The sequence below is a fragment of the Gracilibacillus sp. D59 genome (assembly GCF_052246695.1).
Taxonomy (GTDB): Bacteria; Bacillota; Bacilli; order Bacillales; family Amphibacillaceae; genus Gracilibacillus.
Genome location: NZ_JBQQCK010000005.1, coordinates 115,343 through 230,685 on the forward strand (window position 1 = coordinate 115,343; position 115,343 = coordinate 230,685).

At 35.8% G+C, this 115,343-nt stretch carries 114 protein-coding genes, 2 pseudogenes and 1 other annotated feature (1 of these 117 cut by a window edge); of the genes and pseudogenes, 9 read left to right on the forward strand and 107 right to left on the reverse strand.

All coding sequences use genetic code 11. The features are described from left to right. Positions 1–14 precede the first annotated feature (14 nt). The 17 genes from sucD to smc all read right to left on the reverse strand — a co-directional run bounded on the left by sucD (position 15) and on the right by smc (position 16,902). Positions 15–917, reverse strand: a complete 903-nt coding sequence (gene sucD / locus ACTWP4_RS10555; protein ID WP_443128725.1) for a succinate--CoA ligase subunit alpha — start codon at positions 915–917, stop codon at positions 15–17. A gap of 35 nt (positions 918–952) precedes the next feature. Beyond that, positions 953–2,119 (reverse strand): ADP-forming succinate--CoA ligase subunit beta, encoded by a 1,167-nt coding sequence (sucC, locus tag ACTWP4_RS10560; RefSeq protein WP_443128726.1) that lies wholly within the window; start codon positions 2,117–2,119, stop codon positions 953–955. Positions 2,120–2,235: 116 nt separating this feature from the next. After that, complete coding sequence (locus tag ACTWP4_RS10565; RefSeq protein WP_443128727.1) at positions 2,236–2,517, reverse strand: EscU/YscU/HrcU family type III secretion system export apparatus switch protein; 282 nt, start codon at positions 2,515–2,517, stop codon at positions 2,236–2,238. Further along, the gene (locus tag ACTWP4_RS10570; protein ID WP_443128728.1) at positions 2,514–4,586 is read right to left on the reverse strand and encodes a hypothetical protein; all 2,073 of its coding nucleotides are present in this window, start codon (positions 4,584–4,586) and stop codon (positions 2,514–2,516) included. Before ACTWP4_RS10570 ends, ACTWP4_RS10565 begins: the two co-directional genes overlap by 4 nt. 4 nt (positions 4,587–4,590) lie before the next feature. Beyond that, a complete protein-coding gene (locus tag ACTWP4_RS10575; protein ID WP_443128729.1) occupies positions 4,591–5,361 on the reverse strand; it encodes a ribonuclease HII in 771 nt (256 codons plus the stop codon). 264 nt (positions 5,362–5,625) lie between these two features. Further along, positions 5,626–6,471 (reverse strand): ribosome biogenesis GTPase YlqF, encoded by an 846-nt coding sequence (ylqF, locus tag ACTWP4_RS10580; protein ID WP_443128730.1) that lies wholly within the window; start codon positions 6,469–6,471, stop codon positions 5,626–5,628. A 24-nt stretch (positions 6,472–6,495) separates the two neighbouring features. Beyond that, entirely contained in the window at positions 6,496–7,047 is a 552-nt protein-coding gene (lepB, locus tag ACTWP4_RS10585; protein WP_443128731.1) for a signal peptidase I, read from the reverse strand. A 98-nt stretch (positions 7,048–7,145) separates the two neighbouring features. Beyond that, positions 7,146–7,490: a 50S ribosomal protein L19 gene (gene rplS, locus ACTWP4_RS10590; RefSeq protein WP_443128732.1), complete on the reverse strand. Its 345-nt coding sequence runs from the start codon at positions 7,488–7,490 to the stop codon at positions 7,146–7,148. 120 nt (positions 7,491–7,610) lie between these two features. Continuing rightward, the gene (gene trmD / locus ACTWP4_RS10595; protein WP_443128733.1) at positions 7,611–8,354 is read right to left on the reverse strand and encodes a tRNA (guanosine(37)-N1)-methyltransferase TrmD; all 744 of its coding nucleotides are present in this window, start codon (positions 8,352–8,354) and stop codon (positions 7,611–7,613) included. Continuing rightward, the gene (gene rimM / locus ACTWP4_RS10600) at positions 8,354–8,863 is read right to left on the reverse strand and encodes a ribosome maturation factor RimM (RefSeq protein WP_443128734.1); all 510 of its coding nucleotides are present in this window, start codon (positions 8,861–8,863) and stop codon (positions 8,354–8,356) included. The genes trmD and rimM overlap by 1 nt, the downstream gene beginning before the upstream one ends. 17 nt (positions 8,864–8,880) lie before the next feature. Further along, on the reverse strand, positions 8,881–9,267 hold the full coding sequence (locus tag ACTWP4_RS10605) for a YlqD family protein (protein WP_443128735.1): 387 nt from the start codon (positions 9,265–9,267) through the stop codon (positions 8,881–8,883). A 679-nt stretch (positions 9,268–9,946) separates the two neighbouring features. Further along, entirely contained in the window at positions 9,947–10,174 is a 228-nt protein-coding gene (locus ACTWP4_RS10610; protein WP_443128736.1) for a KH domain-containing protein, read from the reverse strand. A gap of 17 nt (positions 10,175–10,191) precedes the next feature. Further along, positions 10,192–10,461 (reverse strand): 30S ribosomal protein S16, encoded by a 270-nt coding sequence (gene rpsP, locus ACTWP4_RS10615; protein ID WP_018932699.1) that lies wholly within the window; start codon positions 10,459–10,461, stop codon positions 10,192–10,194. 80 nt (positions 10,462–10,541) lie between these two features. Continuing rightward, a complete protein-coding gene (gene ffh / locus ACTWP4_RS10620) occupies positions 10,542–11,903 on the reverse strand; it encodes a signal recognition particle protein (RefSeq protein WP_443128737.1) in 1,362 nt (453 codons plus the stop codon). Between the two features lie 12 nt (positions 11,904–11,915). Next, a complete protein-coding gene (locus ACTWP4_RS10625) occupies positions 11,916–12,242 on the reverse strand; it encodes a putative DNA-binding protein (RefSeq protein ID WP_443128738.1) in 327 nt (108 codons plus the stop codon). Positions 12,243–12,320: 78 nt separating this feature from the next. Next, positions 12,321–13,316: a signal recognition particle-docking protein FtsY gene (gene ftsY, locus ACTWP4_RS10630; RefSeq protein WP_443128739.1), complete on the reverse strand. Its 996-nt coding sequence runs from the start codon at positions 13,314–13,316 to the stop codon at positions 12,321–12,323. Positions 13,317–13,335: 19 nt separating this feature from the next. After that, positions 13,336–16,902 (reverse strand): chromosome segregation protein SMC, encoded by a 3,567-nt coding sequence (smc, locus tag ACTWP4_RS10635; RefSeq protein WP_443128740.1) that lies wholly within the window; start codon positions 16,900–16,902, stop codon positions 13,336–13,338. Positions 16,903–17,050: 148 nt separating this feature from the next. Between smc and ACTWP4_RS10640 the strand changes: the two genes are divergently transcribed. Then, a complete protein-coding gene (locus tag ACTWP4_RS10640; RefSeq protein ID WP_443128741.1) occupies positions 17,051–17,272 on the forward strand; it encodes a DUF1128 domain-containing protein in 222 nt (73 codons plus the stop codon). Positions 17,273–17,467: 195 nt separating this feature from the next. Here the strand turns inward: ACTWP4_RS10640 and ACTWP4_RS10645 are convergent, their stop codons facing one another. Continuing rightward, a complete protein-coding gene (locus ACTWP4_RS10645) occupies positions 17,468–18,982 on the reverse strand; it encodes a methyl-accepting chemotaxis protein (protein ID WP_443128742.1) in 1,515 nt (504 codons plus the stop codon). 449 nt (positions 18,983–19,431) lie between these two features. Here ACTWP4_RS10645 and ACTWP4_RS10650 point away from each other — a divergent pair, with 449 nt between their 5' ends. Next, positions 19,432–19,785 (forward strand): hypothetical protein, encoded by a 354-nt coding sequence (locus ACTWP4_RS10650; protein WP_443128743.1) that lies wholly within the window; start codon positions 19,432–19,434, stop codon positions 19,783–19,785. A 43-nt stretch (positions 19,786–19,828) separates the two neighbouring features. Here the strand turns inward: ACTWP4_RS10650 and rnc are convergent, their stop codons facing one another. From rnc to ACTWP4_RS10695, 9 genes are all read right to left on the reverse strand, one after another. Beyond that, on the reverse strand, positions 19,829–20,515 hold the full coding sequence (gene rnc, locus ACTWP4_RS10655; RefSeq protein ID WP_443128744.1) for a ribonuclease III: 687 nt from the start codon (positions 20,513–20,515) through the stop codon (positions 19,829–19,831). A gap of 290 nt (positions 20,516–20,805) precedes the next feature. After that, positions 20,806–21,039 (reverse strand): acyl carrier protein, encoded by a 234-nt coding sequence (acpP, locus tag ACTWP4_RS10660; RefSeq protein ID WP_443128745.1) that lies wholly within the window; start codon positions 21,037–21,039, stop codon positions 20,806–20,808. 35 nt (positions 21,040–21,074) lie between these two features. Continuing rightward, the gene (gene fabG / locus ACTWP4_RS10665) at positions 21,075–21,815 is read right to left on the reverse strand and encodes a 3-oxoacyl-[acyl-carrier-protein] reductase (RefSeq protein WP_443128746.1); all 741 of its coding nucleotides are present in this window, start codon (positions 21,813–21,815) and stop codon (positions 21,075–21,077) included. Positions 21,816–21,818: 3 nt separating this feature from the next. Then, positions 21,819–22,763 (reverse strand): ACP S-malonyltransferase, encoded by a 945-nt coding sequence (gene fabD, locus ACTWP4_RS10670; protein WP_443128747.1) that lies wholly within the window; start codon positions 22,761–22,763, stop codon positions 21,819–21,821. A gap of 3 nt (positions 22,764–22,766) precedes the next feature. Next, positions 22,767–23,771: a phosphate acyltransferase PlsX gene (gene plsX, locus ACTWP4_RS10675; RefSeq protein ID WP_443128748.1), complete on the reverse strand. Its 1,005-nt coding sequence runs from the start codon at positions 23,769–23,771 to the stop codon at positions 22,767–22,769. Beyond that, on the reverse strand, positions 23,768–24,349 hold the full coding sequence (gene fapR / locus ACTWP4_RS10680) for a transcription factor FapR (protein WP_443128749.1): 582 nt from the start codon (positions 24,347–24,349) through the stop codon (positions 23,768–23,770). Before fapR ends, plsX begins: the two co-directional genes overlap by 4 nt. A gap of 101 nt (positions 24,350–24,450) precedes the next feature. Continuing rightward, positions 24,451–26,484 (reverse strand): ATP-dependent DNA helicase RecG, encoded by a 2,034-nt coding sequence (gene recG, locus ACTWP4_RS10685; RefSeq protein WP_443128905.1) that lies wholly within the window; start codon positions 26,482–26,484, stop codon positions 24,451–24,453. A 423-nt stretch (positions 26,485–26,907) separates the two neighbouring features. Next, the gene (locus tag ACTWP4_RS10690; protein WP_443128750.1) at positions 26,908–28,575 is read right to left on the reverse strand and encodes a DAK2 domain-containing protein; all 1,668 of its coding nucleotides are present in this window, start codon (positions 28,573–28,575) and stop codon (positions 26,908–26,910) included. A 69-nt stretch (positions 28,576–28,644) separates the two neighbouring features. Beyond that, the gene (locus tag ACTWP4_RS10695) at positions 28,645–29,007 is read right to left on the reverse strand and encodes an Asp23/Gls24 family envelope stress response protein (protein WP_443128751.1); all 363 of its coding nucleotides are present in this window, start codon (positions 29,005–29,007) and stop codon (positions 28,645–28,647) included. A 507-nt stretch (positions 29,008–29,514) separates the two neighbouring features. Between ACTWP4_RS10695 and rpmB the strand changes: the two genes are divergently transcribed. After that, positions 29,515–29,703 (forward strand): 50S ribosomal protein L28, encoded by a 189-nt coding sequence (rpmB, locus tag ACTWP4_RS10700; protein WP_443128752.1) that lies wholly within the window; start codon positions 29,515–29,517, stop codon positions 29,701–29,703. 302 nt (positions 29,704–30,005) lie between these two features. Here rpmB and spoVM read toward each other — a convergent pair whose 3' ends face one another. The 14 genes from spoVM to ACTWP4_RS10770 form a co-directional block, all read right to left on the reverse strand. After that, positions 30,006–30,086 carry a stage V sporulation protein SpoVM gene (gene spoVM, locus ACTWP4_RS10705; RefSeq protein WP_441160586.1) on the reverse strand — a complete coding sequence of 27 codons (81 nt, stop codon included), beginning with the start codon at positions 30,084–30,086 and terminating at the stop codon, positions 30,006–30,008. 132 nt (positions 30,087–30,218) lie between these two features. Beyond that, positions 30,219–30,857, reverse strand: coding sequence for a thiamine diphosphokinase (locus ACTWP4_RS10710; RefSeq protein ID WP_443128753.1), 639 nt, complete (start codon positions 30,855–30,857; stop codon positions 30,219–30,221). A 682-nt stretch (positions 30,858–31,539) separates the two neighbouring features. Continuing rightward, positions 31,540–32,187: a ribulose-phosphate 3-epimerase gene (rpe, locus tag ACTWP4_RS10715; RefSeq protein ID WP_443128754.1), complete on the reverse strand. Its 648-nt coding sequence runs from the start codon at positions 32,185–32,187 to the stop codon at positions 31,540–31,542. 1 nt (position 32,188) lies between these two features. Further along, complete coding sequence (rsgA, locus tag ACTWP4_RS10720; protein WP_443128755.1) at positions 32,189–33,070, reverse strand: ribosome small subunit-dependent GTPase A; 882 nt, start codon at positions 33,068–33,070, stop codon at positions 32,189–32,191. Continuing rightward, on the reverse strand, positions 33,071–35,062 hold the full coding sequence (gene pknB / locus ACTWP4_RS10725; RefSeq protein WP_443128756.1) for a Stk1 family PASTA domain-containing Ser/Thr kinase: 1,992 nt from the start codon (positions 35,060–35,062) through the stop codon (positions 33,071–33,073). Beyond that, positions 35,056–35,805, reverse strand: coding sequence for a Stp1/IreP family PP2C-type Ser/Thr phosphatase (locus tag ACTWP4_RS10730; RefSeq protein ID WP_443128757.1), 750 nt, complete (start codon positions 35,803–35,805; stop codon positions 35,056–35,058). The genes pknB and ACTWP4_RS10730 overlap by 7 nt, the downstream gene beginning before the upstream one ends. Before the next feature lie 20 nt (positions 35,806–35,825). Continuing rightward, a complete protein-coding gene (gene rsmB, locus ACTWP4_RS10735; RefSeq protein WP_443128758.1) occupies positions 35,826–37,181 on the reverse strand; it encodes a 16S rRNA (cytosine(967)-C(5))-methyltransferase RsmB in 1,356 nt (451 codons plus the stop codon). Beyond that, positions 37,178–38,116 (reverse strand): methionyl-tRNA formyltransferase, encoded by a 939-nt coding sequence (gene fmt, locus ACTWP4_RS10740; protein WP_443128759.1) that lies wholly within the window; start codon positions 38,114–38,116, stop codon positions 37,178–37,180. The genes rsmB and fmt overlap by 4 nt, the downstream gene beginning before the upstream one ends. Positions 38,117–38,130: 14 nt before the next feature. Then, a complete protein-coding gene (priA, locus tag ACTWP4_RS10745; RefSeq protein WP_443128760.1) occupies positions 38,131–40,539 on the reverse strand; it encodes a primosomal protein N' in 2,409 nt (802 codons plus the stop codon). A gap of 2 nt (positions 40,540–40,541) precedes the next feature. Next, positions 40,542–41,741 (reverse strand): bifunctional phosphopantothenoylcysteine decarboxylase/phosphopantothenate--cysteine ligase CoaBC, encoded by a 1,200-nt coding sequence (gene coaBC, locus ACTWP4_RS10750; protein WP_443128761.1) that lies wholly within the window; start codon positions 41,739–41,741, stop codon positions 40,542–40,544. A gap of 81 nt (positions 41,742–41,822) precedes the next feature. Next, on the reverse strand, positions 41,823–42,038 hold the full coding sequence (gene rpoZ / locus ACTWP4_RS10755) for a DNA-directed RNA polymerase subunit omega (RefSeq protein WP_443128762.1): 216 nt from the start codon (positions 42,036–42,038) through the stop codon (positions 41,823–41,825). Next, complete coding sequence (gene gmk, locus ACTWP4_RS10760; protein ID WP_443128763.1) at positions 42,035–42,655, reverse strand: guanylate kinase; 621 nt, start codon at positions 42,653–42,655, stop codon at positions 42,035–42,037. The genes rpoZ and gmk overlap by 4 nt, the downstream gene beginning before the upstream one ends. Before the next feature lie 14 nt (positions 42,656–42,669). Next, positions 42,670–42,930 (reverse strand): extracellular matrix/biofilm regulator RemA, encoded by a 261-nt coding sequence (gene remA, locus ACTWP4_RS10765; RefSeq protein ID WP_018932726.1) that lies wholly within the window; start codon positions 42,928–42,930, stop codon positions 42,670–42,672. A gap of 32 nt (positions 42,931–42,962) precedes the next feature. After that, positions 42,963–43,841, reverse strand: coding sequence for a YicC/YloC family endoribonuclease (locus tag ACTWP4_RS10770; protein WP_443128764.1), 879 nt, complete (start codon positions 43,839–43,841; stop codon positions 42,963–42,965). A 460-nt stretch (positions 43,842–44,301) separates the two neighbouring features. Here ACTWP4_RS10770 and ACTWP4_RS10775 point away from each other — a divergent pair, with 460 nt between their 5' ends. Then, positions 44,302–46,014, forward strand: a complete 1,713-nt coding sequence (locus ACTWP4_RS10775) for an Rqc2 family fibronectin-binding protein (RefSeq protein ID WP_443128765.1) — start codon at positions 44,302–44,304, stop codon at positions 46,012–46,014. Positions 46,015–46,359: 345 nt separating this feature from the next. On the opposite strand, the gene ACTWP4_RS10780 is transcribed toward ACTWP4_RS10775, so the two are convergent. From ACTWP4_RS10780 to ACTWP4_RS10920, 29 genes and pseudogenes are all read right to left on the reverse strand, one after another. Further along, entirely contained in the window at positions 46,360–47,064 is a 705-nt protein-coding gene (locus tag ACTWP4_RS10780; RefSeq protein WP_443128766.1) for a polysaccharide deacetylase family protein, read from the reverse strand. A gap of 318 nt (positions 47,065–47,382) precedes the next feature. Beyond that, entirely contained in the window at positions 47,383–47,862 is a 480-nt protein-coding gene (locus tag ACTWP4_RS10785) for an HIT family protein (protein ID WP_443128767.1), read from the reverse strand. An 86-nt stretch (positions 47,863–47,948) separates the two neighbouring features. Then, a complete protein-coding gene (locus ACTWP4_RS10790) occupies positions 47,949–48,170 on the reverse strand; it encodes a hypothetical protein (protein WP_443128768.1) in 222 nt (73 codons plus the stop codon). 280 nt (positions 48,171–48,450) lie between these two features. After that, positions 48,451–48,981, reverse strand: a complete 531-nt coding sequence (locus ACTWP4_RS10795; RefSeq protein WP_443128769.1) for a hypothetical protein — start codon at positions 48,979–48,981, stop codon at positions 48,451–48,453. Positions 48,982–49,100: 119 nt separating this feature from the next. Beyond that, a pseudogene (locus tag ACTWP4_RS10800) lies at positions 49,101–49,876 on the reverse strand (GNAT family N-acetyltransferase). 184 nt (positions 49,877–50,060) lie between these two features. Further along, entirely contained in the window at positions 50,061–50,345 is a 285-nt protein-coding gene (locus ACTWP4_RS10805; protein ID WP_443128770.1) for a hypothetical protein, read from the reverse strand. Positions 50,346–50,872: 527 nt separating this feature from the next. Beyond that, entirely contained in the window at positions 50,873–52,306 is a 1,434-nt protein-coding gene (locus tag ACTWP4_RS10810) for a cohesin domain-containing protein (protein WP_443128906.1), read from the reverse strand. Continuing rightward, a pseudogene (locus tag ACTWP4_RS10815) lies at positions 52,280–54,094 on the reverse strand (rhamnogalacturonan lyase); the annotation flags it as partial. The pseudogene ACTWP4_RS10815 and the gene ACTWP4_RS10810, both read right to left, overlap by 27 nt. 675 nt (positions 54,095–54,769) lie before the next feature. Beyond that, the gene (locus ACTWP4_RS10820) at positions 54,770–54,988 is read right to left on the reverse strand and encodes a hypothetical protein (protein ID WP_443128771.1); all 219 of its coding nucleotides are present in this window, start codon (positions 54,986–54,988) and stop codon (positions 54,770–54,772) included. Between the two features lie 92 nt (positions 54,989–55,080). Next, on the reverse strand, positions 55,081–55,704 hold the full coding sequence (gene pyrE, locus ACTWP4_RS10825) for an orotate phosphoribosyltransferase (RefSeq protein ID WP_443128772.1): 624 nt from the start codon (positions 55,702–55,704) through the stop codon (positions 55,081–55,083). After that, positions 55,697–56,401 (reverse strand): orotidine-5'-phosphate decarboxylase, encoded by a 705-nt coding sequence (gene pyrF / locus ACTWP4_RS10830; protein ID WP_443128773.1) that lies wholly within the window; start codon positions 56,399–56,401, stop codon positions 55,697–55,699. Before pyrF ends, pyrE begins: the two co-directional genes overlap by 8 nt. After that, positions 56,401–57,309 (reverse strand): dihydroorotate dehydrogenase, encoded by a 909-nt coding sequence (locus ACTWP4_RS10835; protein ID WP_443128774.1) that lies wholly within the window; start codon positions 57,307–57,309, stop codon positions 56,401–56,403. The genes pyrF and ACTWP4_RS10835 overlap by 1 nt, the downstream gene beginning before the upstream one ends. Beyond that, positions 57,306–58,067, reverse strand: a complete 762-nt coding sequence (locus ACTWP4_RS10840; protein WP_443128775.1) for a dihydroorotate dehydrogenase electron transfer subunit — start codon at positions 58,065–58,067, stop codon at positions 57,306–57,308. Before ACTWP4_RS10840 ends, ACTWP4_RS10835 begins: the two co-directional genes overlap by 4 nt. After that, on the reverse strand, positions 58,064–61,264 hold the full coding sequence (gene carB / locus ACTWP4_RS10845; protein WP_443128776.1) for a carbamoyl-phosphate synthase large subunit: 3,201 nt from the start codon (positions 61,262–61,264) through the stop codon (positions 58,064–58,066). Before carB ends, ACTWP4_RS10840 begins: the two co-directional genes overlap by 4 nt. Next, a complete protein-coding gene (locus ACTWP4_RS10850) occupies positions 61,265–62,356 on the reverse strand; it encodes a carbamoyl phosphate synthase small subunit (protein WP_443128777.1) in 1,092 nt (363 codons plus the stop codon). It abuts the gene before it with no gap. After that, positions 62,353–63,633, reverse strand: a complete 1,281-nt coding sequence (locus ACTWP4_RS10855; protein ID WP_443128778.1) for a dihydroorotase — start codon at positions 63,631–63,633, stop codon at positions 62,353–62,355. The genes ACTWP4_RS10850 and ACTWP4_RS10855 overlap by 4 nt, the downstream gene beginning before the upstream one ends. Then, entirely contained in the window at positions 63,593–64,522 is a 930-nt protein-coding gene (locus ACTWP4_RS10860; RefSeq protein WP_443128779.1) for an aspartate carbamoyltransferase catalytic subunit, read from the reverse strand. The genes ACTWP4_RS10855 and ACTWP4_RS10860 overlap by 41 nt, the downstream gene beginning before the upstream one ends. A gap of 33 nt (positions 64,523–64,555) precedes the next feature. Then, positions 64,556–65,938 (reverse strand): solute carrier family 23 protein, encoded by a 1,383-nt coding sequence (locus tag ACTWP4_RS10865; RefSeq protein WP_443128780.1) that lies wholly within the window; start codon positions 65,936–65,938, stop codon positions 64,556–64,558. A 133-nt stretch (positions 65,939–66,071) separates the two neighbouring features. Further along, on the reverse strand, positions 66,072–66,617 hold the full coding sequence (pyrR, locus tag ACTWP4_RS10870) for a bifunctional pyr operon transcriptional regulator/uracil phosphoribosyltransferase PyrR (protein ID WP_443128781.1): 546 nt from the start codon (positions 66,615–66,617) through the stop codon (positions 66,072–66,074). A 217-nt stretch (positions 66,618–66,834) separates the two neighbouring features. Next, the gene (locus ACTWP4_RS10875) at positions 66,835–67,749 is read right to left on the reverse strand and encodes an RluA family pseudouridine synthase (protein WP_443128782.1); all 915 of its coding nucleotides are present in this window, start codon (positions 67,747–67,749) and stop codon (positions 66,835–66,837) included. After that, entirely contained in the window at positions 67,746–68,219 is a 474-nt protein-coding gene (lspA, locus tag ACTWP4_RS10880; protein WP_443128783.1) for a signal peptidase II, read from the reverse strand. The genes ACTWP4_RS10875 and lspA overlap by 4 nt, the downstream gene beginning before the upstream one ends. 115 nt (positions 68,220–68,334) lie before the next feature. Then, positions 68,335–71,094 (reverse strand): isoleucine--tRNA ligase, encoded by a 2,760-nt coding sequence (gene ileS, locus ACTWP4_RS10885; RefSeq protein ID WP_443128784.1) that lies wholly within the window; start codon positions 71,092–71,094, stop codon positions 68,335–68,337. A 549-nt stretch (positions 71,095–71,643) separates the two neighbouring features. Beyond that, positions 71,644–71,862 (reverse strand) — a binding site (T-box leader). A gap of 59 nt (positions 71,863–71,921) precedes the next feature. Next, positions 71,922–72,437 carry a DivIVA domain-containing protein gene (locus ACTWP4_RS10890; protein ID WP_443128785.1) on the reverse strand — a complete coding sequence of 172 codons (516 nt, stop codon included), beginning with the start codon at positions 72,435–72,437 and terminating at the stop codon, positions 71,922–71,924. A gap of 85 nt (positions 72,438–72,522) precedes the next feature. Beyond that, positions 72,523–73,296: a YlmH family RNA-binding protein gene (locus ACTWP4_RS10895; RefSeq protein ID WP_443128786.1), complete on the reverse strand. Its 774-nt coding sequence runs from the start codon at positions 73,294–73,296 to the stop codon at positions 72,523–72,525. An 8-nt stretch (positions 73,297–73,304) separates the two neighbouring features. Further along, a complete protein-coding gene (locus ACTWP4_RS10900; protein ID WP_443128787.1) occupies positions 73,305–73,589 on the reverse strand; it encodes a YggT family protein in 285 nt (94 codons plus the stop codon). 9 nt (positions 73,590–73,598) lie between these two features. Further along, positions 73,599–74,033 (reverse strand): cell division protein SepF, encoded by a 435-nt coding sequence (locus tag ACTWP4_RS10905; RefSeq protein WP_443128788.1) that lies wholly within the window; start codon positions 74,031–74,033, stop codon positions 73,599–73,601. A 12-nt stretch (positions 74,034–74,045) separates the two neighbouring features. After that, positions 74,046–74,726: a YggS family pyridoxal phosphate-dependent enzyme gene (locus ACTWP4_RS10910; RefSeq protein WP_443128789.1), complete on the reverse strand. Its 681-nt coding sequence runs from the start codon at positions 74,724–74,726 to the stop codon at positions 74,046–74,048. A 25-nt stretch (positions 74,727–74,751) separates the two neighbouring features. Next, entirely contained in the window at positions 74,752–75,552 is an 801-nt protein-coding gene (gene pgeF, locus ACTWP4_RS10915) for a peptidoglycan editing factor PgeF (RefSeq protein WP_443128790.1), read from the reverse strand. A gap of 63 nt (positions 75,553–75,615) precedes the next feature. Then, positions 75,616–75,909, reverse strand: a complete 294-nt coding sequence (locus ACTWP4_RS10920; protein WP_443128791.1) for a YlmC/YmxH family sporulation protein — start codon at positions 75,907–75,909, stop codon at positions 75,616–75,618. A gap of 134 nt (positions 75,910–76,043) precedes the next feature. On the opposite strand from ACTWP4_RS10920, the gene ACTWP4_RS10925 reads away from it, so the two are divergent. Further along, on the forward strand, positions 76,044–76,217 hold the full coding sequence (locus ACTWP4_RS10925) for a YfhD family protein (RefSeq protein ID WP_443128792.1): 174 nt from the start codon (positions 76,044–76,046) through the stop codon (positions 76,215–76,217). 648 nt (positions 76,218–76,865) lie between these two features. Here ACTWP4_RS10925 and sigG read toward each other — a convergent pair. From sigG to ACTWP4_RS11045, 24 genes are all read right to left on the reverse strand, one after another. Next, positions 76,866–77,645 (reverse strand): RNA polymerase sporulation sigma factor SigG, encoded by a 780-nt coding sequence (gene sigG / locus ACTWP4_RS10930; RefSeq protein ID WP_443128793.1) that lies wholly within the window; start codon positions 77,643–77,645, stop codon positions 76,866–76,868. 92 nt (positions 77,646–77,737) lie between these two features. Continuing rightward, a complete protein-coding gene (sigE, locus tag ACTWP4_RS10935; protein WP_443128794.1) occupies positions 77,738–78,460 on the reverse strand; it encodes an RNA polymerase sporulation sigma factor SigE in 723 nt (240 codons plus the stop codon). Between the two features lie 29 nt (positions 78,461–78,489). Further along, on the reverse strand, positions 78,490–79,380 hold the full coding sequence (gene spoIIGA / locus ACTWP4_RS10940) for a sigma-E processing peptidase SpoIIGA (RefSeq protein WP_443128795.1): 891 nt from the start codon (positions 79,378–79,380) through the stop codon (positions 78,490–78,492). 483 nt (positions 79,381–79,863) lie between these two features. After that, the gene (gene ftsZ / locus ACTWP4_RS10945; RefSeq protein ID WP_443128796.1) at positions 79,864–81,000 is read right to left on the reverse strand and encodes a cell division protein FtsZ; all 1,137 of its coding nucleotides are present in this window, start codon (positions 80,998–81,000) and stop codon (positions 79,864–79,866) included. 67 nt (positions 81,001–81,067) lie between these two features. Next, on the reverse strand, positions 81,068–82,360 hold the full coding sequence (gene ftsA / locus ACTWP4_RS10950) for a cell division protein FtsA (protein WP_443128797.1): 1,293 nt from the start codon (positions 82,358–82,360) through the stop codon (positions 81,068–81,070). A gap of 137 nt (positions 82,361–82,497) precedes the next feature. Continuing rightward, complete coding sequence (locus ACTWP4_RS10955; RefSeq protein WP_443128798.1) at positions 82,498–82,866, reverse strand: small basic family protein; 369 nt, start codon at positions 82,864–82,866, stop codon at positions 82,498–82,500. Next, complete coding sequence (locus tag ACTWP4_RS10960; protein WP_443128799.1) at positions 82,866–83,591, reverse strand: DUF881 domain-containing protein; 726 nt, start codon at positions 83,589–83,591, stop codon at positions 82,866–82,868. Before ACTWP4_RS10960 ends, ACTWP4_RS10955 begins: the two co-directional genes overlap by 1 nt. Before the next feature lie 6 nt (positions 83,592–83,597). After that, positions 83,598–84,284 carry a DUF881 domain-containing protein gene (locus ACTWP4_RS10965; protein ID WP_443128800.1) on the reverse strand — a complete coding sequence of 229 codons (687 nt, stop codon included), beginning with the start codon at positions 84,282–84,284 and terminating at the stop codon, positions 83,598–83,600. Further along, a complete protein-coding gene (locus ACTWP4_RS10970; protein ID WP_443128801.1) occupies positions 84,274–85,068 on the reverse strand; it encodes a cell division protein FtsQ/DivIB in 795 nt (264 codons plus the stop codon). The genes ACTWP4_RS10965 and ACTWP4_RS10970 overlap by 11 nt, the downstream gene beginning before the upstream one ends. 108 nt (positions 85,069–85,176) lie before the next feature. Continuing rightward, positions 85,177–86,274 carry a stage V sporulation protein E gene (gene spoVE / locus ACTWP4_RS10975; protein WP_443128907.1) on the reverse strand — a complete coding sequence of 366 codons (1,098 nt, stop codon included), beginning with the start codon at positions 86,272–86,274 and terminating at the stop codon, positions 85,177–85,179. A gap of 100 nt (positions 86,275–86,374) precedes the next feature. Next, positions 86,375–87,721, reverse strand: a complete 1,347-nt coding sequence (gene murD / locus ACTWP4_RS10980; protein ID WP_443128802.1) for a UDP-N-acetylmuramoyl-L-alanine--D-glutamate ligase — start codon at positions 87,719–87,721, stop codon at positions 86,375–86,377. Beyond that, positions 87,718–88,704 (reverse strand): phospho-N-acetylmuramoyl-pentapeptide-transferase, encoded by a 987-nt coding sequence (mraY, locus tag ACTWP4_RS10985; protein WP_443128803.1) that lies wholly within the window; start codon positions 88,702–88,704, stop codon positions 87,718–87,720. Before mraY ends, murD begins: the two co-directional genes overlap by 4 nt. A gap of 46 nt (positions 88,705–88,750) precedes the next feature. Beyond that, a complete protein-coding gene (locus ACTWP4_RS10990; protein ID WP_443128804.1) occupies positions 88,751–90,208 on the reverse strand; it encodes a UDP-N-acetylmuramoyl-L-alanyl-D-glutamate--2,6-diaminopimelate ligase in 1,458 nt (485 codons plus the stop codon). 211 nt (positions 90,209–90,419) lie between these two features. Further along, positions 90,420–92,345 (reverse strand): stage V sporulation protein D, encoded by a 1,926-nt coding sequence (locus tag ACTWP4_RS10995; protein ID WP_443128805.1) that lies wholly within the window; start codon positions 92,343–92,345, stop codon positions 90,420–90,422. 81 nt (positions 92,346–92,426) lie between these two features. Continuing rightward, positions 92,427–94,637, reverse strand: coding sequence for a penicillin-binding transpeptidase domain-containing protein (locus ACTWP4_RS11000; protein ID WP_443128806.1), 2,211 nt, complete (start codon positions 94,635–94,637; stop codon positions 92,427–92,429). An 8-nt stretch (positions 94,638–94,645) separates the two neighbouring features. After that, positions 94,646–95,026, reverse strand: coding sequence for a cell division protein FtsL (ftsL, locus tag ACTWP4_RS11005; RefSeq protein WP_443128807.1), 381 nt, complete (start codon positions 95,024–95,026; stop codon positions 94,646–94,648). A gap of 15 nt (positions 95,027–95,041) precedes the next feature. Next, positions 95,042–96,001 (reverse strand): 16S rRNA (cytosine(1402)-N(4))-methyltransferase RsmH, encoded by a 960-nt coding sequence (rsmH, locus tag ACTWP4_RS11010; RefSeq protein ID WP_443128808.1) that lies wholly within the window; start codon positions 95,999–96,001, stop codon positions 95,042–95,044. Positions 96,002–96,025: 24 nt separating this feature from the next. Then, positions 96,026–96,457 (reverse strand): division/cell wall cluster transcriptional repressor MraZ, encoded by a 432-nt coding sequence (gene mraZ / locus ACTWP4_RS11015; RefSeq protein WP_443128809.1) that lies wholly within the window; start codon positions 96,455–96,457, stop codon positions 96,026–96,028. A 330-nt stretch (positions 96,458–96,787) separates the two neighbouring features. Next, the gene (locus ACTWP4_RS11020) at positions 96,788–97,366 is read right to left on the reverse strand and encodes a DUF6241 domain-containing protein (protein ID WP_443128810.1); all 579 of its coding nucleotides are present in this window, start codon (positions 97,364–97,366) and stop codon (positions 96,788–96,790) included. Between the two features lie 196 nt (positions 97,367–97,562). Next, on the reverse strand, positions 97,563–99,185 hold the full coding sequence (gene bshC / locus ACTWP4_RS11025) for a bacillithiol biosynthesis cysteine-adding enzyme BshC (RefSeq protein WP_443128811.1): 1,623 nt from the start codon (positions 99,183–99,185) through the stop codon (positions 97,563–97,565). A gap of 104 nt (positions 99,186–99,289) precedes the next feature. Then, entirely contained in the window at positions 99,290–99,676 is a 387-nt protein-coding gene (locus ACTWP4_RS11030) for a DUF3397 family protein (RefSeq protein WP_443128812.1), read from the reverse strand. Positions 99,677–100,079: 403 nt separating this feature from the next. Further along, on the reverse strand, positions 100,080–100,529 hold the full coding sequence (locus ACTWP4_RS11035; RefSeq protein WP_443128813.1) for an RsfA family transcriptional regulator: 450 nt from the start codon (positions 100,527–100,529) through the stop codon (positions 100,080–100,082). Positions 100,530–100,746: 217 nt separating this feature from the next. Then, positions 100,747–100,920, reverse strand: coding sequence for a 50S ribosomal protein L32 (gene rpmF / locus ACTWP4_RS11040; RefSeq protein ID WP_035721631.1), 174 nt, complete (start codon positions 100,918–100,920; stop codon positions 100,747–100,749). A 32-nt stretch (positions 100,921–100,952) separates the two neighbouring features. Continuing rightward, positions 100,953–101,480, reverse strand: a complete 528-nt coding sequence (locus ACTWP4_RS11045; RefSeq protein WP_443128814.1) for a YceD family protein — start codon at positions 101,478–101,480, stop codon at positions 100,953–100,955. Positions 101,481–101,657: 177 nt separating this feature from the next. Here ACTWP4_RS11045 and ACTWP4_RS11050 point away from each other — a divergent pair, with 177 nt between their 5' ends. Continuing rightward, positions 101,658–102,875, forward strand: a complete 1,218-nt coding sequence (locus ACTWP4_RS11050) for a nucleotidyltransferase (RefSeq protein WP_443128815.1) — start codon at positions 101,658–101,660, stop codon at positions 102,873–102,875. 195 nt (positions 102,876–103,070) lie between these two features. Here the strand turns inward: ACTWP4_RS11050 and ACTWP4_RS11055 are convergent, their stop codons facing one another. Further along, positions 103,071–104,090: a SepM family pheromone-processing serine protease gene (locus ACTWP4_RS11055; protein WP_443128816.1), complete on the reverse strand. Its 1,020-nt coding sequence runs from the start codon at positions 104,088–104,090 to the stop codon at positions 103,071–103,073. 164 nt (positions 104,091–104,254) lie between these two features. On the opposite strand from ACTWP4_RS11055, the gene ylbJ reads away from it, so the two are divergent. Continuing rightward, on the forward strand, positions 104,255–105,445 hold the full coding sequence (gene ylbJ, locus ACTWP4_RS11060) for a sporulation integral membrane protein YlbJ (protein WP_443128817.1): 1,191 nt from the start codon (positions 104,255–104,257) through the stop codon (positions 105,443–105,445). Here the strand turns inward: ylbJ and coaD are convergent. The 7 genes from coaD to ACTWP4_RS11095 form a co-directional block, all read right to left on the reverse strand. Next, positions 105,442–105,927, reverse strand: coding sequence for a pantetheine-phosphate adenylyltransferase (gene coaD, locus ACTWP4_RS11065; protein ID WP_443128818.1), 486 nt, complete (start codon positions 105,925–105,927; stop codon positions 105,442–105,444). The two genes, ylbJ and coaD, sit on opposite strands and share 4 nt — an antisense overlap. Continuing rightward, complete coding sequence (rsmD, locus tag ACTWP4_RS11070) at positions 105,920–106,489, reverse strand: 16S rRNA (guanine(966)-N(2))-methyltransferase RsmD (RefSeq protein WP_443128819.1); 570 nt, start codon at positions 106,487–106,489, stop codon at positions 105,920–105,922. The genes coaD and rsmD overlap by 8 nt, the downstream gene beginning before the upstream one ends. Positions 106,490–106,748: 259 nt before the next feature. Then, positions 106,749–107,033, reverse strand: coding sequence for a YlbG family protein (locus ACTWP4_RS11075; protein WP_443128820.1), 285 nt, complete (start codon positions 107,031–107,033; stop codon positions 106,749–106,751). Between the two features lie 29 nt (positions 107,034–107,062). Continuing rightward, the gene (locus ACTWP4_RS11080; RefSeq protein WP_443128821.1) at positions 107,063–107,506 is read right to left on the reverse strand and encodes a YlbF family regulator; all 444 of its coding nucleotides are present in this window, start codon (positions 107,504–107,506) and stop codon (positions 107,063–107,065) included. Between the two features lie 63 nt (positions 107,507–107,569). Continuing rightward, on the reverse strand, positions 107,570–107,803 hold the full coding sequence (locus ACTWP4_RS11085; RefSeq protein ID WP_443128822.1) for a YlbE-like family protein: 234 nt from the start codon (positions 107,801–107,803) through the stop codon (positions 107,570–107,572). 10 nt (positions 107,804–107,813) lie between these two features. Then, complete coding sequence (gene ylbD / locus ACTWP4_RS11090; protein WP_443128823.1) at positions 107,814–108,203, reverse strand: spore coat protein YlbD; 390 nt, start codon at positions 108,201–108,203, stop codon at positions 107,814–107,816. A gap of 69 nt (positions 108,204–108,272) precedes the next feature. Then, entirely contained in the window at positions 108,273–109,310 is a 1,038-nt protein-coding gene (locus ACTWP4_RS11095; RefSeq protein WP_443128824.1) for a CAP domain-containing protein, read from the reverse strand. A gap of 156 nt (positions 109,311–109,466) precedes the next feature. On the opposite strand from ACTWP4_RS11095, the gene ACTWP4_RS11100 reads away from it, so the two are divergent. Next, the gene (locus ACTWP4_RS11100) at positions 109,467–109,832 is read left to right on the forward strand and encodes a YugN family protein (RefSeq protein WP_443128825.1); all 366 of its coding nucleotides are present in this window, start codon (positions 109,467–109,469) and stop codon (positions 109,830–109,832) included. Positions 109,833–109,936: 104 nt separating this feature from the next. Next, the gene (gene ytvI / locus ACTWP4_RS11105; protein ID WP_443128826.1) at positions 109,937–110,992 is read left to right on the forward strand and encodes a sporulation integral membrane protein YtvI; all 1,056 of its coding nucleotides are present in this window, start codon (positions 109,937–109,939) and stop codon (positions 110,990–110,992) included. A gap of 279 nt (positions 110,993–111,271) precedes the next feature. On the opposite strand, the gene ACTWP4_RS11110 is transcribed toward ytvI, so the two are convergent. The 5 genes from ACTWP4_RS11110 to ctaD form a co-directional block, all read right to left on the reverse strand. Further along, complete coding sequence (locus tag ACTWP4_RS11110) at positions 111,272–111,727, reverse strand: DUF420 domain-containing protein (protein ID WP_443128827.1); 456 nt, start codon at positions 111,725–111,727, stop codon at positions 111,272–111,274. 20 nt (positions 111,728–111,747) lie between these two features. Then, positions 111,748–112,638 carry a cytochrome c oxidase assembly factor CtaG gene (ctaG, locus tag ACTWP4_RS11115; protein WP_443128828.1) on the reverse strand — a complete coding sequence of 297 codons (891 nt, stop codon included), beginning with the start codon at positions 112,636–112,638 and terminating at the stop codon, positions 111,748–111,750. Positions 112,639–112,818: 180 nt separating this feature from the next. Then, positions 112,819–113,142, reverse strand: a complete 324-nt coding sequence (gene ctaF / locus ACTWP4_RS11120; protein WP_443128829.1) for a cytochrome c oxidase subunit IVB — start codon at positions 113,140–113,142, stop codon at positions 112,819–112,821. 3 nt (positions 113,143–113,145) lie between these two features. Next, on the reverse strand, positions 113,146–113,766 hold the full coding sequence (locus ACTWP4_RS11125) for a cytochrome (ubi)quinol oxidase subunit III (protein WP_443128830.1): 621 nt from the start codon (positions 113,764–113,766) through the stop codon (positions 113,146–113,148). Continuing rightward, positions 113,766–115,343 carry the 3' portion of a cytochrome c oxidase subunit I gene (ctaD, locus tag ACTWP4_RS11130; protein WP_443128908.1) on the reverse strand. Its footprint extends 273 nt past the window's final position, so the window shows 1,578 of its 1,851 coding nt (coding positions 274–1,851); its start codon lies beyond the right edge, outside the window — the gene reads right to left on this strand; it ends in the stop codon at positions 113,766–113,768. The genes ACTWP4_RS11125 and ctaD overlap by 1 nt, the downstream gene beginning before the upstream one ends.

Genomic DNA, 115,343 nt, shown 5'->3' on the forward strand with positions numbered 1-115,343 from the left:
TTATTTCAAAATTTTTAGTGTGTTTTACATTTATCATAAAGTCCTTTGTCTTTTAATACTTTAATTAACGTCTCACCCATAACAGAAGGCGTTTCAGCTACTTCAATACCACAAGCATTCATTGTTTTAATTTTTTCTTCAGCGGTACCTTTTCCACCTGAAATAATCGCACCGGCATGGCCCATACGTTTTCCTGGTGGTGCTGTAGCACCGCCAATAAAGCCAACTACTGGTTTTTTCATATTTGCTTTTACCCATTCAGCTGCTTCTTCTTCTGCCGTACCACCTATCTCACCAATCATCATAACCGCTTCTGTCTCCGGATCTTCATTAAAGGCTTTAAGCGCATCAATAAAGTCAGTACCGTTTACAGGGTCACCACCGATACCAACTGCTGTAGACTGACCAAAACCATTTTCAGATAATTGATGAACTGCCTCATATGTTAAAGTACCAGAACGGGAAACAACACCGATATGGCCTTTTTTATGAATGTATCCTGGCATAATACCAATTTTACATTCTTCAGGTGTAATGACACCTGGACAGTTTGGCCCTACTAATCTTGTTTTCTTACCTTCCATGTAACGTTTTACTTTGACCATATCCATAACAGGAATATGCTCTGTAATACAAATTACGAGGTCTAATTCAGCATCAACCGCTTCTATTATAGCATCAGCAGCAAATGGAGCTGGTACATATATAACTGAAGCATTTGCGCCTGTTACATTTACAGCTTCCGCAACTGTATTAAATACAGGTACCCCTTCAACTTCAGTACCACCTTTTTTTGGTGTAACCCCACCAACAATTTTAGTCCCATATTCTAGCATTTGTTTTGTATGGAAAAGTGCTGTTGAACCAGTAATACCTTGAACAAGCACTTTGGTATCTTTATTGATAAAAACACTCATGTAAATGGATCCTCCTTTTTCCTTTAGAGATAAATTTATGCTTCATTAACAAGTGCAACAATTTTTTCTGCACCGTCTGCCATTGATTCAGCCGGTGTAATATTCAAGCCAGAATCAGCTAAAATTTCTTTACCAGCATCTACATTTGTTCCTTCAAGACGTACTACTAAAGGAATGGTTAAACCAACTTCCTTTGTTGCTTGGACGACACCTTCTGCAATAACATCACATTTCATAATTCCACCGAAAATGTTTACAAAAATACCTTTTACGTTGTCATCCGATAGAATTATCTTGAAAGCTTCTGTTACTTTCTCTGCAGTTGCTCCGCCTCCAACATCCAGAAAGTTAGCCGGATCTCCACTATAATGTTTGATAATATCCATGGTTGCCATCGCAAGACCAGCACCGTTCACCATACATCCAATATTTCCATCCAGTGCAATATAACTTAGGTCATATTTGGATGCTTCGATTTCTTTTTCGTCCTCTTCATCTAGATCGCGATATTCAACAATATCTTTTTGACGAAAGAGGGCATTATCATCAAAGTTAAGTTTAGCATCTAATGCTAAAACATTACCATCACCTGTCGTAACTAACGGGTTAATTTCTGCAATGGAACAATCTTTTTCGACAAATACTTGATACAATCCCATCATAAATTTAACCGCTTTCGACAAGTATTCTGCTGGAATATTAATATTGAAAGCAAGACGTCTCGCTTGATATGGTAACAAGCCAGTAACTGGATCGATCACTTCTTTAAAGATTTTTTCGGGTGTTTTCTCTGCTACTTCTTCGATTTCTGTGCCACCTTCTTCAGATGCCATCATTGTCACACGTGAAGTAGCACGGTCCAGAACAAGGCCGATATAGTATTCTTTTTGGATGTCACAACCTTCTTCTATCAGTAAACGCTTTACTTCTTTTCCTTCTGGTCCCGTTTGATGTGTTACTAATGTTTTTCCTAAAATTTCATCTGCATATGTACGGACTTCATCGATATTTTTAGCTACTTTCACACCGCCTGCTTTTCCTCTTCCTCCAGCGTGAATTTGAGCTTTTACTACCGATACTGCTGAACCTAATTGTTCTGCAGCTTCGACAGCTTCATCAACTGTGTATGCTACTTTTCCGTTAGGTACTGCAACACCGTAACTGCGCAAAATCTCTTTGCCTTGATACTCGTGAATATTCATCTTTCATCCTCCCATCAATTAATCACTGCATTCTCATTGTATAAAAAAGTGCCTTCAATTGTCTACAAAAGACTATGAATATTTCTAGCTTTTTTCTAACAAGGTTGATAGATGAACTATTTCTTTGCTGCTTTTTGGTCTATTTGATAGATATATGCAAACACTTCCGCTACTACCTGGTATAATTCCTCTGGTATTTGTTCATTTATATTTAATTCCGATAATAATTCTACAAGAGAGGGATCTGATTGAATTGGGATGTTGTTTTGTTTTGCTCTTTCCATAATCTCTTCCGCTACATAGCCTTTACCAGTAGCGGTTACTTTTGGTGCAACATCCGTTTCCGTATCATACTGCAAAGCTGCTGCGCGTTTTCGATATCTTTTCTGTTTCGTCATATCCGCAAATCAATCCCCTCTCTTTTAATAGGCTTATAAACCGTTTGATTGGCATTTGTGGTCCCTTGCTCTTTATCTGATAATGATTTTTGTGTAACAGAAGATAATTGATAATTTAAATCGGAAAGTTTTTCTTTTAATGTCGGCGTAAAGGCATCTATTAAGGATTTTATATCCTGTTGATCATTGTATACCGAAATATGTACAATTCGTTTTTGAATCGACATAGTAATCATGGTCTCGCCTAATGTATGCAAATGAAGATGAAACAACACACGACAAAATTCCGGATCAATCTCGTCACTATTCTGACCATTTTTCCCTTCAAATTGCATGCGAATGTCCTTTGCTAAGCCAAATCGCTCCCCAGGAATTTGAAAACTTTGTTGGGATATTACTTGTTCATCTTGAAGCATATTTATCTGCATTCCTGTTAAGCTTTGAATCAACCGTTGCATCTGATTATTTGACAGATCTGGGTTTTGTTGATTAGCTAATATCAGATTTTGCTTTAAAGAATATTCCAGTTCTCTTGTTTGAATACTTGAATGTTCACTTTGATGTAACACTTGTCGGACAATCTGCAAAAACTGTTCTTTGTTTATTGCTTGGTAACTAGCTTCTAATGATAGCAGTACTTGCCGAACTACCGATTGCTCAGATTGAGGTATTTGTTGTACATTGATTCGTTGCAAAATTTCCGCTGCTTGTTGATTTTGTGCCACTGTTGGTTGAGCTTGTCCAATCCACTGCTGGATCAATTGCCGATCTTGTTGGGTCATTCCTGTCATCGTTGATTGTAAAAAATGACTTATAGAATTAGTCATAGTATTTGTACGGATTTGTTGTGCTAATTGCGATTCATCTTGAATCCCACTAATTTGCAAAAAATGCTTCATCGTATGATAAAACTGATCTTTAACGGAGAGCAAGGAAGGGTTTGTAGCATCCATTTGTAGCATTAAAGATCTAACAAGGTTTTGATCAAGTTGTGACAATTGTTGTCCATTCAACTGTTGTAAAATCGAAAGGACTTGTCGCTCTTGGCTCACATTTGTTTGTGTGGATGGCTGTAACCATTGTTGAACCAATTGTTGGTCTTGTTTTGCTATTACTTGCATGATCTTTTGAAAAAATGGTTGTTGTTGAACAGCAGCTTTAAATGTATTAGTAACTGCTCCTTGCTCGGTTAATTGGCCAAAACGTTGTAAAAATGATTGAAATGCTTGTCGTTCTCCATCTCGGAATGGCAATTGTTGCTCTAGTATTTTATTTAGTTGCTGTATGATTTCCTGTGTTTGATTATTGCTTAAGCTATTTCCTTTTATTAATTGTTGTAAAAATGATGATTGCTCAGGTATTACCTTAGCCATTACCTGTTCTAGTAATGGCTGATTTTTACTCACAAACTGTTGTAACATCGATTGAGCGTGTGATGGTGATGAAGAACCAAACAGTGAAAGTTGTTGCTGCAATTGAGATAATAATGGATTACTCTGAGTAATTTGTGCTATTTGCTGTTGTAATTGGTTGATTAGCGTACTTAATTGTGATGATTGAAATGCTTGTAAACTTCGAAATACTTGCTCTGTTAATGGTAAATTTTGTTTTGTCATCATTGCAAGCAACTTACGGTTGGGACTATTTCCACCAAATTGCTCTAGCAGTTTAGCTAATGCTTGTCCCTCTTTATATGTAAACGGTATATTTTCACTAACTAGGTGTTGTATGAAAGTTTTTAATTGTCGGTTATTGTTTAATCCGAGTTGCTTAATTAATTGATCACTTACCGACCTGTTATTTGAAAGGGGCGCATCACTTATTTTTTTTAGTCGAATCACATCACCTATAGATGTGACTTGAAAGAGATAGTTTTGCTTGGAGGCCAATGCTGTTTCCAACTGTGCCACCACTTGTGATCCGCCTAACTGGATTGCTGCTCTTTGATTTGGATATAACTCTAGTACTTTTCCTGTCAGCATTTGTCCAGGTTTTAGAGTATTTTGTGTGACATTCATACGTGTATTTCCAGAACGTAATACGTTCGAAAAAGAATGAATGTTTCCCATTTAGCTATCTCCTCTCTAATAGAGATTTCAGAAAACTTTTCCGGTGATAAGGAGTTAAACCTTGCCCATTTATTGCATTTAAATGCTGTTTTGTGCCATATCCACTGTTTTGATCAAAAGCATATAAAGGATATTGCTGATGTAACTTTTCCATCATTTGATCACGCGTAACTTTTGCAATAATACTGGCTGCAGCAATCGAAATACTTTTTTGGTCCCCTTTAATAATTGCGTCACTCGGTACTTTTAATTGCTCTAGGTTCACTGCGTCTATGAGCACATGGTCTACCCGTTCTAACTTCCTTAGCGCTTGATACATCGCTTTTTTAGATGCTTGTAAAATATTAATCTGATCGATTTCTTCAGCATCTACTATGCCTATAGCATAGTCAACTGCATACTTTGTAATATATTGATAAAATAACTCTCGTTTTTTCTTTGATAATTTTTTGGAATCATTTATTCCTAATAATTGAAAATCACTTGGTAAGATGACAGCTGCTGCCACAACAGGTCCTGCTAACGGTCCTCTTCCAACCTCATCCACGCCTGCAATATATGTACTGCCGTTCTTCCATAACAATCGCTCATACTGACTCATTCTTTCAAATAGATCTTGCTGGGCTTGAGCCTCTTGTTGTCGTTTTTCATATTGATTTATTAATGCTTGTACTCCTTTTCGCTCGTCTTGGTACAAAACTTGTAACACATCTTCTGTAGGATTTTCTTCTGTTAAATAATGTTTAATTTGGTTAATCGTCCATTTCTCTGTCATTACTATAAACCTCGTTTCCTAATTTATCGGCATTTTTTCAAAAAAATAAAGAATTATCATTACTTCATCCATCTAATAATCAAAGAGAAGTAGATAAAATGAATGCACTTATCTCTAATCAGAACAAAAGAAAGCAAATCTAAAGTATAACTTCGCTGTTTATGTACTTTTCTTTTAATACAAAAAGTATACACACGTTTCTTTAAGATGGAAACGGGGGTGTATACTTTTCTGATCGCTTTATAAGTCTGCCTGCGCTTGTCACTATTCCGGCTGTTCAAGCGTTATACTTCCTAGTCTTCCTGACCGCAAGTCTTGGAGAATGATATCCGCTGTCTTTTCAAAATTCACTCTTCCACCTGACTCAAGGATGCCTCTAAGTTTACCGATGTGTTCAAATATTTCGCTCATATCCTCCATATCTTCTGTTATTTGATATCGTTCCTTTAATACAGACGGATATGTTTCTTGTAAGTATTGAATCACAAACGCTGCTACATCTTCTATCGGCAGCAACTGATCCTTGATTGTACCAATAGATGCAAGACGATAGCCAACAACTTGTTCCTCAAATTTCGGCCAAAGAATTCCAGGTGTATCCAATAATTCGAAATCTTTTTTTACTTTTATCCACTGCTGGCTTTTTGTTACACCTGGTTTATCTCCTGTTTTAGCTATCTTTTTATGAACTAACCGATTAATTAAAGTCGACTTCCCTACATTCGGAATGCCAATTATCATTGCACGTGCAGGTCTCGGACGAACCCCTTTTTTCTTTAAACGTTCCATCTTCTCTTTGGCCATATCCTTTGCCTTTTGAATAACATGCTGTATATCTTTACGATCATTCACATTCACTGCTATAGCAACCATTCCTTGTTCCGAGAAATGACTCAGCCAAGCTTTAGTCGATGCCTTATCAGCCAAGTCATCCTTCATTAACACAATCATTTTTGGTTTTTGATTTAAAATTTGTTTTAATAGAGGGTTTTGTGATGAATGAGGTGCCCTTGCGTCTACTAATTCAATCACAAAATCAACTAATTTTAATTTTTCTTGTACCTCTCTTTTGGCTTTAGCCATATGTCCTGGAAACCATTGTATTGTCATGTATCCACCTCTTATTCTGCTATGTTAATCTACGAAGCCGATTTTATCCACTGGCCAATATGTCACACTAGCAATTCCTACTAATTGATCCATCGGTATGAATCCTAGATGTCTACTGTCTGTTGAATTAGGTCTATTATCTCCTAAAACAAATACATGTCCCTCAGGAACTTCTTCAGCATTGCCAGGGATATCTTTCAACGAAAAATTTGCTGTGTAATTAGATTGGTCATTTGCTATTTCCTCATCAATAAATGGTTCTTTTACTGGTTGTCCATTAATATATAACTGATCATCTTTATAGATAATAGAGTCACCTGGCAAACCAATCACCCTTTTTATGTAATCCTTCTTCGCCGTAGCATGAAAAACGACAACATCAAAACGATCTGGTGCACCAAACATTAAACTTATCTTATTCACTATAATTCGATCGTTATCCTCTAGATTTGGTAGCATAGATGGACCTTCAACTACAATAGGTACCGCGATAAACATGCGAAATAAAATCACGATCAATCCCGTAATAACAATAGTTTTTATCCAATCGACCCAGTCAACCTTTTTATCAGCCATGAAAAGATCCCTTTCCTTATACACTCCAGGTGCTTCTAAAATATTATATAGAAGAAAAAGGAGCCTGACAATGCAAGCTCCTTTTCACACGATACTCATTAGCGAATTTCTTTAATACGCGCAGCTTTACCACGTAGGTTACGTAGATAATAAAGCTTAGCACGACGAACTTTACCACGACGTGTTACTTCGATTTTATCAATTCGTGGTGAATGCACAGGGAATGTACGTTCAACCCCTACACCGTAAGAAATTTTACGAACTGTAAATGTTTCACTAATACCACCGTTTTGGCGTTTAATGACAACACCTTCGAATACCTGAATACGCTCACGGTTACCTTCCACAACTTTCACGTGAACTTTTACTGTATCACCAGCACGAAACTCAGGTAAGTCAGTTTTTAGTTGGTCTTTTGTAATTTCCTCGATTAATTTTTGCATTCTGTTACACTCCTTCCAAACCAATGCTCTTAACGAATTACACGGCAGCGGAACATCGTTTATTCACCTTAAGCGTTCACTTAAGCACAACTATCAATATAGCATATCAACAAAGGGAATTCAACTATTTTCTTTTGAAGTTTCCCATTCTTTTATCCATTTCTCTTCTTTTTCCGTTAACTGCAGATTTTGTAATAAATCTACTCTTCTAAAATAAGTTCTCTTTAACGCTTCTTTTCTACGCCATTCTTCAATATGAGCATGGTTTCCTGACAACAAAACATCAGGGACTTTTAAACCACGAAAATCAGCCGGTCTTGTATAATGGGGATGCTCTAATAAACCAGTCGAAAAAGAATCCTGAACAGCAGAATCCTCGTTACCCAGTACATCTGGTAACAAGCGGACCACACTGTCAATCACGACCATAGCACCTAATTCACCACCTGTCAGCACATAGTCACCAATAGATATCTCATCCGTTACAAGCTCTGTTCTTATTCGTTCATCATAGCCCTCGTAATGACCACAAATAAAGATTAAATGTTCTTCTTTTGCAAGTTCTTCTGCTTTCTTTTGCGAATAGGTTTCTCCTTGAGGGCACATTAAAATAACCCGAGGTTTATCAGACGTATTTTTTTCTATTGCCTCAACTGCATCAAAAATAGGTTGGGGCTTCAATACCATACCTGCGCCACCACCATACGGATAGTCATCTACTTTGTTGTGTTTATTATCTGTATAGTCTCGGAAATTTACAAAATTGTACTGAAAAGCACCTGTCTCATGTGCTTTTTTTAAAATCGAAGATTGAAAAACCCCTTCAAACATTTCCGGAAACAATGATAAAATATCTATTTTCATCAGTCTAATAACCCTTCCATTGGTTCAATTTTAATCTTCTGGTTTTCGATATCTACTTTTTTCACTACATCTTCAATATATGGGATTAAATATTCCTTCCCTTTTTGTTTCACTACCCAAACATCATTTGCGCCAGGTGAAAGTATTTCTTTTACCTTCCCAATTAATTCACCTTCCGTTGTTTCTACCTCACAACCAATAATCTCATGATAATAAAATTCATTGGCTTCTAATTCGGTAAGCTGGTCTGTATTAATAACTAACAGTGATTCTTTGAAATGTTCTACATCATTGATATTGTTAAAACCTTCAAAATGCAACAAATCAAAATTTTTGTGCACACGATGACCATCAATCGTAACGGGTTTTAATTTCTCCTCTTCTTTTTCTTTAATCCATAATGTAGTACCAATTTCGAAACGTTCCTCGAAATCGGTAATTCGTACTACTTTTACTTCTCCTTTTATACCATGAGTATTGACAATTTTCCCTACCTTTAAATAATTCATTTATTTAATACCACCTGTTATGTAATTTTCGTAATCATGCCATCTTTTACAATAATGGATTTGTGTTCTGTTAAGTCGTCCCAGTTCATACCTTCTTCAATATCAATAACTGCTTCGACTTCCCCATCATTAATTTCACTTCCGGTTGGTAATATCTCCAGTTGTTCGAGTTTGTATTTATACCATTTTATATGGTCTTTGCGATTAGATAATTCTTTTTTGAACTTAGCCGCAATATCTGCTTTTTTGTTGGCTGAGCGTTGTTCTAATTTTTTTTGTTCAAATTTTAATTGTTCACATTCCTGTTCGAGTTTGAAAATTTTGAATTGGTATTCTTCTCTTAGTTGTTCTTTACTTTGATCCGTTACTATTTTTTTGACGGCAACTTTTTTAATTATTTTCATCGTTTCAGCCTCTCTCCCATACCTATTAAAGAGCATGAAAACACCTAACAAAAGAATAGCACGCCACCAAACCAAAGCGCAAGTATACACTAGATAACTCGCACATATAATCTCCTCTCACCTGATTCATAGTAGATACAAACTGCGAAGTAATGAATATTTAAAATTGCTTCCTTCTATCTTAGTTTTTGATGAGTGCAAGCATACGCTACGGCAAGATACTTCGCTTTCCACGGGCACGGCCTCAGTCTCCTCAGAAAACAAAGGGCGTTTTCTTGCGGGGTCTTCGGACACGTGCTGGTCCCGTAGGAGTCTCCGTATCTTGCCTCCGCTCTGCGTAGTGTGCTGATTTTTGAAAGAGGTAATACACGGGAATTAGTTTCCGAGTACTCCCACTTTAAAAAGATAGAATAATGTTATTAGTGGAGGCAGAATACGGAGACTCCTGTGGGAACTCACGCGAGCTGAAGATCCACTTGGTAAAGCGGTCTTCTTTACCAAGTTAGCTGAAGCCGTGCCCATGGAAAGCGCAGTATTCTGCCGGAGCGGTGCCATGGCACTCCCTTCAAGAAAGATTGGGAGAAAGCAAGTCCATGAAAAGTTATTGCGCAGTTTATGTTTTCGGCGCTTTATCTAAGCTTTCTGCTAAAAAAAGAGGGGGCTATTAGCCTCCCTCTTTTTACATGATATCTAAATAGATTTTTTTATTAGATTTCATTCCAGCTGCATAAACAACTGTTCGTATTGATTTGGCAATGCGGCCATTTTTACCGATCACTTTACCTACATCATTTTCATGAACTTGCAGGTGATACACAATTTTGTTTTCCTCTTCCTTTTCGGTAACAACAATTTGCTCAGGATGATCGACTAATGGTTCCACAATAGTTTCAATCAAAGATTTCATCGAATCACATCACTTTATTATTGATTTTTTGATTCGTGGAATTTCTTCATGATGCCTTCGTTTGAGAATAAGTTACGTACCGTATCACTTGGTTTCGCACCTTTTGTCATCCAATCAAGTGCTTTATCCTCATCTAATTTCACTTCAACCGGATTAACTACCGGGTTATATGTTCCAATTTGTTCGATAATACGTCCATCACGTGGTGAACGAGAATCCGCAACTACGATACGATAGAATGGATTTCTTTTAGAACCCATACGCTTTAAGCGAATTTTTACTGCCATGCTTAACACCTCCATATAAATATCTCTCACACAAGATAGAATTGTATCAGATTTATTTTAGTCTGTAAAGTGTTTTTACCTTACATAAACGGAAAATTAAATCCTTTTGCTTTTTTTCCTTTTTTCCCTTTCTTTCCTTGTTGCATATTTGTCATTTGTTTCATCATTTTCTTCATTTCTTCAAACTGCTTCAATAAACGATTCACTTCTGAAACAGAGCGTCCTGAACCTCGTGCTATACGTTTACGGCGACTTGCATTAATCACACTTGGGTCCTCACGTTCTTTCGACGTCATCGATTGAATAATCGCTTCTACATGGGAAATTTGCTTTTCATCAAAATCAACATTTTTGAGACCCTTCATTTTATTAGCGCCAGGTATCATATCTATTAACTCATCAAGTGGTCCCATATTTTTCACTTGTCCCATTTGTTCTAGGAAATCGTCAAAGGTAAAGGAAGCAGAACGCATTTTTTCTTCTAATTCTTTTGCTCTTTTTTCATCAACATTTTCTTGTGCCTTTTCAATTAACGATAACACATCGCCCATCCCTAAAATTCGGGATGCCATTCGTTCTGGGTGAAACACTTCTATCTCATCTAATTTTTCACCCATACCGGCAAATTTGATCGGTTTATCTGTTACGGCTTTAATCGATAAAGCCGCACCACCACGTGTATCGCCGTCAAGCTTTGTTAATACAACACCAGAAACATCTAATTGTTCATTAAAACTTTCCGCAACATTAACTGCATCTTGCCCAGTCATTGAATCAACTACTAAAAAGACTTCATCCGGATTAACATTTTGTTTAATTTGGATCAATTCATCCATTAATTCATTATCCACATGAAGACGTCCGGCCGTATCAATTAGGACATAATCTAAATGTTCCTCTTTTGCATATGCCATTGCTTTGTTTGCAATATCTACCGGATTTGCATCAGTTCCTTCTGAATAAACCGGCATATCCAATTGCTTACCCAAAGTTTCAAGCTGATCAATTGCTGCTGGACGGTAAACATCAGCGGCAACTAATAATGGTTTACGATTATATTTTTTTCGTAATAAATTGGCTAATTTACCTGTCGTAGTTGTTTTACCAGCACCTTGCAAACCAACCATCATGATCACAGTTGGCGGTTTATCGGCAACTGCAATCTTACTTTCATCGCCACCCATAAGTGCTGTTAACTCTTCTTTGACCACTTTAATTACTTGCTGGCCAGGAGTTAAGCTTTCCATTACTTCCTCGCCAACTGCACGTTCTTTTACTTTCTTAATAAAATCTTTTACGACTTTAAAGTTTACGTCTGCTTCTAATAAAGCTAAACGTACTTCTCTTGTCATTTCTTTCACATCTTGTTCAGTTACTTTACCTTTTCCCTTAATTTTTTGAATGGTATTCTGCAGGCGGTCGGCTAAACCTTCAAATGCCATACTATACGCCCCCTATTCGATTTCAGTAATCTGCTCTACTTTTTCTTTTAATTCTCGATCATTGTTTTCTTCAGCTAAAGCATATAATTCTTGTAGTAAGGCTTGTCGCTTCAAAAACTTTTGATAAAGACCCAGTTTTTCCTCATATTCTTCTAGCATATGTTCTGTTCTTCGAATGTTATCATAAATTGCTTGTCTTGATACATTGGATGTTTCCGAAATTTCACCTAGAGAAAAATCTTCTACATAATACATCTCCATATAATTTCGTTGCTTTTCAGTCAGCAATTGTTGATAAAAATCATAAAGAGCGTTAATCCTTGTCGTTTTTTCTAACATCATAAGGACACCTCGTTAAGTAAAATACCTTTACACTTTAGTCTAATCGCCTTAAAGTAGCACTGTCAAGTTTTGAGACTATTCTTCTTCTAATAAATCTGCAAATAAACCATATACAAAAGCGTGTGGATCAAAAGTTTGCAAGTCAGTCACTTTTTCCCCAAGCCCTACTAATTTTACCGGAGTACCCAGTTCATTTCGGATCGCTAGGACTATTCCACCTTTGGCTGTACCATCTAGTTTTGTTAATACTATACCAGAAACATCTGTTGCTTGTGAAAAAGTTTTAGCTTGGCTTAATGCATTTTGTCCTGTTGTTGCATCAAGCACAAGCAATACTTCATGAGGTGCATCAGGTACTTCACGTTCAATAACTCGTTTTACTTTTGCTAACTCATTCATTAAGTTCACTTTATTCTGCAAACGACCTGCCGTATCACAAAGTAATACATCAGCATTGCGAGATTTCGCTGCTTGGATTCCATCGTAAATAACAGCTGCCGGGTCACTGCCTTCACTATGTTTAATGACATCAACACCAACACGTTTGCCCCATTCACTCAACTGTTCTATAGCTCCAGCACGGAATGTATCACCGGCTGTTAATAATACATCTTTACCTTCTGTTTTTAATTGATGAGCTAATTTGCCAATCGTTGTAGTTTTACCAACTCCGTTAACCCCAACAAAAAGGATAATCGTTAAATCATCTTTCTGGATATTTAATGACGTATCTTCTGGCGCGTCATCATCTCCTCGGTAAATTTCGACCAGCTTTTCTGAGATTACTTCTTTTACTTCATTGGTATCTTTAATATTTTGTCTTTTCACTTCCAATTCGAGCTCTTCAATTAATTCCATCACGGTTGATACACCAACATCAGCTGCGATCAACACTTCTTCAAGATCTTCAAAAAACTCCTCATCCACTTTTCGATAGCGAGCAACTAAATCATTGATTTTTTCAGAAAATGACTTCCTTGTTTTACTTAAACCTTCTTTATACTTATCTGATACTTCTTCTTGCTTATCTGTTGCTTGAAATTTATCCTTCAGTTTTTTCAAAAAACTCACTATTCTTCCTCCTCGCAACTTATGCTTCTAAAAGCTCTGGCGCTTCTTCTAATTTTACAGAAACTAAACGTGAAACACCTGATTCCTGCATGGTAACACCATATAAAACATCAGCTTCTTCCATTGTACCTTTTCTATGTGTAATCACAATAAATTGGGTATGTTTACTATAATGTTTCAAATATTGAGCAAATCGTGTCACATTCGCTTCATCTAGAGCTGCTTCCACCTCATCCAATACACAGAACGGAACAGGGCGGACTCTTAATATTGAAAACAGTAATGCAATGGCTGTTAATGCTCTTTCGCCACCAGATAATAAACCTAATTGTTGTAACTTTTTACCTGGAGGCTGCGCAATAATATCTACACCTGTCTCTAATAATTGATCAGGGTCAGTTAGCTTTAATTCAGCATGTCCCCCACCAAATAAACGTTGAAAGACTACCGTAAATTCTTCTTTTATTTGCGAAAAAGTTTCATCAAATCTTCTAGTCATCTCTTCGTCCATTTCCGCAATAATTTCATATAGTGTACGTTTTGCTTCCACTAAATCGGTTTGTTGACTTGTGAGAAACTCATGTCGCTCCTTAATTCTATCATACTCTTCAATTGCACCTATATTAACGGTACCTAATTCTTCAATTGATTTTTTAATTAATTTAACTTGCTCTTTCGCCTCTTCCAGATTGTCAGGTTGAGGATAATCCGCTTTGGCTTTTTCAAAAGTTATACTGTATTCATTCTCCAGTAATTGAAGGCGATTTTCCAGATCAAGATCTAACCGATTTCGCTCGATTTCAATTGACTGGATTTCCTGTTGTAACTGATATTCTTCTTTCTTAGCTTGCTTAAGCGAGTCATCTAAAGTAGTAACTTTTTGTTGTGTTTCGGATCGATGTTCACGCAATTCTTGTAAATCTTGCTGCAACGTCGCTTTTTCTCGACGTTTATTACTAATTTCTTCGTCAATTTCTTCTTCTGTTTGTTGACTATTTTTCATCTCTATTAATTGCTGTAATTGCTTCTGTTTTCCTTCAATTGTCTCGGAAATTTCAGATATTTCGATTTCCGACTTAGCAACCTTTTCCTTTTGGTTAGAAAGCTGACTTCTAAGTTCTGCTTGCTCGACATGCAGTTTTTGTAATTCTTGTTTCAGTTGTTCTTCTTTTGCTTCAAAATTTTGGTGCTGATCAGTCAGTTCTTCAATTTCGTTATCAAGGTTGCTTAATTTTGATTGTAATTCACCTAGATCATGCTCAATTTGCTCCAGTTGCTGTAGCAAAAGTTTTCGATCTTCTTCTTGTTGCAACTTGTCTTGATCATAGATCGATAATTGATCATTTAAATGTTCTAAAGACAATTTCCATTCTTTATAGTTACTTTGATGTTCTTGATACGTTTTTCGAATTTCTTCTAGTTGATGAAAACAATTGTCTTTTTTCGCTTGTAAATTTGCTAGTGCGTCTTTTTGTTCTCGGATTTGTTTTTCATAATCCGTTACTCGAGCTTGGTATTCATTATATTTAGTCGTTAATGTTTTTAATTCACGGTCTCTGGTAAATAACGATTGATTATTTTTCTTTTTTGCACCACCAGACATCGAACCACCAGGATTTACTACATCTCCATCCAGTGTCACAATCCGGAATCTTCGTCCAGTTTTCCCAGCAAATTGATTAGCCGCACTGAGTGATTTAGCGATAATAACATTACCTAACAATGCTTGCATTACTGGTTGATAAGTGGAATCAAAACGAATTAAGTCTACAGCCACTCCGACAAACTCTTCTTCTTGCTCCAGCATTTGTAACAAATTTGATGGAATTTGTTTTGGTTTCATTGCGTTTATTGGTAAAAACGTTGCTCTACCCTTATTCGTTTTTTTCAGCCAGTGAATGGCATCGCGTGCTGACTTCTCCGAATCAACTACAATATGTTGGGCTTGAGCTCCTAGAGCAGTCTCCATAGCATCCACTAATTGATCATCAAATTCTATTAATTCTGGTATTGCACCATGAATACCTGTTAATTTTTGTTGTTCCCTAGCTTTCAAGACTTCTTTTACACCAAAATAGAATCCTTGAAAGTCCTCCTTCAAGTCCTCAAGCATTTCCTTTTTAGACTTAAGGTTTTCAACCATCTGATAACCTTTATATAATTTTTGCTGCATATCGTCCAATAATTTTGACTCAACCGTAACTTTTCGCTCCAACTGTTCGTGCTCTGATTGGAGTGTATGTAATTGTTCTTCATCTTGTTTACATTTTTCTTCTGCTTCACGTACAGATTGCTTTAACTGGAGACGTTCATCATGAAGATTCTCCCATTTGGAGGACTTTGCATGTTGTTTTCCTTCCATTTTCTCCAATTGTTGCTGAATAGAGCTTTTCTCATTACGCTTTGCTGCCTGTTCATTTAAAAATTCAATATAATCACTTTTGAGTGTTTCGATATCGTCTTCAATTGTATTTTTACCTTTTTCTAACTGACCTTGTATTTCGCTTATTTTTTGTGATAATTGATGACTATTTTTTTTGTACTCACTAAGTCTAGCCTGTTCATCTTCTAAGCTGTTTAAAAGTATTACTTTTTTGTCTTCCGATTCTTTTATTTCCTGTTCCAGTTTATCTTTGTTTTCTTGAAAATGCTGAAGTCGTTCATGAAATATCTTTTTATTACCTTCAAGGCTCTCTAACTTCTGCGTTTCTACAAGTAGTGTTTCTTGTAGACTTGTAATTTGCTCATCCATTTTTTGTATCTGTTCTTTTAATTGATCACTTTCCGTCTCTCTTGTTTCAACCCATTGTTGTTTTTCTTTTAAGGCATATTGTTTTGTATCTATCTGCTTTTGTGAAGTTTCCCATTTTTCATTTAACTGTTCAATTTCTTTAGCCAACAAACCCACTTCAACATTGGTCAATCGTTCTTTTTGTGCCAAGTACTCTTTAGCGATCGATGCTTGTTGTTCAAGTGGTTCTAACTGGCCGTCTATCTCATAGATTATATCTTCCACACGATTTAAATTTTCTTGTGTTTCTGCTAATTTATATTCGGCTTGTTTCTTTCGATTTTTATATTTTAAAACACCTGCCGCTTCTTCAAAGATAACTCGTCGTTCCTCTGATTTTGAGCTTAATATTTCTTCTACTTTACCTTGACTAATTATGGAGAAGGCCTCTCTTCCCAGTCCTGAATCCATAAAAAGTTCGGTAATATCTTTTAATCGGCAAGGTTGCTTATTCATTAAAAATTCACTTTCACCGGAGCGATAAACTCGACGTGTGACACTAACCTCTTGGTAGTCAACAGGTAGTTTGTTGTCAGAGTTATCTAACACAAGTGTCACTTCAGCTACGTTTAACGCTTTACGTGTATCACTACCTTGGAAAATAATATCTTCCATTTTAACACCACGTAATGACTTTGCTGATTGTTCGCCAAGTACCCAACGGATCGCATCTGTAATATTACTTTTTCCACTGCCATTTGGGCCTACGACGGCTGTAACACCAGGTACAAATTCTACTTTAACTCTCTCAGCGAAAGATTTAAATCCAAGTGTATCTAATTGTTTTAAATACATGTTTAAAACTCCTATTTATATCATCTTACCAACATAACATGTATGTTGATGGTAATTTATCCTTTGCATTTCAACTTATTTATTTTATCATAAAGAATAGAGTAAGAGAAGGAAGTTTCATAAAATACTAAAACAGGAGTGAATCGATTTGAGTTTAGAAGAAAAATCCGAGGGAAATTTAGCTCATATTATTCAGGAGATGAGCAGAATGCTTAAAGTTGTCAATGAATCAATTATGGATCCAAACGATTATGATATTGATAAATATGACGAATTAAAATCTCTTTATGATCTTTTGAAACAAAAAGGCACACTAACAGTTGCTGAAACCCAAGCATTTATCGCAGAACTAAGAGAATACCGAAAATAATCAGACCTCTCTTAGCATCCACCTCATTATTTTAAATACTTTTATTGACCTATCGATTTGTTTATTTTTTGCTTCTTTCCATCCTGATTGTTATTGAGTGGAGGAGGATTGCAAAATTCATTTGAAGAAAGGCTTAGGACATTCCCTAAGGAAACTCCTAAGCCTTTGAAATCATTATGTTTCACCACTCTGTTGCTATTCAACAACTCTAGCTTCTTCCATTAACTCCTCTAATTTCATAGTAATTTCATTTAACGATGTAATTAATTCAGATAGATGTTCGTGAGATATCATTTGTTCTTCGTTTTTCTTTACTGCTTTTTGGGCATGATCTGTAGTTGCTTCCACTATCGCAGTCACTTCTTGAATATTTTCCTTTACTTGTTGTGCTATAGAAGATGCCTTTTCACTTGAATGAAGAATTTGTTTTATTTGCGTTGCGACGTTTCCAATTGATGAATGAATATTTCCAAATATCTTTCCAGTTTCACGTACAATTTCTTGTCCATTTTCCACTTCGTTTATAACGTGATGCATCGAATCTACAGATGTAATTGTTTCTCGCTGGATAGACTGAACAAGGCTGGCAATTTGGCTTGCAGAATCAACTGTTTGTTCCGATAATTTACGTACCTCATCCGCTACAACAGCAAATCCTTTCCCGTGTTCTCCAGCTCTCGCGGCCTCAATTGCTGCATTTAAAGCTAATAAATTTGTTTGAGAAGAAATGTCTGTAATAATGCTGACAATTCCATCAATTTCTTTTGAGCGATTATTTAATAATTGAACGGTATCAGAAGTGGTTCTCACTTTTTCATTAATATTATCCATCTGTTCCACTGTTTTTTGTATCATAATATTGCCATCATCAGCATTTTGTTCTGCTTTATGGGTTATGCCAGCCACTTCCGATGAGGTTCTAGCTATATCTTGAATGTCCGTTGTGATTACCTGAGTGGACATTGCAGTGTCCTCAACTTGTTTTTTCTGACTCAATGCACCATTAGAGATATGTTGAATATAAGATACACTTTCCTTGAAAATTGTTTGATTGGACTGATTAATCTTTTTCAATTGTGAGGATACTTCAATTACTTTCTCTGAAGTTAACGACAGATTATCCACAATTCCACTTAGTACAAGTTGTTTTTGTTCCTTTTCATCTAGATCTCCAATTAATTTCCTCTTATGTAAAACTTGCCAAATAATTGCCCCAGATGTCCCAATTAAAAATACGGCATGGACGAGTATCATAGATAAAGGGTAAGAATCTGTCCCAAAAACATATTCAGCTATGAAAAAGTAACCAGCCAGATGTTGAATAGCAAAAAGGGCAGTCATGACTAAAATCAAGTTAATTTTTTCATAGTAACCAATCATAGCCACTACCATAAAGATAGAAAAATGGTACTCTACCATCCCTTCACCACCAGCAATCATCGACATACTACTAAAGGTAATCGTCAGCGTATTCATAAGGGGGATTAACGAATGGTCACTCTTCTTTTTATAAAGTATCAGCGTTACAACAAATAGGATGATAGGAATAAATAAAAAACTATTCGTAATGAATATTAATTGCTCAGCACCATGATGCCCCCAAAATTCAGATATGTTAAAAAGACGATGTAACATATGGACAACAACAGATACTATCAGTACGATAAATGACAAAATTAAAATAATGCGATTTTTGTTATTTGTATGCATACTTACTCCTTTCCAATAAAGAAAACTCCGTTCATTGATATAAGAATTAGGACTTAGTTTATTTATACTACTTAATATAACATCTATTAATTTAGATAGGATAAAAAAACTAGCCATCTTAAAGATAAAAAGCCACATCTAAACTATGGATTCGTATGGATTCAGGCGCTTACACCATAGGTCTGTCTTCTTCAATGATAGAGTATCTTTACATTATTAATAGTAATATATTACCTAAATCTATTGTACTATTACATAATAGCGTTGTCGATCATTAAATAATTATATTTTATGGACACAATAGCAACATACGAAAAGCAATAATACTAATTGGTTTATATTTTTTGAATTATATTAAATCATAAGTTGTGAGCATATTTTACTATTTACACTTTATACTGATAATTATATACGGGACCATTTACATAATTATTTAAGGAGAAGAAAGTATGACAAATGATAAAACTAAGAAGAATGGGATAAGGCGGCTAAAAGGTGTTCGCTCAAATCAAAATCAATCCGAAAGAGATGTCAAGGAACAGCAGATAGCCGATACGGAAGTTATGTATGAGGAAACAGAAACATCAAATGAACCAGAACAACAAAAAGTACAAACAAATAATGATTTATTTTCTAAAAGTGATCAAGATTTAATTCTTTCAGTTGAAAATATACTGAAAGATCGAGAAATCATTCAATATAAAAGCCAAGGATTACTCAACTACATACAAAGCCTGAAGAAGTCTTTATCGGAAATTAAAGTTTTGCTAGGCGATATAAAAAATAACCCGTATCAATCATAATACGGGTTATTTATACCTTATCAGACTATATTATGAAGCACTTTTAATGGGGCAAAGCATCTAAAGCTTGTTTTGCCGCACGCTGTTCAGCTTCTTTTTTCGTCCGACCTACTCCTTTTCCAGCTGTTTTTCCACTGATAGTAACTACAGCGAAAAATTCTCTGTCATGTGCAGGACCTTTCTCATCTACAATGCTATACTCCACCAATTTATTTTTGTGTTGTTGCACTGTTTCCTGTAATTGACTTTTGTAATCCATCGTATGCGAAAAAGCACCGGTTGTAATCTCTGGGTATACATATTTCTTTAAAAATGTAATAACTTGATCATAGCCTTGATCTAAGTATAAAGCTCCGATAAAGGCTTCAAAGACATCTGCTAGTAATGCTGGGCGATTTCGACCACCAGTCATTTCCTCACCCTTACCTAATAAAACGTATTTACTAAAATCAAGGGCCTCTGCAAACCTAACTAAAGCTGGTTCACACACAATAGATGCTCTAAGTTTCGTTAAATCTCCTTCCTCTAATTCATCATACTCTCGATAGAGGTATTGAGAAACTCCCAGTTCTAGAACTGCATCACCTAAAAATTCTAATCTTTCATTATCTATTAGATTCTTTTTCCGGTGCTCATTCACATAAGATGAATGAGTAAAGGCTTGTCTTAATAATTTTTCATTTTGAAACAAAATACCGATATTTTCCTGAAGCTCTTTAAAATCTGACACATTCTTCACCTACCAACATGAAATCAACTATTGTCATTATTATAAAGGAAACAAAGCATATCGCCAACCCTAAATTGTAAAGGTTCACATTAATAAGAAACAGTAAATAATGTTCAAATATATAATCACTACTAACCTTATCAATTAATCCTTAATTTAATTGTGGCTGTTATTTTATTGCTCCAATTCATAACTCATTAAAGGATAAACCCGCTTCATTTTGGATGAAACGGGTTTATCTTTTTCAGGCTGTACTCTTAGACAGCCGTTTCATACATGTTTCAACAGTTCTATTGGTTGCTGTCTATGTAATTTACAGCATCACCTACTGTAGCAATTTTTTCTGCATCTTCGTCAGCAATTTCTAGGTCGAACTCGTCTTCTAACTCCATAACAAGTTCTACGACATCAAGAGAATCAGCTTCCAAATCATCTTTAAATGATGCTTCAAGTGTAACTTTGTCTTCGTCTACATCTAGACGATCGACAACAATTTGCTTAACTTTTTCAAAAGTCTCTGACATTTCACGTCACCTCCTTTCAAAGTATATGTACCATATTACATCACCATTCCACCATCAACTTGTATGGTTTGTCCAGTAACATATTTAGATTGATCAGAAGCTAAAAATAAAGCAACATTAGCTACATCTTCCGCTTTTCCTAACTTGTTTAATGGAATTAATGCAAGCATTTGTTCTTTCTGTTCCTCTGTTAGTTTATCCGTCATTTCGGTTGCGATAAATCCTGGTGCAATAGCGTTGACTAGAATATTACGTGCTGCTAATTCTTTCGCCGTTGTTTTAGTTAAACCAATCACACCTGCTTTAGCTGATACGTAATTTGCCTGACCAGCATTCCCACTTATACCAACTACAGATGATACATTGATAATCCGCCCATTCTTTTGTTTCATCATTTGACGTGTCACTGCTTTGGTACATAGAAAAACGCCTTTTAAGTTAATGTCGATGACATCATCAAAATCTGATTCACTCATTCGCATTAATAAATTATCTTTGGTAATCCCAGCATTATTCACTAATATATCCAGGCTTCCGAAAGTTTTCGTCGTTTCTTTGACCATTGCTTTTACATCTTTTTCGTCACTGACATTAGCTTTTAGCTTGATCGCTTCACCGCCATCAGCAATGATTTTATCTACTACTTCCTGTGCTCTCTCTTCACTCCCAGAGTAGTTTACCACTACTTTTGCACCTTTACTAGCAAAAGTTAAAGCAATTTCACGCCCAATTCCTCTTGAAGCACCAGTTATTAGTGCTACTTGATCCTTTAACATGGATTAGTCCTCCTTCACCCACTCGATAAATTCAGCTAATGATGCTGCATCTTGAACAGCAAAACCTTTTGCTTTTCGATCTACTTTTTTAATGAGACCAGTTAAAACTTTTCCACTACCCACTTCAACAATAGCATCAAGTGGTTCTTCTAATAATTGCTTGATAATTTCTTCAAAACGTACTGGAGAGTATAATTGTTCTACTAATAATTGCTTGATTTGCTCTTTATCTGAAACTATTTCTGCCGTTACATTTGCATAAACAGGTATTTCAGCATCAGACCATTCAATTTCATTTACTAATTGACGAAACTCTTCCGCTGCTGGTTTCATTAAACTTGAATGAAACGGTCCACTAACAGGTAAGGGTAATACTCGTTTTGCACCTGCTGTTTTTAACTGTTCAGTGGACACGTCTATCGCCGTTTTCGATCCAGAAATCACAATTTGTCCCGGGCAGTTCAGGTTAGCAATCTCAATAACGTCATCAACCTGTTCACTAATTTTCTGCAGCTCTTTGCTTAATGTATCTTGATCCATCCCTAATACTGCTGCCATAGATCCTTTCCCTTCAGGATAAGCATTCTCCATGAGCTTACCTCTTTCGTGAACTAAAGAAACAGCATCAGCAAATGAGACAGCATTGGCTGCAACCAGTGCACTATATTCACCAAGACTGTGTCCGCTCGTGACAGACGGTGTAATACCATTTTCAGCTAAAATTGTTGTTATAGCTGTACTAACTGACAACAAAGCAGGTTGGGTATTTTCAGTTTTCGTTAACACGTCTTTAGGACCTTCAAACATAATAGATGTTAAATCATATCCTAATCGTTCATTGGCAGTATCAAAAAGGTCTCTTACTTGTTGATACTCTTTATATAGGTCCTTTCCCATTTCCACTACTTGTGATCCTTGACCAGGATAAACAAAAGCGACTTTTTTCACGTCTTATTCCTCCTCCGTAGCAGCTTGTAATGTTTTTACGTCTGCTTCTATCTTTGCAATTACATCTTTTTCGACAATATTTATGGTTTGTTGAATGGCACTAAAAATAGCTTGCTGATTGCTTGAACCGTGTGCCTTAACAACTGGTGCGGCAAGGCCAAATAATGCAGCTCCACCATACTCTGAATAATCTAATTTATCCTTTAAGCCTTTTAAGTCCTTTTTAACTAGAGCGGCTGCGATTTTTGTTTTGGTATTGGTCATAAATGTGTCTTTAATCATCGAGAACATCGTTAAAGCTGTACCTTCTACTGTTTTTAAGGCAACATTTCCACTAAATCCATCCGTTACAACAACATCCGCTACACCATTTAATAAATCTCTTGCCTCAACATTACCGACGAAATTTATTGGCAGTTGTTGTAACAAGTCAAATGCTTTTTTGGTTAAGTCATTCCCTTTGCCATCTTCAGTTCCAACATTTAATAATCCAACTCGAGGGTTCTTCACTTGGCGAACCTTTTCCATATAAATAGAACCCATTAAGCCATATTGCTGAAGATGTTGGGCTTTTGCCTCAACATTTGCCCCTACATCTAATAACAAAAATCCATTACCATTGACAGTAGGAAGTGTCGGACTTAGTGCCGGACGGTCTATGCCTTTAATTCTGCCGACAACAAACAACCCTGCACTCATTAAAGCTCCGGTATTACCTGCTGAAATACAAGCATCTGCACGTCCGGCTTTTACTTCATTTGCCATAAGCACTAACGAGGCATCTTTTTTACGACGTACAGCTCTAACTGGCTCATCATCACTAGTAATCTTCTCTAACGTATGAATAATCTCAATAGATTTATGGTTATCCGTATATGGTATTATCTTGTTTTCATCACCGATTAACGTAATGTCAAGATTATTAAACTGATTAACTGCTTTTAATGCCCCTAACACAATTTCTTTCGGTGCATGGTCCCCGCCCATTGCATCAATTGCGATTCTCATGATTCGTTCCCTTCCTTCTCTTGGTTAGATCGAAACATTTCAAATACTCCTGAAAAAACTGTTTCGTTATCTACATAACTGCTCACTTCTACTACCGTACGATTATTTTTTTCTGTGTCTTCTACACGTGCTTTCGCAATAACACGCTCCCCTTGTACAACTTGACGGGTAAATTTAATATCGGCATTTGCTGTTAATGCCAGTTCATCATTGATAACTGCAACAGCGAGGGAGTTTGCCTGAGCAAAAAGATGATGCCCTCTCGCTATTTTATTTCTCGAAAAAACATGCTCTTCCGTAATATCCAAAATGGAAATCGCACGATTATCTAATTCCAAATCAATAATTTCACCGATAACCTCATCGATTGGCAGTGCCTTAACGGTTTCATTCCAGTTATTCGTTGCGACCGATTTAATTCGTTCACGTAACTCCGGAATATTTAATTCCATCCGATCTAATCGGATCGTCTGTATACTAACATCAAATATTTTGGCAAGTGCTTCATCTGTTATAAACGGTTTTGCTTCGATTGTTTCTTTTAAACTCGACTGTCGTTCTTTTTTATTTCTTTTCATGATTCCCACCGTCCATCTGCAAGTCATCATCCATTAAGCGAATGATTATGACTAGGTACTAATAGTAATATATAATACCATTAAAAATTATGCAAGTGAATCTAATTTAATAAATGTTGATCTATTTCTATTTGAGAAAGCAGGTACTTAAATAATGACTGATACTGAGAATCCTTCCAGCGCTTATTTTCCACAATTTCTACCGCATCAGCTCTTGCTGTTTCTAATGCGCGGTAATCATGTACCAAGTCTGCTAGTTTAAACTCCGGTAATCCACTTTGTTTCACACCAAAAATATCACCGGGTCCCCTAAGTTCTAAATCTCGTTCTGCCAAAACAAATCCATCGGTTGTTTCGGTCATAATTCGCATACGTTCCTTTCCTGTTTCACCTTTAGGATCAGCTACTAAAATACAATAACTTTGCTTATCGCCTCTCCCGACACGTCCTCTTAATTGATGTAACTGTGACAAACCAAAGCGATCTGCATCTTGAATCATCATCACCGTAGCATTCGGGACATTGACCCCTACCTCTACCACTGTTGTTGACACTAATATTTGCACTTTATTCTCAGCGAAGTCATTCATTACTTGTTCTTTTTCCTCTGTCGTTAACCTGCCATGCATAAGCCCTACCGTTGCTTTACCTTGCAAAATTTCTAGTAATTGATTAAATAAATCCAACGCATTCTGAATGTCTAATGTATCTGATTCCTCTATTAATGGACAAATAATATATGCTTGGGAACCATTCTTTATTTCCTTATATACAAAATTTACTGTTCTTTCAAACATGTTGTGTTTAACCCAAAAAGTTTCAACCGGCTTTCTACCTTTAGGCATTTCATCAATTTTTGAAACATCCATATCCCCAAAAGCGGTAATAGATAAAGTTCTTGGTATTGGAGTTGCTGTCATAAATAAAATATCTGCTAAAATACCTTTTTCACGCAAGGTGTTACGTTGTTGTACACCAAACCGATGTTGTTCATCAATAATGACATAACCTAAATGGTGAAAATTAACATCATCTTGAATAAGCGCGTGTGTACCTATCACAACATCACATGAGCCGCTTTTAATTTCTGTTAATATTTCTTTTCTTTTTTTGCCTTTTATGGATCCAGTTAACCGCTGTACCTTCACATCATCTGGTAATAACTGTTTCAATGATTCTTCATGTTGTTCTGCTAAAATTTCTGTTGGGACCATTACGGCAACTTGTTTGCCAGCTGTTATAATACCGTACAAACTTATAACAGCGACAGCAGTCTTACCAGAACCTACATCTCCTTGTAACAATCGATTCATCCGGTATGGTGATTGTAAATCCTTAAAAATTTCAGCTAATGATTTTTTTTGGGCAGAGGTTAAAGTAAAAGGAAATTGTTCGATCATTTGCTTCACTTTAGTCATGTTGATTTGATTTGCATTACCTTCTGTAGCTTCTCTATTTCTTTTTCTATATAGCTGCATTTTTATTTGAAATAATAATAATTCCTCATAAATAAACCGTCTTTTTGCATGTTTTAATTGTTCGAAAGACGACGGAAAATGAATGTTCTCTAGACCATCTGTCCGGTTCGGTAATTTATAATTTTCTAAGTAGGAAGCTGGGATAATTTCAGTAATTTGATCACTGCAGGAAGACAATGCATTCTTCATTATTTTTTGGAATTGAGCATTTTTAATGTCTCCTTTGGAAGAGTAAATCGGGGTAATAGGACTTCCGCCATCTATTTTGCCCTGTTTATAATTATCAATTGTTATTTGTAATCGGTGCTGATCCCATTTACCATTTACCGATACTTTCTCACCTGGAATAAAGTGTTTTTTGGCAAAAGCACGGTTAAAGAGGACTCCTTTAACAACCGCACCATCTACACGCAACGAAACAACCATCCTTGATTTTTTTCTTTGGTAAAATTGTACCGTTGGTTCGTGGATAACCTCTCCAACTATCGTCACTTTTTCATTATGTACCAATTCATGTAGCGGCTTTTGTTCATAATGATCGTAGCGGTTGGGAAAATAATAAAGTAGGTCTTCGACAGTTTGGATACCAATTTGCTCAAGCGTTTCGCCAAGCTTAGGTCCAACACCATTTACTTCTTGGACAGAAATATTATTCATTTTACTCACACTCTCTTACCTCAATATGTAATAACAAAAAATAGAATGAACTAGGTAAAGCAACCTTCTCCATTCTTCCATTTAATTCGTTGTAGATAACAACTGCAAACCAATAAAAAGTTCTTTTGGTATTGCTTTCTTCCATTCTGACTGATGTTGAATGCTGGTATTCGCTTCGGCGGAATACTGCAATAATAACGTTATTCTATCTATTGAAGTGGTATATATTACCTTTTTTAAAAATCAGAACACTACGCAGAGCGAATATCTTGCCGTAGCGCATTAGCACTCGTTACAATGCAGAATGGAAGAATGCAAATCTCAATAGAGTTACTTCGCAATAAATGTTTTTTCTGGTCAGCTTGGTGTATTCTTATTTGTCATGGATAAAAAGCTCTATCACCTTGGATAGAGCTTTTTGTTCTATTCGATAGAAAATATATAAGAATAGATTGGCTGGTTACCATGATGAACTTCTACTTCTATATCTTCAAAATAATCTTCAATAAATGCAATAATATCACTTTCTTCTTCATCAGAAGTTTCTTCCCCACGAATAACTGTGACAATCTCGTCTTCCTCTGCATCAATCATTTCTTTTAATAATTCCTTGATTACGGTCATTTGTTCAGCATTAGTTACTTTGATTTTGCCATCTGCAAGTCCCATATAATGGCCATTTTCAATTGTCATTCCATCTATTTTCGTATCACGTACTGCATAAGTAACTTGACCAGTTTTTACTTCCTTACTTGCACTAGTCATTGTTTCTTTATTCTCCTCTAGACTTGCATCCGGATTATACGTTAACATCGCTGACATCCCCTGTGGGATTGTTTTCGTTGGTACAACAGCTACGTTAACCTCCGCTAGCTCCGCAGCCTGTTCGGCAGCCATTACAATATTTTTGTTGTTAGGCAAAATTATAACATTTTCGGCATTTGCTTCTTCTACTGCATTTGCTAAATCCTGTGTACTTGGGTTCATTGTTTGTCCACCTTGAATTACGATCGTTGCCCCTAAGCTTTTAAATAATTCAGTCAACCCATCACCCATCGCAACTGTTACAACTGCGAATGGTTGTTTAGCTTGTGTCTTTTCCTCTTTCTTCTTATCAACAATGTTGGAGTGTTGTTCTCTCATGTTTTCTACTTTTAAATTAATAAAACTTCCAAATCGCTGCCCTAGATTGAAAACATCGCCTGGGTATTCTGCATGAATATGAACTTTCACTATTTCATCATCTGAAACAACTAATAATGAGTCACCATGCTGGCTTAATTCTTCTCTAAATGAAGCTTCATCATAAGGGTGCTCTTGGAGTTTATCTTTTTCAAAACGTACCATAAACTCTGTACAGTAACTATATTCAATTTCATCAGTACTCATGTAATCCTGTGCCAATTTATGATGCTCTGCATTTACAAGGTCATCTAAATCCATTGTATCATCAAGTGAAGATTCTGGTACTTCTTCACCTTTTAAAGCTGATAAAAACCCTTCATAAATAACTACCAATCCTTGTCCACCACTATCTACAACCCCTACCTCTTTTAGCACTGGTAATAGATCTGGTGTTCTTTTTAAGGATTTTTTGGCAGCTTGTACTACTTGTTCCATAAAAGAAATAATATCTTGTTCTTCTTCTGCAATAGTCTTAGCTTCTGCTGCTGTATCTTTGGCAACAGTAAGAATCGTACCTTCTACAGGTTTCATTACTGCTTTATATGCTGTATTCACACCGCTGTCAAGTGCTGTAACAAAACTTTCAACATCCAAGTAAGTATTACCTTCTAAACCTTTCGCAAAACCTCTGAATAATTGTGATAAAATAACACCTGAATTTCCTCTTGCTCCCATTAACAAACCTTTCGCAAATGCATTCGCTACTACCGAAACAGTGTCATGGTTTGCTTTTTTAACTTCATTTGCACCTGATGTAATCGACAAATTCATATTTGTCCCAGTGTCACCATCTGGTACTGGAAATACGTTTAAGGCGTCTATTTTTTCTGCATTATTTGCTAAATGATGTGCTCCTGCTAACACCATATTGGCAAACAATGCTCCATCTATATTTTTTTGCGTCACTTGATAGTTCCTCCCTCTACTCCATTTACGAATTAACAATAGTTACCTTCTACAACATCTCGTTTAAAATTAATCTTGAATTACACGAACACCTTGAATAAAAATATTGATCGATTTAATTTTTAAACCGAGCGTTTTTTCTAGATTATATTTCACCTGTGATTGGACATTATGTGCCACTTCAGAAATTTTTGTACCATAGCTCACAATGATATACATATCAATATGTACATCTTCTTCATCTTGTCGAACGACAACACCTTTAGCAAAATTTTCTTTTCGAAGTATCTCTGCAATACCATCACGTAATTGTTTTTTAGAAGCCATACCTACAATACCATAACATTCAATGGCAGCTCCACCAGCAATAGTTGCTATTACTTCATTGGTAATCGTTACATGACCATTATCTGTTTTTAATTCAATCGACATCTTTCATCCTCCTTCTTAATGAGTAAAAGAAAAAGTCCCATCGCATTTAAGCCATTTTATATTTGAGTATTTATTTTCATTACATGTGAAAATTAAGGGTATTCCATTATAGAATGTATGAAAATCACGTGTATGTCAAGCATTACAAGAAAAACCAGGCTCTATTCTTAAAATAATCAGAACAACGTTTTCAGTGACGTATTCAGCCGGAGCACTAATAAATGGTGGCATAAATAACTCTGCTACAAACTCCAAAAAGCACTACGTACGTAAAATACACTTTTCCCTTGCAAGAACTATAGAGAAGTTCTACTTTAATATTCATGCTTTGCAAACACGCACAAATCCCAACTACCATTTATCACAGGTGCTAATCTTCCGTAAAACCCTCTACTAATGGAAGTCTCATTTTATATAAAGATAATCTCAGAATTTGAAATTGCAATATCATAAAATCTGTGATAAATTATATAAGTATGGATTGAGTTAGTAGGAGGGAACGAAATTATGGGACGTAAATGTGTAGTAACTGGTCGTAAAACGACTTCAGGAAATAACCGTTCACATGCTTTAAATGCAAGTAAGCGTAAATGGAAAGCAAACGTACAAAAAGTAAGAATCATGGTTGACGGCAAACCACAACGTGTGTATGTTTCTGCTCGAGCGCTTAAATCAGGCAAAGTAGAACGCGTTTAATAATTATATTTAATTCTTAAGAGAGAAAAGGCTCCTATTTACAAGGAGCCTTTTTTCGTTTATTTAGGAAATTTTTTATAATGATTCTATAAGTCAATAACATCTAAGAAATGCCACGTCTAGATTCAGCGCTCAGCGGATTTGCCGATTAGTGATAACTAGAAGTTTAGTCGCTCTTTCATCGACTTACGTTGGTCACACTCTGTGACCAACGTCGATACCAGACACCGTGATTCCTTATCTCAGTCGCTGCCGTCCAGTCACCAACCTTCTACGCGAGTATTCCTGAGCTCTTTTCTTCGTTATTTTTTCCCTGAACCTAACAATGCTCGAATAAAACCTCCGATAAACCGCGGGAGCTTAATTGTATAAAATTTCATCATACCCCTCCTCTTCACCTTGAAGACATAACCTCATCGTTTTCATTACACCATCTGGATTCATATACAGCTTATGAGGATACACGACTATAATTGCATAGCTTTCCATCATTTCATAAGATTTTACGGATGCTCCTACTCCGTACTCTTTATCATTATTAATATGCCAGCATTAAATAAAAAAGTACCTTGTTCGTTAATTAATTTATTTGAAATACAACGTGTACTTCCCCAAGTAACCGTATAATGATCTAGTGGATAATAAAATCCTTGTAAGGTAAGTCCTTCAACTCTTTGAGTTAAGGGTATAAAAGAAATCAGTTCTGTATTTTTCGCTGTAACTTTATGCTGACCGGGTTGATAAACAGTCAGGATATTTTTATGATCAATTATTTTGGCATTTATATTTTTTTCTAACAGACGATAAAGTATTTGAATATTCGCAAGTTCATGGTCCAGTCTCCCAGCTGTAACGCCAAATAGAAAAATAGAAGTAGGCTGATAAGATAGAGCAGCTTCTATAGCTAATTCAAGATCAGTTTCATTTTTTTCTGTGGGAAATTCACGAAAGATATCTGCTTGTAGTTTGATAAGCTCTTTTTCATCTTTGTCAATCGAATCAAAATCACCTATTGCAATATCAATGGGTAATTGATTCCTTAAAAGATAAGAAGCACCTAAGTCTGCACCTATCCAGATATCAACTTCATTTTGGTAGGAAATTAACGAGGCTAATGCCTCTTTCGGTCCCCCTGCAACTATTCCAATATTCACATCAAACAACAACCTTTCCTAATAAGAAAAGCATAGAGCGCACGTATAGAAACGTAGCGACTTCAGAATCTTACTGAGATAAAGTGAGACTATAATCAGTGGGGGTTTTACAGACGGTTAGCACCGTGATAAAGGAATCACGGTAAACAAGTGACGCGATGATGACTTTCGCCTAAAGGCATAAGGGCGACCAAGCCTCTGGTTATCACCAATCAGCAAGTCTTCTTTATCGTAAAGCGATTCGTGAAGTCGCCTAGTTTCTGGGCGCTTGCGTAGACATCCGCACAAATTTTATGCTTTCTTGTCTTTTAAGAAAAACCGAGCATAATCCGCCCGGTCCCTATTCGCACTAGATACATACCGCGAAGTGAAAAATTATCTAGGTGCTAACATTTATGAGCGGACATTAGTGCGTTATTTGAATGAAAATTACCTGTTTTTCCATGTTAGTGGACATTGAATCCCTTATTTGGTTCATTTCAGTCTCCATTAGCACTATTTTCGATGAATAGCGGAATAGATGTCCGCGACCACCCTAAAAACGGCACTTTTGTCACAAATAGCGGAACAAATGTCCGCGCTCAGCCCAGATATACTTGGAAGCCCACGTTACTTCGCTGTTTATGTATTTTGTACACAATTATATACATTCTTACATTTAGAAAAACCTAACGATCTTGGCTTAATTTCTGATTTCTTGGATAGCTGATGCTCGATCTTTTTCATTAAAGATGGCACTACCGGCTACCAATACATCTACACCAGCTTCCACACATTGTTTGGCAGTATCTTTATTTACGCCGCCATCTACTTCAATTTCGAAGGATAAACCTAGTTCTTCACGCCATTTTACAGCTTGTTTTACTTTATCTAGTACTTCAGGTATAAAAACCTGACCACCAAAACCAGGATTAACTGTCATAAATAAAACGAGATCTACATCTTTAAGAATAGGTTTAATCATTTCTACTGGTGTTGCAGGATTAATGACAACACCAGGCTTAACACCAGCATCTTTGATCATATGTATTGTCCGGTGTAAATGAGTACATGCTTCAACATGAACTGTTATGATATCCGCCCCAGCATCCACGAAATCCTGAATGTAACGATCTGGGCTTTCAATCATGAGATGAACATCAAGTGTTGCATCCGTTATCGGACGGATAGCTGATAATACTAACGGTCCAATCGTAATGTTTGGTACAAAATGTCCATCCATAACATCAACATGTATATAGTCTGCTCCCCCTTCTAATACATCTTTTATCTCTTCTTTTAAAATGGAAAAATCAGCTGATAAAATCGATGGTGCTATTTTCGAACTCATGTTAATACCTCGGCTTTCTATTTTTTATTTCTTCCACAAATTGCAAATAGTTTTGATAACGATCTCCTAATATCTCATTCTGGTCTAACGCTTCTTTAACGGCGCATTTGGGCTCTTTAATATGCATACAACCCCTGAATTTACACTGGTCTTGGATATCAACGAATTCTGGAAAACATCTAGGTAAGTCTTCTAGTTGAATTTCTTTAAAATCTAGCGCACTAAAACCCGGTGTGTCAGCAATTAATCCTTGTTCAAAAGGAATAAGTTCAACATGTCGGGTAGTATGTTTACCTCTTCCTAAACTTTCGGAAATGTCATCCGTTTCTAACTGCAAGCCAGGAATAATTCTGTTTAAAAGGGAAGTCTTTCCAACACCTGATTGTCCGGCAAAAACAGAAACTTTATTATTTAAATACGCTGATAGTTGTTGAGTAACTTCCTTATCTTTGGTAGAGAGAAACTCTACTGTATAACCAATGTTTTTGTAATAAGCAAGTTTATCTTTTGTTAAAACAGCTTGTTGATCTGTCAGTAAATCCATCTTAGTAAAAAACAATAATGGTCTAATGGACTTGGACTCAACCAATACGAGAAATTTATCTAAGAGAGTAAGACTTAAACCAGGTTCTTTGACAGATGTCACAATAATAGCCTGGTCCACATTCGCTATTGGTGGACGTGTTAATTGATTGTCACGTTCGTCTATAGCCAAAATATAGCCTTCTTTTTTATCACGGTATTCGAATTCGACAAAGTCACCAACTAGAGGGGTGATTTTTCTTTGGCGAAAAACCCCTCTACCACGGCATTGGACAAGACCACCTTCATATTGAACATAATAAAAACCACTAAGTGCCTTGACTATTTTACCTTTTGGCATTTACTCACCCTCTACATCTTCATATAATATGGTTTTTTCAATGATAAGATCATCATCTCTGATCACTTTATAACTTGCTTTATCATCTGGAGCAATTGTCAATTCAATCTTAAACGTTTTATCCTCTGTAATCATCTCTACTTCTTGATATAATTCTGAGATACGATTATTCATATCTTCCACATATATACTAACTTCTTGAGGCTCAGGTTTACCAGTTTCCTTATTTGTTTTACCTGTATATGGCACAGTAAAAGATTCTGTATGGGTAATTTGTTTTTTAGGCTCAGGACCTTTTGATACTGTTAGCTTTACGACTTCTCCCTTCTCAAGCTCTTGATTGGCTGCTGGATTCTGCTCAATAACATGCCCTTCTTCCACCTCATCATGGTGTACTTCTTCAATATCAGCGGAAAGATCGTTTTTGGTCAAATATTCTGTTGCTTCATCTACATGCAAACCGACCAATCTGTTTAAGGTTATTTTTTCTGGGCCTTTACTAATCTCAAAAATAACATTTGTATCTCGTGGTATTACTTCATCACCCGGAGAAGGCTGATATTGTTCAATAATTTCTCCTACAGGACGGTCCGAGAATTCCTCGTAATACTTAACATCATTAAAACCATCTTCAAGCAGGATACCTTCAATCCGCTCATAATCATCTCCAACATAATCATCGAAGACAACTTTTTCCGGTCCTAAACTGACATAAACGGTAATATCTTTCCCCTCTTTTACTGTTTGATTGGCATTCGGATAGGTTTCGATTACATGATTTTCTTCCACTTCTTCATCATAATCTTCTTCTTTTACTACATTTAATTTTAAATTTTCAAGCTCTTGCAGTGCCTCTTCATAACTTAAGCCGGAAACGTCAGGAATCTCCACATCTTTTGGTTGAAATAGACTAGGCAACACAAATAATGCTAATAAAATCGCCCCGAATAAGATAACAAATAAACTAGTAACCCAGATAAACGTTTTTTTACGTTTTTTCTTTTTCTTTTCTTTTGGTTCTTCTGAGTCTTGATTTGTACCATTGATTGCAATCGTAGTCTCTTCATCTACTGGATTGTTTTTTATATTGTTATTATCCTTCACAATCGGGATGGCTTTTGTAATTGCATCATCTGATTCCGGTGGTTCAAATCTTGCTTCATGTAATCGGTTTGGGTCCAATGCATTTGTTAAATCGACTTCCATTTCATACACTTCTTGATATCTATGAAATGGATCTTTTGCTGTTGACTTTAACACGATATTTTCAACTGATTGAGGAACTCTTGGATTAAATTCCTTTACGGAAGGTGTTTCAGATTGTAAATGTTTTAGTGCAATCGAAACAGCAGATTGTCCTGAAAATGGCAACTGGCCCGTTAAGAGTTCAAATAATACAATTCCTATTGAATATATATCCGATTTACGATTTGCTTTTCCACCTCGCGCTTGTTCAGGCGATAAATAATGTACTGACCCCAACATAGAGTTCGTTTGTGTTAGAGCTGTTGCACTTAATGCAATAGCAATACCGAAATCAGTTACCTTAATCTGACCATAAGGGTCAATTAAAATGTTTTGCGGCTTGATATCACGATGAATTAAACCATTCTCATGTGCATGTGAAATAGCGGAAGTAATTTGCGTCATAATTTCTATTACTTCCTCTACTTCTATCGGTGCATGTAGTTGTATGTATTGCTTTAACGTCATGCCATCAACGTATTCCATTACCATATAGTATATCTGATTTTCTTCTCCAACATCATAGATATTGACGATGTTGGGATGGGATAAACTTGTTGCTGCTTGTGCTTCTCGATGGAATCTTGTAATAAACTCTTCATCGTTTGCATATTCTAAACGTAAAACTTTAATAGCTACTTGTCTTTCTAGAATAGTGTCATTTCCCAGGTAGACGTTAGCCATACCACCGCCGCCAATTAATTTAATAATCTCGTATCGTTCATTTAACACTTTTCCTTCTAGCATGGTGGTTCACCAACTTTTTCTTGTTGATTAATAATTGCTAGAGTTATGTTATCTTCCCCGCCACGTTCATTAGCGAGATCAATTAAAGTTTGGCTTAGCTGACCATCTTCAGTTTGCATAATAATTTGATGCAATTCCTCATCTGTAATTTTATTTGTTAATCCATCAGAGCAAATTAATAATCGACTAAAATCATTCCACTTAGAATGAAAAATATCTGGTTCTAAATCAAGCTCCGTACCAAGCGCTTTTAAAATAACATTCCTTTTGGGATGTACTTGGGCATCTTCTTTTGATAATTGACCAGTACGAACTAGTTCACCTACTAAGGAATGGTCATTTGTTACTTGTTTCCAAGTCGATTGACTGAATAAATATGCACGGCTGTCACCAATATGGCCGATTGCAAGCTCATCTGCAGTACAAATTGCTACCACAACTGTCGTTCCCATCCCTTGACAAGAGCTGTCTGACTGGGCTTTCTCATATACTACGTTATTTACTTCTTTTATTGAATCAGTTAACCATTTTTCTAAATCGAGATCTTCCAACGGTTCGTCTAATTCTGACCATAATTTCTCTACTTGTTCAATGGTAAGTTTACTTGCTACATCCCCTGCTTGATGTCCACCCATACCATCTGCTACCACTGCGAGTAAACCATTGTCACCCGGAAAAACAGCTACCGCATCTTCATTTAATTGACGGACCCTACCTTTGTCAGATTGATATACAAATTTCATTTCAACACCTCTTCTCCCAATCAACTATCCTTTACTAGTCTTGTCATAAAAAAGCCATCACTATTAATATCTTGTGGAAAAATTTGAACACCAAACTCACTTCTACCTGTACTGTTTCTCAGTGTTTCTGGCAGTTCATCAAAAAATGCAAGATCTACTCGATACTCTTGGTGTTTTTCGAGGAAGTCCTTAATTACCTCTTCGTTTTCCTCTCGATCAACTGTACAAGTGCTATACATTAGTTTGCCTTCGTTTTTCAACAATGGCTCTACTTGGTGCAGGATTTCTTTTTGAATAGTTGACAGCTTTTCTATGTCTTCTCTTGTTTTATTATATTTTATATCAGGCTTACTTCGAAGTACACCGAGACCTGAACAAGGTGCATCAATTAGAATTCTATCAAATGATTGTTGGCCATGCTTTTCTTGTAGCTTTCGTGCATCAGATTGAGCTGATTGAATGGATTTTAGGCCTAAATCTCTTGCTTTTTTTCTAACTAATTCTGCTTTTTTCGCGTGTAAATCATATGCATACACTATTCCATTATCAGACATTTTTTCGGCAATATGTGTTGCTTTTCCTCCTGGTGCACTACATGCATCAAGAACAGTCATTCCTTCATTTAAATCCATTAATTCAGCTACTAACATAGAGCTTTCATCTTGTATAGTAAATAAAGCTTCTTGAAACGTTTCGTCTTTCAAAATATTTCCTTCCTCAATTACAAGACCTTGTTCTGAAAAGGAGGATGGACTGGCCTTTATATCACTGTTTTCCAATCTTGCTAGTAACTGCTCCCTTGATATCCGAAGTGGCTGGACACGAATGGATACTTTTTTATGTGTGATATTAGTTTGACACATTTGCTCAGTTATTTCGATTCCGTATTGCTCATTCCAACGTTTTACTAACCATAGTGGATGGCTTGTTTCGATGCTAACTCGTTTCACAGGATCGTTTACATTCTGATAATTAGGAAAACCGTCTCGTTGTGCTGAACGTAAAATGCCATTGACAAAATTGGCTATTCCTTTATGCCCTTTTCGCTTTGCGATTTCAACTGACTGATGAATCACGGCATGATCAGGTACTTTATCCAAATACTTCATTTGATAGAAAGATAAATAAAGTAACCACTTCACCCATTTATCAATCTTTTTTTTAGTTCTAATAAAGTTGGTTAAGTCATATTCAAGCGTTAGCTTTCTTTGCAGTGTTCCATAGACGATTTCTGTTAGTAATGCTCCATCTCTAGATTCGAGTTGATGCTTTTTGAGCATTTGATCAATAACTAAATGGCTATATCCACCTTGATCACTTATTCGCATTAAAAGGTCAAGCGCTATATTTCGAATATTGTATGTTTGTTTTGTCATTCGCCTAGTTTCTCTCCTACTTTCATATTACTTCCAACACCTCTAAGAAAATCAGCTACTGTCATTTTTTTCTTCCCTGCTGGTTGAACTACAGTCAATTGTATTGCTTTTTGATCACCAGTCGCAACTTGAATCACTTCTTCGTTGGTGTCAATCACTGTTCCGGCAGGCTCGTTGGTTGTTTTGTTCGCTTTTGTTGCTTGATATACCTTGAACACTTTACCACGCCACGTTGTAAATGCTACAGGCCATGGATGTAATCCTCGAATACGGTTATAGACAGTTTGTTGCGGCTGAACCCAATCAATTTTTTCTTGATCTCGTGTTATATTTGGAGCAAAAGTTGCCAAGCTATCGTCTTGTGGTGATCGATTAGCCTCCCCTGAAAAGATAGAAGGAATCGTTGCTAATAATAAATTTGCTCCTACTTCTGATAACTTGTCGTGTAATTTTTCAACATCATCATTATCTTCGATAACGACTTCTTTTTGACTAATGACATCCCCTGCATCTAACTTTTCTGCCATATACATAATAGAGATGCCCGTTTTTTCATGCCCCTCGAGAATGGCATAGTGAATTGGTGCTCCACCCCTTAGCTTTGGTAATAAAGAAGCATGTACATTTATACAACCAAATGTTGGAATATCTAGTAACCCTTTTGGAAGCAATTGTCCAAAAGCAGCAGTGACAATTAGATCAGGCTTTCGATTCTTAATTTCTTCATAATCATCTTTAATTTTTTCCGGCTGAAATACAGGAATGTTATACTTTTCAGCTGCTACTTTTACTGGCGGTGGCGTCAGGATTTTTTTTCTACCACGAGGGCGATCTGGCTGGGTAACTACCAAGTCTATTTGATAACCTTCTGTGATTAACCGTTCTAAAACAGGTACAGCAAAATCTGGTGTTCCCATAAAAATGATTTTCTTCATTTAAAAAACTCCTCTTACATTAATGAATATGGTTCAAAATCAACTTGTATTGTTAAATCATGTCGTTGAATGTCATCATAATAATGCGTTTGTATTTTACGAACAATCTCTCTTTGATTTGGTTCATCCTTATATTTTACCATGCACTGGTAGCGATATCTATTATTTATGCGAACCATTGGTGACGGGGTTGGTCCTAAAATAGTAGCTTGATCTGATAAATGTTTAAATAAAAGCTTACAAATTGTTTTGGTCACTTCTTGTACCTTCCACTGATTTGGGTGTGACACAGTGATTAGTGTTAAAAAATAATAGGGTGGATAATGGAAGCTTTTGCGCATTTCCATTTCCTGCAGAAAAAATTGTTGATAATCATATTGACTGGCTAATTGTACACTGTAATGCTCCGGTGTATATGTTTGAAGAATAACTTTACCAGGTAAGCGATGTCTACCAGCTCGTCCACTAACTTGTGTCATCAGTTGGAATGTTTTTTCAGCAGACCTAAAATCCGGTAAATGTAACATAGCGTCAACAGCCAAAACACCTACAAGTGTAACATTTTCAAAGTCTAACCCCTTTGCAATCATTTGTGTTCCTAATAATATATTGGCATTTCCATTACCAAATTGCTCTAAAAGTTTTTTATGTGACCCCTTGCGCCGTGTTGTGTCAACATCCATCCGGATCACGCTCGCCTCGGGAATATGCTCTTTTAAAGCTTCTTCGACTTTTTGGGTTCCTGTTCCGAAATAACGTATTGTTTTACTACCACATGTAACACATTCTTTCACCATAGGTATTTGATAATCACAATAATGGCATTTTAATTGGTGAGAGCTTTTATGAAAAGTCAAGGCTATATCACAATTTGGACATTTCATGACATCTCCACATTCACGGCACATCACAAAGGTGGAATATCCTCGTCTATTTAGAAATAAAACAACTTGCTCATTCAAATCAATCTTTTCTTTAATTGCGTCTAATAATTTTCGTGAAAACATTGTGCGATTTCCTGCATACAGTTCATCACGCATATCGACAATATCAACCGGTGGCATTGTGCCTTCATTCATCCGGTCAGGCATCTCTAATAAGTGGTAAACACCTTTTTTCGCTCTGGCATATGATTCCAGCATTGGTGTTGCACTCCCCAAGACAACTGGACAATGATGATATGCGCCTCGTTTTTTGGCTACCTCTCTTGCGTGATATCGTGGTTGTTCATCTTGCTTATAACTGGTTTCATGTTCTTCATCAATGATAATAATTCCAATATTCTCAAATGGGGCAAAAATTGCTGACCTTGCACCTACGACAACTTTCACTTCTTTTTTATGAATTTTTGTCCACTCATCAAATTTCTCACCTGGAGATAACGCACTATGCAAAACCGCTACTTCTGAGCCAAATCTTCCTTTAAATCGTTGCACCATCTGTGGTGTAAGGGCAATTTCAGGAACTAATACAATCGCTTCTTTTCCTTGATTTAACACTTTTTCGATCGCTTGTAAATAGACTTCTGTTTTTCCACTACCTGTTACACCATGTAATAAAAATACTTGATCCTGCTTTTCATCAATAGATTGCCAAATCGGTTCAATCGCTAGTTGTTGTTGCTTACTTAATGGTAATGGTTGTGTCCTTGCAAATTCGCTACCTTGAAATGGATCTCGATAAACCTTCTGTTCTATCTTCTTCAAAAGTTTTTTCTCTACTAATTGATTAATGGTAGCTGTAGTAGTACTTATTTCTGTTATTAGTTTTTTTTGTTCAATTGGATCAGGATTTTGAATAAAAAAGTCGATGATCTGCTTTTGTTTTTTGGCTCGATTAGATATATCTTCTAATGCTTCTTCCAATAAGTATGTCTCTTTATTCGGTGCAATAAACAGTTTTGTTTTCTTCGTTTCTTTTGATTTAACAATATAATTGATTTGAACATGGCCGTTCCGTACTTCTTTTAATAATAGATTATAGTCACCATTTCTTTCGATAAATTCATCATAATCGATAACTGATCTTCCCGCAAAAAGATGTTGTAACTCATCAGGAAGCTCATAATCTGTTAAAGCTTCTATTTCTTTCTTGTATTTTGCTTTCAAGATCTGTGGCAGCATCGCTTGGAATGTTTGGATGTAAAAACTGACCGTTTGCTCGCTAATCCATTTACCCAGTTGTAATAATTCTTCTGTTAAAACCGGCGTAAGATCCATTACTTCTTCAATTGGCTTGAGTTTATCAAAATCAGAATGATCTACAACGTCTAATACAAAACCCATTACTTTACGAGGACCAAACGGAATTGAAACTCGCATCCCTTTTTGTATAAGTTTTTCAAGCTTCTCTGGAATCAAATAATCATACGTATGATTAGTCTGATTTGTTGGGACATCCACGATAACTTTAGCAACTCGCATACTTAATCCTTCCTTAATTCAGATTCAATTAGTTGAATAATCTGTTTAGCAATGTTCCTTTTGTTAGTTTGTTCTATTGCCTGTTCTTCCCCATTCTTTGTCATAAACAAAACTTCATTTTGGTCGGAATCAAATCCGATATCTTCACGACTGACATCGTTTAGTACTATCGCATCTAAATTTTTCTTTTCAAGCTTTTTCTTTCCGTACTCCTTAATATCCTGAGTTTCCGCTGCAAAACCAACTAAAAATTGCTTCGTCTTATGCTGACCAAGATAATGGAGGATGTCCATGGTTCGTTCCATTTCCAACGTCAAGGAACCTTCTTGCTTTTTGATTTTATGATTGTTTCGTAATGCCGGACGGTAATCTGCTACTGCAGCGGTCTTAATTATAATATCCATCTTTTCATAGTACTTTTTCACTTGTTCAAACATTTCATCAGCACTGGTTACTTCAATAGTTGTGACATTTACAGGAGGGGTTAATGCAGTAGGTCCTGAAATTAACACTACCTCAGCACCGTTTTCCATTGCTGCTTGTGCTAGTGCATACCCCATTTTTCCAGAAGAGTAATTGGTGAAATAACGTACCGGATCTAAAGCTTCTCTTGTCGGTCCTGCTGTAATTAACACCTTATTACCCTTCCATTTGGTTGTTCGATTAGTTTCCATATCTAGTAGTTCTACCATATTTTCTGGTTCTTCAAGACGGCCTTTTCCTATATAACCGCAGGCGAGGTAACCATCCCCCGGTTCGATAAAGCGATATCCCCAATTTTCAAGCGTGTGCAGATTCTGAATCACTGCCGGGTGTTGATACATATGAACATTCATAGCAGGTGCTACATAAACAGGCGCTTGTGTAGCCAATAGAGTCGTAGTTAACATATCATCAGCAATACCATTTGCTATTTTGCCGATGGTATTAGCTGTAGCAGGTGCTAACAACACGAGGTCGGCCCAATCAGCTAAATCGATATGAGCTATTTTGGTTGGATCCTTTTCATCAAATGTATCCGTATATACAGGGTTTCTGGAAATTGCTTGAAAAGTAAGGGGTGTAACAAATTCTTTAGCATGTTCAGTCATGATTACTTTTACATCAGCTCCGGCCTGTGTGAGCTTACTTGTTAATGCAACTGCTTTATAAACAGCAATACCACCAGAAACTCCTAGAAGCACTTTCTTTCCGTCTAACATATTATTACCCCTTTCTTGATATAGAAGAAACCCCCGCAAGCAGAAGCAATGCGAGGGAGTCTCTTCTATTCAACATCGATATTATTCATTCATCATCTTATAGTCGGGATCAACTTTTAATTTTTCCTCTAAGATCTCCTCTAAAGCAAGACCCACGAAAGTTGCTGCTCTAGGAGTTTCAACTTGGTGCATTTTCGTATCTTGAATTTGTCGTGCTCTTTTGGCTGCAAGTGTTACTAATGTATATTTGGAATTAATTTTTGTTTGTAACTTATCTATCGACGGCTCCAAAATCATTTTTCATCTACCTCCAATAATGCTTTGTATTGTTTTGCCACTCTTTCGCGCTTACAATGTTCACTTTGGACAATTGCTTGAACTTTCCTGACCGCTTCATCTATATTATCATTTACCACAACATAATCATACTTATCCATCATTTCAATTTCATTTCGTGCCTCTCTAAGCCGGTTCATGATAAGATCTTCTGTTTCAGTCCCACGGTCAACAATTCGATTTTTTAATTCTTCCAAACTAGGCGGAATTAAAAAGATAAACACACCTTGTGGAAAGTTTTCCTTTACTTGTAATGCACCTTGAACTTCAATCTCAAGAAAAACATCGTGACCTTTCTCGATCGTATCTTCTACATACTGTTTCGGTGTTCCGTAATAGTTCCCAACATACTCAGCATATTCCAGCATTTTCTTCTCGTTAATCATTTGTTCAAATTGTTCACGTGTGCGGTAAAAATAATCGACACCTTCTTGTTCTCCTTCACGCATCGCTCTCGTTGTCATGGAAATAGAATACATTAAGTTAGTGTCTTGTTCAAATAACGCTTTTCGTACTGTTCCTTTGCCTACTCCAGATGGACCAGACAAAATAAACAGTATTCCTTTCTCTTCTATCAACATAGCTCCTCCTACTACTCTTCATTTATTTCATCATGACTAATCACTCTTTGACCGACAGTTTCTGGCTGAACAGCGGATAACACTACATGGTCACTATCTGTAATAATGACCGCTCTTGTTCTTCTACCATATGTAGCATCTACCAGTTTATTATTATCTCTGGCAACTGTAATGATACGTTTAATTGGTGCAGATTCTGGTGATACAATAGAAATGATTCTATTTGCAGACACCACGTTTCCAAAACCTATATTAATTAACTTCAAACTCATCTCGAGCTCCCCCTTAAATTGTAAAGAACAACTTATTCTACATTTTGTATTTGTTCTTTCATTTTTTCTGCTTCACTTTTTAAATAAACAATTTGCTCACTGATCAACACGTCATTTGATTTAGAGCCTATCGTGTTCAGCTCTCTGTTTATTTCTTGAACAATAAAATCTAATTTTCTACCAAGCGGATCAGTTTCCCCCATAATTTGTTGAAATTGCTTAATATGACTATGTATTCGTGTTAGCTCTTCGGATATATCACCTTTCTCTGCAAGCAGTGCGACTTCCTGATAGAGTTTGGATTCGTCGGAAACAGACGTATTTTCAAGATATTTGTTAATACGTTCAAGTATTCGCTCTTGATACTCTATTATAACAATTTTTCGTCTTTCCCCCAACTGTTTTATATTATTTTGTATATTTTCTGTTCTGGTAAGGAGGTCTTTTCGTAATTCTGTCCCCTCTATTGTTCGCATTTGATTAGCTTTGTTAACCGCTTTTTCCACTGTATGTTTCACATGTGTTTCAGTATTGGTACTTATTTCTTCTTTCTCTTCAATGTGAAATATATCAGGAAACTGACTGATCATCTCGGTTGAGATTTCTCCTGCCAGCTGGTATTTCGTTTGTAATTGTTTTAGTTGATCGATGTATTGATCGACTAAATCCCAATCTGTTTGTAATTGTTTACGATGTGTATATGTACCCGTGATATAGATCGACACACTGATTTTTCCTCGCTTGATCTTATCCTGAACAATTTTTTTCAATTGATCCTCTATAGGTAATAAGAATTTGGGCATATGAAAAGTAATATCGAGATAACGATGATTAACCGCTTTAACCTCCGTATTAATTTCCAACTGATCATTTCGAAACTCTTCTCTGCCAAAACCAGTCATGCTTAACATATGTCATATCCCTTCCATAATAAACAGTATAAACACTAGTATCTAACCATAATCATCATATCAAAAATTCTAATGATTAGACAAATAATTTTTGGATTCTTTTTACCCATAATAGGATGAAAGAAAAGCGAGCCGATGATGACTTTCGCCCAAGGGCATAAGGACGGCTAGGCCTTTGGCTATCACAAATCGGCAAGTCTTCTTAATCGTAGGACGATTAGTGAAGTCGCCTAGTTTTTGGGCGCTTGGAGCTAGCGTAATTTTCTTGTCTAGTTAAAAAAGCCACCAAATGATAACAAGCGAATCTCCTTCGTTGGCTTGTTTCTTCGTTGCACACGTATTTAAATGCATACGCTCCGCTACTCGAACCTTCGCCGCCTCGACCTTCTTGCTTCTCATTCGGCAACTTTTTGAACACGTACTATAAGTAATGGTATAATGGAATAATGAGGTGATTTAAATGGTATTTGATGGAATAGTTACTCGTGCAATTACACACGAACTGCAACATGAGTTGGCATCTGGACGTGTATTAAAAATATATCAGCCTACTGATACCGAATTATTATTTACAATTAGAAAATTCGGCACAAATAAACAACTTTTAATTAGTGCTCATTCAAGTTATGCCAGAATTCATAATACAACAGATACATACGAAAATCCTACAGAACCTTCTATGTACTGTATGATGCTTCGAAAGTATTTAAATGGGAGCTTTATCGAATCAGTTGAACAAATAGAAAATGAACGAATTATCCATATTCACTTTCAAACCAAGAATGAATTGGGAGATAAAAGTATAAAAACTTTGATTGTAGAACTGATGGGAAAACATAGTAATATCATTTTAGTTGATCGTGATCGTCATGTTATTCTTGAAAGTATTAAACATATATCAAGTGCCCAAAACAGACACAGGTCCATTTTACCCGGAAGTACGTACGTTCAACCGCCTGATCAAGGGAAACATAATCCGTTAAGCACTGACGAAGATACATTTATCCGGAAATTGGATTTTAATGCAGGTAAACTAGATCAACAAATCGTGAATACGTATATGGGTATTTCACCTGTTTTAGCAAAAGAAATTGTAGCGAAAGCTGGGCTTGGTAATACAGACGCTTTTAAAGAAACTTTTTCTACCATCCAACAGCAAATAATACAGCATCAATATAAGCCTTTTATATCCAAGGGTAAAAAAGAAAGCTTTTACGTATTACCTTTATCGACCAAAGACTACGAAATAGAGTATTTTAATTCGGTAAGCACTATGTTAGATGTGTTTTATTCCGGCAAGGCTGAACGTGATCGCGTTAAACAAAAAGCAGGGGACTTATTACGCTTCTTAACTAATGAACAAAAGAAAAACAAACGAAAATTAGTGAAATTAGATAAAACATTGGAACAAGCTAAGAATGCAGATCGCTATCAAAGAGATGGCGAATTATTAACGGCACATATGCATTTAGTAAAAAAAGGGGATAAAGAAGTCGAGGTGATCGATTATTATGACCCTAATCAAGCGAAAAGAACGATATCACTTAACGAGAATAAAACTCCTAGCGAAAATGCGCAGTCCCTTTTCAAGAGGTATCACAAACTAAAAACATCTAAACAAATGGTCGAAGAAGAAAAAAAGAAGACATATCAGGAAATAGATTATTTAGATGAAATAATCGAACAAATTGACACTGCCAGAGAACAGGATATTGAGGAAATACGCGAGGAATTACAAGAACAAGGTTACCTAAAGAAAAAACAAGTGAAAACAAAGAAAAAAAAGAAAGTAACGAAACCAATACCGGAAACATTTTACGCTTCAGATGGAACGGAAATTTTGGTTGGTAAAAATAATAAGCAAAATGAACATTTAACTAATCGTATAGCGCGCAAAGATGAAATTTGGTTGCATACAAAAGACATTCCAGGTTCACATGTCGTGATTCGTTCAACGGAACCAAGTGAAGATACTTTATTGGAGGCCGCTCAACTCGCTGCCAATTTCAGTAAATCAAAACACTCTTCTTCTGTTCCAGTCGACTATACCTTAATAAGACATGTAAAAAAACCAAATGGTGCGAAACCAGGTTTTGTTACCTATGAAAATCAAAAAACACTTTATGTGACACCAGATCAAAGCTTTCTAACAAAATTAAAAGCGAAATCATAAAGTAGACTATGATCAGTGGGGGGATTAATCCTCACTGCTCATTAGCGAAACTTATCAAGGTGTTAGCGTCTGTTATCCCTAAAACTTTTACTTGAAGCTTGAATTGGAGGTCTTACAGACGGTTAGCACCGTGATAATATATAACGCTCAGTCGGTCACTTGACTGAGCGTCATATTTTTTATAGCATACAAAATCCATAAACTTTACAGTGTTTTCTAAGATATCAGTTTGTTGATTATTCTAGCTGTATTTAGTGAGACTTATCAGGGTGCTAGCGTCCGTTATTCCCCACTTAGCTTCTTTTATTTACTCGAACCTTGAAGTGAGGGTTTTATGGACAATTGTCACCGTGATAAATCCTGTAAGTCATTAACCGTTATAAACTGATAATCTCTCTCGGATAACGCTTCTAAAATACCTTCGACGGCTTTAAGTTCTTCTCCTGTATCATCATACATCGGGTGCATCAGAATAATGGAGCCCGGTTCCATATTATCCACCACGTAATTTACTTTATCAGCAGGTTCTTCATAAAAACTATCTGGTTCAAGATTCCACATAATCGTTTCTATATCATTTTTATGCAAATACCATGGCAAACCTACGATTTTCTTTCCATTTGGTGGTCTAAAATCAATTTGTCCCTTATAACCAATTTCTCTAATTAATTGATTTGTCTTTTCCACTTCGTTTTTAATAAAGGTTGGAGATTTGAAAATCATTCGATGATGAGAATAAGTATGGTTTGCAACCTGGTGTCCAGCTTGGACAATTGCTTCAGCCTCTTCTGGATACTCTTTTATATATTCTCCAATCAGAAAAAACGTTGCTTTAGCATTATATTTTTCTAACAACGTTATAATTTCATTAACGTTTTTAGTAGGACCATCATCAAAGGTAAGTGCTACAACATTTTCATTTGTTTCAACTTTGGCAGTTAAGTTACCAAATAATTGAAAGGTTCTAGAATTCATTAGTTTATAACCTCCAAATAATATGGAAGCTAAACAAATAACAATGATCGCAAATGAAATTAAAACTTTTTTCATTATCCTTACCTTCTTTTCTTTATATTATCTAAAAATTGAATAACTAGTACTCCATTAATATAAACAGTATATCAGAAAGTAGTATGAAAGATAACAAGGGGCTAAATCACAATATGGTATTCATCCATAAAAAATAACAGCTTCAAATCTTATGATTAATAAGCTGTATATAGTCCATCTTGTACGAATATTTTACAGCGCATTGAATAACTATACTTTGTCTGCCACTACTCAAATTTGCCGTAGAGATTGGTGTAAAAAGTTGAGGATCTAAGTTAAGGAAATTCATCCACGATCATTTCTAATCAACAGCAAAATTTAATAGGCTTTTTCCATTAACTCATGGATTTCCTTACTTAATTTTCCTTTTAATTCACCATGTGTTTCTTGCGAATATTGATATTCAGGATTGCTCCATTTTTCAGCAGAGTATTGCCATACAGGATATGGAATTCGTTCTTCAGGTTCCCAATTATAACGGGGAAACACATGTGCATGTAAATAAGCATCCGTATTCCCATAAATTGAATAATTAACCCTTCTAGGTTCACATACTTTCAAGATAGCTTCGCCTATCAAACTCATGTCTAATAAGTAATCACTTCGTTGTTTAAAATCAAGTTCTTCTAGTGATCCGAATTTTTTAGATGGTAGAAGTACACAGTAACCTGGTAGGAACTGAGTATCACCAATAGCAGCAAAACCACTTTTCATTTTGACCATAATCATTGGGTTTTCTCCTCGATGTGCAGATTCTATTCTGTCTTTTTTCCAATTATTATTAGTATTTATGTTCATTTATTATCTCTCCCTTAAACTTAGTTAAATACTACCTTCTCCTTCTAGAAGGTTTTATATTTCCTCCTCTTTAACATTACTGTCTTTTACTTTGATTGAATGAAGAAAATAGGTATTTTTAATTCGCCATACACTCTTGCATATTGGTTTCCACCAGCTTGTTCCAGATATTCCTTCATAATGAAAACTGCATCAAGCTCAGTAGAAATTTTATTAACATTTAATTCTAATTCGTCTAAGGATACATTCATAAAATTAACATTCTGTTCCTTTACCTCAGGTGTTTTACCTATTACACCAATGTTCAAATTTCTCCTCTTGTAAGTAGGCGAGTCAACCTCATCTTCTGCTTTACAACCTATTAAGGATAAGAATAAAACTAAAAATCCTATAAGCAATTTTTTTATATTCATTGCCCCTTTGACTCAAAGTCGTATTAAGTTTGCTATCTACTTCAACATAACTATACGTTAGTTCAATATCTTGTAATTTGATTTTAACATAATATTCCAATAATTCATCCACAAAAAGAAAAGACCATCAAATTAATGATAGGCTTGTTCAACTCTTGCATCTTTAGTTTAAGAACTATTTCTCTCTTATTAGATTTCCATTTTTATCGTAATATTTGTAATTCCGATATTCATAACTATCTTTATTTTTTTGAGGTAAATCAACCCAAGTAACGGTTGCTTGATACGGAGTGAAATTTTGTTCTAATGTTGACTCATTTATATCTACTTGCATTCTCGCAATTTTACTTTCATAATTCGTGACGAACAACATTTTTGAATTTCCCATTAAGGGTAAGAACAAACTAAATGATTCATTATGGTGTGATTCGATATGCTTCCAGACATAATCACCCTTCTCATTTTTATTGAACTCGATATAAGACGGACTATTATTGGATAGGAAGCCTACAATTCTAACATCATTAAAATCATTGATTTCCAGAAGTTCAATTTCTTTATTCTTATAGCCATCAATAGACTTAATTTCCTTTACTATAGAAGCCTTATCATTTCCATATAACACATTTGAATTATAAAAATAATATGAAACCAGCGAGACCAGTATCAGTGCAGCTATAATTAACCCAATTGTTTTCTTCCCCATAGACTATCAACCCTCTCTTTTATTACACAATCCTGCTACGGTAATATAATAAGTTCTGCAAAAATAGCCGATATCTTTCAAGATACTCACCCTTTTTTGGAATAAAGGAATAGATGTCTTTATACAAAAATAGAATATTTTACAGGATTTCCAAATCCTAATTTCTCAGCTAATTTAATAGAAGATCTATTTAATATGTCACAATCCCAACATGGCATTAAATCCTTTTCAAGACAGTGATCTATGAAAGCTTTTGCTATGATAGTTGCTAATTCTTTTCCCCTATAAGCTTTGTGAGTTGCAATATCAATTTCTGAGAATTTCAGTGATGAAAAAATTGAAGTACATTCACTAACTACTTTTCCTTTATGAAGAATACAATAGCCGAAACCATTTTCAGTAAAATTGGATACAGATCCCCAATATTCATTATAGTAATCCTCATTAAATTCCACGCTACTACAAATCATCTCTTCATTAATTTTTTTTATAGAATACTCTGTAGATGGTAGTTTCTTAACATTCAAATCCTTATTAAGCTTATAACTAAAAGAAAATCTACTCACTTGTCTTATTTTTTCATTTTGTTGTTTTTTTATCACAAGATCCAATTTTCTGTTGATGAAAATAAAGTAAATCGCAATTTCTTGTTTTTCCTTTCCCTATATAAATCAAAAAGAGATTTATTAAATTTCCTATTTATTTCTTCTCCTACAACAAAATAAATACCAGAATTAGTTCCAATTAAGACGGTATTTGGATCTTTTGAGTCGGCATAAACTGTTCCTTCAATGTAACCTTCCAAGACTGAAAAGGAAAAGGTTGGAGGTTTTATTTCGTTATCATTCATTATTTTTATTACTTTAGCGTAATCAGTTTTATTTAGTATAATCATATGATTTCACCTTTCTGTATTACAACAGATAAATTTTCACTTATAAAAAGATTTCTTGGTTAAATCCCCCTGTTTCTTTAGCACAAGCAGCGATTGCTTTCTTATTGAACAATCGCACCCGTTCGTTATACATAAAGACCAACACAATAATTGCATATTATATAAATGAAGTGACAATAAGTAATTATTTCTTACCTTTTAGTTCTAAAAGTATAGGTGCTATATTTAGTAAGATAGAAACAATTGTCAAAAACCATAATGCCCTTTCCATACCATGTACTACATCCAATAAAGCTGCCCAATCTTCCACTTTTACCCACCGAGATACAAGACTGTATTCTGCACAAAGTGTTAATGCTGTAAATGATAATCCCATCGCCATAGCAAGCTTATAATCCTTTCCTGCTTTATACATATAAAGATTTATAAAAGTTGCTACTATAGCAATAACCCCTAATATTACCCACATAACTATACCTCCATATATTTTTATTTATGTCCTGTAATAATACTAATGTGCTTCATCTCTAATTTTTGCATTACTTTTTTATTAGACATTAATACGTCTAATCTTATTTCACAGTAAATGCTCATTCCTTTTGTGACTTCTTATTGAACAAATCTGCTCCGTTCAATATCTTGTAATTTAATTTTAACATAATATTCCACCAATTTATCTACAAAAAAAGACTACCAAATTAATGATAGTCTTGTTCAACTCTTATACCAGTTTGTTTAAGTGTAGCGTTACCTCATCATTTGATTCTTCGATATAATTCTTAAAAGGGCCACTTTAGTATGGAGGGTTTCGGATGATTTGACTTTTTTAATGTATAATTAAGGCAACGTCATTATATCCTTTACCCTTCATACCTCTGACAATCTTTTATGATTACTTAAAACAAAAATAAGCGTGGCACCTTCTCCGGTGGGTACCACGCTTATTATTTAATTTACTGGATTTTGTCCCAGCTTTTATAAATACTGGTTCATTTACTATTCTGTATAAAATTCTAGTTCAGCTATATTTCCATAACCACCATCTGGACTCATATACCGAAGATAACGATATGATTTTTCAGTTTGTATTTCGGCTACATTCCATCCAGATTCTGGTTCTGAAGGTATCGTATATAAATCGACAAACCCTTCCGTTGAGGAAACATTTGATCCTTGAATCTTACCTCCAGTCATTCTACGTGTAAAACCTTCTCGTGGATAGAACCTAACTTCACTAAGCACCACTTGATTATCTTCACCTGCATCAATTCCTGTATATCCACCATTTGCCTCGCTATAGTCATAAAATGTAGTAATGTCTCCATCCAAAGCTTTATCAAATTCTCCACCTGGTGCCCATGGCGGACCTGCCCCAAAAGGAGTTCCTGTTAATAATTGTAACTGGTTTGAAATTTCAACTATCAATTCTCCTACAACATCGGATCCATCCATCGCCTCTGCAATAACTTTTACTTCTCCATTCAAACCTTTATCATTTGCTGACAACAACCCATCCGAAGTTATAGTAGCTAGCTCAGTATCTGATCCGTCTACGTCAGTAACGGACCATTCCACTGATTGATTAGCATTAGCTGGTGAAACCTGTGCTACCAACTGCAATGTTCCACGGTTAGTTTTGATAGATTTCGCTCCGGCTTCACCGTTTATAACAATCTCGGAAACATCATCATATAAATCGATAGACTGTACGACATCATCCATTGAAATGACTTCCTTACTGCTGCTTGTATAGGCAATATCAGTTAGAGTAATAGCCGCTTTAAACGCTTCTGTTTCTTTCGCTTTCATATTCACTTTAAACAACTCAGGATTATTAAAGAATTGACTAGGTGAACCTTTTAGAACAAGACTAACCTCACCAGGTTGTTCAGACCGTTGGGAATCTACTTCTACTTTTTCGACTAAAGGTTCAACCGAAACAAATTCGATAAGCTCAGAATCATACTCAAGGCTCATTTCAAAAGATTGGATGTTTTCTGCTTCACCGTTAACTGCATAGGTAAGACTATACGAATCACCTACTTTAACAGAATCTGGCCCCTTAACGGATAAAGCAGGATCCACCATTTCAACATTCACCGTATCCACTCCAACAAAGGTATCACCAGATGTTGAAGTGACACTAACTCTAACCTCAACTTCACCGCTTTGTCCATCAAGTGCACGAATAAATGCTTTGCGATCCACTTTCACTTTATAGACTTTATTTACTTCCTGCACTTCGCCACTAACTATCTGCCCGTTCACTCTAAGTTCAGCTGCAGATGCATCTCCTAAATCAGTGACATGAGCAGGTACTTGAACATTGACTGTCATTTCACCTTTCGCTTTCCCCTTCAATGTTTCAGGATTTATATCAACATTTGAAGGTATCACTAAGTCAATATTCGGTATCGGAGCTCTTTCCATACCGTTACCTAAGAAATAACTAGTGTGCGGTGGTTGATTATAACCTACATTTTGCCAAGCAATACCTAATCGATAAACAGGATCATGCATTAGCGTTGGGATCCGATGTTCTGTTAGATCGGTTGTTGTATAAAGACGAAGTTCCGTACTCTCAATATCTCTCACTATTACTTCTTCACGCCAGTCACCAATGATATCGGCTTGTAAAGTAGGATTTCCTTTTGTGCCATTGTTAGAAGTTGTTCCTTCTATCTTTAGAATATTGTCTAGCTCGTTTTTTTCATAATCCCATTTGTCGATTCTAGGTGTGCCTATCCCTATATCATAATTCGTCCAGTCATGATCTAGTAGCTCTCGTGATAAATCGCCATCCCACCAAATTGCGGAGTTCGCAGATGGAATATCTGTACCAATCTCCTTACCATCAGCGGTATAAAGGAAACCTTCCCCACCATTCCATGCGCCACCAACAGCCCAAGCTTCTGCTCCTTCATAACGAGGGTCGATATCAGCTGATACACCTCTTCCAGTATCTTTTCCTGTATGCAATCCCCATAGCAATTCACCTGTAGCAGCATCACGCATTGTGAGACCATAATCTCCCCATTCATGCACTTGAAATACTTCCATACCAGGTCTGTTAGGGTCGAGGTCACTCACATGCATCGCATCTCCGTGGTTCCATCCTGTCGAATAGAGTCCAGTGCCGTCATCATCAATAGCCATGGCACCAAAAATAATTTCATCTTTGCCATCTTCATCTACATCAGCAATACTTAAGTTGTGGTTTCCTTGACCGGCATATGCTTCATTACCATCATCGTCACTGTCAAATGTCCATAACTTTGTTAACTCACCATCTCGGAAGTTATAAGCTGTAAGCATTGTTTTTTCATAATAACCGCGCGTCATAACAAGGCTAGGTTTTTGACCATCAAGGTAGGCAATACCTGCAAGGAAGCGATCCCCACGGTTCCCATATGTGTCACCCCAGTCTCCCATATTGCCTCTAGCTGGAGAAAAGTCTGTTGTAACAAGTTCTTCGCCTGTTTCACCGTTAAAGACTGTTAAATATTCAGGACCTTCTAAAATACGACCCTCGTTGTTACGGTAATCAGCATCTGCATCACCAATGACTTTGCCAGTTGCATCTGTTGTTCCGTCTGCTGTTTTGAGGGCAACTTCTGCTTTACCGTCACTGTCTAAGTCATAGACCATGTATTGTGTATAATGCGCACCTGCACGTACGTTCTTTCCTAGACCAATTCTCCATAGCTTCGTACCATCTAATTCATAAGCATCCAGGAAAACTTCACCGGTATAGCCGCTATGTGAATTATCTTTTGAGTTCGATGGATCCCACTTTAAAATGATCTCGTATTCTCCATCACCATCAAGGTCACCAACACTTGCATCATTGGCATGATAAGTATAAGATACGCCGTCCGGTGTTGTTCCACCTTCTGGTTTATCAAGGGGAATAGAGTGATGTTGTTCTCCCCATACTGTCACTTCTTTTGATTCATCTACCTCTTCACCGTTCAAGACAGCGCTTACATTATAAACCGAATTAGTTGTTCCTTTTTCATCTAAATAATTTGTGGTTGATGTTATCGGTGCATCATTTATCTTCTGGCCATCTCGGTAAAGATTAAAAGCAACGTCTTTCGATTCTGTACCCAATAAACGCCAGCTTATAAAAATACCGTCACCTGTGTTAACAGCAACAACACCTCGATCCAAGTATTCCATTTGATATGGAGTTGTTACCGCTTCTTTTGCATTCATAGTCGAAAATTTGCCTGTACCAGGCAATGATAAAGCGATAGCAGCTGCGCTTACAACAATTGCACTTTGTTTTAAATGTTTTTTCAAGCTTCTTAGCACGAATGAAACCTCCTAAATAGATTAATAATCCATGTTCTAGATTCAATAAATAAAAAATGTATGAAGACTCTGTGAAGGTAAGGTAGGGTAATTGATGTGAAAGGACTCATTTTTTAATAAGAAATAACAGTTCACCTCCATTACAATAATAAAATCCCTTTCGTTTGCCTACCTTTCGTACCCCACATTATAGCAAGGAATGAAAATTAAGGAACCCAAAAATCAGTGATAAATATTTAAAAATCAGTGTATTACGACATCCTGATACTTCCTTACTAGGACCATTTCGACCTGTTTTAAATAGTACCAACTTTACGATATAATGTGGGTTTTAGATAAACGTGCCCCTAGAGGGATCGACTATCAGTTTTACGATAGACTTCACCTACTGACTTTTGCAGGATAATTAGGAAGTCTATTTTCTGATGGTGTGATCGGTGCTGACACCAACTTGTTGATACGCTTTACTGCTTAACCGGGATGGGTGCGAGAAGTAGAACGTAGTCCATGCAATCACTATACTTTCCGAATCAAGAGTTGAGTTTACCAGCTGCTATCCTTAAGTTTAATAAGGTTTTATCTCTCTTTCTCTAAATTCCTTAATAAATACGGTATAGCAGTATTAATATACATCACTAATTGATTCATTTGCTCTAAGAAGGCAGCATTTTCTGGAGAACCTATATTTACGGGAGTTTGTTGACCATGTAATACTTCATTAAATAAATAATAATCGCCTGAACCCATAATTATTCTGAGTTTAGGCGATTTAAAATTTTTATACTTTTTTTGCAATCTATTTTCTTATTCATATTGCATTCTTATACACTAAAGTCGAACAACATCGAATTAATACACTTCTTGCGGTTTCCCAGGAAATATTAATATTAATTATTTCCTAGCTCATCACGCCATTTTAATAAATCTACTTTTTCTACTTCTGAAATTTCGTTATTATCAACTAACGCACTAGCTAATATATCAAAGTTAGTGATAGTAGTGAACGGTATATTAGCATCCTTAAATTGTTTGTCTGCCTTTTTTAATCCGTAACTGAAGATAGCTAATACACTTAAGACTTCTGCACCTGCTTCTTGTAATACAAGCGCACTATCGATAGAAGATCCTCCTGTAGATATAAGGTCCTCTATTACAATGACTTTATCTCCCTTTTCTATCTTACCTTCTATCTGATTTTGTTTTCCATGCCCTTTTGGTTTAGATCGTACATAAACCATTGGTAAATCTAAATAATCTGCTAGCCATGCTGCATGTGGAATACCTGCTGTGGCGCAACCAGCAATTACATCCGGCTTTTCATCCATTTGTTCGATTAAACTAGTAAATTGTTGCGCAATTTGTTTTCTTACTTTCGGATAAGACATTGTCAATCGATTATCACAATAGATCGGAGAATGAATTCCAGATGTCCATACAAAGGATCGATCTGGACGAATTTGAATGGCATCTATCTCATACAATGCATTGGCTATTTCTTTTGATTTAAGCATTTCTCCACTCCTCTACTACTCGCCTGTAATTAGCTTTTGGATTTTCTGCCTGTGTAATACTTCTGCCTATTACTAAATAATCCGCACCTTTTTGTTTTGCAAGCCTTGGGGTTGTTACTCGTTTTTGATCATTCTGATTAGACTCACTCAGTCTAATCCCAGGTGTTACGGTTAGAAAGTCATCACCACAAGCTTGTTTAATAATTGGTACTTCAAGAGCCGAACATACAACACCATCCGCTCCACTATTTTTAGTTAAAAGTGCCAGACGTTTAACAGCATCGTCTACTGATTGATTAATATATAATTCCTCTTTTAATGTTGACTGATCCATTGATGTCAGAACAGTTACCGCAATTAGTTTTGGAACTTTACCATCCGCTCCAGCTTCAAGCCCTCTTTTGGCTGCTTTGATCATTTCAGAGCCTCCCGAAGCATGGACGTTGACAATATCAACACCTAAATGAGCTAAATTATACATCGCTTTTTCAACTGTTGTTGGTATATCATGAAGTTTTAAATCTAAGAAAATCGGATGGTTATGTGTTTTTAGCCAATCAATTATTTCCCTACCTTCACGATAAAACAATTCCATTCCTACTTTTACTGGTACCCTATAAAGATCATGCTTCTCAATAAACGATTTCACATCATCTGCCGTACGAAAATCCAAGGCCAGAAAAAATGGTTGATCCATTACACATGCCCCTTTCCTATTGCATCTTCTACTGAATCAAATCCATATTCCTTTAGCACACGTGGCAAATCATGGATTATTTCAGGACATGCTAACGGATTTTGAAAATTTGCAGTTCCAACTGCTACAGCATTGGCGCCAGCTAAGAGAAATTCTAAAACATCTTCAGCTCTAGTAATTCCACCCATTCCGATAATCGGGATATCAAGAGACTGGCGTACTTCATAAATCATACGAATCGCAACCGGTTTGATGGCAGGACCTGATAGTCCCCCTGTTTTATTGGCAATAATCGGCTTTCGTTGTTTTAAATTAATTTGCATACCTGTTAAGGTATTAATCATGGACAAACCGTCTGCCCCAGCTTCTGCCACCGCCTTTGCCATTTCTACAATATTTGATACATTCGGTGACAATTTGACATAAACCGGATAATCGCTTGCTTCTTTTACCTGATAAGTTACTTCTTTTGCAAGCGATGGGTCTGTTCCAAATTGTACGCCACCCTCTTTCACATTCGGGCAGGATATATTTAACTCTAAAGCAGCAATATCTTCAGAATGATTTAATGTGTTGGTAACCTTGACATATTCCTCTACTGTACTTCCGGCAACATTCGCAATAACAGGTGTATCATATGATCGTAAAAAAGGTAATTCTTCTTCTATAATTTGTTCGACACCAGGATTTTGTAAGCCAATCGCATTTAACATACCACTGGATGTCTCTGCCACTCTCGGTGTCGGATTCCCGTAACGTGCTTCACCTGTAGCTGCTTTGACAATAATTGCTCCCAGTTCACTTAAATCATAAAATTGACTGTATTCTTTTCCAAACCCGAAACAACCGGAAGCAGGCATGACAGGATTTTTTAATGTTAAGCCTGATAATCTCGTCGATAAATTCATGTTAAGATCACCTCTTTTGCTGAAAATACCGGACCGTCTTTACATATTTTTTTCGATTTCGAAGGGTCTTCCTTTAAAGGCACAACACATGCATAACATGTTCCAACTCCACACCCCATACGTTCTTCTAAAGAGATATAGCCATTATACCCATCTAACTGATTTGAGACCGCCTTTAACATCGGTGTTGGTCCACAGGAAAAGAAGTAATCAAATGAGGGGGTGATTTCATTAATAATATCGGTAACAAATCCCTTAGTTCCATAGCTACCATCATTAGTTGCAATATACGTATCGCCTAATGCCTGAAATTTTTCTTCATAAAATATTTGATTTTTCGATTGAAAACCAAGGATACTCGTAACTTTTATCCCTTTTTCCTTTAGCGTTTTAGCTAGATAGTAGAGTGGAGGGACGCCAATCCCTCCACCTACTATCAATGCACGATCCATTTCCAATTGATCGATCGGGTAATAAGATCCGCACGGTAAAATAACATCGAGAAAGTCGCCTGCTTGAAATTTACTTAGCGTGCGCGTTCCTTCCCCAAATATTTTAAAGATAATGGTAAAAGTCTCTGCACGGGCGTCGACACCAGCTACTGATACCGGTCTGCGTAACATATGATTTGTTAAGGCGATATGCACAAACTGTCCTGGTCTAAGTTCTTTTGCCATAGATGATTGCAATACAACTTCAAAGGTATCTTCTGCAATTTGCATATGACTTTTTATTTTCAGCAATTGTTTTGTTATCACAGTACAATAGCCTTCCCTTCTACTGCTGGCTTTGCAGTAAATGTTGTGGAATCAATTACATTGACGATTGCTTCTGCAGTGTCTAAGCTTGTTAAACATGGAATACCATGCTCAACCGCTTCACGGCGAATTCTAAAACCGTCTGAACGTGGTTTCTTACCAGAAGTCAGCGTATTAATAACGACTTGGACTTCCCCTTGCTCAATAATAGAAATTACGTTTTTACCTTCTGCTCCAACTTTCCCAACTTCAGTCACCGGTATATTTAATTCCCTGATTGTTTTAGCAGTTCCTTCTGTTGCATAAAGATGGAAACCTAACTCAAAGAATCGTTTAGCAATTTCAGATGCTTCGGCCTTATCTTTATCTGCTATCGTAATCAGGATTGCCCCTTCCATAGGAATCTTTAACCCAGATGCCGTTAGACCTTTATATAACGCTTTTTCTAATGTTCGGTCACGTCCGATTGCTTCCCCTGTTGATTTCATTTCGGGTCCAAGCATTGTATCAACACTGCGCAATTTTTCAAATGAGAAAACCGGCACTTTGACAGAAACTGTTTCTGGCTCTGGCAGTAAACCTTTTTCGTAACCCATATTTGCCAGTGATTCTCCGATAATACAACGTGTTGCGAGATTAGCCATCGTTACTCCCGTTATCTTACTTAAAAACGGAATCGTACGACTTGCTCTTGGGTTAACTTCTAACACGTATACTTCATTATGATGCACGACAAACTGAATATTGATCAGCCCTTTTACCCCTAATTTCTCAGCAATATTAATCGTAATATCCACACATTTCTGCTTAATATCAGCTGATAATCGCTGAGCAGGATAAACAGCAATCGAGTCACCAGAGTGTACCCCGGCACGTTCAATGTGCTCCATGACCCCCGGTATAATCGTTGTTTCTCCATCACTGATCGCATCCACTTCCACTTCAATTCCTGTTAAATACTTATCAATTAGTACAGGATGCTTATGCTTTATATGATTCGTTTTCGCTAAATAGCTCGCTAATTCTTCCTCACTGTAGACAATTTCCATTTGACTTCCACCAATAACATATGATGGTCGTACTAAGACAGGATAACCAATCGATGCTGCTGCTTCTTTTGCTTGATCTAATTGTCGTACACTTTTCCCTTGTGGTTGTGGAATACTTAGCTCTTGTAAAAGTTGTTCAAATTTATCACGGTCTTCTGCAGTATCGATCGCAGTAAGTGGTGTTCCGAGAATTTTCACACCACGGCGTTCTAATCCTTCTGCCAGATTAATAGCTGTTTGACCACCAAATTGAACAATAACACCTTCTGGTTTTTCTAAATCTATGACATGCATGACATCCTCTAGAGTTAATGGTTCAAAATATAATTTGTCAGAAACACTGAAGTCAGTCGAAACTGTCTCTGGATTACTATTCATAATAATTGCTTCATATCCTGCCTCTTTTAATGCTAGCACCGAGTGGACAGTAGCATAATCGAATTCAATCCCTTGGCCGATTCTGATCGGACCTGAACCGATAACCAATACTTTATTACGGTCGGTTACTACTGACTCATTTTCCTCTTCATACGCACTGTAGAAATAAGGAGTTTCTGATTCGAACTCAGCTGCACATGTATCTACCATCTTATAAACTGGTAAAATATTTTCTGTTTTTCTAAGCTGATAAATTTCGTCTACATCGACATTCCAAACTCGGGCGATTTGCGTGTCAGACAAGCCTAATTTCTTTGCTTCTCTTAAAAGATCAAGGTTTTGTGGAATATCTGCTAACTTTCCTTCAAAATCAATAATCTTTTTCAATTTTTCCAAGAAAAAGCGGTCAATTTTTGTTAACTGAAAAATTTCTTCAATGGATTCACCTTTTCGAATTACCTCTGCTAATACATATATCCTTTCATCATCTGCATGCACTAAACGTTCTTTTAAAGATTCAATGGATTCATCTTCTAATTTAGCTAAATAGAAATCATCACCACTTATATCTAATGAGCGAATGCCTTTCAGTATAGATTCTTCGAAATTACGACCAATTGCCATAACTTCCCCTGTAGCTTTCATTTGGGTACCAAGCTTACGGTTACCTAATACAAATTTATCAAAAGGGAAACGAGGAAATTTCGTCACGACATAGTCTAAAGCTGGTTCATACATAGCATAAGTTGTTCCTGTAATTGGATTCATAATCTCATCTAATGTCATACCAATGGCAATTTTTGCTGCAATCTTGGCAATCGGGTAACCTGTCGCTTTAGAAGCTAAGGCAGATGAACGACTTACTCTCGGGTTTACTTCAATAATATAGTATTGGAAGCTGTTTGGATCTAACGCTAATTGAACGTTACATCCTCCTTCAATTTCCAATGCACGGATAATTTTTAATGAGGAGGAACGTAACATTTGATATTCGCGGTCACTTAAAGTTTGTGATGGTGCTACAACGATTGAATCTCCAGTATGAATGCCGACAGGATCAATGTTCTCCATGTTACAAACAACGATCGCTTGATCATTTTTATCGCGCATTACTTCATATTCAATTTCTTTGAAACCTGCTATGTTTTTTTCAATCAAACATTGATTAACTGGTGACAGTGCTAAACCATTTCTGGTGATTTCTTTTAAATCTTCTTCGTTATAACACATACCACCACCAGTGCCTCCTAGTGTATAGGCAGGTCGAACAATAAGTGGATAACCAATTTCATTCGCAAAGTCTAATGCTTGTTCCACCGTATTGACAATTCGGCTTTCAGGTACAGGTTCATTTATTTCATTCATTAATGTTCTGAATTTTTCACGATCCTCCGCTTGCTGAATCGCATCTAGTTTCGTACCTAATAATTCAGCATCGTATTCTTCCAAAATACCAGATTCATCTAATGCAACCGCTAAGTTTAAGCCAGTCTGTCCACCAAGTGTCGGTAACACCGCATCTGGTCTTTCCTTACGAATGATTTTAGATAAAAATTCTACTGTTAATGGCTCCATATAAACCGTATCTGCTATCGTATGATCCGTCATAATTGTCGCCGGATTAGAGTTTGCCAAAACAACCGTATAGCCTTCTTCTTTCAATGATTGACATGCTTGTGTTCCGGAATAATCAAATTCTGCTGCTTGTCCAATTACAATCGGACCAGAACCTATTACTAGAATCTTTTGAATATCTGTTCTCTTTGGCATTTAGACTTCCTCCTTCTGTGCTGCTTGATAGCTTTGGATATTCTCGATAAAACGGTCAAATAAATAGTTTGTATCATCTGGACCTGGTGAGTTTTCCGGGTGATATTGTACCGAGAATGCTGGATATTTGGAATGTTTTACTCCTTCTACTGTCCTATCATTTAATGCAATCTGCGTAAGTTCTAAATCAGTTTGTTCGATCGATACTTCTGTTACAGCATATCCATGATTTTGGGATGTTAAATAAGTACGTTTCGTCTCATAATCATAAACTGGATGGTTTGAACCACGATGTCCAAATTTTAATTTGTCAGTATCAGCCCCACATGCTAATGATAACAGCTGGTGTCCTAGACAAATACCAAAGGTCGGAACAGTTGAAATTACCTTTTTGATCATTTCAATCGCTTCTGGAACGTTTTTAGGATTACCAGGACCATTTGTTAACATGATGCCATCAGGTTTTAAACGCAAAATATTTTCCGCACTGTAATTGTATGGTACGACTGTTACATGGCATTTACGCTTGGTTAATTCTCGTAAAATACCGTGTTTCATACCAAAATCCACTAGCACTATTCGATATCCTCTTCCAGGTGAAACATACGGCTTTACCGTGGAAACCTGTTCCACTTGATTGGTAAGCGGATTTGCTTGCTTTAATTTTTCTTGAGCTTCTTTATCCTCAGCACCTGCTTCTGTTAGTATCCCTTTCATTGTACCGTGTTTACGTAAAATTTTTGTCAACTTTCTTGTATCTATTCCAGAAATCCCTGGTATATTATTTGCTTTTAAATATTCATCAAGATTTTCATCACTGCGAAAATTGGAAGGTGTTTCACAATATTCTTTTACAACAAAACCAAATATTGACGGAGTAATGGTTTCAAAATCATCTCGGTTAATACCATAATTTCCGATGAGTGGATATGTCATCGTTACAATTTGTCCACAATAAGAAGGGTCAGATAGTGTTTCCTGATAACCAGTCATACCAGTATTAAATACTACTTCACCTATACTTTCTTCTAACGAGCCGAATGCTTCTCCATTAAACACGGTTCCGTCTTCTAAAATAAGCTGTCTTTTCATTTTGTCCCCTCCTCATAAGCGATCTGCCCTTGATAAATGGTCATAATTGGTTTTCCGGTTACTTCCCACTTATCAAATGGTGTATTCTTGCCTTTAGATACAAAGGTTGATGTATCTATATTTTCATTTGTTTTTAAATCTAATAGAGTTAAATCAGCGCTTGTACCAATTTCCATTCGTCCATAAGGTAACCCAAATGTATCTGCTGGTTTTACGGTCATCCAATCAACGAGTTGTTTTAAAGTAAAGATTCCTTTTTTTACAAAATGAGTATGCAATAGAGAAAATGCCGTTTCAAATCCAACAATCCCGAATGGTGCTTCCTCCATACCGTTTGCCTTTTCCTCCGAAGTGTGAGGTGCATGATCTGTTGCAATGAAATCAATAGTGCCATCAAGTAAACCTTCGATTAGTGCTTCTTGATCTTCAATTGCACGCAACGGTGGGTTCATTTTAAAGTTGGCATCATTTTTGGTAATTGCAGTTTCATTCATTAACAAATGGTGTGGTGTTACTTCCGCTGTTACCCGAATGCCTGCTTTCTTTGCATCCCGTATCACACGTACTGATTCTTTCGTACTTACATGACATACGTGATAGTGGCATCCAGCAGCTTCTGCTAAAAGCACATCACGAGCAATTTGTACAGACTCACAAATAGAAGGAATTCCCGGTAAGCCTAACTGTTGACTCACTTCCCCTTCATGCATCACACCGTTATGAATTAATGTATTTTCCTCACAGTGTGCTACAATTGGCATGTCAATTGCTGCTGCCTGTGTCATTGCCTGTAACATCATATCTGCAGATTGAACACCGACACCATCATCTGTATATGCAAAAGCACCTTTTTGCTTCAGTTCCTTCATATCAGTTAACTGATCACCTATAAGACGCTTGGTAATGGATGCATAGGGCAAAACGCGAATCGCTGCTGTTTCTTCAATTCTGTTTTGAATAGATTGCAAAACTTCTGCTGAATCAGGAGTTGGTTGTGTGTTAGGCATCGCACAGACCGTTGTGTATCCTCCACGAGCCGCAGCCAGCGTACCCGTTGCAATCGTTTCTTTTGTCTCGCCACCTGGTTCTCTTAAATGGACATGGACATCGACAAATCCTGGAGTAACCAAGTTGCCCTTACCATCGATCTTTTCTGCTTCCGGAACTTCCAATTCCATTCCGATGGCTTTGATTTTTCCATCTTCCATTACTATTTCACAAGGTTGTAAACTGCCATTATCCAATATTCGCTTGACGTTTGTTAAAATTTTCTTCATTGAAGTTGCCCCCTTGGTTCAAAAGTGTCTCAATTACTGCCATTCTTGCTACTACACCATTTTGCATTTGTTTAAATATTCTAGATCTCTTGCATTCAACTAAGTTAGTATCAATTTCCACCCCTCTGTTTACGGGTGCAGGGTGTAAAATAATAGCATGACCTTTCATTCTTGCTTCTCTTTCGATAGTTAGACCATATTTCTCCAAGTAACTTCCTTGATGCAAAGTAACCTGATCCTGATGTCTCTCATGCTGAATTCGAAGTAGCATCACAACATCTGCTATTTCAATTGCCTCATCCATCGACACATACTGAAATGGTAATGTGTCATCATGCCACTCTTCCTTACCAGTTAAATAGACCTCACAGCCTAATGTAGTAAGTGCAAATGCATTGGATCGAGCTACACGACTATGCTTGATATCTCCAGAAATCACTATTTTTAAGCCGTTAAACTGCTTAAATTCTTGATAAATAGTCATAAGATCAAGGAGACATTGGGTCGGATGTTCACCAGTCCCGTCTCCTGCATTAATAACAGGGATGGATAAAGATTTTGCTAATTGATTGGCAATATTCTCTTGTTGATGTCGTAATACGATAAAGTTAGCACCAATGGATTCAAATGTTTTTGCTGTATCATAAATGCTTTCACCTTTAGTTACACTTGAGGCATCTGCCATAAAGTCTAATGGTTCAATACCAAGTTTTCTTTCGGCAACAACAAAACTCATTTTGGTTCGCGTGCTAGGTTCAAAGAATAGATTTGCTGCAAAATATTGCCCTTGTAGAGGATTTACCCCTTTTTGACTAATATGATGTGCTCTTTTGACCAATTGAAGTATTTCTGTTTCTGTTTTATCCTTCATCGTCACAAAATGCTTCATCTTTATTCCTCCCTATCTTAATTTTTGAAACTATTATTCTTCATCCTTAGTTTCTGCAAACATATTACCATTACCATAACCAGATTCTTTTCCAGGTAGTATAAGGTTTAAAATCAATCCGACTAATGCTGATAGTGCCATACCAGCGATGGTTACAACTTGACCATTACCAACCGGGATATCAATATAGGCACCACCGATTCCGATCACTAAAATTACTGATGAAATAACTAGATTTCTTTTTTCACCTAAATCTATTTGATTATCGATAAGCATTCTTAAGCCACTTGATGCGATAATACCGAATAGCAGAATCGATACACCTCCCATTACCGGAGATGGGATGGACCCAATTAATTCTGTAATGATGCCGATAAATCCGAAAATTATCGCTAAAACTGCAGCACCACCGATAACAAACACACTGAACACTCTTGTAATTGCCAATACACCGATGTTTTCACCGTATGTTGTATTTGGCGGCCCACCTAATACGGATGCGATCATAGTAGCTACCCCATCACCTAATATCGAACGGTGCAAACCAGGTTTTTTCAAAAAGTTTCTACCTGCTACTTTGGAAAGAACCATTTGGTCACCGATGTGTTCGGCAACTGTTACAACCGCGACAGGTACCATCAACAGTACAATACTCCAGCTAAATACATCTACTGGATTAAACGTAACAAACGGGATAACAAAATCCGGTACTAAAAAGATTGACTGAATGGCCTCTCCAAATGAGTTACTGGAAACAATTTTGTCCCAAGCTGCTTGTACTCCACTTACATCTAATACTTTCACATCAGTAACAGCGGTAATAACTAATGAGTAAATATAGCCACCAATGATTCCAATTAAGATCGGGATAAGTCCGAAAAAGCCTCTAAATAACAAGGAGCCGATAACCGTGATTAGCAAAGTAACAATCGCTGCACTGAAGTGAATACCGCTATATTCACCGTCTACATTCATGGCCATATCAATCGCAGTCGGAGCTAAGCCTAACCCAATCACAATAATGACAGGCCCTACTACAATAGGAGGTAATACTTTGATAATCCAATCTGTTCCAAAAGCTGCTATCAATAACGAAAGAATTCCATAAACAACCCCAGCCAGGAAACTTCCAATCATGACTCCTTCTGGTCCTCCTATTGTCATGGCACTCGTGATCGGTGCAATAAAAGCAAAGCTAGAACCTAAGTAAGCTGGGATTTGACCTTTTGTAATTAGTAAGTACGCGAGTGTACCCAACCCACTAGATACTAAAGCTACTGCTGGAGATAGTTCTGTTAAAAACGGCACTAAAATGGTAGCACCAAACATTGCGAATAAATGCTGTATACTAAAAATTAACCACTTTGATAACTTTGGTACTTCTTGGACATCTAGGACTATATTTTTCTCTGACATTTCTCCATCTCCCCTTATTAACTAATAAAAAAACCTCTTTGCTGGTCGCAAAGAGGTAGACGTGTCGTTATAAAAATACACGTATCCTTTAACTGCGACCTTGCAAGCATCTCTGTACTTGTTTAAAGGTCTCTTATTCTTTTTCATAAATACTGACACTATCTTTTTGATCGATTTCTTCCAACTCAACCGTAATAATTTCATTTTGTGATGTTGGAATGTTTTTACCTATGAAATCTGCACGTATTGGCAGTTCGCGATGTCCCCTATCTACTAATACAGCCAACTGCATTTGAGATGGTCTTCCTTGATCCATCACAGCATCCATTGCTGCTCTAACTGTTCTACCTGTGTACAAAACATCGTCTACTAAAATAACATTTTTACCTGTAACTTGTTCTTTTAAGTTTGCTTCATTTAGTGTTGGTTCATTTTGATCGTCCACATGGGATAAATCATCGCGATATAGCGTAATATCTAATTCACCAATTGGTACTTCTACCCCTTCAATATCTTGAATTCGTTGCTGGAGGCGCTTTGCAATCGGAACCCCTCTTGTTTTTATGCCAACTAGCATTAATCCGTCAACACCTTTGTTTCGTTCGAGGATTTCGTGTGCAATTCGTGTCAGCGCCCGTCTCATTGCTGGGGCATCTAGTACGTTTGCTTTTCTATTCATCATAAAAACCTCACTTTAAATATCCTTATTAAGACCTGGTAGGGCGCTATTAGCTTCTCTTAATTTTCACCCATAAAAAAATCCTTATTCTCCGCGGGAGAATAAGGATTTTGGGCATACCTATGGTATGATGATCCGTTTCCTTTTCAGCCTCACGGGACTGTTTTAAAAGGTCTCTATGATATTGCTTATATTATGTCAAAAACAGCCCGAGAAGTCAATAACTTTTTCGTATATTTTCTAATACTCTTTCAAACTTTTCTGGTAACGGTGCTTCAAATTCCATCTGTTCTTTCTTGATAGGATGTTCAAAACTCAAATGATAAGCATGTAACGCCTGACCATTTACATCAATTGTTTTTCGCTGACCATATTTTGGATCTCCAACTATTGGGTAGCCAATATATTTCATGTGTACACGTATTTGATGCGTTCTACCAGTTTCTAACACACACTTTACGAAAGTGAATTTCCCATGTAAACGTTCGATCACTTCAAAATGGGTAACTGCCGATTTACCTTTCTCAGTAACATCCATTAATTGACGATTTTTTTCACTTCTACCTATAGGGGCATCAATCGATCCGTATTCATGTGGTATATCACCATGTACAATTGCCTTATATGCCCTCTTGATTTTTTTCTCTTTCAGTTGTTCTGCTAATCTTTCATGTGCAACGTCATGTTTGGCAACCACTAATAAACCACTTGTGTCTTTATCAATCCGATGGACAATCCCAGGTCTCTTGACACCATTAATTCCAGATAAATCATCGCAATGATATAGTAAAGCATTAACTAATGTATCTTCCTGATGACCTGCTGCCGGATGAACAACCATTCCACTTTCTTTATTAATAACAAGAAGATCCTCATCTTCATATACGATATTGATCGGTATATCTTTTGCCACTACATCTAACGCTTCTACTTCTGGTACTTGCCAATGTATTTGATCCTCAGTCTGGCATTTATAGTTCTGTTTGACTGCCTTGCCGTTTACAAATACTAACTTTTTATCAAACCATGTTTTAATCTGTGACCTAGAATAGTCATCGGTAATGTTGACTAACAGTTTATCAATTCGTATCCCTTGGTCACTCGTTTTTACAATATAAGAAGATTCGCTCATTTCTTGTTGCTCCTTTTTTTGTTTCTTTCATCGAATAATGTATAGATAAATATTACAATAACACCCACTACTAAAGAAGAATCAGCAATATTAAAAATGGGATAATCATATGTACCAATATACACATCTAAAAAATCTACTACTTCTTTTCGGAACAGTCGATCGATAAAATTTCCAATTGCACCACCGAGAACAAAAGCTAAAGCAAGTCCAAGCCATTTACTCTCCTTGGCAAACTTTTGGATGTAAAAAATAATAAAGGCCACTACTATTAGGGTAATGATATAAAAGAAAACCATTTGACCTTCCAGTATTCCCCAAGCTGCTCCAGAATTTCTGTGTGATGTTAAATAAAAAAAAGATTCAATAACTGTTATACGTTCCCCAATTTCCATATTTGTTACTACAAGCCATTTCGTTAATTGATCAACAATGACAACTGCTAATGCTACTAAATATACTCGCCACATAATATACCTCCGAAAATTCATTAAATAAACCATATAATACTTTAACATTATACCATTATAAATAACATTGAAAAAGCAACTACCCATATTAAAGGATAGTTGCTTTGAAACTAATTTATTCAGCTAAATCAGCATAGTTTTCCTTTACTACCGTTGCACAACGTGTACATAAAGTCGAATGATCTTGGTCTTTTCCTACCGTATCTGAGATCACCCAGCAACGTTCACATGTATCACCTTCATGTTTGTTAATTTTAAGAGTTACATGTTCAAACGCTTTGCCATCTTCTAATGATTCTGTCAATTCTACATGAGAAACAATTAGTAGCTGATGTAGATATGGTACTTCTGCTAGTAATGCAGCTACATCCTCATTGTTCGCTTTGATTGTCACAGCAGCTTCTAGAGATTTACCAATTACTTTTTCTGCTCGTGCTTCTTCCAATGCTTTTAGAATATCGTCTCTGACGACCATAAACTGTGACCATTTAGCAGCTAATTGTTCCTGGTCTTTGATTTCTTTTGCTTCTGGCATATCTGTTAATTGTGGACTTTCTACTTCAACACCAGGGATATAATCCCAAACTTCTTCCATTGTATGAGTTAAAATCGGTGTTAACAATTTCACCAAAGAGGTGATAATTTCATGATAGACTGTTTGAATGCTGCGTCTTCTATGATTATCCTCTGCCTCAATATATAGAATATCTTTTGCAAAATCTAAATAGAATGAACTTAAGTCAATCGTACAGAAATTATGAACAGTTTGGTAAACCGTTGAGAAATCATATTCATCATATGCTTTACGTGACTTATCAATTACTTGTTGTAGACGGTATAACATGTAACGATCAATTTCTTCCAACTGTTCTTCTGCTACACGATTTTCTAGAGTATAATCAGCTAAGTTACCTAGTAAGAAACGGAAGGTATTACGGATTTTACGATATCCTTCTGATGTTTGTTTAATAATTTCATCTGAAATACGGACATCTGCTTGATAATCAACAGATGCTACCCATAAACGTAAGATATCTGCGCCGTATTGCTTCATGATTTTAGAAGGAACAACTACGTTTCCAACAGATTTACTCATTTTACGTCCTTGGCCATCTAAAGCGAAACCATGACTAATTACCGTTTCATAAGGTGATTTACCTGTAATCGCAACAGCTGTTGAAATAGATGAGTTAAACCAACCACGATATTGGTCTGATCCTTCTAAATAAACATCTGCTGGTCGCTGTAATTCTTCTCTTCCTTCCAAAACCCCTTCATGAGAACTTCCTGAATCGAACCATACATCCATGATGTCTGTTTCTTTCGTAAACTCGCCATTTGGACTGTGTTCAGAAGAGAATCCTTCCGGTAATAAATCTTTCGTATCCCACTCAAACCAAATATTAGAGCCATGTTCTTCAAATAGTTTTGCAACATGAGAAATAGTTTCATCATTAATAATTGGCGTCTTATCTTCACCGTAAAATACCGGAATTGGCACACCCCACGTACGTTGTCTTGAAATACACCAATCTTCACGATCACGCACCATATTAAACAGTCTTGTTTCACCCCATTTTGGTAACCAGTTAATTCGGTTAATTTCCGCTAAGATATCTTCGCGGAAGTCTTTAATGGATGCAAACCACTGATTAGTGGCACGGAAAATGGTTGGTTTTTTCGTACGCCAGTCATGTGGGTAGGAGTGAGTTATAAAGTTAAGTTTTAATAGCGCGTTGTTTTCTTCCAATTTTTCTGTTACTTGTTTGTTCGCTGCATCATAGAATAAACCTTCAAATCCTGGTGCTTCATCTGTGAAATACCCTTTTTCATCAACTGGACACAACACATCTAAACCATATTGCTTACCGATGATAAAGTCATCTTCCCCATGACCTGGTGCAGTATGAACAAGTCCTGTACCACTTTCCGTAGTTACGTGCTCCCCTAAAATAACTAAAGATTCGCGGTCATAGAAAGGATGCTTTGCAACTACTTTTTCAGCTTCTTGACCCTTAAATGTTTTAACTACTTCAGCTTCTTGCCACTCAAAAGTATCTTTTAAATCACTTAACATATCATGTGCAACAATGTATTTTACTCCGGCTTCTTTAACAACCGCATATTCCAGATCCGGATGAACCGAAATCGCTAAATTTGCTGGAATTGTCCATGGTGTCGTTGTCCAGATGATAAATTTTTCATCTCCATCTAATAAATCTTTACCATCTTTAACGTCAAATGTTACATAAATAGATGCTGAGCGCTTATCTTGATACTCAATTTCAGCTTCCGCTAAAGCAGACTCAGATGACGGGGACCAGTAAACAGGCTTTAATCCTTTATAGATATAGTCTTTCTTGGCCATTTCTCCAAACACTTTAATTTGTGCTGCTTCATAAGATTTGTTTAATGTGATATATGGATTATCCCAGTCACCTCTTACCCCTAGCTGTTTAAACTGACTTCTTTGATTATCGATTTGTTTTAATGCATATTCCGCACATTTTTGTCTGAATTCTGCAATGGACATTTTTTTACGATTTACTTTCTTTTTAGCAAGTGCTTGTTCGATTGGAAGACCATGTGTGTCCCAGCCTGGTACATATGGCGCATGAAACCCTGCCATTGATTTATATTTGACGATAAAGTCCTTTAATACTTTGTTTAATGCATGCCCCATATGGATGTCCCCATTGGCATATGGAGGTCCATCATGTAAAACGAACAAGGGTTTTCCTTCCGTTCGTTGTTGAACTTTTTCATATAATTTTTCTTCATCCCATTGTTCTTGCATTTTTGGCTCTTTGTTAGGTAAATTACCACGCATCGGAAATTTCGTTTGTGGCATATTCAGTGTCTGTTTATATTCCAATTTAAATCCTCCTTATTTTCATTTATTATTAACGTAAGTAGATTACTGACGGTAATTTTCGTCCTTTGTAAATAAGAAAAAGAATCAAACCAAGCCGGCCTGTTTTTTCTGATTCGAAATAGATACAAACTGCGAACTAGTGAAAATTAATTTTGGTGTAGACCCCTTTCCATTCTGATTGGAGGTGAGTGTTATTCCTCGCTCCGGCAGAACGCTCCACTTTCCGTGGGCTCGGCTTCAGCTAACTTTGTGAAGAAAAGCACTTCACAAAGTGGATCTTCAGCTCTCGCTGTCCCACAGGAGTCTTCGCATTCTGCCTACGCTAATGAAATGGATCTATTTATTGAAAGTGGAAGACCATAGAATTTATCTCCTAAGGATTTATTATTTCTATAATCAGAACACTACACTAAGCGAAGTATTTTCCCGTAGCGTATGCAAGCTCTCTTTCAAAATCAGAATGGAAGAAAGTAAGTCCAACTCAGCAGTTTATGGATTTTGTACATTGTTTTAAAGTATCTGATCCTAAAAAAAGAACCCCGCATCCCGAAAAGGGACGAGGAGTTCTCGTGGTACCACCCTTATAGATAGCAGGTAAGAACTGCTATCCACTCAGCTATTCGTAACGTGAATGACTCGTTTACACTTACTATATTCAGTGTAACTACTCATGGGTGATCTTCTATTAAGGCACTAAATTAGGCTTACACCATCCCTAACTCGCTTGATTAGTAATCCCAAATGTACTCTCCCAATCATAGTATTTAATTCAAGTATAAAAAGTTTGTAATAAGAATTATATGTAATATTTTCTATTACGTCAAGATTTAATATTGATTGGACTCTTCTTTTTCAAGTTCGTCTTCTTCATTGTCGAGATCCATCTCAAATAATCCATCCCAATCATCATTTTCTACCAGATCTAGTTGCGCTTCTACTAACATTTTTAATCTGGTACGGAATACTTTCGCTTGTTTCTTTAATTCTTCTACTTCTAATGCGATCGTTCTTGATTTATGAAGTGCTTCATTAATGATACGATCCGCATTTTTTTCTGCTTCTTTTATGATTAATTTAGACTCTTTTTTGGCATTTTCTTTAACGTCTTCTGCGGTCTCCTGTGCAACCAGTATCGATTTGTTTAAAGTAGTTTCAATATTGGAGAAGTGACTAAGCTTCTCATTTAATTGGTCCACTTTTTCTTTTAAATCTTTTTTCTCACGAATAACCGTTTCATAATCTTTGATCACTTGATCAAGAAATTCATTTACATCATCTTCATCATAACCTCGAAAACCTCTAGCAAATTCCTTGTTATGAATATCGAGCGGTGATAAAGGCACATCGGCCACCTCCTATTAGATGTCATTCTTTATACAATATCTTATCATACTTTATTGACAAATCACTAAAAATTTCTACAAAAAGTTATAATAATTTTTCAAATGTGATTCTTATTTTATCTTTTTTGGTACGACCTTGTAATTCAGTGATTCGAGACCTGCCTTTTCCTCTAATCGATATGAGATCATCTTCTTCCAGTAAAAAGGCAGGTTGATCAATGGTTTGGAAATTGACTTTTACCAGGCCTTTCTTGATCACATTTAATGCTTGTTGTCTGGATATCTGATACATTTCCTTGATTATTACATCTAAACGTAAAGAAGCACATGTTGCCATTCGTGACTGCCAAGTGTCTTGAGATGGCAATCTTTCAGACATCGAAACTCTTTCAAAAGTTACTCCTGCCTTTTTAATTGAAGTCACATTAGTGATTAAATAAGTAGTTATATCTGTTGCTACGAGAATTTGAATGATATCATTGTGAATGACAATATCACCAATTTTTTTTCGTTTGATGCCAGCAGATAAAAAGGCTCCAAGCACATCCCGATGTTCAATGGAGACAAATTTTTGCGGGAATTTGGCTTGTAATAACTCCACTTCAAAACTCGACTCATTTATTTCCTCATAAAAAGGAGCTAGTATAGCACGTTTTCTTTCAGCGAATTCCCATCCACCAAAAAATGCTAGTTGTAATTCTTCATCATTTCCAATTATCATCTCAAAAATCTTTTGTTCCCTTGGATGTAGAAAATCAATTACTTTGCGCTCATATCGGGTGGTTACTTCATCACGCCATGATAACACTTGATCTATAAAAGGGTATTCCTCTTTCCTAAAATGCTGATATAAATCCATAAGATCACCTATATACCAACTACAATAGAAAGGAGATTAATAAATAAATAATTCAATCCTCGAATTGCGAATTGAAGAACAAAAATTGCTACAATTGGTGAAATATCAATCATACCACCAATTGGAGGAATAATTTTTCGGAACGGCTCTAAATATGGTTCTACAATTGAACCGAGCATTTGTCCGAATGATGATTCACGAGCACCTGGGAACCAGGACATCAAAATATAAATAATAATCGCATATGTGTAAAGCGTCAAAGCATAATATAAAATATCATGTAAAAATCCCATTTTAACTAATTACCACCTTTGTTCTGGATCTGCTTCTTCCATTATTTCTGTAATATCTCCTGAAATTTCAATATTTTCTGGTGTACATAAAAAGGTTTGTGAACCTAGCTTTTTAATTTGACCAGAAACTGCGTAAACTGTTCCACTCATGAAATCAATTATTTGTCTTGCTTGTTGAGTATCCACTCGTTGTAAGTTAATGACAACTGATCTTCGATTAACAATATGATCAGCAATATCTTGCACTTCACTAAATGATCTTGGTTCAGATAAAACCATTTTCGCACTTTTTTGGACCGATTTTAAACTGACAACGTTGGCTTTTTCATCTTTTCTTTCGCTTCGTCTTTGTGGTTTATTCTCTTGTTCTATTTCCTCTTCGATAACTTCATACTCTTCATCTTCAATTCCAAAGAAATTACGGAACTTACCCTTCATCCCCATCAATCATCACCCCTATTCTTCATATGGTCCAACAAGACTGGAACCAATACGTATATGAGTAGCACCTTCTTCAATAGCAAGCTGATAATCATTACTCATTCCCATTGATAAATATTGACATGGAGCGTGTCCCCATTCTTTTTCTTGAATACTATCTCTCAATTGCCTTAAGGATTTGAATACTTCTCGTAATACACTTTCATCCTCCACATGTGGTGCCATTGTCATTAATCCCACCACTCTTATGTTTGGATAATTTTGTAATGTATCTACAAATTCTACAACATTATCTGGTTGTAACCCATGTTTCGATTCTTCTCCACTAACGTTCACCTGAATAAAACAATCAACAGGTTCATCTGTTCGTTTATTAATTTCTTTAGCTAAAGATTTTCGGTCTAATGAATGAATGTAACTTACCTGATTGATAATGTCTTTTACTTTCCGAGATTGTAGCGTGCCAATAAAATGCCATATGGCTTTTTCTCCAATAACTTGATGCTTTTCCAGTAAACCTTCCATTCGATTTTCACCTAAATGTCGAATCCCTGAATAAATTGTTTCCAAAGCTCTTTCTATTGTAACATATTTTGTTACCCCAATAATGGTGATATCTTGTGGGTCTCGTCCAACCTTGTTACATGCTTGTCTAATATTTGCCTCGATTTTTGCCAAATTTTCTGTTACTGTCATGTTCAAGCTACTCCTTTCATCACAGTTAACCTAATGCGATAAAACCAAGCATTCTTCCAGTAGGATGCTGGTCTCTTCTATGTGAGAAAAATGATGAATGATGAGATGTGCAATACTTTGAGATATGTATATGACTAGGTGAAACTCCCGCATCCAATAATAATTGATAATTTAAATCCCTTAAATCTAAATAATATTCGCCATTTGAACCTTGATAGGAATCAACATATTTTGCTTCGATATGTTGGATGACATGATCATTAACTTGGTAGCATGATCCACATATACTTGGTCCAATTACGACCTCTATATCCTTAATGTCTGATGACAATTGTTTAAAGGACTCCAATGTTTTACTGGCAATATTGGAGACAGTTCCTTTCCAACCTGCATGTGATATAGCAATGATACCTTGCTTTCTGTCTGCGAAAAATAAAGGAACACAATCTGCAAACAATGCAGTACACAATAAATTTTTCTCAGATGTGATTAATCCATCTGTTTCTGTGATTGCATCATAACTGGAGAATGCACCACTACCACTGTCTTCTGCTTTAATTATTTGCACATGATTACCATGAACCTGTTCTGCTTGTACCCAGTGGTCTAATGGAAATGGAATAGCATGTGCTAAACGTTTTCGGTTCTGTAATACATCATCAGGATTATCCTCCACATGAAAACCTAGATTATTACTTTGATACGGCGGCATGCTAATACCACCGTCACGAGTTGTGAAGCCGGCTATAATGTTGGAATCACTATCCATCCATCGTTTAATCCATAATATACCTTCATCTTCTAGTTGCACAAAGGGCTCTGTCATCATACCCCTCCTATTTTACATTATTTTATCATATTTTAGTTTAGCAATACAGTTCCATGTCGTTTATTGCTGATAAGTAGAAGGGGAATCCACCTTTTGTTCAACTTGAGCAGTTGGAAAACTACCGTTCTTCTTCACCAAAATCACATCATGACCTATTTTCATGACATGGGCCCAAGGAATAATAATTTCCCTCGATTCTCCAAAAACTCCAAACGTTTTTGTTTTTGTTGCTACTACTAAGTTTGTAATTTTCCCAATATCGACATTTATCTCTATATCCGTTAAATTTCCAATTTTCGTCCCGTCTTCAATATATACAATGTCTTTCATTTGTAATGCTGATAATGTTATCATTTTCTCTTCCTCCTTTTTATCAATATATGTATCGACTAAAAAAATATGGTGTTTATGACAATAAAAATCGCTTATGTTCTATTGTAATTTAACACACACTAAAGACAATTCGATTAGTGAAGGAGTGAAAAAATATGGGTAGAGATGAACATAAGAAAAATACTACAAGAAATCCATTAGCACAAACGCCTAAAATGGAAAAAACAGATGGAATAGATGTAGAATTCTCTAATGAATTTGCCGACACAGATGATCTAGAAGCAAAAGAACGAAGCGAAAGAGCTGACAAAAGAGCAAAGAAGCGATGACATGTCATCGCTTCTTTTATAATATAGTACACACTATTTATAAACTACGAAGTAACTGGACATGGATTTGCTCTCTTCCATTCTTACCTTGGAGAAGTGCAGACAAACCGCTCCGGCAGAATACTTCGCTTTCCGTGGGCACGGCTTCAGCTAACTTGGTAAAGAAAACCACTTTACCAAGTGGATCTTCAGCTCGCGTGAGTTCCCACAGGAGTCTCCGTATTCTGCCTACGCTAATTCAGTGTTCTGATTATTGTAAGAACGAAACTTAAGGAACTCTATTCTTTGGATTTCCTTTCTTTTTATCAGAACGCTATTCTAAGCTGCGGAAAAAATGCGAGACTCCTGTGGGAAAGGAACAGTCTGAAGACCCCGCAGGAAGCAGTCTTTGCTTCCGAGGAGGCTGAAGCGTTCCCCACGGAAAGCGAGTATTTTTTCCGCAGCGTCGGTCGAGCACTCATCATTAAGCAGAATGGGAGAAAACTTTACTTTTTCACCTTTCACTACTTCGCAGTTTGTATCTAGTGCGAATAAGATGGAGGTTATTCTGTTTTTCTTAGTAAGAACATATAACATGAATGTGCTACGATTAGGACTATTTACTAGATGAATAATAGGAGCAAAACCGGTTGGGTTTTGCTCCTATTTTTATTCAAACATTTCTTTATTCATTTCTTTAATTGCTGCTTTTTCTAACCGTGAAACTTGCGCTTGCGAAATGCCAATTTCTTCAGCGACTTCCATTTGTGTTTTACCTTGGAAAAAGCGTTTGTTAAGTATCATTTTTTCACGTTTATTTAACCGCTGCATACCTTCTTTAATTGATAAATGATTAATCCAGTCATTGTCTTTTACATCGTCATCACTTACTTGATCCATAACATAAATCGGGTCTCCGCCATCATTAAAAATAGGCTCAAATAAAGAAACAGGGTCTTGAATCGCATCAAGAGCAAATATTACATCTGTAACTGGTACATCTAATTCTTCTGCAATTTCCATAGGAGAAGGATCCTTTGACGTTTTGTTTAATAATTTCTCTCTTGCATGCAGCGCTTTATAGGCAATATCGCGCAATGATCTCGAAACTCTTATCGGATTATTATCACGTAAATACCGTCTAATTTCACCGATAATCATTGGGACAGCATAGGTGGAGAATTTTACATTCTGACCTAAATCAAAATTATCAATTGATTTTAATAAGCCGATACAACCGACTTGAAATAAATCATCACCGTACTCCCCTCGATTATGAAATCGTTGAATAACACTTAATACTAATCTTAAATTGCCGTTAACTAATTTTTCTCGTGCAGATTGATCCCCATTCTGCATAGCCTTAAATAAAACTCGCATTTCATCATTCTTTAAAACGGGTAAGGTTGCTGTGTCTACCCCACAAATTTCTACTTTATGCCTTGTCATTTAATACCCTCCCAATTGGAGATCCTTCTCAAAAATCAGTATCACCAATCAGGAGGTTTTTATGCATCATCCATGATTTACCATCTGTTATTTTAGACCATTTTATTAAACTCTTTTTGCAGCCTTTTAATAATCTTTTTTTCAAGTCGTGAAATGTAGGATTGCGAGATCCCAAGTAAATCCGCAACATCTTTTTGGGTCATTTCTTCTTCTTTATCAACTAAACCAAATCTTAACTCCATAATTTGTTTTTCTCTACCATTTAATTGTTCTAAAGCTTTTCGTAATAATGTTTTATCAATGTTTTGTTCCAAATCTTTAAATGTAACATCTTCATCGGTACCTAACACATCGGAAAGTAAAAGTTCATTACCATCCCAGTCGACATTTAACGGCTCATCAAATGAAACTTCTGTTTTTATTTTATTATTTTTCCGAAGATACATTAATATCTCATTTTCAATACATCTTGATGCATAAGTAGCTAGTTTAATTTTCTTCTCTGGATTAAAGGTATTGATAGCTTTAATTAATCCTATAGTGCCAATACTAATTAAATCCTCAATATTAATTCCTGTATTTTCAAATTTTCGGGCAATATAAACAACTAGCCGTAAGTTTCTTTCAATTAACATTGCCCTTGCAGCTTTATCTCCTACTGGCAACCGATGAATTAATTCGTATTCCTCTTCTTTAGACAATGGTGGTGGTAATGCTTCGCTTCCCCCAATATAGTAAATTTCGTCTACTTTAAAGCCCATTTTCTTCAGAACTTTGTAAAAAATCATTTTATATTTTTGTTGTACGATTAGCATTCCTTCCACTCCTTATCCTATATATAATGTCACCCTGTCTGTTGAAATAGTTTAGGGTGTAATAAACAATGATAACTGTTATCAGCTACTAAATTTCCAAATTGAATACCTATTAGAACTTTCTTGTTCGTTAGTTGTACATTTTTCATATGTATTTCAAGTAAATCTGGTTTAAAAGCAATCATAAAATCATGTTGTCCACTCACTCCTTGAAAAGGCAATATTCTGAATGTAGCAGATGAAAAGGAATCTATTTCACCTTCCATCAAACTTTGAGCAGATGATTGCAAATCCATTATTTCTTCTTTGGCAAGCCAATGCTCAAGAATAGTTTCATCTACAATAATGACAGGGGTCTGGGTAAATGGATCAACTAAGTGGTTCCCACTATCGAGATATCCAGTTGTTTCCACTTGTTTGCCTCTCCACTTAATCGTTACGCTATAGTAAAACTCTTGCTGAAACTGCTGCATTTTGTGCTTGTCCATTCGGTATTTTGTAAAGAAAAGAATGATAGGAAATCCAATTAATACAAACAGGCCATGTATTTGGTCTGTTGCTAAACCTCGTGTTAACATATAATTTTCTGTTGAAAATAAAAAGTGAATGGCAAATAAGCCTCCACCTATCGAAAATGTCATAAAGTAAAATGAACATAACAGCTTTAGATAGATAGCAACATTTTGAAAGCCAAAGGCAATCCAAATTATAAGAAATGAATGTAAAATCTTTAAAAACCATGAATCCATCGGAAATGTTGGAAAAATGAAGGATAACGGTACAATAAGAGAACCAAATAGACTAGCTATTACTAATCGATACCATTTAGTTATATGTTTGGTGATCGATTGAGTAAGTAATAGAATCATCCAGTCTAACATAAAATTGAGTAGCCATATGACTTCTACATAAACAACCACCATGTCCTTCCTTTCCAGCTAAAATTCAATAAGCTTTACTTCTTGTCTACTTAGTATAAAGAAAAGAAAGAAAGAAGTCTGTCACAGTTTGTATGCAAAAATCATCTAGTTTTCAGAAAAAACCTATAAAAATGTTGAATTAAAGAACAGTTCAAAATACATATCATTTCACTTCCAGTGGCTTCAGTTTCACGTTGCTTCGTGAGGCACCAATTGCTTGCTGGTTATTCAATTAGTTAAGTTAAATATTTGGCTTTCAGACCTTGCTAGAAAACCGAGTATAGCCAACCGAAATCCGCTCCGGTAAGATTCTTAGCCTTCCACGGATATGGAAAGAATGGTAGAAAACAAATCCACATAAGAGTTATTTCGCAGATTATATTTTTTGTGCACATTATTTCATTTTTTCCATGCAAAAACCTCGTTTCAATCGATAATTGAAACGAGGTTAATTTAAATTCTTATTATTAACATGTATATTGTCTATCTTCTTCTATTACGGTTTCTTAAAAATGTCGGAATATCTAATGTATCTTCTTCTTGTTTCGGTCTTGAAACAGAAGATGCAGTTGGCGTTGGTTCTTGTGTCTTTTCTTGTTGCTTTTCTCTTTTAGTAGAGCCAGATTGTAAAACAGATTTTGGTTTATTTTGTGCATTTTTGATTTGTGTTTCATCAAAACCAGTAGCAATGACTGTAACAACAATTTCATCTTTTAAGTCTTCATTTATTACGGAACCGAAAATTACATTCACTTCTTGATCTGCTGCCGATGTCACGATATCTGCAGCCTCTTGAACTTCATATAAACTTAGATTGGTTCCACCTGTAATATTCATAAGCACACCATGTGCACCATCAATAGAAGTTTCGAGTAATGGTGAAGATATAGCCTTCTTAGCCGCTTCTGCAGCTCGACTTTCACCTGTCGCAACACCGATACCCATTAGTGCTGAGCCTTTATCAGCCATAATAGTTTTCACATCGGCAAAGTCCACGTTAATTAATCCTGGTGTTGCAATTAAATCGGAAATACCTTGTACACCTTGACGTAAAACATTATCTGCTTCACGGAAAGCTTCTAACATAGGTGTGTTTTTGTCAATTATTTCTAATAATCGATCATTAGGAATCACAATTAGTGTATCTACACTACTCTTTAAACCATCAATACCTGAAACAGCTTGAGTTGCTCTTTTTTTTCCCTCAAAAGTAAATGGGCGAGTAACTACACCTACAGTTAATGCGCCTAACTCTTTTGCTACCTGGGCAATAACTGGTGCAGCACCTGTTCCGGTTCCACCACCCATACCCGCTGTAACAAAGACCATATCAGATCCTTTAAGTATTTCTTCAATTTGTTCTTTACTTTCTTCCGCTGCTTTCCTTCCAACTTCTGGGTTTGCGCCTGCACCCAAACCACGCGTTAATTTTGTTCCAATTTGCATTTTAACTTCCGCTTTGGATAGATTTAATGCTTGTGCATCTGTATTCACCGCAATAAATTCCACCCCTTGAACTCCGTGCTCTATCATTCGGTTAACAGCGTTGCTTCCACCGCCGCCTACACCGATTACTTTTATCGTAGCTAGCTGATCCATATTCGTATCAAAGTCTAACATACCATTTCCTCCCACTTTGCTAGATTAATAGTCTGTCTTTTTCCACGTCTCCATTTACTTCATATTCTTAATCAAAGAAATATTTGAAGAAGTTTGCTAATTTAGGTTCTTTCTTTTCTTTCACATTTTGTTTAGTTGTCGTTTTCTTTGTCCGCTTTGGTACTTCCTTTTCTGCCTGAGGTATTTGTTCCCTTTGGACAGTTACTGCATCTGTAAACTCTTTCCCTTGTATTTTCGCATTCTTATACGCAAATTTCAAGATACCAATACCAGCAGTAAATTGTGGCTCACGAACACCTATATAATCAGGAATTGCAATTCTTACATTACTTTGGTAAATATCTTGTGCTAATTCAGCAGCTCCTGGCATACTCAGTGTACCACCTGTCAGCACCAGACCACCTGGTATTTCATCATACCCCATTTTTTGAATTTCACGAGCACTATAAACTAAAATTTCTTCTAATCTAGCTTCGATTATTTCCGTTAAGTCCAGCTGATTATATATTTGTCTTTGATTACTTCCAATAATATTCACTTCAAATGTTTCCTCTTCATTAGCATCATTAAAAAATGCATGCCCATGATCAATTTTAATATCTTCCGCTTCATCTGAGGTTGTGCGTAATCCAATAGACAGGTCCTTTGTAATGTTATATCCACCGAGTGGTATGACACTAGTGGCTACTAATCCATCATCTTCAAATACTGAAACAGTGGTACTGCCTCCTCCAATGTCAAGTAATGCAACACCTAAATTTTTCTCGTCTTTAGATAAAGCCACTTCGCCTGTTGCTAATGGTTGCAAACAAATATCCATAATACTAAGTCCTGCTTTTTCTACACATTTCAAAATGTTATGGAGCATCGTTTTCGAACAAGTAATAATGGTGCCTTCCATCTCTAGACGAACCCCTATCATCCCTCTAGGATCACGAATTTCGTCTAATCCATCAACAATAAATTGCTTTGGTATTACATCAACTATTTCTCTTTCAGGTGGAATTGACATAACCTGTGCTGCATCCATTACACGATGTATATCTTCTTCCGATATTTCTTTATTATCACTTGATACTGCAACCACTCCATGACATGGTTGTAATTGTACATGATTTCCATTAATTCCAACTATTACATGATCAATATGTATATCTACCATGCGTTCAGCTTGTTCAACTGCTGTACGGATTGAATGAACAGTCTCATCTATGTCTACGATTGCTCCCTTTTTCATACCTAGGGACTTAGCCGTACCAACACCGATCACATTTAAAGAATCTCCAAGAATTTCTCCAATGATAACCTTTATTTTTGATGTACCTATATCCAAGCTGACTAGAATTTCACCGTTATCCATAAGGCACCTCCTATTTCAATGCATTAAACTACGATTTACTTCATATTAGTATAATAAACTGTATTAAACACTATTATAATAAAAAAAACAATATTTTTACATGAATATATGTAAATTTACCGGAAAAATATTAAATATTATGATTTTATGTCTTTCTTTGCTTCTTTGTATAAGTAATATTTATCTAGTAAAAGCCTTCTTATCATAGCTAGATTCTGGAATAACCTTACTCCAAATGCAAAGATAGCGGCTAAATATAAATCAATGCCCAGTTTCACACCCAAAAAAGCTAAAAATGCAGCTAGTGAAACATTAAAGAAAAAGCCAGAGATGAAAACCTTTTTGTCAAATTTCGAATCTAAATGTGCCCTGATGCCACCAAACAATGTGTCTAAAGCAGCCAATACTGCAATGGATAAATAATTGGAATATTCGTCCGGTATGGTCACATTCGTCATAAAACCTAATAATAAACCAATTATTAAAAACAATGCCGGTAACCACATTAGCTTTCACCTTCTTTTGCAACGTCAACGATTTCTATATCTCGTAAGTCTATTTGTTCATCATACTCCGGCAGTGTGATATCACTTTCTTTTGATATACTAATTGTAACATTTTCTAAGGCAAAATAATCACCTATTTCACTAACTTCGATATGGTTTTTTATTTGTTGAGAATTGTTTGTAAGAACATATAATTCAGTTGGCAGATCTCCAATTGAACTATTGTTTACATAAATATTCCCGCTCACATCTCTGATCGGTGTTATATTAATGATTCTTTGGTTTTCTATTGCCACTTCTGTAGCTCCAGCAGCATTTAATTCATTGATAAACAGCTGAAGCAATTCTGCATTTATTTCAGGGTATTCTTGATAATCATTATTTAAAAACATAGGTTTCAGCGTTATAATAAGTCCTTGTCCGCTTTTCTCGGTTAACCCTGCTTGTTCTCGTAACTTTTGGATAGATTCTTTTAATGACTGAATTTGCTGGTGTTCTGTTTGTTCCTGGTACTCACTTAGTGTTTTTTCTGCTTCTGCAATTTCCTTATATAGATTTTGCTGAATTTTCTGTTCTTCTAATAGAGCTGTTCTAATCTCCCAAGTATCCCTAGTATCACGATCAGTAGTTTTATGATTGGTATTAAATAAAATAGCAATCATAAAGCCGATCAATAAACATACTAAGCCGATCATAAATTGCTGTTTTGAAAATAATTTCTTCATAATATGTCACATATCCTTTGCGTACATTTCAATATTGGATTTCTTCTCGATTGTTACTTCGATATTATCCTGAACAAGCTGGTCAATAACGCCGTTTTTAAGATTTAAACTAACATCCAGAATTTCCTGATCACCAACCGCAGAAATAACAAATGGCGCTGGATATGAAGTACCATCTATCGAAATAACTGGTCCTATACAAGATATGTAACTATTACGATATATGCGTTGCCCATTAATAGCTATAGCCTTTGCACCTGCACTAAATAATTCGTTCACAGTTTGATGAATGTGCCGGTCATGAACAATATATTGGTTCGCATGATCCTCTGCAGGAATAAAACTAGCATCCTTTAATGTTACAACTATACCCTTACCACTAATAGACATTTCTCCAGTTAATTTTTGTAAATTAGATTTGGTAACGACTAAATCTTTTAATACATCGGCTTCTTCACCTAAGTCCTGTTCAATTGCCTGTACTTCTTGTCGAATATGATTTAATTCTGATCTCAATTGTTTATTTTTTTCTTCCATGTCGATTAATTGTTTACGATAATAATAATCTCGTTCCCACTCTTGATCATTGACTTGTACGATTTCTGCTGTTGATTTGGTTTGCTGATAACTAAAGGTTATCAAGAATCCCAAAACTAGAAAGACAAACGCAAATATTAGCTGTCTACTCTTCATTTTCCTCTATAATTTCCTCCTCCTCTTCCTTAGCTACATTATAAGGAGTAAATACTGCTCCACCTTCATCCATTTTAATAATTCCTTCCTTATCCTTATCCAACTGGCTAACAATTGATGGGTAACTATCTAGTATAGATGATAAATTTCGAATGGAAGTTTCGACCTCATGTCCATCTGTCATATACATCCTGATTTGATAAGGGTTAGAATCTGATGGCATCCAATTCACCTCAGAGATTAAAGCAGAAACATATGTAGATAGATTAGCTAACTCTTCTGCTAACTCATGCAAATAGTGATTATCTTTAAACCCCTTTAAAACAGGAACATCTCCTAGTAAATTTGTGGAATTAACTTTATCTAACAATTGACCATTCTCTAGGAGCGGCTGTATTTTTCCATCCATTTCAACGTACGCAACATGGCTTAATTCAGTTATATCTATAATGATAGTATTCGGAAAAGATCTTGAAACATCAACATCTTTTACTTGTGGATGTGAAATAATATTTTCTTCTAATTCTTTTGTTCTAACTCCCCAAAAATTTGCATTCTCTTCCAATTCACTTTGTTTTATTATTTCTTCTTTCGTCAGCCACTGCAAACCATTTACTGATATATTTTTTACATAACTCATAGGTGATTGAAGATAAATCACTATAAAAATCAATACAAAAAAGATGAGCAAATAAAAAATCAGTTTTCTGTTTGCTTTTTTTCGACGCTCTTGTTTCAATTTTGGGATTCGATCTTCTATCGAAACGACTCTTTTTTGTACCATAACTATACTTCCTTTTCTGTTTATCCATTCACTAAAATTTGTATAAATTGTCTTCACTCAATTATATCATAGTCATTACTATCTAGGTATCATCCAAATCTCCCAAGTTTATTGCCGATATTTACTAATGTTAATTAATATTCCAACCGAACAAAGAGTTAATGTCAAAGAAGAACCACCATAACTCAAGAATGGCAGTGTAATTCCTGTGACCGGAATTAAACCAATTACCACACTTATATTAATCATTACTTGGATGGCAATCATACCAACAATCCCAATTGCCAGTAATCTTGCAAAGAGGTCTGGTGCGTAAATAGCTGTTAATATTCCTCGCCAAATAAATAGCAAGAATAACAAAATGACAAAACTAGCACCTATAAATCCTAACTCTTCTGCAATAATAGCAAATATAAAATCGTTATGTGGTTCTGGCAAGTAAAAATATTTTTGTAGGCTGTTTCCAAAGCCAACACCTAATAATCCTCCAGGGCCTATCGCATACAAGGACTGAATAATTTGAAAACCAGTCCCTAAAGGATCCTGCCAAGGGTCAAGGAATGCCGTAATCCGATTGATTCTATATGGAGCAGAAATTATAAGTAAGAGAAATCCAATTACTCCAAAGCCTCCTAAGAATACAAAATGAATTATTTTAGCACCAGCAACAAAAATCAATAAAAAACAAGTTAGCAGGAATACCATACCTGTCCCTAAATCAGGTTGAAGCATAATAATTAGAAAAACAACTAAGGAAAGTAAAAGTGGTGGGAGAAATCCTCTTTTAAATTCTGTGATACTATCCTGATGATTAACTAAAAAACCACTTAAGAACATAATCATCGCAAGTTTAATAAATTCAGCTGGCTGAACACTGAATGCACCTACTCCTATCCAACTTCTTGCACCACCCCTAACCATTCCAATACCTGGTATCAAGACAGCAACTAATAAAATGAAGCAGCTTATAAAAATCCATTTCCGATACTTAATCCATTGGAAATAAGGAATATTGGTAACAATCATCATCGCAATTACACCAACACCTGCAAATAAGACCTGCCGCTTTAAAAAATAAAAAGAATCATTGAATTTATACTCTGCCCAAATAGAGGAGGCGCTGTATACCATAATGGTTCCCACCAATAGAATGGTAATAATAACAAAAATCAAAAAATAATCTGGTTTATGTTGACTTTTTAACATCGGTTGCACGAAAAAAAACCCCCAAATCCTATTATGAATTAGGGGCTTGTATTATTTTGATGTAAATTGCTCTGTGTTTATTACAATAGACTAGCCCCTATTATAACTTATGCACAGATTCCATAAAAATGTTGCCTCTTTCTTCAAAGGTTTTATATTGATCCCAACTCGCACAAGCAGGTGATAACAATACAACATCATCTTCATCAGATAGTTGATAAGCTTTTTGAACAGCTTCATTCATCGTATCTACCACTTTTATATCTTTTATTCCCTTAGCTTCTCCGATTTTTCTTAATTTAGGACTGGTTTCCCCGAATAAAACAAGAGCCTTCACATTTGCCATATACGGAAGTAATTCATCAAATTCATTTCCGCGGTCAAGTCCACCTGCAAGCAATATAATCGATTGATTAAAAGCCGATAACGCCTTAGTTGTTGCAAGTATATTAGTAGCCTTGGAATCATTATAAAACTTTCGGCCATTTACTTCTTTAACAAATTGCAATCGATGGTCCACGCCCGTAAATGTTGTAAGGACAGTTTCAATAACATGGTTTGAAATACCATGAAGTTTTGCTACTGAAATAGCTGCTAATATATTTTCAAGGTTATGTTCCCCTACTAAAGCAATAGCATCTAATGTAATTACTTTCTCTCCACGAAAATATATTGCTTGATCATCACAATATGTACCGTTCAACAATACCTGATTATGACTAAATGGTACTAAAGTAGATGCTGCATTTTCAATCATCGTTACAATACGATGATCATCAGCGTTATATACTAAGTAGTCTTGATCTGTTTGATTTTTAAAGATGTTGGCTTTTGCATTTTGATAATGTTCCAGTGTGTGATGATAGTCCAAATGCGCTTCAAAAAGATTAAGTAGTACTGCAATACGGGGTTTAAAAGTATCAATTCCTAATAACTGAAAGGAAGATAATTCAGCAATCATAGTTTGATTACTATCCATTTGCTCCGCTACTTCTGATGCTACATGACCAATATTTCCCGCTAAACTAACAGCATAGTCTGCTTTTTTAAACATTTCATATATTAAGGTTGTTGTTGTCGTTTTTCCATTTGAACCAGTAATTCCAACAATATCATCAATTCCAAAATAAGGTATTAGTTCTATCTCAGTTAATACAGGTAATCTCTCTCTGATTGCATTTTCTATTAAAATATTTTCATAAGGAATACCTGGATTTTTAATAATAGCATCTACATCCTCAAGTAATGATAGGGGATGTTCTCCAACGATAACAGAAATACCATGCGATCGTAAATTTTGTACATTTTCATCATCTTCTGGTGCTTTCAAATCATTGGCGATAACCTTCACACCATTTCTATTTAACATTTTCGCAACAGCTGTTCCACTTTTGGCAAGGCCTAACACAAGTACTTTAGCAAAAGGGAAATTGTTTAATTTTCTCATGACGACAACACCTCAATATAAATGCCTAATATAGCAAATAAAATACCGACAGCCCAGAATGTGGTAACAACACGCCATTCAGACCAGCCTTTTAACTCATAGTGATGATGTAGCGGACTCATTAAAAAGATTCTTTTTCCTCTTGTTTTAAAAGAAATAACCTGAATGATCACAGATAAGGTCTCTAAAACAAAAATACCACCGATAATAACTAATAAAATCTCCAGTTTTAATAATATAGAAATGGCTGCAATCGCACCACCTAATGCTAAGGATCCCGTATCTCCCATAAATACTTTGGCCGGATGAGCATTAAATACTAAGAACCCTAGCAATGCACCTACAACAGATAAACTAAACAATGTTACACTCAAATTCGGAATACCGTACCAAGCCAGAATGGCAAATGCCCCGAATGCAATAGCCGCCGTACCAGCCAATAACCCATCAAGTCCATCAGTAAGATTAACTGCATTAGAGGCCCCTACTAACATTAACACTATAAAAACAGGATAAAACCAGCCTAAGTCAAATGAGATCGAGGTACCTGGGACGGCAATACTTGTAGAAAAATCTTGTTGCAGCAGAACTACATAAAAAATAATGGCTATCACAATTTGTCCTAATAACTTTTGTTTGGAGGTTAACCCTAGGTTTCGCTTCAACACAACCTTTATAAAATCATCAAGAAAACCTAGTAAGCCAAATCCTATCAATACTAATAGTAACAACAAGACTTGATATCCTACAGTGCCATTATTAACACGAGTAACAACTACAAGACTTGTTATCGTAATACTTAGAATAATCATAACGCCGCCCATTGTTGGTGTGCCTGTCTTTTTCTTGTGTGATTGAGGTCCTTCTTCTCTTATACTTTGTCCAAATTTTAACCTTTTTAGAAAAGGAATTAAAATAGGGGATAGTAGGACAGTAATTAAAAATGCGATCGCTACTGTAATTAAAAACGTATATTCATTCATCCATGTTCTCTCCAATCTTCTATCCAGGTGTTACGAACTTAACTAGTTAATCCAAATACTTAGTGGCTATTTTCTCGTCGTCAAAATCTAAAACTTTATCTCCAACAATCTGATACGTTTCATGTCCTTTACCTGCAATTAATACAACATCTTTGTCATTGGCTTTTTCAATAGCTTGTTTTATTGCTTCTTCACGATCTAACACAGTTTGATAATTGTCATGTTTTAGTCCTTTCACCATATCATCAATTATAGCTTGTGGAGATTCTGAACGTGGATTATCAGAAGTAAAGTATGCTTGGTCTGCAGATTGACAAGCTACTTCAGCCATCAAAGGTCTTTTTCGACGATCACGGTCTCCTCCGCAACCTACTACTACATATATATTTCCTTCGCAGAATCGATTAATGGTTGACAAGACATTTTCCAAAGAGTCTGGTGTATGTGCATAATCAATAATAACACCAAAGTCCTTCTTATGTTCTACTGGTTGGAAACGTCCTTTCACTCCTGAAGTATTATTTAACACATTTTGTATTATTTCTAGTTCAATTCCGGATGCATAGGCTGTGGCAGCCGCTGCTAACAGATTATATACACTAAACATGCCCATTAGTTTACTCTGGATCGGAACATTGCCTTTTGGTGTTTTCATTATAAATGAAACACCATTAGCCATCAATTTTACATTGATAGCTTGGAAAGATGACTTATTTTGGACACCATAAGTTAAAATCGGTTGAGCTGTTACTCGTTTTAAGAAAGCCACATGTTCATCATCTTGATTAATAATTGCATATTTTGGTGTTCTATGTTTAAGCGTGTTACCTAATTGAGAAAATAATAAACTTTTTGCGTATAAATAATTTTCCATTGTTTGATGATAGTCGAGATGATCTTGACTTAAATTAGTAAACACAGCGATATCGATATCAACTCCGTGTACTCTCCCTAAGTCCAATGCATGCGAAGATACTTCCATCGTAGTAACATCAATTCCCTTTTCAACCATTTTGTGTAGGTTTTTTTGCAAAAATAAAGCATCAGGGGTGGTATTTTTAACTGGATGTATTTCACCATCCATCACCATTTGAATCGTACCAATTAAAGCTGTTTTTTGCTTCGCATACTGGTGGATTTCGTCAATAATATGAGTGACTGAGGTCTTTCCATTTGTACCAGTGACTCCTATAACTTTTAGCTTACTTGAAGAATGATCATAAAAAATGTTCGCTAAATGAGCTAGAGCTCTGGATGTATCTGGCACAACGACAACCGGGACAGAAATATCTAATTCCTTTTCCGCCATGATGACTGATGCTCCATTTTCTACTGCAGCATCAGCAAATTGATGACCATCTACTGTGTATCCTTTGATACAAACAAATAAAAAATTTTCTTTTATAAGTCTGTGATCCATTTCTATATTTTCTATATTAATCATATCAAGGTTCTGTTTGCATTGATAATCTGGCAAACTTTTAATTAATTCTTGAGCATTCATATTTAGTCACCTTTTCTTTTGGGTTACTTTTTATCACGGTGCTAACCGTCTGTATGCTCCCACCTCAAGTAAGACAAGGATAAGTCTAGGGATAACAGACGCTAACACCATGATAAGTTTCGCTAATGATCAATACTGATCATAGTATCACTTTATAAACAACTATATAATTATATCAAAGACTTATAAACATTTCGATAAATCTTTATAACTATTTATTGCCTAAAACAAGCCTGATTTTACTTCCTTCTTTTACTTTTTCTCCTGCAGCAGGAGCTTGATCTATAATGTAATCTCCTTCTCCGACTACATCAACTTGTAAGGACACCAGATACTGCTGTAATTCTTTTTTATTTAAACCGATCAAGTCTGGTACTTCAACAAGAGGAGATTCTGGCCATTGGTAATCTTTTTCGATTCCATCATTTTGTTTTGGCACTCCTAATGCACGTAAACTATCCTCAATAATGCTACCGACAATCGGAGCTGCTACTACCCCTCCAAATTGTACAACATCTTTTGGATTGTCAACAGCAACATATACCACGATTTCAGGATCGTTAGCTGGTGCGAAGCCGATGAATGATACAATATGGTTATTTTTCATATACTTTCCATCTTTACCCACTTTTTGAGCAGTTCCTGTCTTCCCACCTATTCGATAACCATCTACATAAGCACTTCTACCAGTTCCTAAAGCAACGACAGATTCAAGAGCTTCACGTACTCTTTTAGACGTATCGGATGAAATAACCCGATCTTTCAGGACAGGCTCAGTCGTATTTACAGCTTCACCTGATACTGGGTCTAGAAAAGCTTTTGCAACGTACGGTTCATATAAATAACCACCATTAACAGCAGCTGAAACTGCCATTACTTGTTGGATAGGTGTAACTGATACACCTTGACCAAAAGAGGTCGTCGCTAACTCAACAGGGCCGACATTATCAATATCAAACAAAATACCCTTAGCTTCACCTTGTAAATCAATACCTGTTTTTTGACCAAATCCGAATTGATCGATATAGGAAAATAGTTTTTCCTTCCCTAGTTTTTGTCCTAACGCAATAAAGCCCGGGTTACAGGAATTTTGTACAACTTCTAAAAATGACTGATGGCCATGTCCCCCACTTTTCCAGCAATGTAAATGTGTGCCACCTACTTCGATATCCCCATCATCTACAAATTCATCATTTTCAAGATCAACAAGCCCTTCTTCCAAAGCTGCGGCAAGTGTAATGATTTTAAATGTAGAACCAGGCTCATACGTACTCCAAATTGGTAAATTGCGATTATATACTTCGGCACTGATATCCTGATAATTCGCTGGGTCAAAGTTTGGGCGTGAAGACATTCCTAAGATACTTCCATCTTTAGGGTTCACAGCTATTGCTATGGCACCATCAGGGTTATATTTTTCCTCTGCAATATCCAGTTCTCTTTCCATAATGGTTTGAACTCTGTTATCAATCGTAAGTTGAAGATCATATCCATCGACAGGTGCTTTATATTTATCAGCCATTTGTGGCATTCTTTTTCCTTTTGCATCACTGTAAAAAGATAGACTACCCTCTGTTCCACTTAACTTCTCATCATACATTAATTCGAGTCCTGTTAATCCTTGATTATCAATGCCACTAAATCCAAGCACATGTGATAAATAAGCGCCATTAGGATAATGTCTAATAGAATCTTCTGCAATATAAATGCCTTCTAAATCTAACATTTGAACAGCCACTGCTTTTTCTTCTGAAATTTTCCGACCTTCTGGCTGCAGTATCACGATTCGTTCATTTTTATTAATAGCTTCTAATACATCATCATGTGTCATCTCTAATACTTCTGCTAATTGTTTAGCAGTCTTTTCAGGCTCTGTCACTTGCCGTGGCACAATCATCACAGTAGGAGCTGAAACATTCTCCGCTAAAACTTCTTCATTAACATCAATAATCTTCCCTCTTTCAGGTTCGAAAACAATGTCTCTACTCCATAAGTCCTCTGCCTCAGCAATCAGAAAATCTGACCAGATAAATTGTACATACCCTAATCGGGCCACAATAACTCCTATAATAATTAATGCAAAAAGAAACACAGTGACTATTCTGCGTTGCACCTTAATATTGGTTATCCGTTTCATGACATTACTCCTTTAATTCAAGAAACTGTTTGTCCCAATATATGTTTGTGAAAGGATGAATAGAACACTGTGTATTATTGTTTATTGATCATCTTCGGTCTCATCATCACCGGAATCTTCTGTTGTAGTTTCTTGATTTCCCGATGTATTCGGTTCTTCCAATTCAACCATTAAATAATCTTTTTCTTTAAAAGCAGATCCTTTCTCAATACTCTGTTTCTTCACATATCCATTGCCTATCCATTCTAAATCTAGGTTTAAAAAGTCTTGAAAGGAGAGCACATCTCTAAACGACCATCCTGTCAGATCTGGCATTTTTAATTTATTTGTCGCCACAAAAACAGTTTGTCTTGCTGTTACTTTTGTCCCTGGTTTTAAGTTTACCTTTTGGACCTGCTCACCATCACCAATAATAATTGGTTTAATGCCTAAATCTTTTAATTTATTAGTATATGATTCTGTTCGTTCACCTTCCCACTTGGGAATCTCTACTACTTCAATCGGTTCAGATGCTTCTTTATCCGGTTCAATGTTTAAATAACGCAAACTATTTTCCATTACATTTTTAAAAACAAAAGAAACTGGTGCTGATCCTGATTCTGTTACATCTAAATTAGGTTCTTTCACAGATACATACATAATTAACTCGGGATCATCAGCAGGAGCCATTCCTAAGAAAGAGAAGGTATAGCTTTCTCTTCCGGTTTTATATTTACCTGTTTCAGGATCAACGAAGTTTGCGGTACCTGTTTTACCTGCAACAGTATAGTCATTTAAATTATAGATGTTATGGCCTGTACCTTTTTCTGAAGTAATAACAGTTTCCAACACTTCTAATGTTTTTTTCGCTGTTTCAGCTGAAATAGGCTCTCCAACTACTTCTGGTTGCTTCTCTGCTAATACTTCCTTGGTATCCGGATCGACTGTTTTCTCGATGATATATGGTTTTAGCATTTTACCATCATTTGCTATCGCAGTAGCTGCTTTCATCAATTGTATGGGAGTCGTAGTTGTACCTTGACCAAATGAAGTCGTAATTTTTTCACTAACCCAGTTGTAAAGAATTTTTCCTGATACTTCTCCAGGCAAATCAATACCTGTCTTTTCATCAAAATCAAATGCTTTCAAGTACTCCAAAAATTTATCTGCGCCGATCTTTTCATAGGCTAGCTTTGCTGCCGCTACATTGGAAGATCGTTGAATACCTTCTAAATAACTGATCGTTCCCCAGCCTTTACGGCCATTATGATCTCCTATTGTTTGAACGTTGTCTTCTGCTTTGTATTTACCTGATTTATATCGTTCCTCAGGATTCCATACACCTTCTTCAATAGCCGATGCTAGTGTGAATATTTTCATCGTTGATCCAGGTTCGAAAGGTGTAGAAATGACATCATTATACCAATTACCTACTTCACCAGGATTGTTCGGATTATAACTCGGCCTGTTGCTTAGAGCGAGTATTTCTCCTGTTTTGGCATTCATTACGACTGCAGTCATTCTATCAGGCTCATATTCCTCTTGAACTTCTGATAATGCATCTTCCATTAATGTTTGGATTTTTTGGTCAAGTGTTAAATAAACATCATTACCATTATCAGGCTCGTTTATTACTTCTTTTGGATCTAATAGTTTCACATTAAACTTATCTCGTTGGTAAGATATTGATCCATCTTTACCGGTAAGTAAATCATTCATAAACCCTTCCACACCATTAATCCCAACAATCTGACCTTCTTTTTTATCTGTTAAACCGATTGTACGTGAAGCAAACATACCATTTGGATAGAAACGGATTGGTTCTTCAATAAAATTTATTCCAGGTAGCTTTAAAGCTTCAATCTTTTCTTTCTGTTCCTGGCTTAACTCTCTACCATTAGAACCAAATTCAACCTGGAACTTGTCATTGTTAATACCACTATTTAATCTATCCGCTATTTCACTCTCTTCCATTTCTAGAATTGGTGCAAGTTTTTGCGCTGTCTCTTCCACATCTTTAACATGCTTAGGATCAAGAGGGTTGGTGGTATATGATTCATCAACGATAGCATATAAACGGTACACAACATGCTCCTGAGCTAACGTCATCCCATTATGATCGTAAATGGTTCCTCTTTTTGCGGGAATATTGTAGTTGTTGGTTCTTTTTTGATCTGCCAACTTTTGAATATTTACACCAGATACTTCACCAGATACTTGGATATACAAAAATCTACCAGCAATGACCAGAAATAATGCAGTGAAAACAATCATCCAAACACTTGGCATAATTTGTGTTTTTTTACTTTTCATATGAACACCTATTCTACTATTTCAGTTGCTTGTTTCACTTGAGTGTTTTGAACTTTCAACCCGTGTTTTTTTGCATTTTCAATAATACGTTCCGGTTTACTTAATTCTTTTTGTTTAAGAGCAAGATTTTGATTCTGTTTACTCTGTTGCTGAATTTGAGTACTTAACGATTCAATATTTCTATTTAATTTATCTAATGAAGCACTATAGGAAACCATGTAAGCAGAAATACAAAGGAACATGACAGCAAAAATAACATACATTACTTTTTCTCCGCGTGTAACCCAGCGCTTCTGTACCTTTACTTTTTTCCTAACTACTTTTTGCTGTTCGACTTGCTCTTTTACCTGATCATGTGTGTAATAAACTCTTGCATGTTGACTACTCATGGTTTTGCCACCCTTCTATTTAAATTTTTTTTCATCCCAATCTTTTACTTTCTCAACCACTCGCAACTTAGCTGACCGTGAACGGCGATTTTCTTCCAATTCTTCGTTTGATGGTAAAATTGGTTTTCGGTTAATAAGACGGAATGGAGGTTTGAACTCCTCAGGTATCACTGGAATATTTTTTGGAACAGGAGGTGTTGTACTCCATCTTTTAAATGTTTGTTTACAAATTCGATCTTCCAGTGAATGAAACGTTATTACCGAAATCCTTCCACCAACAGATAGCGATTTGCCTGCTTGATATAATGCATCTTCAAAAGCTTTCAGTTCGTCATTTACAGCAATCCGAATCGCTTGAAATATACGTTTAGCAGGGTGTCCACCTTTTCTCCTTGCAGGAGCAGGGATCGCTTCTTTAATAATATCAACTAACTCAAAAGTAGTTTCAATTGGTGTTATAGCTCTCTGTGATTCAATTTTTCGTGCTATTTGTTTAGAAAATTTTTCTTCGCCATATTTAAAGAAAATCGATACAAGATCTTCATATGTCCATTTGTTGACTATATCAAACGCTGTTAATTTACTATTTTGATCCATTCGCATATCTAACGGCGCATCGTGCTGATAGCTGAATCCTCGTTCACCTCTGTCTAATTGTGGAGAGGAGACTCCTAAATCAAACAAAACACCATCTATCTCTTGTATGTTTAGTTTTTCTAATTCTTCATTCAAATGACGGAAATTCCGTTGTACAAAGGTGACTTGTTCAAGATGATCCTTCAATCTTTCTTTAGCAGCATCAATAGCGTCATTATCTTGATCAAACGCAATCAATCTGCCTTTTTCACTCAACTGTTCTAATATGTACCTGGAGTGTCCACCACCACCTAATGTACAATCAATATAAATACCGTCCGGATTTATATTGAGACCATTGACGGTTTCTTTTTTTAATACTGTGTAATGCCCAAACATGAAGTCACCCCTATCTTGTTGTTTTTACAAATCAAAATCCATCATATTTTCCGCAATTTCTGCAAATGATTCTTCCGATACATCTACAAATTCGTTCCACTTATCTTCTGCCCAGAATTCTACACGGTTGGATACACCAATAACTGCACATTCTTTTTCAATTCCTGCATACTTACGAAGTGGGGCAGGTATATTTATTCTTCCCTGCTTATCTAGTTCACATTCAACCGCTCCAGAAAAGAAAAAACGGGTAAATGCTCGAGCATCTTTTTTAGTTAATGGTAATTTTTTTAGTTTTTCTTCTAATTGGCGCCATTCATTCATCGGATAAGCAAACAAACATTGATCCAAACCACGAGTAACGACAAATTGATCTCCCAGTCCGTCTCTGAACTTAGAAGGGACAATTATACGTCCTTTTGTGTCAATGTTATGTTGATATTCTCCCATGAACATATCCAGGCACCCCACTTTCTAACTTTATCGTACCACATTCCCCCACTTTTCACCACTAAATCTTCAAAAAAAATAACCATTTTTTTGTAATGTTACATTTCTTCCAATAAAACGCTATGTAACAGTGTTTAAAAGACCATCTTAAAAACGGCTTTGCTGGCTTTTGTGTACTCCTATTCATTTATTTAGTAACCAGTATTTTGAAATTGTTAAGACATAAAAAATCCGGGCAAACCCGCCCGGTTCTTACAAAAAGACCTAATCCCTATTGCTAAGGCTTTTCCGTATGATAAGACATTCACAAAATAAAGCCCACAAACGTGGGCTTTATTAATTATACCTATCCAAAATTGCTTGTTCTTCTTCTTCTGTTAATAATCGGGTTGCTCTACCTACATTCCCGTCTTGTAATTTCCATACTTTATTATGATCTTCTACTGCTTGGGAGAATTCTCCTTGTTTCCATCTTGTTAAAATATCTTTATATACCTCTTCTTGTTCATATGTTTTAATTTCTAACACCTCCAAAAGAAAATCAATTCTTTCTGGTGTGATCTCATAGAACCCCCACATTTGTTCAGCATATACTTTTTGGTGAGCCATGTAATTCAAATATTTTTTAAACATTTTTTCCGTAATTTCATCTTTAGATTTCGGGTCACCAAATACATTTAAATAGCCTTTTTCATTGTTTTCTGCCAATTTATCTTTCGATAACTCCGTTAACGCCAATTCTTCTTTATTATCTGTTTTTTCTTCCTCGAGCTCTTCTACTTCACTTTTAACTACAGCCTTCTGTTCTGATCGGGTTTCATTATCTAAATATATATTAATGCCAATGTAAGTAATTAAACCTATAATTCCAATAACAGAAATACTTAATACCCACCTATATATTTTATTCCACATCTTTAATCCCCCCTCGCATTTACTTAAATACATATTACAAAATATACCAATATAATTTCAAGTATAAAACAACAGATATAACCTATTTATAAATCAACCAGTTCACGTTCATAATTTTGGGCGCTTGCGTAAACATCACCTAAAATACTTTCTCACCACATAAAAAAGGTAATTGGCTGAAACCAATTACCTTTTTTTAAAAGTACACTATATAATGTTGTTCTTTCCAATCAAACGTATAACTATTTATATGTTTGATCCATTCAAATCCGTGAAGGTTGAGAAAATAAGTAATATTCCAAATTCGCTCTTGCAACCCATTATCAGGCTTTAAATGCATTTGAATATAATCGAATTCCTTTAATTGCACATGATATTTATTTGAAAATTCCTTATTCAATCTTTTGGAAAGCTGATCTACTTGCTGCAATAACAACTGCAAATTTTTATCTGCATATTGTGAGATATCATCTGTTAAATCTTTTGTTAGATCTCTTAATGGTTGATGCCCCTGACTAATGGTTTCTTTTAGTTGATTCGTTATTTCCTGAATCGGTCTGTTTGTCTGAGCTGATAACCAATTTTGTTTTTCAGCCTGAATCCCGTAGTTAATTGCCGAGTTGGGATCAATATTATACTTATTTAATAGTTTTACCGTTTTCTGTTCAACTAATGTTAACGACACTCTTGGCAATACAGGTGGCATTTTCAAAGAAATACTATGGAATGCATTCTTTAAAATAGACCAGTAGGCAGCTTCACTTGGACCTGCAAAAAAAGCTAGGGTAGGAAATAACAATTCCTGCATTAATGGCCTAGTCACAACATTATTACTCAATCGATTTGGTGTATTTTTTGCTATTTCCAAAAGCTCTTGGTTAGTATATTGACATTCTTTATTCTTTCCAACCCAGTTTTGACCATCTCGTTGAAGTAATATTCTTTCTCCATCTTGTTCTACAAATAAATGACCATCATGTTCATTGGCATCAACACTAACATGATAACCTTTTGTTCGCATTGAATGTAACGAGCGGTAAACACTTTGGCTTATTTCCGGCTGCTTTACAATTATTTCATGAAAGTATGCCGATTCTAATTGCCGAACTTCAGCGTCACCAGAATCAACAAGGATTATGCCAGTATCAGCAAAGATATCGTGTACAAATGATGCAAAAAAATCAACAAAAGTATTTGCTTTCCATAACTTATCACGCAAAGTATGTAACAATTCTTTTGTATAAGCAGTTTCTTGTAGTGAACGTAAAGTGGCTTCCAACCAAACAAATGCCTGTTCTTTATCTAATTTACGATTAGATACTGAAGTTCTTTCTTTATGATCATCGTTAATGGGGTATTTATGAAGTTCTGTTTGGTCCGGCAAATAAATATGATTTACTTCATCAAAATCATGGTCCTCTCCCGCAATCCAAAAGACTGGTAAAACCGGTACACCTAGTAACTCTTCCTGTTGCTTTGCCAATGAAAGGATGGAGACTATTTTATTAATTGTATAAAGTGGACCAGTTAGTATGCCTGCTTGTTGACCTCCAATTACAACGACACTATTTTCATCTCTTAGTCGATCAATATTATGATGTGTTGCTTCTGAAGCCAACCAGCGTTGATTTATTGATGTTAACACATCAGCAAGGGCATCTCTTTGAAATTTATGTTCTGCTAAATCGTTCTTACGTTCTTCAAAAACATTTTGATTATAAGGATTATAATCAAAATGCTCTAACAAACCCTGTACTTCCCCTTGATAATCCATGATAAATTTATTATGTAAATCGAGTCTTTGGGATTCGATACGCATTAATGAACTGCTCCTTTATCTTCAATATATACAATAGTAATCCAATAGTATTGTACATAATGCAAACGATAAAAGCACATAATTTGTTTATGAAGATGAATTCGCTACAAAACTGTACTTATATTATAAAAAATCCCGTATAAAATAATACAAATATGTAAAGTGAAAAATAATAAAAATGTCGCTTTCCAGAAGCGCTTCCAGACATGAGCAAAAATAATATCAGCATACACTTTCCAATGAATAAAGACACACGCCATTAAAATGAATAATAATAGGATTATAATATAACTCATAGGGTTTATCGAAAAAACAGAATAAATAATAGCGGCAACTGATGCAATATACAATATAGTAGTCGTATCAATTGCTAAATGAAAGCAATATCGTTTTTCACCTACAAACTTAAACGATAATTTATAAACTAATAATGTTATAGCAAACGGCAGCGTAATCATAAATGCAAGTAGATAGTACAAACCTTCTATCATATGATACCCTCACTTTTTCTATTTTCACAACTTTTAGACCATTACTTTTGGTCACTTTATATTAATTATATAAGACTTTTGAACTTGTGCAAGCTCCTTTTTTGAATTCTTATACTTTATTCCTTTTAATCGCCACAGTAAACATAAACTGCGAAGTTAGAATTACTTTTTTCGAATCTAAATGTTGATGAGTGCGGCCAATTGCTCCGGCAGAATGCTCCCCTTTCCGTGACCGTTGAAAGGGGGCATTTTTCCGCAAGCTACACTACACAGAAATTTCATTAGTTATTGATGCTCCTATTTATGTAAAAAGCAACATTTTTTAAATTTATAACAAAAACAATTCCAAAAACATAAAAACCCCATCATAACGATGAGGTTACCATTTCATAATATTAATGAATTAATGCTTTAACTTTTCCATTGCTTGCTGCACGGTTTCAAGAAATACTTGATGTTGATATAAAGTTTGCTTTAATTGTTTATTTTCCTCCACTAATTTACGCATTTCTTCCTGATGGTCTATTTCCTGATAGTATTTTTGCAGACGCTCTAATGTTTGAATCACTTCATGAATGTTTGGTTGATCAGAATGACTATTATCTAGTTTTTGTTGAGACTCATAAGATATTTTCTTACGGTTCTGTTTTGCCAGCTGAATAGCCTCATCATACTGTTTCCTTAATGTTGCATTCCAACGAAAACCACATGCGGCTGAAGTTCGTGATAATTTTTCTCCTACTTCCTTAAATGCCTCTAACTGTGTCTTTCCTTCACGTATATAGCGCAATACCGTTTCAGCCAGCAAAATATCCTCATCACTAGTCCAAGCATCTTGTCGGTTCCCTTGCACAACTCCACCTCCTCTACTCTTGATACAATGTATGCAATTAATAGAAGAGATAGACATATTGTTCATAAATATTAGAAAAACTTGATCGGTAGTTAGCAGTAATGCTTGTGTTTTTCTTATTACGATATTCCATATATTGATATATCCATGTATAGTGAAAAAAAAAGTAGTGTAAGAGATCTCATCCCTTACACTACCTGTTGTACAACATATCAAATTATTGTTCTACTACTTGCTTTCCATCATATTGTCCACAAGATTTACATACATGGTGTGGTTTAGTTAATTCACCACAATTTGAACATTCTACCATTCCTGGTACATGTAATTTTTTATGAGTACGACGTTGGTTTTTTACCTTTTTTGAAGTTTTGCGCTTTGGTACTGCCATGCATTACACCTCCTTTAAAGAGAAGTAAAGATCTATCCTTTACTATCTTTCTCATTACTTTTGTCATCTAATAATGACTTCAATTTTTCAAGGCGTGGATCAACTTTTTCTGATTGTTCTTCTTCCGTAACCAGTGTCCATCCATTACCTTCTTTCATCGTATTTGCTTCTAATTTATCTTCATCAGCAAACACTCTTAAAGGCATTTCTAATAGTACATTTTCCTTGATAAATGGTGTTAAGTCAAGTACCTCACCATTAACTAAATATACCTCTTCTTCCTCACGATAAGCAGATGTCGTAAAAGTTTCGATAGCATGTATGGAAAAGTCATACGGTACATCTACTAATGTTCTTGCACAAGGTAGAATCATCGTTCCTTGAATTTGAAAATCACAGGTAATATCTTCACCATCCATCCTAGCTGTTCCATCTACTAAAACTGGTTCGATTCGTCGGATATCGTTTTCTAACTCCGCAATATCTGAGATATCTACTTCCTCATGAAAAGAAACGGATTCTCCCTGTGACTGCTTAAGTTTTTGGATATATATTTTCATTACATTCACCTCAAGGCAACAAGAAATATTTTAAGATGTATTGAACTATTTGTCAATATTTTTTCTTTACAGAACAAACATTTATTGCTTTCTATGATATACTACTTACAACAATATGCTTATCATGCACATTAACTCAAAAGATCATTCATTACACAAATGACAGAGGAGGTTATTATGAAAGCATGTGGTTTAATAGTTGAATACAATCCCTATCATAACGGACATCACTATCACTTTCAACAGGCAAAGCTCGTTACAGGAGCCGAATGTATGATTGCAGTAATGAGCGGAAACTTTTTACAACGGGGCGAACCAGCTATAGTCGATAAGTTCACAAGAGCAAAAATTGCGATACAACAAGGGATTGACCTTGTAATTGAACTACCTTATTTTTATGCGGTTCAACATAGTGAACTTTTTGCAAAAGGTGCAGTCAAAATTTTGGACAGTCTACAAACCGACTCCTTATGTTTCGGAAGTGAACATGGAACAATAGACGATTTTAACGCATTGTATCATTTCATTACAGAAAACCAAAAGGACTATGATCTTTATTTGACAAATGCTTTAAATCAAGGTCATTCTTATCCTAAAGCAAATGGCATTGCCTTTTCCAAAATTGGTGGCGAAAATCTGGCTATTGATTTTGCCAAACCAAATAATATACTGGGGTATCAATATGTCAAAAATATATATGATTTACATACAACCATAACCCCTTATACGATTAAACGTATTAAAAATAATTATCATGATCAAGAAATCACTGATTCAATAGCTAGTGCAACAAGCATACGAAAACAACTACTGTCCAATCAAACAAACGTAAACGACTTAAGCGATGCAGTTCCTTCCATAACTAAGGAAGCCATGGAGGCTTATAAGGAATCTCATGATTCTTGGCATTATTGGGAAGCATATTTCCCATTACTAAAATATCGGGTATTAACGATGAGACAGGATGAATTTGCTAACATTCACGGTATAAAAGAAGGCTTAGAGAATCGAATAATTAACACTGCCAAAAAAGCAGAGTCTTTTTCAGATTGGATGGAATTATTAAAAACAAAAAGATATACGTGGACAAGCTTACAACGAGTATTTACACACATCCTGACTAATACATACTCCAAAGAAATCGATGTATTCCTGGCTGAAAAACAACCATCCGCCATTCGGATCTTAGCCATGAGTGAAAATGGTCAACACTATTTAAGCACTAAGAAAAAAGATATTGAGGTAAATTGGTATACAAGCAGCAAGCAGCCTTATCCCTATCAAGCATTTGAGGAACGAGTTGATCATGCTTATTATAGTATATTACCATTAGCTTCCCAACAATACTTAACAAGACAAGCATATCAAAAGCCAATATTTAAGACGCCCATTTAATGAGGGCGTCTTATAAATTCAGTCTTCCATCAGTGTTTTTTTTCCACTGATGGTTAGTGAAACTTATCAGGGTGGTAGCATCCGTTATCTTCCGCTTAGCTTCTTTGATTTACTCGAACCTTGAAGAGGGTTTTTACGGACGATTAACACCGTAATAATATATGATTAAATTTCACTGTTGAACGGATCCCTTATTTACAGGTTTTGGAGATAAGTTAGTGCTTCGTCGAAAGTGTCAACAGGGATTATTTCCATGTCTGTTCCGATTTCCTCAGCGACTTTCTTAGCTGTTTGATAGTTAGAATCTTCTCTGCCGTTTTCATTAGGTGCGAAAAAGAAATCACAACCTTCTTGATCTGCTGCGACTACTTTTTTATCTATGCCTCCAATTCTCCCCACATTACCTTGATAATCAATTTCACCTGTGCCAGCAATTTGATAACCTTTCGTAATATCTTCCTCAGTTAATTGGTCATATATTTCTAACGCAAACATTAAACCAGCACTAGGGCCACCAATATCACCGCTAGAAAAAGTTAATTCAGGTGATTCCGTAACACTTCGATTGGTAACAAGCTGAATTCCGATTCCTGGTTTTCCATCTAATGCCTTAAGAGCTTCTAAAGTGATATCAGTTTCAAACGTTTCGTCACCCCGTTTAATGGTTAACGATATGTTGTCACCAACATTCTTCGTTTTCACATAATTGATAAGATCATCTGCTTCTTTAATCGTTTGTCCATCTATTTCAATGATCTCATCTGCTGATTGTAAGATTCCATCTGCAGGCATATCCTCTACAACTGAAACAACATAAACCCCTTCATAAGTAATGTTAATCTCTTTTTTTGCTGCTTGATATGCAACAACTGTTGATGCTTCTTGTGAGCTTTCCATCATCATTAACTGCATTTGACGATATTCCTCATCTGTCATACCTTCTAGTAATACATCCTCTACCGGAAGTATATCATAATAATCTCGCCATAAAGCCATTACATATTGAAATGGTGTAGCTCTACCACCTTGGATAGTTACAAGATGCATATCACCTTCACTTTCAGACGCCCCCTCTACTTCTACAACCGGATTAAGTGGATCTGCATGTCCGGGTTTATGAATGTAATAAGGTAACTGATACGTAAACAATAAAAAAATAATAATCAACGCTATGAAAAATCCAACTATTCTTACTTTGCTCTTGGTTTGATACATCTAATCCCTTCTTTCTTGCAGTCTTTCAATTTTATGTATTGATAATGTCATATTTCATCTGCACAGATGCGTATATTTAAATGAAGGACAAACTTAAAACACTACATATTTTACTACTCATTCTTATAAAGGTACAGAAAAGTGCTATTAAAGGAGTGCAAAACTTGAAGCAAAAGTTGTTTTCAATTATGTATGCATCGTGTTCCGTATTTATGGCTACTATGATTATAGTCTTTCCTCAAGAAGTGCTACAAGCTAGTCAAAGAGGTTTAGATGTTTGGGCTAATGTTGTCTTCCCTTCATTATTACCTTTTTTTATTGTAGCAGAGTTATTAATAGCTTTTGGCGTGGTACATTTTATCGGAGTATTATTTGAACCTGTGATGAGGCCATTATTTAATGTTCCAGGAGTAGGTGGATTTGTATGGACGATGGGAATGGCTAGTGGCTATCCATCAGGGGCAAAATTCACTGCAAGATTAAGACAAGAAAATCAATTATCAAAAACAGAGGCTGAAAGGCTTGTCAGCTTTACGAATGCCTCTAACCCATTATTTATTATTGGAGCTGTATCTATCGGCTTTTTTCATGATCATCAACTAGGAATTTTACTTGCTATTACTCATTATACAAGTAATTTTTTTGTCGGTATTTGTATGCGGTTTTACAAAAAACATGAAAGAAATCGTATTTCATCACACCACTTTTCCATCTCAAAAGCATTGACACAACTCCATCATGCAAGGATGAGGGATAAAAGAACACTTGGGAAAATATTAGGTGATTCTGTAACACATTCTATCCAAACGTTGCTTGTTGTCGGTGGGTTTATCATTCTTTTTTCTGTCCTAACTGAAATTTTACGAGAGGTTCATATTGCTCAATTTTTATCAGGAGGAATCGCCGTTATTTTAAGCTGGTTTCAAATACCAAGAGAGATGGCTTTACCATTATTATCAGGTTTTTTTGAAATCACAATAGGAGCAAATGAAGTATCGAACACGAATGGTTCTACTTTAATTAAAGCCATTTTAGTTTCGGTTATCCTCGCTTTTAACGGTTTTTCCGTACAAGCTCAAGTTGCCAGCATACTTGCTGAGACAGACATACAATTCACACCTTATTTCTTTGCACGCTTGTTACATGGTCTAATCGCCGGCATTATTGTATGTCTCTTATATGTCCCTGTATATAAAAGCCAGCTAACAACAGATGATACGATTATATCTGCCTTGGCACAACCATCTGTTGACAACATCCACCATTTATACCTGATGTTCGAGCAAGTTGGTTTCCTTGTCACCTTGTCTGCATTATTTGTTTATGTTGTCATTTCAGTGAAACAAAAAGATTAAATACTGTTAAATTTTCCTTTTAGTGCCTCTTCGACAACAGGTGGTACTAAATCTGATACATTTGCCTGATATTTTGCTATTTCTTTTACCATACTTGAACTTAGGAAAGAATATTGATTATTAGTCATCATAAAAAAGGTTTCTATTTCTTCATTTAATTTACGGTTCATAGAAGTAATCTGTAATTCATATTCAAAATCAGATACAGCTCTTAATCCACGTAATACTGCTTGCGCATTTTTACTTTTAGCATAATCCATTAATAAGCCACTACATGCATCTACTGATACGTTATCGATTTCCTCTGTAGCTTTTTGCAAGAGATGAACTCTTTCTTCCACAGTAAATAGTGGCTTTTTTGCTTGATTGTTAAAAACAGCAACAATTACTTCATCAAAAACTTTTGCCCCTCGTTGAATAATATCAAGGTGACCATTTGTGACCGGATCGAAACTTCCAGGGCAAATTGCTAGTCTAGTCATTATCTTCCACACCTTTCTTAAAAATCGTGATCGCTGTAGTATTGTTGTATACTTCGTTTTTCCAGATATAGTATCCTTTATATTCATCGTCGATTATAGTATTAGGATCATGCTCACAAATAATTAGTCCGTTATTTTTCACAATATCGGCCGATGTAATACTTTGCAACAACTTATCGTACGACATTTTATGGTACGGTGGGTCCAGAAAAATAGTATCGAACTGTAATTCTCTTTTTTGAATGGCCTTTAACGCCCGAAATGCATCATTACGGTATATTTCAACCCTATCTTTAATATGTAGATGATCCACATTTTGATGAATAATAGAAACTGCTTTTGGTTGTTTGTCCACTAATATCGCTTGATTCATCCCTCTACTAATGGCCTCTATGGCCAAAGCACCACTACCAGCAAATAAATCAAGACAAATTCCGCCATCAAAAAAAGGGCCGATCATTTGAAATAAAGACTCCTTTATTTTATCACCGGTAGGGCGTGTTAATTGATTAGGAACTGGTTGAATTCTGTTACCCTTAAAGTCACCAGCAATTATTCTCAAAACAATCCCCTCTTTTCTGCTTTTAAATCTCTCTTACTATAGCATGAAAGTAACGAAATTCTCAAATTCCTTTGTATAAAAGCAATCGGTTTTGTACAAACTTTAAATGTAGCAACATAAAAAGTTGCTTAAATACGGAGAAGACTTACATTTCCCCATAAGTTCTTCCTCCGGTTTCTCCTCTCCCTTTGTCTTTTTATTTTCTTTATAAAGAAAATAAAAAGAACCTGCAGTTATTTATAAACTGCAGGTTGTTTTTTTATATGCCCATTTTATAGTCATATTCTTTTTCTTTCTCTTCTTTTTCAAACACTTTATTTTCATAATCCGTTTTAATAAATGGTTTATAGGAAGGTTCCACTTTTGTGATAAAAGGTAATTTTATTAGCGATTGATATGTATCATCCACTTTATTTTGATCAACATATAACATCGCATATTTTAACTTTTTCGACACATGAACCATATGACCGAATTTTTTAATATGTTTAACGTGCTTCATTTGATGAAACCAAACAATTAATCCTTGTCTTTTTACTAGCATAAAGCCACCTCACTTTTCACTGCATTTCGCTAAGAAGCTCTACAGCCACATCCACTACTTCCGGATCCACAACCACATCCACCATCTGTTAGTGCTGCACCGTCCATTGGAACTTTTACTTTATCACTGACACTAAAAGCCACTAACTGACTAATCTCATCGAGAAATTTTTGAAGATCGGTCTCAGCCATTTTATATGCTGCAATAGTTTCATGCATATCCATCTCACGTTTGGCTACACGTATCTCTTTCATAATTTTACTATAATCGGGATGGTATCTGCCGAAACGCTCCACCTCATCGTAGGACTCTTTAATATCATTAAATTGCTTAATTAGCTTCTGTGCTTTTTCGTCTTGCTCCATTACTTCTTTTGCTTTATAAAAATCCTGCATGACATCAGACTCTAAAACCATCTGACCAAGCGCTTCTGATTTATCTAAAATATCAACAATTTCGACTGTTGCTAACATAACTCTAACACCTCCATATCTTTATCATACCAATTATCAGGAAGAAATAAAAGAGGCAGAACTCTAATCATTCCAAGAGCCTGCCATTTGCATTAATAATCGTATCATCTGCATGTTTTGTTGTGCTTTTTCCATACGCTGAGGTAGAGTTTTTCCATAAAATTGCTTTGCTTGTAATTCCAATTCCCCAATTCTATTCGGATTTCTTGTTAAATATCGATACCACTCAGGATTCAATCGAATAAACTGCCACAAATCTTCTCTTTGCTGAATAAAACGGTAGGTCTCAGGCTCCATCTAAACCCTCCTAGTCCTTCGGTTTATAAAAGAAACTATTGTCTGATTGTGATTGGCTAGTTTGATTATTGCGAAAGTGTTTAAACTGATCAATCAATGTCAAAATATTATCTATTGCGCCATTTAAATCATTAATATGGGTTTCTACTTGATTCACATCTAATTTCTCTAAATGTTTCCATACCTTTTGATATAGTTGATTTGTGGAAGTATCTGTTGAATCCTTTTTCTCTTGATTAGGCTTATATTTATTCCAGGAAGGATCATCTTCACCTAATAAAACATATTGTTCATAAGCCTCTTGTAAACTTACTTTTCCTTGTTTAATTTCCTTAATTAAAAGTGGATGTTCACGAATAAATGCCTTAAATTGTTGTACAGAAGGATTCGATGCACTCATTGCTGTACTCCTCTCTTACAACTTCTCTACCACAATATATGCAAATGGCCTATTTTTGTGCTTTCTGCATTATTTTTGAATGAAATTTTGTGTGTAAAATGATTGGAAAACACCAACACCTAGATGTGTATATTCTTCTTTAAGTAAGGCTTCTCTATGTCCTTTACTGTTAAGCCATCCATGAATGACAGCTGGAGCATCAATATAATGAGCTGCTATATTCTCTCCAGCAGATAAATAATTAGCATTAGCAGCTAACAAACGTTCTTTCAGCCCATCCCCATTCAAACTGTAATGGGAAAAATAATTATCCTCAAACATATCTTTACTATGTGCTTTTGCAGCATCTGCTGCCTGATCATCCCAAGTTAATGTATCCAATTCATGTATCGCACGCACTTCATTTGTTAAATCAAAAACCTGCTGCTCTAAGCCTTCTTCTATAGCTTTCCATTGCTTTTCATCTGGTTGACTAGCTTCTTCTAATTCACCCGTATAGTATAGTTCGTATGGTTTTAAGAGCTCAAATACTTCTTTGTTCATAACTCGTATACCTGCTAACTTTTCTGTGAATTGATCGATATATAATTGACCAAATACTTCTTCGGACAACCTTATAACAGGCCTTTGTTGTAAATCTTCTTTTGTCAGTTTAAAACGAATATGATCAAATTCTATTTCCTCTTGTAATTGATACACTTCTTTAATTTCCTTTATTGTTTGCCCAATTACTATCGGACGGAAGTCTAATGTTGCAGCATTGGAATAGATACTAGTTATCATGTCGTTTTCCACTGCTACTTGTATATAGATATCATCTTGCTTAAATACCCACCATTCGAAGCCATAAACTGAAGGGTCTTTTCGATCTGGTTTTCCATAAACTGATACAAAATTATCAACATCTTGATTTACATATTTCCATACTGCATTTTGTTGAACAATTAATGTATGATCCTCTGGCAAATGAACCTTTTCACTTTTTATTTGTGTAGGATTTTTATGATAAAGAACCATTCGAGGTTCGTCAGGTTGACTGAAGTAATATAGACTAAAAAACACTATTAAAGAAACTATTGCGATAAAAGAGACCACTTTTATTTTCATATAATCCCACCTATTATTGACTTGTCTTTACTACACTATATGCTTTTCTATTTTTTTCATGAAAGTTTTTAGTAGGGATTAAACTTTTTTAAATTGCATCTTTTAGCATTTCATACTATTATAGGATTAGTGATAATTTTAGATGAGGTGAAAGTAATGAAATTTACAAACACAGAAATAGAAGATGTATTGATTGATTTAAAACCATTAGATCACGCGATGGCAAAAGCTAACTTTATCCGAGCAGATCAGTGGGACTATGAACGTGTTACATACGATTATAAAATTGGCTCTCCTGAGAAGAACATCACATATTACATAAGAGTACAAGGCTATGCAGTTGAGGGCGATGTTGATAAAGGTGATGCAGTAATCAAATTGTTAGCACCATTATTAGGGAAACATTACTATCCTCACGGCGTTGAATACGGTGAAAAGGAAGAGTTTCCTCCATCTACTGTTGAGAGAGCAACAAAATTGTTACAAAATGCAAAAGACTATATGGAACCGTTTATTAAGTAATGGTCCACATTCCTAATAAAAACGGCTGTATTCGGAATACAGCCGTTTTTCATAAGGCGGTATGGTTCACCTATGATGTTGAAAGGAGTTTCGATAATACCTAAATGAAAAATCTCAGTAAAAAACATATCAAATTATTTTTTGTAATTCTATTATTACTTTTAGTAGCAATTTTTATCTTGCCAGTCTCGATTCCCCTTATATTAGCATTTATCACAGCATTAATACTAAACCCAATAGTAAGATGGTTTATCAAAAAATTCAAATTAAATCGTAAGCTTGCTGTTACAATTGTGTTTTTATTATTTATCTTAATCATTAGTACAATTGGAACATATGCAGTTACTAAAATAATCGGTCAAGTCATAAATTTCGCTGAAAATGTACCAACATACATTATCCAATTAAAAGACCAAGTGCTTGAATGGGAAAAGGATTTAGATCATTTTTCAGAAGATTTACCAGCAGAACTTATAGAAGAAGTAAAAACACAAATACAGTCTACTACAACTTCTTTAAGTAATAATGTTAGGGAAATGTTACAGATTGAGGATATTGCCAAAGTGGCTAGTAAAATACCAGACTACCTCGTCAGTTTTATCGTTTATTTAATTGCGTTATTTCTGTTTATGCTGGAAATTCCTCGTTTAAAAGCAATCGCATATAGCCATTTAAAAGAAAGCACAGCAGATAAAGTAAAATTTATGAACGATCGTTTATCTTATGTCATTTTAGGCTTTTTTAAGGCACAGTTTTTAGTAAGTATCGTCATTTTTATAGTCACTCTCATCGGCCTTTACATTATCGTTCCTGAGTATGCGCTCATTATGTCCTTAATTATTTGGATTATAGACTTCATACCTATTATCGGTTCGATTGCTATATTAGGTCCATGGTCTCTTTATATGCTAATAACAGGGGATTTATTTATTGGTGGGCAATTAGCTATTTTGGCTATAATTCTTCTTGCCATTAGGAGAACAGTAGAACCAAAAGTAATGGGAAAACATATTGGCTTATCTCCTCTTGCTACGCTTATTGCAATGTACATAGGCTTAAAGTTATTAGGTATCCTAGGGTTTATTGTTGGACCGTTACTTGTAATAGCCTTTAACTCAGCAAAAGAAGCAGGTATAATAAAGACGAATTTCAAAGTATAACAATATCGAACACAGCAAAAATTATATATGCTAATACTTGAGTAAAATCTACTTTCATCATTTTTATAAAGTGTTTTCTGATTTAGCTATTAAGGATTTACATCCTTCCATTCTTGAATTGATAAAAGATAAACCTTCGCTATAGGAGAAGGAAAATGCGACACTCTTAGGGGAAGAGTGCGAACTGAAGTTTCAGCGGTAGGTTAATTTGCTACTGAGGAAGTATGGAAGCTAGTTTAATTACAAGACATAAAAAATCCGAGCTAATGCTCGGATTTTTTATGTACCTAATATTGCCTTTAATAAACTAGTTGTTTTTCCGCCATCATAGAAGACATATAATAATAAATATACAATTACCCCAGTGATCGCACTAAAAAACCATATAACGCTTGTCACTGGCCCTATTTTTCGATGCTTTTTAATATTTCGTTTGAATGCCAATATTAGAGTTACCACACCAAAGATTGCTCCAGTAGTTGCTAACATAATATGAAAAATCAAAAATACAGTATAGTAAATCTCTAATTCCTCTGGGCCACCAAAACTAGTATTTCCAACAAAAATTGTTCTGGACATATAAATAATAAAAAAAGTTAGAGCACTTAGAGCACCTGCTATCATCACTTTTTTATGTGCTTTGTATTGCCTTTTAATTACTAATCTCCACCCGATAGCAACAAGTATCGCACTTAATATAATAAAAAACGTGCTTAATGTTGGTAATAATTCCATCAGATCCAATCCTTCCCCCACTATATTTGTTCTGTATTCTGATTAGTCGGTAACGGGTCTACTTTTTCAGCACCACTTCTAAACCATGGAAAGAAAATACGAGCTAAGATCACACCATAGATAATTTCTTGCGTTATTTTCATTACAATTCCGCCGAGTTGCTGGTCTTCTAATATTCCTAATGGTGAGAACATTTCTGGTCCACTTAATGACAGACCACTTAATACATCTCCTGGAACACATAAAGCCAACGCTTGTACCCAGCCGCCAGTGGCGCTATATGTTGAATAAACGCTTGTAGTAGCAAAGATGATAAGTGCACAAGCAGGCGTTATCAATATACCATTTGCAGCTATATAACCAAGCTTAAGTAAAGGTGACATTGTGTCCATTTCTTTTATTGGACTAAAGATTGGCCACCATACAATAAAGGCAGCAACTAATATTGCTAAAGTAATTAGTACATGTGAAAGTTCATTTGCTTTAGCATAATCGAAAACGACTGGAATATGGTAGATAGAAAATAATCCATTAAATAAGATTAAAGCGATCAAAGGCTTTGTTAATAGATGCAATGTCGGGCCAATTATCGTAAAATTAAATACTTTTCTCCACACCCATACCGGTATTCCTTTGATAATCAGAATCGGAAATAGTAAAAAATACAACGCCATCTGTATCATGTGAGCCGTAAACATGATATGAGATAATAAATCTACTGGAGACCCTTTAATAATATAAAGTAAAATTAAACCACTGTAAAAATATAATATTTGTATTGGTTCTGCTTTTTTATTATCTTTTCGATTTACAAAAAATAAGAAATAAAGAGCAGCTAAACTAAGTAAAAATAAAACATAGTATGGACTCCATAATGCACGAAAACCAAATATTTGCATGTTTTGCCACATGTTAATCACTCCATTTTGTATCGTAACCACTATTTCTTATTATACCTAACATATCATTTATTAAAAAGCATATTAAATATTATCTTTTTAACAATTTAATGAACAAGAAAGGATAATCACACTTAGCCACATAAAAAAGCTTGAGAAGTATTAATTTACATCTCAAGCTTTTTTGCAATTTTACCACCAAGCTAACGCTACTAGTGCCAAAATAGTTAAAAATGCCGCAAACACACCGCCATAAAACATTAATGCTGGTAGTTCATGGCCTTTATGACTCATATGCATAAAGTAATAAACTTGAAAGCCGACTTGGATAGCTGCTAGAACCAATAATACTGGAATAACAAAAAGTCTATCCAACTCTGCTTCAACCATTGCAAAGGCAACGATTGTGAAAATAATCATTAAAGCAAATGTTATAACTTGTTGCTTCATTTCATCTTTTCTTTTTTGTTTTTCAAAATCAAATTGTTCAGTAGCTTCAGATACTTTGTCAGCCATTTATTAAAGCACCCCCATGAGATAAACTACTGTAAAGATAAATACCCATACAACGTCAATAAAGTGCCAGTAAAGGCTAGCGATATAGAATTTAGGTGCGTTGTATAAGTTTAACCCTCTACGCGCATTTCGAATCATAAGCGTTACGATCCATAATAGACCAAAGACAACGTGACCTCCATGGAAACCAACTAGTGTATAGAATGCTGATCCAAATGCAGAAGATCTCAATGTAAAGTGTTCTCCATGAATATAATGATAAAACTCATACAATTCACAGCCAAGGAAACCAAGACCAAGAGCAACTGTAATTCCTAACCAGATCTGCATCTTTTTAAAAGCATGATTTTTCATATGGTACATTGCATAAACACTAGTTAACGAACTTGTTAAAAGTAACATTGTCATGATAAAAACTAACTCAAGTCCAAATAGTTCTTCCGATGAACTTCCACCATTTGTCGAATCATTTAGTGCTAAATAAGTACCAAATAAACTAGCAAATAGCACAGTTTCTCCACCTAGGAAAAACCAAAAACCCATAAATTTGTTTTTACCTTCTAAGGTGGCTTTTTCAGGATCATGAGGCATATGTTTTGGATTTAATACATCATGTTCACTCATTATTCCTCTGCCTCCTTCTTCAAATCTTCTTTATGGATATGGTAACCTAGGTCATCTTTAACAGATCTTACTAACATACATCCTAGTGTGATACCCATACCAATAAATATTACGATTAACCATGATAAATCATGTTTCTGATAAATGAAACCTAAACCTGCAATAAATAAACCTAATGACATTATAAATGGTAATAATGAATTATTTGGCATGTGAATATCTGTAATCGGTTCTGCAGGTGTCATACCTTTTCTTCCTTCAGTTTTTTCGACCCATAATGGATCTAAACCACGAACTAACGGTAATTGTTTAAAGTTATAGAATGGAGGTGGTGATGGCATCGCCCATTCCAATGTACGTCCATCCCAAGGATCTCCACCTACTTTTTCATTTTTTACGGAAGTCTTAATAATATTTATCAATAAGACAATCGTACCAATTCCCATTAAGAAAGCACCCATTGTACTGATCAAGTTTCCTAAATCCAGACCCTGACCTTCTAAATATACCCAATAACGTCTAGGCATACCCATTAATCCTAAGAAGTGTTGGATAAAGAATGTAAGATGGAAACCTATAAAGAATAACCAGAAAGTAATTTTCCCTAATTTGTCATCTAAAACAGTACCAAACATTTTCGGCCACCAGTAGTGGGTACCGGCAAGTAGTGCAAATACTACCCCACCAACAATTACATAGTGGAAGTGGGCTACAACGAAATACGTATCATGATATTGGAAGTCTGCGGATGCAGCTGCAACCATAACCCCCGTCATACCACCCAAAGTAAATGTTGGAATAAAACCTAACGCCCATAACATTGGAGTATTAATTTGGATATTTCCACCCCAAAGAGTGAATAACCAGTTAAAGATCTTAATACCTGTCGGAACTGCAATCGCCATAGTGGCAACAGCAAAAATAGAGTTTGCCGCAGGACCCAAACCTACTGTAAACATGTGGTGAGCCCACACCATAAAGCCTAAGAAACCAATTAACACAGTTGCAAAAACCATTGCCGTATAACCGAATAAACGTTTCTTAGAAAAAGTTGAAATAATTTCACTAAAAATACCGAAAGCAGGCAAAGCCAATATATAAACTTCCGGATGCCCGAAAATCCAGAACAAGTGTTGCCAAATAACAGCATTACCACCCATTGCAGGATCAAAGAACGCAGCATCAAATAATCGGTCAAACATCATTAAGAATAAACCTACTGTTAATGCTGGAAATGCAAATAGTATTAGTGCACTTGCAACAAAAGCAGTCCATGTGAATAATGGCATTCTCATATAAGTCATACCTGGAGCACGCATATTTACAATGGTTACAAGGAAGTTAATACCACCCATTAAAGTACCTGCACCTGAAATCTGCAGACCTAATACATAGTAGTCTACCCCTTCTCCCAATGAAGTAGTAGAAAGCGGCGCATATGCTGTCCATCCAGCATCTGCTGCTCCACCGGTAAACCAACCTACATTTAGCATAATTCCACCAAATAAGAATAACCAGAAACCTAATGAGTTTATAAACGGGAATGCAACATCACGTGCCCCGATTTGTAAAGGCAC

Coding starts and splice junctions, on each gene's coding strand:
- sucD (WP_443128725.1), bottom strand. CDS start 917: ATGAGTGTTTTTATCAATAAAGATACCAAAGTGCTTGTTCAAGGTATT.
- sucC (WP_443128726.1), bottom strand. CDS start 2,119: ATGAATATTCACGAGTATCAAGGCAAAGAGATTTTGCGCAGTTACGGT.
- ACTWP4_RS10565 (WP_443128727.1), bottom strand. CDS start 2,517: ATGACGAAACAGAAAAGATATCGAAAACGCGCAGCAGCTTTGCAGTAT.
- ACTWP4_RS10570 (WP_443128728.1), bottom strand. CDS start 4,586: ATGGGAAACATTCATTCTTTTTCGAACGTATTACGTTCTGGAAATACA.
- ACTWP4_RS10575 (WP_443128729.1), bottom strand. CDS start 5,361: ATGACAGAGAAATGGACGATTAACCAAATTAAACATTATTTAACAGAA.
- ylqF (WP_443128730.1), bottom strand. CDS start 6,471: ATGACAATACAATGGTTTCCAGGACATATGGCTAAAGCCAAAAGAGAG.
- lepB (WP_443128731.1), bottom strand. CDS start 7,047: ATGGCTGATAAAAAGGTTGACTGGGTCGATTGGATAAAAACTATTGTT.
- rplS (WP_443128732.1), bottom strand. CDS start 7,490: ATGCAAAAATTAATCGAGGAAATTACAAAAGACCAACTAAAAACTGAC.
- trmD (WP_443128733.1), bottom strand. CDS start 8,354: ATGAAAATAGATATTTTATCATTGTTTCCGGAAATGTTTGAAGGGGTT.
- rimM (WP_443128734.1), bottom strand. CDS start 8,863: ATGAATTATTTAAAGGTAGGGAAAATTGTCAATACTCATGGTATAAAA.
- ACTWP4_RS10605 (WP_443128735.1), bottom strand. CDS start 9,267: ATGAAAATAATTAAAAAAGTTGCCGTCAAAAAAATAGTAACGGATCAA.
- ACTWP4_RS10610 (WP_443128736.1), bottom strand. CDS start 10,174: ATGAAATCTTTGATTGAAACTATTGTGGAACCATTAGTCGATCATCCT.
- rpsP (WP_018932699.1), bottom strand. CDS start 10,461: ATGGCAGTAAAAATTCGCTTAAAGCGTATGGGTTCTAAAAGAAATCCA.
- ffh (WP_443128737.1), bottom strand. CDS start 11,903: ATGGCATTTGAAGGTTTAGCCGACCGCCTGCAGAATACCATTCAAAAA.
- ACTWP4_RS10625 (WP_443128738.1), bottom strand. CDS start 12,242: ATGTTAGAAAAAACGACAAGGATTAACGCTCTTTATGATTTTTATCAA.
- smc (WP_443128740.1), bottom strand. CDS start 16,902: ATGTATTTAAAACAATTAGATACACTTGGATTTAAATCTTTCGCTGAG.
- ACTWP4_RS10645 (WP_443128742.1), bottom strand. CDS start 18,982: ATGCATACAAATAACAAAAATCGCATTATTTTAATTTTGTCATTTATC.
- ACTWP4_RS10650 (WP_443128743.1), top strand. CDS start 19,432: ATGACAAATGATAAAACTAAGAAGAATGGGATAAGGCGGCTAAAAGGT.
- acpP (WP_443128745.1), bottom strand. CDS start 21,039: ATGTCAGAGACTTTTGAAAAAGTTAAGCAAATTGTTGTCGATCGTCTA.
- fabG (WP_443128746.1), bottom strand. CDS start 21,815: ATGTTAAAGGATCAAGTAGCACTAATAACTGGTGCTTCAAGAGGAATT.
- plsX (WP_443128748.1), bottom strand. CDS start 23,771: ATGAGAATCGCAATTGATGCAATGGGCGGGGACCATGCACCGAAAGAA.
- fapR (WP_443128749.1), bottom strand. CDS start 24,349: ATGAAAAGAAATAAAAAAGAACGACAGTCGAGTTTAAAAGAAACAATC.
- recG (WP_443128905.1), bottom strand. CDS start 26,484: ATGAATAATATTTCTGTCCAAGAAGTAAATGGTGTTGGACCTAAGCTT.
- ACTWP4_RS10695 (WP_443128751.1), bottom strand. CDS start 29,007: ATGTCGATTGAATTAAAAACAGATAATGGTCATGTAACGATTACCAAT.
- rpmB (WP_443128752.1), top strand. CDS start 29,515: ATGGGACGTAAATGTGTAGTAACTGGTCGTAAAACGACTTCAGGAAAT.
- spoVM (WP_441160586.1), bottom strand. CDS start 30,086: ATGATGAAATTTTATACAATTAAGCTCCCGCGGTTTATCGGAGGTTTT.
- rpe (WP_443128754.1), bottom strand. CDS start 32,187: ATGAGTTCGAAAATAGCACCATCGATTTTATCAGCTGATTTTTCCATT.
- rsgA (WP_443128755.1), bottom strand. CDS start 33,070: ATGCCAAAAGGTAAAATAGTCAAGGCACTTAGTGGTTTTTATTATGTT.
- pknB (WP_443128756.1), bottom strand. CDS start 35,062: ATGCTAGAAGGAAAAGTGTTAAATGAACGATACGAGATTATTAAATTA.
- ACTWP4_RS10730 (WP_443128757.1), bottom strand. CDS start 35,805: ATGAAATTTGTATATCAATCTGACAAAGGTAGGGTCCGTCAATTAAAT.
- rsmB (WP_443128758.1), bottom strand. CDS start 37,181: ATGACAAAACAAACATACAATATTCGAAATATAGCGCTTGACCTTTTA.
- fmt (WP_443128759.1), bottom strand. CDS start 38,116: ATGAAGAAAATCATTTTTATGGGAACACCAGATTTTGCTGTACCTGTT.
- priA (WP_443128760.1), bottom strand. CDS start 40,539: ATGCGAGTTGCTAAAGTTATCGTGGATGTCCCAACAAATCAGACTAAT.
- coaBC (WP_443128761.1), bottom strand. CDS start 41,741: ATGTTAGACGGAAAGAAAGTGCTTCTAGGAGTTTCTGGTGGTATTGCT.
- rpoZ (WP_443128762.1), bottom strand. CDS start 42,038: ATGATTTTGGAGCCGTCGATAGATAAGTTACAAACAAAAATTAATTCC.
- remA (WP_018932726.1), bottom strand. CDS start 42,930: ATGAGTTTGAAGTTAATTAATATAGGTTTTGGAAACGTGGTGTCTGCA.
- ACTWP4_RS10770 (WP_443128764.1), bottom strand. CDS start 43,841: ATGTTAAGCATGACTGGTTTTGGCAGAGAAGAGTTTCGAAATGATCAG.
- ACTWP4_RS10775 (WP_443128765.1), top strand. CDS start 44,302: ATGGTATTTGATGGAATAGTTACTCGTGCAATTACACACGAACTGCAA.
- ACTWP4_RS10780 (WP_443128766.1), bottom strand. CDS start 47,064: ATGAAAAAAGTTTTAATTTCATTTGCGATCATTGTTATTTGTTTAGCT.
- ACTWP4_RS10785 (WP_443128767.1), bottom strand. CDS start 47,862: ATGAACATAAATACTAATAATAATTGGAAAAAAGACAGAATAGAATCT.
- ACTWP4_RS10795 (WP_443128769.1), bottom strand. CDS start 48,981: ATGGGGAAGAAAACAATTGGGTTAATTATAGCTGCACTGATACTGGTC.
- ACTWP4_RS10805 (WP_443128770.1), bottom strand. CDS start 50,345: ATGTGGGTAATATTAGGGGTTATTGCTATAGTAGCAACTTTTATAAAT.
- ACTWP4_RS10810 (WP_443128906.1), bottom strand. CDS start 52,306: ATGGAAAGAGCTCCGATACCGAATATTGACTTAGTGATACCTTCAAAT.
- pyrE (WP_443128772.1), bottom strand. CDS start 55,704: ATGCTTAAATCAAAAGAAATAGCCAATGCATTGTATGAGATAGATGCC.
- pyrF (WP_443128773.1), bottom strand. CDS start 56,401: ATGGATCAACCATTTTTTCTGGCCTTGGATTTTCGTACGGCAGATGAT.
- ACTWP4_RS10835 (WP_443128774.1), bottom strand. CDS start 57,309: ATGAATTTATCGACGAGATTATCAGGCTTAACATTAAAAAATCCTGTC.
- carB (WP_443128776.1), bottom strand. CDS start 61,264: ATGCCAAAGAGAACAGATATTCAAAAGATTCTAGTAATAGGTTCTGGT.
- ACTWP4_RS10850 (WP_443128777.1), bottom strand. CDS start 62,356: ATGAAAAGACAGCTTATTTTAGAAGACGGAACCGTGTTTAATGGAGAA.
- ACTWP4_RS10855 (WP_443128778.1), bottom strand. CDS start 63,633: ATGAAGAAAATTTTAACAAACGTCAAGCGAATATTGGATAATGGCAGT.
- ACTWP4_RS10860 (WP_443128779.1), bottom strand. CDS start 64,522: ATGAAGCATTTTGTGACGATGAAGGATAAAACAGAAACAGAAATACTT.
- ACTWP4_RS10865 (WP_443128780.1), bottom strand. CDS start 65,938: ATGTCAGAGAAAAATATAGTCCTAGATGTCCAAGAAGTACCAAAGTTA.
- pyrR (WP_443128781.1), bottom strand. CDS start 66,617: ATGAATAGAAAAGCAAACGTACTAGATGCCCCAGCAATGAGACGGGCG.
- ACTWP4_RS10875 (WP_443128782.1), bottom strand. CDS start 67,749: ATGAGCGAATCTTCTTATATTGTAAAAACGAGTGACCAAGGGATACGA.
- lspA (WP_443128783.1), bottom strand. CDS start 68,219: ATGTGGCGAGTATATTTAGTAGCATTAGCAGTTGTCATTGTTGATCAA.
- ACTWP4_RS10895 (WP_443128786.1), bottom strand. CDS start 73,296: ATGGATTTATATCAGCATTTTAGGAAAGAGGAATACCCTTTTATAGAT.
- ACTWP4_RS10900 (WP_443128787.1), bottom strand. CDS start 73,589: ATGGGATTTTTACATGATATTTTATATTATGCTTTGACGCTTTACACA.
- ACTWP4_RS10905 (WP_443128788.1), bottom strand. CDS start 74,033: ATGGGGATGAAGGGTAAGTTCCGTAATTTCTTTGGAATTGAAGATGAA.
- ACTWP4_RS10910 (WP_443128789.1), bottom strand. CDS start 74,726: ATGACAGTAACAGAAAATTTGGCAAAAATCGAGGCAAATATTAGACAA.
- pgeF (WP_443128790.1), bottom strand. CDS start 75,552: ATGACAGAGCCCTTTGTGCAACTAGAAGATGAAGGTATATTATGGATT.
- ACTWP4_RS10920 (WP_443128791.1), bottom strand. CDS start 75,909: ATGATAACATTATCAGCATTACAAATGAAAGACATTGTATATATTGAA.
- ACTWP4_RS10925 (WP_443128792.1), top strand. CDS start 76,044: ATGGGTAGAGATGAACATAAGAAAAATACTACAAGAAATCCATTAGCA.
- sigG (WP_443128793.1), bottom strand. CDS start 77,645: ATGACAAGGCATAAAGTAGAAATTTGTGGGGTAGACACAGCAACCTTA.
- sigE (WP_443128794.1), bottom strand. CDS start 78,460: ATGCTAATCGTACAACAAAAATATAAAATGATTTTTTACAAAGTTCTG.
- ftsZ (WP_443128796.1), bottom strand. CDS start 81,000: ATGTTAGACTTTGATACGAATATGGATCAGCTAGCTACGATAAAAGTA.
- ftsA (WP_443128797.1), bottom strand. CDS start 82,360: ATGGATAACGGTGAAATTCTAGTCAGCTTGGATATAGGTACATCAAAA.
- ACTWP4_RS10955 (WP_443128798.1), bottom strand. CDS start 82,866: ATGTGGTTACCGGCATTGTTTTTAATAATTGGTTTATTATTAGGTTTT.
- ACTWP4_RS10960 (WP_443128799.1), bottom strand. CDS start 83,591: ATGAAGAAATTATTTTCAAAACAGCAATTTATGATCGGCTTAGTATGT.
- ACTWP4_RS10965 (WP_443128800.1), bottom strand. CDS start 84,284: ATGAAGAGTAGACAGCTAATATTTGCGTTTGTCTTTCTAGTTTTGGGA.
- ACTWP4_RS10970 (WP_443128801.1), bottom strand. CDS start 85,068: ATGGTACAAAAAAGAGTCGTTTCGATAGAAGATCGAATCCCAAAATTG.
- spoVE (WP_443128907.1), bottom strand. CDS start 86,274: ATGTTAAAAAGTCAACATAAACCAGATTATTTTTTGATTTTTGTTATT.
- murD (WP_443128802.1), bottom strand. CDS start 87,721: ATGAGAAAATTAAACAATTTCCCTTTTGCTAAAGTACTTGTGTTAGGC.
- mraY (WP_443128803.1), bottom strand. CDS start 88,704: ATGAATGAATATACGTTTTTAATTACAGTAGCGATCGCATTTTTAATT.
- ACTWP4_RS10990 (WP_443128804.1), bottom strand. CDS start 90,208: ATGAATGCTCAAGAATTAATTAAAAGTTTGCCAGATTATCAATGCAAA.
- ACTWP4_RS10995 (WP_443128805.1), bottom strand. CDS start 92,345: ATGAAACGGATAACCAATATTAAGGTGCAACGCAGAATAGTCACTGTG.
- ACTWP4_RS11000 (WP_443128806.1), bottom strand. CDS start 94,637: ATGAAAAGTAAAAAAACACAAATTATGCCAAGTGTTTGGATGATTGTT.
- ftsL (WP_443128807.1), bottom strand. CDS start 95,026: ATGAGTAGTCAACATGCAAGAGTTTATTACACACATGATCAGGTAAAA.
- rsmH (WP_443128808.1), bottom strand. CDS start 96,001: ATGTTTGGGCATTACACAGTATTAAAAAAAGAAACCGTCAATGGTCTC.
- mraZ (WP_443128809.1), bottom strand. CDS start 96,457: ATGTTCATGGGAGAATATCAACATAACATTGACACAAAAGGACGTATA.
- ACTWP4_RS11020 (WP_443128810.1), bottom strand. CDS start 97,366: ATGTGGAATAAAATATATAGGTGGGTATTAAGTATTTCTGTTATTGGA.
- bshC (WP_443128811.1), bottom strand. CDS start 99,185: ATGCGTATCGAATCCCAAAGACTCGATTTACATAATAAATTTATCATG.
- ACTWP4_RS11030 (WP_443128812.1), bottom strand. CDS start 99,676: ATGATAGAAGGTTTGTACTATCTACTTGCATTTATGATTACGCTGCCG.
- rpmF (WP_035721631.1), bottom strand. CDS start 100,920: ATGGCAGTACCAAAGCGCAAAACTTCAAAAAAGGTAAAAAACCAACGT.
- ACTWP4_RS11045 (WP_443128814.1), bottom strand. CDS start 101,480: ATGAAAATATATATCCAAAAACTTAAGCAGTCACAGGGAGAATCCGTT.
- ACTWP4_RS11050 (WP_443128815.1), top strand. CDS start 101,658: ATGAAAGCATGTGGTTTAATAGTTGAATACAATCCCTATCATAACGGA.
- ACTWP4_RS11055 (WP_443128816.1), bottom strand. CDS start 104,090: ATGTATCAAACCAAGAGCAAAGTAAGAATAGTTGGATTTTTCATAGCG.
- coaD (WP_443128818.1), bottom strand. CDS start 105,927: ATGACTAGACTAGCAATTTGCCCTGGAAGTTTCGATCCGGTCACAAAT.
- ACTWP4_RS11075 (WP_443128820.1), bottom strand. CDS start 107,033: ATGCTAGTAAAAAGACAAGGATTAATTGTTTGGTTTCATCAAATGAAG.
- ACTWP4_RS11080 (WP_443128821.1), bottom strand. CDS start 107,506: ATGTTAGCAACAGTCGAAATTGTTGATATTTTAGATAAATCAGAAGCG.
- ACTWP4_RS11085 (WP_443128822.1), bottom strand. CDS start 107,803: ATGGAGCCTGAGACCTACCGTTTTATTCAGCAAAGAGAAGATTTGTGG.
- ylbD (WP_443128823.1), bottom strand. CDS start 108,203: ATGAGTGCATCGAATCCTTCTGTACAACAATTTAAGGCATTTATTCGT.
- ACTWP4_RS11095 (WP_443128824.1), bottom strand. CDS start 109,310: ATGAAAATAAAAGTGGTCTCTTTTATCGCAATAGTTTCTTTAATAGTG.
- ACTWP4_RS11100 (WP_443128825.1), top strand. CDS start 109,467: ATGAAATTTACAAACACAGAAATAGAAGATGTATTGATTGATTTAAAA.
- ytvI (WP_443128826.1), top strand. CDS start 109,937: ATGAAAAATCTCAGTAAAAAACATATCAAATTATTTTTTGTAATTCTA.
- ACTWP4_RS11110 (WP_443128827.1), bottom strand. CDS start 111,727: ATGGAATTATTACCAACATTAAGCACGTTTTTTATTATATTAAGTGCG.
- ctaG (WP_443128828.1), bottom strand. CDS start 112,638: ATGTGGCAAAACATGCAAATATTTGGTTTTCGTGCATTATGGAGTCCA.
- ctaF (WP_443128829.1), bottom strand. CDS start 113,142: ATGGCTGACAAAGTATCTGAAGCTACTGAACAATTTGATTTTGAAAAA.
- ACTWP4_RS11125 (WP_443128830.1), bottom strand. CDS start 113,766: ATGAGTGAACATGATGTATTAAATCCAAAACATATGCCTCATGATCCT.